This window comes from Parahaliea mediterranea, from assembly GCF_017255185.1.
Taxonomy (GTDB): domain Bacteria; phylum Pseudomonadota; class Gammaproteobacteria; order Pseudomonadales; family Halieaceae; genus JAFKCZ01.
Map to the genome: position 1 here is coordinate 173,015 of NZ_JAFKCZ010000006.1, position 115,343 is coordinate 288,357.

General features: G+C 65.7%; 98 protein-coding genes and 1 tRNA gene (2 of these 99 running past the window's edge). 41 read left to right on the forward strand and 58 right to left on the reverse strand.

Annotation, left to right across the window (positions count from 1 at the left end; all coding sequences use genetic code 11):
• The 4 genes from JYP50_RS09360 to JYP50_RS09375 form a co-directional block, all read right to left on the reverse strand.
• Positions 1-378, reverse strand: partial view of an AMP-binding protein gene (locus JYP50_RS09360; RefSeq protein WP_206560245.1) — the beginning only. Its footprint begins 1,275 nt before the window's first position; 378 of the gene's 1,653 nt are visible here — the first part of the coding sequence; it begins with the start codon at positions 376-378; its stop codon lies off the left edge, out of view.
• 123 nt (positions 379-501) lie between these two features.
• Positions 502-1,923: a glycoside hydrolase gene (locus JYP50_RS09365; RefSeq protein ID WP_347136756.1), complete on the reverse strand. Its 1,422-nt coding sequence runs from the start codon at positions 1,921-1,923 to the stop codon at positions 502-504.
• A gap of 145 nt (positions 1,924-2,068) precedes the next feature.
• Positions 2,069-3,352: a DEAD/DEAH box helicase gene (locus tag JYP50_RS09370; protein WP_431311296.1), complete on the reverse strand. Its 1,284-nt coding sequence runs from the start codon at positions 3,350-3,352 to the stop codon at positions 2,069-2,071.
• A 116-nt stretch (positions 3,353-3,468) separates the two neighbouring features.
• Entirely contained in the window at positions 3,469-4,263 is a 795-nt protein-coding gene (locus JYP50_RS09375) for an endonuclease/exonuclease/phosphatase family protein (RefSeq protein ID WP_206560246.1), read from the reverse strand.
• 215 nt (positions 4,264-4,478) lie between these two features.
• On the opposite strand from JYP50_RS09375, the gene JYP50_RS09380 reads away from it, so the two are divergent.
• Positions 4,479-5,255 carry an SDR family NAD(P)-dependent oxidoreductase gene (locus tag JYP50_RS09380; RefSeq protein WP_206560247.1) on the forward strand — a complete coding sequence of 259 codons (777 nt, stop codon included), beginning with the start codon at positions 4,479-4,481 and terminating at the stop codon, positions 5,253-5,255.
• 21 nt (positions 5,256-5,276) lie between these two features.
• Here the strand turns inward: JYP50_RS09380 and JYP50_RS09385 are convergent, their stop codons facing one another.
• Genes JYP50_RS09385 through JYP50_RS09395 form a run of 3 tightly spaced genes read right to left on the reverse strand, consistent with a single transcriptional unit; the run spans position 5,277 to position 8,433 of the window.
• Positions 5,277-6,263 carry an alpha-L-glutamate ligase-like protein gene (locus tag JYP50_RS09385; protein WP_206560248.1) on the reverse strand — a complete coding sequence of 329 codons (987 nt, stop codon included), beginning with the start codon at positions 6,261-6,263 and terminating at the stop codon, positions 5,277-5,279.
• Positions 6,260-7,783, reverse strand: a complete 1,524-nt coding sequence (locus JYP50_RS09390) for an inactive transglutaminase family protein (protein ID WP_206560249.1) — start codon at positions 7,781-7,783, stop codon at positions 6,260-6,262. Before JYP50_RS09390 ends, JYP50_RS09385 begins: the two co-directional genes overlap by 4 nt.
• A gap of 2 nt (positions 7,784-7,785) precedes the next feature.
• Positions 7,786-8,433, reverse strand: coding sequence for an ATP-dependent zinc protease family protein (locus JYP50_RS09395; protein ID WP_206560250.1), 648 nt, complete (start codon positions 8,431-8,433; stop codon positions 7,786-7,788).
• Between the two features lie 335 nt (positions 8,434-8,768).
• Here JYP50_RS09395 and JYP50_RS09400 point away from each other — a divergent pair, with 335 nt between their 5' ends.
• Complete coding sequence (locus tag JYP50_RS09400; RefSeq protein WP_206560251.1) at positions 8,769-10,739, forward strand: BCCT family transporter; 1,971 nt, start codon at positions 8,769-8,771, stop codon at positions 10,737-10,739.
• A gap of 84 nt (positions 10,740-10,823) precedes the next feature.
• Here the strand turns inward: JYP50_RS09400 and JYP50_RS09405 are convergent, their stop codons facing one another.
• Both JYP50_RS09405 and JYP50_RS09410 read right to left on the reverse strand, forming a co-directional pair.
• Positions 10,824-11,387, reverse strand: a complete 564-nt coding sequence (locus JYP50_RS09405) for a CBS domain-containing protein (protein WP_206560252.1) — start codon at positions 11,385-11,387, stop codon at positions 10,824-10,826.
• A gap of 93 nt (positions 11,388-11,480) precedes the next feature.
• Positions 11,481-11,786, reverse strand: a complete 306-nt coding sequence (locus JYP50_RS09410) for a hypothetical protein (protein WP_206560253.1) — start codon at positions 11,784-11,786, stop codon at positions 11,481-11,483.
• A 203-nt stretch (positions 11,787-11,989) separates the two neighbouring features.
• Here JYP50_RS09410 and egtB point away from each other — a divergent pair, with 203 nt between their 5' ends.
• Entirely contained in the window at positions 11,990-13,252 is a 1,263-nt protein-coding gene (gene egtB, locus JYP50_RS09415) for an ergothioneine biosynthesis protein EgtB (protein WP_206560254.1), read from the forward strand.
• Between the two features lie 109 nt (positions 13,253-13,361).
• Complete coding sequence (gene egtD, locus JYP50_RS09420) at positions 13,362-14,336, forward strand: L-histidine N(alpha)-methyltransferase (protein ID WP_206560255.1); 975 nt, start codon at positions 13,362-13,364, stop codon at positions 14,334-14,336.
• Positions 14,337-14,375: 39 nt separating this feature from the next.
• On the opposite strand, the gene JYP50_RS09425 is transcribed toward egtD, so the two are convergent.
• A complete protein-coding gene (locus tag JYP50_RS09425) occupies positions 14,376-17,174 on the reverse strand; it encodes a M6 family metalloprotease domain-containing protein (protein WP_241262998.1) in 2,799 nt (932 codons plus the stop codon).
• 160 nt (positions 17,175-17,334) lie between these two features.
• Positions 17,335-18,024, reverse strand: a complete 690-nt coding sequence (locus tag JYP50_RS09430) for a LysE family translocator (RefSeq protein ID WP_206560256.1) — start codon at positions 18,022-18,024, stop codon at positions 17,335-17,337.
• Between the two features lie 120 nt (positions 18,025-18,144).
• Between JYP50_RS09430 and JYP50_RS09435 the strand changes: the two genes are divergently transcribed.
• The 10 genes from JYP50_RS09435 to JYP50_RS09480 all read left to right on the forward strand — a co-directional run bounded on the left by JYP50_RS09435 (position 18,145) and on the right by JYP50_RS09480 (position 26,123).
• Positions 18,145-19,527 carry a PLP-dependent aminotransferase family protein gene (locus tag JYP50_RS09435; RefSeq protein WP_206560257.1) on the forward strand — a complete coding sequence of 461 codons (1,383 nt, stop codon included), beginning with the start codon at positions 18,145-18,147 and terminating at the stop codon, positions 19,525-19,527.
• A gap of 118 nt (positions 19,528-19,645) precedes the next feature.
• Entirely contained in the window at positions 19,646-20,089 is a 444-nt protein-coding gene (locus JYP50_RS09440; RefSeq protein WP_206560258.1) for a hypothetical protein, read from the forward strand.
• Positions 20,070-20,300, forward strand: a complete 231-nt coding sequence (locus tag JYP50_RS09445) for a hypothetical protein (RefSeq protein ID WP_206560259.1) — start codon at positions 20,070-20,072, stop codon at positions 20,298-20,300. Before JYP50_RS09440 ends, JYP50_RS09445 begins: the two co-directional genes overlap by 20 nt.
• A gap of 66 nt (positions 20,301-20,366) precedes the next feature.
• Positions 20,367-22,205, forward strand: a complete 1,839-nt coding sequence (locus JYP50_RS09450) for a DUF3604 domain-containing protein (RefSeq protein ID WP_206560260.1) — start codon at positions 20,367-20,369, stop codon at positions 22,203-22,205.
• A gap of 38 nt (positions 22,206-22,243) precedes the next feature.
• Positions 22,244-22,690 (forward strand): DUF2721 domain-containing protein, encoded by a 447-nt coding sequence (locus JYP50_RS09455; protein ID WP_206560261.1) that lies wholly within the window; start codon positions 22,244-22,246, stop codon positions 22,688-22,690.
• A gap of 93 nt (positions 22,691-22,783) precedes the next feature.
• Positions 22,784-24,019, forward strand: coding sequence for a magnesium transporter (locus JYP50_RS09460; RefSeq protein ID WP_206560262.1), 1,236 nt, complete (start codon positions 22,784-22,786; stop codon positions 24,017-24,019).
• Positions 24,020-24,146: 127 nt separating this feature from the next.
• Positions 24,147-24,467, forward strand: coding sequence for a DUF4124 domain-containing protein (locus JYP50_RS09465; protein ID WP_206560263.1), 321 nt, complete (start codon positions 24,147-24,149; stop codon positions 24,465-24,467).
• Between the two features lie 17 nt (positions 24,468-24,484).
• Positions 24,485-24,895 carry an alternative ribosome rescue aminoacyl-tRNA hydrolase ArfB gene (gene arfB, locus JYP50_RS09470; RefSeq protein ID WP_206560264.1) on the forward strand — a complete coding sequence of 137 codons (411 nt, stop codon included), beginning with the start codon at positions 24,485-24,487 and terminating at the stop codon, positions 24,893-24,895.
• Positions 24,896-25,033: 138 nt separating this feature from the next.
• Complete coding sequence (locus JYP50_RS09475; RefSeq protein WP_206560265.1) at positions 25,034-25,402, forward strand: CidA/LrgA family protein; 369 nt, start codon at positions 25,034-25,036, stop codon at positions 25,400-25,402.
• Positions 25,395-26,123, forward strand: a complete 729-nt coding sequence (locus JYP50_RS09480) for an LrgB family protein (protein ID WP_206560266.1) — start codon at positions 25,395-25,397, stop codon at positions 26,121-26,123. Before JYP50_RS09475 ends, JYP50_RS09480 begins: the two co-directional genes overlap by 8 nt.
• An 82-nt stretch (positions 26,124-26,205) precedes the next feature.
• Here JYP50_RS09480 and JYP50_RS09485 read toward each other — a convergent pair whose 3' ends face one another.
• Positions 26,206-28,308: a BCCT family transporter gene (locus JYP50_RS09485; protein ID WP_206560267.1), complete on the reverse strand. Its 2,103-nt coding sequence runs from the start codon at positions 28,306-28,308 to the stop codon at positions 26,206-26,208.
• A 94-nt stretch (positions 28,309-28,402) separates the two neighbouring features.
• Complete coding sequence (locus JYP50_RS09490; RefSeq protein WP_206560268.1) at positions 28,403-29,422, reverse strand: AraC family transcriptional regulator ligand-binding domain-containing protein; 1,020 nt, start codon at positions 29,420-29,422, stop codon at positions 28,403-28,405.
• A gap of 419 nt (positions 29,423-29,841) precedes the next feature.
• Between JYP50_RS09490 and JYP50_RS09495 the strand changes: the two genes are divergently transcribed.
• Positions 29,842-30,021: a PLDc N-terminal domain-containing protein gene (locus JYP50_RS09495; protein ID WP_206560269.1), complete on the forward strand. Its 180-nt coding sequence runs from the start codon at positions 29,842-29,844 to the stop codon at positions 30,019-30,021.
• Between the two features lie 5 nt (positions 30,022-30,026).
• Positions 30,027-30,764, forward strand: a complete 738-nt coding sequence (locus tag JYP50_RS09500) for an SIMPL domain-containing protein (RefSeq protein ID WP_206560270.1) — start codon at positions 30,027-30,029, stop codon at positions 30,762-30,764.
• A gap of 114 nt (positions 30,765-30,878) precedes the next feature.
• Here JYP50_RS09500 and JYP50_RS09505 read toward each other — a convergent pair whose 3' ends face one another.
• The 9 genes from JYP50_RS09505 to JYP50_RS09545 all read right to left on the reverse strand — a co-directional run bounded on the left by JYP50_RS09505 (position 30,879) and on the right by JYP50_RS09545 (position 41,810).
• On the reverse strand, positions 30,879-31,880 hold the full coding sequence (locus JYP50_RS09505; RefSeq protein WP_206560271.1) for a GAF domain-containing protein: 1,002 nt from the start codon (positions 31,878-31,880) through the stop codon (positions 30,879-30,881).
• A gap of 248 nt (positions 31,881-32,128) precedes the next feature.
• Positions 32,129-33,319 carry a cytochrome P450 gene (locus tag JYP50_RS09510; protein WP_206560272.1) on the reverse strand — a complete coding sequence of 397 codons (1,191 nt, stop codon included), beginning with the start codon at positions 33,317-33,319 and terminating at the stop codon, positions 32,129-32,131.
• 11 nt (positions 33,320-33,330) lie between these two features.
• Positions 33,331-35,775 carry a TonB-dependent receptor gene (locus JYP50_RS09515; protein WP_206560273.1) on the reverse strand — a complete coding sequence of 815 codons (2,445 nt, stop codon included), beginning with the start codon at positions 35,773-35,775 and terminating at the stop codon, positions 33,331-33,333.
• A gap of 85 nt (positions 35,776-35,860) precedes the next feature.
• Positions 35,861-37,468, reverse strand: coding sequence for an AMP-binding protein (locus tag JYP50_RS09520; RefSeq protein ID WP_206560274.1), 1,608 nt, complete (start codon positions 37,466-37,468; stop codon positions 35,861-35,863).
• Positions 37,469-37,470: 2 nt separating this feature from the next.
• Positions 37,471-38,661, reverse strand: coding sequence for a lipid-transfer protein (locus JYP50_RS09525; protein ID WP_347136757.1), 1,191 nt, complete (start codon positions 38,659-38,661; stop codon positions 37,471-37,473).
• Positions 38,658-39,080 carry a MaoC family dehydratase gene (locus tag JYP50_RS09530; RefSeq protein ID WP_347136758.1) on the reverse strand — a complete coding sequence of 141 codons (423 nt, stop codon included), beginning with the start codon at positions 39,078-39,080 and terminating at the stop codon, positions 38,658-38,660. The genes JYP50_RS09525 and JYP50_RS09530 overlap by 4 nt, the downstream gene beginning before the upstream one ends.
• Complete coding sequence (locus JYP50_RS09535) at positions 39,077-40,114, reverse strand: acyl-CoA dehydrogenase family protein (RefSeq protein ID WP_206560275.1); 1,038 nt, start codon at positions 40,112-40,114, stop codon at positions 39,077-39,079. Before JYP50_RS09535 ends, JYP50_RS09530 begins: the two co-directional genes overlap by 4 nt.
• Positions 40,114-41,085, reverse strand: a complete 972-nt coding sequence (locus tag JYP50_RS09540) for an FAS1-like dehydratase domain-containing protein (protein WP_206560276.1) — start codon at positions 41,083-41,085, stop codon at positions 40,114-40,116. Before JYP50_RS09540 ends, JYP50_RS09535 begins: the two co-directional genes overlap by 1 nt.
• A complete protein-coding gene (locus JYP50_RS09545) occupies positions 41,082-41,810 on the reverse strand; it encodes a TetR family transcriptional regulator (protein ID WP_206560277.1) in 729 nt (242 codons plus the stop codon). Before JYP50_RS09545 ends, JYP50_RS09540 begins: the two co-directional genes overlap by 4 nt.
• Before the next feature lie 85 nt (positions 41,811-41,895).
• On the opposite strand from JYP50_RS09545, the gene JYP50_RS09550 reads away from it, so the two are divergent.
• Positions 41,896-43,080: an acyl-CoA dehydrogenase family protein gene (locus tag JYP50_RS09550; protein ID WP_206560278.1), complete on the forward strand. Its 1,185-nt coding sequence runs from the start codon at positions 41,896-41,898 to the stop codon at positions 43,078-43,080.
• Between the two features lie 32 nt (positions 43,081-43,112).
• On the opposite strand, the gene JYP50_RS09555 is transcribed toward JYP50_RS09550, so the two are convergent.
• Together JYP50_RS09555 and JYP50_RS09560 are read right to left on the reverse strand one after the other, a co-directional pair.
• Complete coding sequence (locus JYP50_RS09555) at positions 43,113-43,673, reverse strand: outer membrane beta-barrel protein (RefSeq protein ID WP_206560279.1); 561 nt, start codon at positions 43,671-43,673, stop codon at positions 43,113-43,115.
• A 199-nt stretch (positions 43,674-43,872) separates the two neighbouring features.
• Entirely contained in the window at positions 43,873-44,721 is an 849-nt protein-coding gene (locus tag JYP50_RS09560; RefSeq protein ID WP_206560280.1) for a zinc-dependent peptidase, read from the reverse strand.
• Positions 44,722-44,993: 272 nt separating this feature from the next.
• Between JYP50_RS09560 and JYP50_RS09565 the strand changes: the two genes are divergently transcribed.
• Entirely contained in the window at positions 44,994-47,300 is a 2,307-nt protein-coding gene (locus tag JYP50_RS09565; protein WP_206560281.1) for a putative bifunctional diguanylate cyclase/phosphodiesterase, read from the forward strand.
• A 34-nt stretch (positions 47,301-47,334) separates the two neighbouring features.
• Here the strand turns inward: JYP50_RS09565 and JYP50_RS09570 are convergent, their stop codons facing one another.
• Together JYP50_RS09570 and JYP50_RS09575 are read right to left on the reverse strand one after the other, a co-directional pair.
• The gene (locus JYP50_RS09570; protein WP_206560282.1) at positions 47,335-47,649 is read right to left on the reverse strand and encodes an AzlD domain-containing protein; all 315 of its coding nucleotides are present in this window, start codon (positions 47,647-47,649) and stop codon (positions 47,335-47,337) included.
• Positions 47,646-48,326 (reverse strand): AzlC family ABC transporter permease, encoded by a 681-nt coding sequence (locus JYP50_RS09575; RefSeq protein WP_206560283.1) that lies wholly within the window; start codon positions 48,324-48,326, stop codon positions 47,646-47,648. Before JYP50_RS09575 ends, JYP50_RS09570 begins: the two co-directional genes overlap by 4 nt.
• Before the next feature lie 260 nt (positions 48,327-48,586).
• On the opposite strand from JYP50_RS09575, the gene JYP50_RS09580 reads away from it, so the two are divergent.
• Genes JYP50_RS09580 through JYP50_RS09590 form a run of 3 tightly spaced genes read left to right on the forward strand, consistent with a single transcriptional unit; the run spans position 48,587 to position 51,558 of the window.
• Positions 48,587-49,741 carry a sulfotransferase gene (locus tag JYP50_RS09580; RefSeq protein ID WP_206560284.1) on the forward strand — a complete coding sequence of 385 codons (1,155 nt, stop codon included), beginning with the start codon at positions 48,587-48,589 and terminating at the stop codon, positions 49,739-49,741.
• A complete protein-coding gene (locus JYP50_RS09585; RefSeq protein ID WP_206560285.1) occupies positions 49,738-50,877 on the forward strand; it encodes a glycosyltransferase in 1,140 nt (379 codons plus the stop codon). The genes JYP50_RS09580 and JYP50_RS09585 overlap by 4 nt, the downstream gene beginning before the upstream one ends.
• Before the next feature lie 33 nt (positions 50,878-50,910).
• Positions 50,911-51,558 (forward strand): polysaccharide deacetylase family protein, encoded by a 648-nt coding sequence (locus JYP50_RS09590; protein ID WP_347136762.1) that lies wholly within the window; start codon positions 50,911-50,913, stop codon positions 51,556-51,558.
• A 47-nt stretch (positions 51,559-51,605) separates the two neighbouring features.
• On the opposite strand, the gene JYP50_RS09595 is transcribed toward JYP50_RS09590, so the two are convergent.
• The 5 genes from JYP50_RS09595 to JYP50_RS09615 all read right to left on the reverse strand — a co-directional run bounded on the left by JYP50_RS09595 (position 51,606) and on the right by JYP50_RS09615 (position 60,065).
• Positions 51,606-53,528 (reverse strand): CocE/NonD family hydrolase, encoded by a 1,923-nt coding sequence (locus JYP50_RS09595; protein WP_206560287.1) that lies wholly within the window; start codon positions 53,526-53,528, stop codon positions 51,606-51,608.
• Between the two features lie 44 nt (positions 53,529-53,572).
• Entirely contained in the window at positions 53,573-54,712 is a 1,140-nt protein-coding gene (locus tag JYP50_RS09600; RefSeq protein WP_206560288.1) for an alpha/beta hydrolase, read from the reverse strand.
• 10 nt (positions 54,713-54,722) lie between these two features.
• A complete protein-coding gene (locus tag JYP50_RS09605; protein WP_206560289.1) occupies positions 54,723-56,306 on the reverse strand; it encodes a class I adenylate-forming enzyme family protein in 1,584 nt (527 codons plus the stop codon).
• 180 nt (positions 56,307-56,486) lie between these two features.
• Entirely contained in the window at positions 56,487-58,682 is a 2,196-nt protein-coding gene (locus JYP50_RS09610) for a TonB-dependent receptor (RefSeq protein ID WP_206560290.1), read from the reverse strand.
• Between the two features lie 39 nt (positions 58,683-58,721).
• Positions 58,722-60,065, reverse strand: a complete 1,344-nt coding sequence (locus tag JYP50_RS09615; RefSeq protein WP_206560291.1) for an APC family permease — start codon at positions 60,063-60,065, stop codon at positions 58,722-58,724.
• A 139-nt stretch (positions 60,066-60,204) separates the two neighbouring features.
• Here JYP50_RS09615 and JYP50_RS09620 point away from each other — a divergent pair, with 139 nt between their 5' ends.
• Positions 60,205-60,984 carry an enoyl-CoA hydratase/isomerase family protein gene (locus JYP50_RS09620; RefSeq protein ID WP_206560292.1) on the forward strand — a complete coding sequence of 260 codons (780 nt, stop codon included), beginning with the start codon at positions 60,205-60,207 and terminating at the stop codon, positions 60,982-60,984.
• 67 nt (positions 60,985-61,051) lie between these two features.
• On the opposite strand, the gene JYP50_RS09625 is transcribed toward JYP50_RS09620, so the two are convergent.
• Complete coding sequence (locus JYP50_RS09625) at positions 61,052-61,696, reverse strand: TetR/AcrR family transcriptional regulator (RefSeq protein WP_206560293.1); 645 nt, start codon at positions 61,694-61,696, stop codon at positions 61,052-61,054.
• Between the two features lie 221 nt (positions 61,697-61,917).
• Between JYP50_RS09625 and JYP50_RS09630 the strand changes: the two genes are divergently transcribed.
• Together JYP50_RS09630 and JYP50_RS09635 are read left to right on the forward strand one after the other, a co-directional pair.
• Positions 61,918-63,111 carry a hypothetical protein gene (locus JYP50_RS09630; protein ID WP_206560294.1) on the forward strand — a complete coding sequence of 398 codons (1,194 nt, stop codon included), beginning with the start codon at positions 61,918-61,920 and terminating at the stop codon, positions 63,109-63,111.
• A gap of 36 nt (positions 63,112-63,147) precedes the next feature.
• The gene (locus JYP50_RS09635; protein WP_206560295.1) at positions 63,148-64,332 is read left to right on the forward strand and encodes a sugar-transfer associated ATP-grasp domain-containing protein; all 1,185 of its coding nucleotides are present in this window, start codon (positions 63,148-63,150) and stop codon (positions 64,330-64,332) included.
• A 95-nt stretch (positions 64,333-64,427) separates the two neighbouring features.
• On the opposite strand, the gene JYP50_RS09640 is transcribed toward JYP50_RS09635, so the two are convergent.
• From JYP50_RS09640 to JYP50_RS09660, 5 genes are all read right to left on the reverse strand, one after another.
• Positions 64,428-66,350: a DUF3857 domain-containing protein gene (locus tag JYP50_RS09640; RefSeq protein ID WP_206560296.1), complete on the reverse strand. Its 1,923-nt coding sequence runs from the start codon at positions 66,348-66,350 to the stop codon at positions 64,428-64,430.
• Positions 66,350-67,399, reverse strand: a complete 1,050-nt coding sequence (locus JYP50_RS09645) for a hypothetical protein (protein ID WP_206560297.1) — start codon at positions 67,397-67,399, stop codon at positions 66,350-66,352. Before JYP50_RS09645 ends, JYP50_RS09640 begins: the two co-directional genes overlap by 1 nt.
• Before the next feature lie 301 nt (positions 67,400-67,700).
• Positions 67,701-70,064: a hypothetical protein gene (locus JYP50_RS09650; RefSeq protein WP_206560298.1), complete on the reverse strand. Its 2,364-nt coding sequence runs from the start codon at positions 70,062-70,064 to the stop codon at positions 67,701-67,703.
• A 380-nt stretch (positions 70,065-70,444) separates the two neighbouring features.
• Positions 70,445-70,521: transfer RNA gene (locus JYP50_RS09655), tRNA-Arg, on the reverse strand.
• A gap of 122 nt (positions 70,522-70,643) precedes the next feature.
• The gene (locus tag JYP50_RS09660) at positions 70,644-71,051 is read right to left on the reverse strand and encodes a hypothetical protein (protein ID WP_206560299.1); all 408 of its coding nucleotides are present in this window, start codon (positions 71,049-71,051) and stop codon (positions 70,644-70,646) included.
• A 98-nt stretch (positions 71,052-71,149) separates the two neighbouring features.
• On the opposite strand from JYP50_RS09660, the gene JYP50_RS09665 reads away from it, so the two are divergent.
• Positions 71,150-72,235 carry a hemolysin family protein gene (locus JYP50_RS09665; protein WP_347136759.1) on the forward strand — a complete coding sequence of 362 codons (1,086 nt, stop codon included), beginning with the start codon at positions 71,150-71,152 and terminating at the stop codon, positions 72,233-72,235.
• Between the two features lie 58 nt (positions 72,236-72,293).
• Here the strand turns inward: JYP50_RS09665 and JYP50_RS09670 are convergent, their stop codons facing one another.
• The 3 genes from JYP50_RS09670 to JYP50_RS09680 form a co-directional block, all read right to left on the reverse strand.
• Positions 72,294-72,722 (reverse strand): hypothetical protein, encoded by a 429-nt coding sequence (locus JYP50_RS09670; RefSeq protein ID WP_206560300.1) that lies wholly within the window; start codon positions 72,720-72,722, stop codon positions 72,294-72,296.
• Between the two features lie 240 nt (positions 72,723-72,962).
• Positions 72,963-74,162 (reverse strand): pyridoxal phosphate-dependent aminotransferase, encoded by a 1,200-nt coding sequence (locus JYP50_RS09675; protein WP_206560301.1) that lies wholly within the window; start codon positions 74,160-74,162, stop codon positions 72,963-72,965.
• A 36-nt stretch (positions 74,163-74,198) separates the two neighbouring features.
• A complete protein-coding gene (locus JYP50_RS09680) occupies positions 74,199-75,608 on the reverse strand; it encodes an amidase (protein ID WP_206560302.1) in 1,410 nt (469 codons plus the stop codon).
• Positions 75,609-75,859: 251 nt separating this feature from the next.
• On the opposite strand from JYP50_RS09680, the gene JYP50_RS09685 reads away from it, so the two are divergent.
• Positions 75,860-76,291, forward strand: coding sequence for an HIT family protein (locus JYP50_RS09685; RefSeq protein WP_206560303.1), 432 nt, complete (start codon positions 75,860-75,862; stop codon positions 76,289-76,291).
• A gap of 38 nt (positions 76,292-76,329) precedes the next feature.
• Here the strand turns inward: JYP50_RS09685 and JYP50_RS09690 are convergent, their stop codons facing one another.
• Positions 76,330-76,959, reverse strand: a complete 630-nt coding sequence (locus JYP50_RS09690; protein ID WP_206560304.1) for a glutathione S-transferase N-terminal domain-containing protein — start codon at positions 76,957-76,959, stop codon at positions 76,330-76,332.
• Positions 76,960-77,033: 74 nt separating this feature from the next.
• On the reverse strand, positions 77,034-77,393 hold the full coding sequence (locus JYP50_RS09695) for a DUF3192 domain-containing protein (RefSeq protein ID WP_206560305.1): 360 nt from the start codon (positions 77,391-77,393) through the stop codon (positions 77,034-77,036).
• A gap of 205 nt (positions 77,394-77,598) precedes the next feature.
• On the opposite strand from JYP50_RS09695, the gene JYP50_RS09700 reads away from it, so the two are divergent.
• A complete protein-coding gene (locus JYP50_RS09700) occupies positions 77,599-78,216 on the forward strand; it encodes an alpha-ketoglutarate-dependent dioxygenase AlkB family protein (RefSeq protein WP_206560306.1) in 618 nt (205 codons plus the stop codon).
• Positions 78,217-78,229: 13 nt separating this feature from the next.
• Here the strand turns inward: JYP50_RS09700 and JYP50_RS09705 are convergent, their stop codons facing one another.
• The 3 genes from JYP50_RS09705 to JYP50_RS09715 are packed head-to-tail and all read right to left on the reverse strand — an operon-like array spanning position 78,230 to position 84,100.
• The gene (locus JYP50_RS09705) at positions 78,230-79,633 is read right to left on the reverse strand and encodes a peptide MFS transporter (RefSeq protein WP_241262999.1); all 1,404 of its coding nucleotides are present in this window, start codon (positions 79,631-79,633) and stop codon (positions 78,230-78,232) included.
• Between the two features lie 29 nt (positions 79,634-79,662).
• Complete coding sequence (locus JYP50_RS09710; protein WP_206560308.1) at positions 79,663-80,817, reverse strand: serine hydrolase domain-containing protein; 1,155 nt, start codon at positions 80,815-80,817, stop codon at positions 79,663-79,665.
• 43 nt (positions 80,818-80,860) lie between these two features.
• The gene (locus JYP50_RS09715; RefSeq protein ID WP_431311297.1) at positions 80,861-84,100 is read right to left on the reverse strand and encodes an amidohydrolase family protein; all 3,240 of its coding nucleotides are present in this window, start codon (positions 84,098-84,100) and stop codon (positions 80,861-80,863) included.
• A gap of 270 nt (positions 84,101-84,370) precedes the next feature.
• Between JYP50_RS09715 and JYP50_RS09720 the strand changes: the two genes are divergently transcribed.
• Both JYP50_RS09720 and JYP50_RS09725 read left to right on the forward strand, forming a co-directional pair.
• On the forward strand, positions 84,371-85,687 hold the full coding sequence (locus JYP50_RS09720; RefSeq protein WP_206560310.1) for an aminotransferase class III-fold pyridoxal phosphate-dependent enzyme: 1,317 nt from the start codon (positions 84,371-84,373) through the stop codon (positions 85,685-85,687).
• A 64-nt stretch (positions 85,688-85,751) separates the two neighbouring features.
• Positions 85,752-87,839 (forward strand): TonB-dependent receptor, encoded by a 2,088-nt coding sequence (locus JYP50_RS09725; RefSeq protein WP_206560311.1) that lies wholly within the window; start codon positions 85,752-85,754, stop codon positions 87,837-87,839.
• Positions 87,840-88,529: 690 nt separating this feature from the next.
• On the opposite strand, the gene JYP50_RS09730 is transcribed toward JYP50_RS09725, so the two are convergent.
• Positions 88,530-89,651, reverse strand: a complete 1,122-nt coding sequence (locus JYP50_RS09730; protein ID WP_206560312.1) for a PepSY-associated TM helix domain-containing protein — start codon at positions 89,649-89,651, stop codon at positions 88,530-88,532.
• Positions 89,652-89,662: 11 nt separating this feature from the next.
• Positions 89,663-91,042 carry a P1 family peptidase gene (locus JYP50_RS09735; protein WP_206560313.1) on the reverse strand — a complete coding sequence of 460 codons (1,380 nt, stop codon included), beginning with the start codon at positions 91,040-91,042 and terminating at the stop codon, positions 89,663-89,665.
• A gap of 238 nt (positions 91,043-91,280) precedes the next feature.
• Between JYP50_RS09735 and JYP50_RS09740 the strand changes: the two genes are divergently transcribed.
• The 5 genes from JYP50_RS09740 to JYP50_RS09760 all read left to right on the forward strand — a co-directional run bounded on the left by JYP50_RS09740 (position 91,281) and on the right by JYP50_RS09760 (position 94,215).
• On the forward strand, positions 91,281-92,018 hold the full coding sequence (locus JYP50_RS09740; protein WP_206560314.1) for an FMN-binding negative transcriptional regulator: 738 nt from the start codon (positions 91,281-91,283) through the stop codon (positions 92,016-92,018).
• A gap of 60 nt (positions 92,019-92,078) precedes the next feature.
• Complete coding sequence (locus JYP50_RS09745; RefSeq protein ID WP_206560315.1) at positions 92,079-93,071, forward strand: LysR substrate-binding domain-containing protein; 993 nt, start codon at positions 92,079-92,081, stop codon at positions 93,069-93,071.
• A gap of 82 nt (positions 93,072-93,153) precedes the next feature.
• The gene (locus JYP50_RS09750; RefSeq protein WP_206560316.1) at positions 93,154-93,591 is read left to right on the forward strand and encodes a YeeE/YedE family protein; all 438 of its coding nucleotides are present in this window, start codon (positions 93,154-93,156) and stop codon (positions 93,589-93,591) included.
• Position 93,592: 1 nt separating this feature from the next.
• Entirely contained in the window at positions 93,593-94,006 is a 414-nt protein-coding gene (locus tag JYP50_RS09755) for a YeeE/YedE family protein (protein ID WP_206560317.1), read from the forward strand.
• The gene (locus JYP50_RS09760; RefSeq protein WP_347136760.1) at positions 94,003-94,215 is read left to right on the forward strand and encodes a DsbA family protein; all 213 of its coding nucleotides are present in this window, start codon (positions 94,003-94,005) and stop codon (positions 94,213-94,215) included. Before JYP50_RS09755 ends, JYP50_RS09760 begins: the two co-directional genes overlap by 4 nt.
• Before the next feature lie 156 nt (positions 94,216-94,371).
• Here the strand turns inward: JYP50_RS09760 and JYP50_RS09765 are convergent, their stop codons facing one another.
• Complete coding sequence (locus JYP50_RS09765) at positions 94,372-95,220, reverse strand: hypothetical protein (RefSeq protein ID WP_206560318.1); 849 nt, start codon at positions 95,218-95,220, stop codon at positions 94,372-94,374.
• Between the two features lie 355 nt (positions 95,221-95,575).
• The gene (locus JYP50_RS09770) at positions 95,576-96,253 is read right to left on the reverse strand and encodes a hypothetical protein (RefSeq protein WP_206560319.1); all 678 of its coding nucleotides are present in this window, start codon (positions 96,251-96,253) and stop codon (positions 95,576-95,578) included.
• A 242-nt stretch (positions 96,254-96,495) separates the two neighbouring features.
• Here JYP50_RS09770 and JYP50_RS09775 point away from each other — a divergent pair, with 242 nt between their 5' ends.
• Positions 96,496-97,206, forward strand: coding sequence for a hypothetical protein (locus tag JYP50_RS09775; protein WP_206560320.1), 711 nt, complete (start codon positions 96,496-96,498; stop codon positions 97,204-97,206).
• 203 nt (positions 97,207-97,409) lie between these two features.
• On the opposite strand, the gene JYP50_RS09780 is transcribed toward JYP50_RS09775, so the two are convergent.
• The 6 genes from JYP50_RS09780 to JYP50_RS09805 form a co-directional block, all read right to left on the reverse strand.
• Complete coding sequence (locus JYP50_RS09780) at positions 97,410-97,787, reverse strand: type II toxin-antitoxin system VapC family toxin (protein ID WP_206560321.1); 378 nt, start codon at positions 97,785-97,787, stop codon at positions 97,410-97,412.
• A complete protein-coding gene (locus tag JYP50_RS09785) occupies positions 97,784-97,990 on the reverse strand; it encodes a type II toxin-antitoxin system VapB family antitoxin (protein ID WP_206560322.1) in 207 nt (68 codons plus the stop codon). The genes JYP50_RS09780 and JYP50_RS09785 overlap by 4 nt, the downstream gene beginning before the upstream one ends.
• A gap of 85 nt (positions 97,991-98,075) precedes the next feature.
• A complete protein-coding gene (locus JYP50_RS09790; RefSeq protein ID WP_206560323.1) occupies positions 98,076-98,984 on the reverse strand; it encodes a dimethylarginine dimethylaminohydrolase family protein in 909 nt (302 codons plus the stop codon).
• The gene (locus tag JYP50_RS09795; RefSeq protein WP_206560324.1) at positions 98,981-100,237 is read right to left on the reverse strand and encodes a Zn-dependent hydrolase; all 1,257 of its coding nucleotides are present in this window, start codon (positions 100,235-100,237) and stop codon (positions 98,981-98,983) included. The genes JYP50_RS09790 and JYP50_RS09795 overlap by 4 nt, the downstream gene beginning before the upstream one ends.
• Positions 100,234-101,466: a pyridoxal phosphate-dependent aminotransferase gene (locus JYP50_RS09800; protein ID WP_241263000.1), complete on the reverse strand. Its 1,233-nt coding sequence runs from the start codon at positions 101,464-101,466 to the stop codon at positions 100,234-100,236. Before JYP50_RS09800 ends, JYP50_RS09795 begins: the two co-directional genes overlap by 4 nt.
• Positions 101,463-103,055 (reverse strand): 5-guanidino-2-oxopentanoate decarboxylase, encoded by a 1,593-nt coding sequence (locus tag JYP50_RS09805; protein ID WP_206560325.1) that lies wholly within the window; start codon positions 103,053-103,055, stop codon positions 101,463-101,465. The genes JYP50_RS09800 and JYP50_RS09805 overlap by 4 nt, the downstream gene beginning before the upstream one ends.
• 113 nt (positions 103,056-103,168) lie before the next feature.
• Between JYP50_RS09805 and JYP50_RS09810 the strand changes: the two genes are divergently transcribed.
• Positions 103,169-104,083 carry a LysR substrate-binding domain-containing protein gene (locus JYP50_RS09810; RefSeq protein WP_206560326.1) on the forward strand — a complete coding sequence of 305 codons (915 nt, stop codon included), beginning with the start codon at positions 103,169-103,171 and terminating at the stop codon, positions 104,081-104,083.
• On the opposite strand, the gene JYP50_RS09815 is transcribed toward JYP50_RS09810, so the two are convergent.
• The gene (locus JYP50_RS09815) at positions 104,062-105,231 is read right to left on the reverse strand and encodes a DUF2235 domain-containing protein (RefSeq protein WP_206560327.1); all 1,170 of its coding nucleotides are present in this window, start codon (positions 105,229-105,231) and stop codon (positions 104,062-104,064) included. The genes JYP50_RS09810 and JYP50_RS09815 overlap by 22 nt on opposite strands.
• 257 nt (positions 105,232-105,488) lie before the next feature.
• Here JYP50_RS09815 and JYP50_RS09820 point away from each other — a divergent pair, with 257 nt between their 5' ends.
• A complete protein-coding gene (locus JYP50_RS09820; RefSeq protein ID WP_206560328.1) occupies positions 105,489-107,087 on the forward strand; it encodes a flavin-containing monooxygenase in 1,599 nt (532 codons plus the stop codon).
• On the opposite strand, the gene JYP50_RS09825 is transcribed toward JYP50_RS09820, so the two are convergent.
• Together JYP50_RS09825 and JYP50_RS09830 are read right to left on the reverse strand one after the other, a co-directional pair.
• On the reverse strand, positions 107,063-108,106 hold the full coding sequence (locus JYP50_RS09825; RefSeq protein WP_206560329.1) for an AraC family transcriptional regulator: 1,044 nt from the start codon (positions 108,104-108,106) through the stop codon (positions 107,063-107,065). The genes JYP50_RS09820 and JYP50_RS09825 overlap by 25 nt on opposite strands.
• Positions 108,103-108,924: a PaaX family transcriptional regulator C-terminal domain-containing protein gene (locus JYP50_RS09830; protein WP_206560330.1), complete on the reverse strand. Its 822-nt coding sequence runs from the start codon at positions 108,922-108,924 to the stop codon at positions 108,103-108,105. The genes JYP50_RS09825 and JYP50_RS09830 overlap by 4 nt, the downstream gene beginning before the upstream one ends.
• Before the next feature lie 73 nt (positions 108,925-108,997).
• Between JYP50_RS09830 and JYP50_RS09835 the strand changes: the two genes are divergently transcribed.
• The 4 genes from JYP50_RS09835 to JYP50_RS09850 all read left to right on the forward strand — a co-directional run.
• Positions 108,998-109,780 (forward strand): crotonase/enoyl-CoA hydratase family protein, encoded by a 783-nt coding sequence (locus JYP50_RS09835; RefSeq protein WP_206560331.1) that lies wholly within the window; start codon positions 108,998-109,000, stop codon positions 109,778-109,780.
• Positions 109,781-109,880: 100 nt separating this feature from the next.
• Positions 109,881-111,413 carry a class I adenylate-forming enzyme family protein gene (locus tag JYP50_RS09840; protein ID WP_206560332.1) on the forward strand — a complete coding sequence of 511 codons (1,533 nt, stop codon included), beginning with the start codon at positions 109,881-109,883 and terminating at the stop codon, positions 111,411-111,413.
• Positions 111,414-111,561: 148 nt separating this feature from the next.
• On the forward strand, positions 111,562-112,695 hold the full coding sequence (locus JYP50_RS09845; RefSeq protein ID WP_206560333.1) for an efflux RND transporter periplasmic adaptor subunit: 1,134 nt from the start codon (positions 111,562-111,564) through the stop codon (positions 112,693-112,695).
• A protein-coding gene (locus tag JYP50_RS09850; protein WP_206560334.1) for an efflux RND transporter permease subunit crosses the window boundary here: on the forward strand, positions 112,695-115,343 show its 5' portion. It continues 453 nt past the right edge of the window; only the first 2,649 of its 3,102 coding nucleotides appear in the window; the start codon lies at positions 112,695-112,697; the stop codon falls past the right edge of the window. The genes JYP50_RS09845 and JYP50_RS09850 overlap by 1 nt, the downstream gene beginning before the upstream one ends.

Consider the following 115,343-nt stretch of genomic DNA (forward strand, 5'->3'; position numbering starts at 1 on the left):
ATCGGCGGGGAGTACGCCACTCACCGCTTCCCAGTTGGCGGTTTCGCCGACGAACATCACCCGGGCACCCGTGAACTCCAGGATATACTGGGCGGTATCCGCCGGCAGCGTGGTGAACATGCTCACGGTGACGTTGCCGGAGGCAATGATCGCCATATCCGCCAGGAACCAGTGGGGGCAGTTCTTCGACAGGACCACCATGCGCTCGCCGTGACCGAAGTCCTCCTCCAGCACCGTGGCTACCGCCATGGCCTCTTCCCTGGCCCGGGACCAGGTCCAGTCGGTGGACCCCTCCTCTTCCAGGGCGCGCATCCACACCTTGTCCGGTCGGGTATCGGCCCAGTGATTGAGCAGGGAGGGTAGTGTATCCAGTGCCATGGCAAACTCCATTTTTTTGTTAGCGGTTCACGCCCCACGGCCGGTACGACAGTCGTCGCGGCGGGCGGTCTACGGAGATTAACAGAGTGCCCGCGCGCAAATAAGTCGCCCGGCCGACAATTCTCAGGGGTGTAGCAACCAAAAACTGATACTGCGGGGAGGCAGGCGCGGCTCCACCGGCAGGGGCGGAAAGTCCCCGAGTTCGACCCGGCCCTTGCGCAGCGAGGGTTTCACCCCGTTGATGCGCAGCCTGCGGCTGCCCGGGTGCTTGGCGGTCAGGGTGTAGCGCTCCAGGGGTTCCGGGAAACCCTCGAGGTTCACCGCCAGCGGCGTGTCGTGGAGGTTGATCAGCAACAGGGTGCGCATGTCCCGCGTGGGGTGCGCATGCAGGTAGGCCCGCAGGCGCGGGTCGCTGCTGCGCACGCTGTAGACGGTTTCGCCCATCAGGCGCCGCCACAGCCAGCTCACCCAGTAGTCGGGGCGGGGCTTGAGGGTAAGCCGGTCGATCAGCCCGTAATCGCCCCCGATCAGCGCCTGGCGCACCATCACCCGCTGTCCCAGGGTGGCGCCCATGCCCAGCTGGTCGGCCCACCAGAAACTGGAGGCCCAGCGATCGGACAGGAAGGGCTGGCCGCCGCACTGGGCGGAGCCGGTCTCCCCGGTCCACAGCTCCGCCCGCGGCTGGAACCGGTCGCGCAGGCGGGCCAGCTGCCGGCTGTAACGGGCGAAATCCTCGAAAGACCTGGGGTCCAGCATGTGCCGCTCCCGGGCCGCGCGGGTGCGCACCGGGCTGCGCTCGCTCTGGAAGGGGTAGTAGTGCCAGTCGACGATGTCCAGGCCGTTTTCGAGGCTGGCGAGGAAGCGCGGGGTAATGCGTGAGAACGGTCGCACGGTCTCCCCCAGCCGCGGCCAGAAGGCGCTGCCCGGCCCCGAGATGCGGGCCTGCGGGAAATAGCGGCGCACCAGGCGGGTAAAAGTGTCGTAGTCCGCCGCCAGGCGCCGCGCCCGCGGCTGGGAGCGCAGGCCGTGAAAGGCCCAGTAGGCATTGAGTTCGTTGCCCAGCTCGAAGACGTCGATCCGCTGGCCCCGCTCCACGCTGTACCGCAGCAGGCGCTCCAGCTCGCCGCCCTCCCAGCTGCCGTGCTCGCTGCGGCGGAACAGGCCGTACTTGCAGGTAAAGATCAGCCCCAGGTCGTGACGCGCGATAAAGGCCTGCAGGCTGTCCCACTGTTCCCGTTTTAGCACCAGCGCCTGCTTTTCCCCGGGCGGCGCCTCGAAATAGTGGATTTTGTCCGCCTCGGAACCGCCGATGCGCAAATAGGCCGGCCCCAGCGAGGCCACCAGCCGGTCCAGCTTTTTACTGTCCAGGGACAGGGGCGGCACCGGCAGCGTGCCCACGCCGCGGCGGGCGCGGGTCGCGCCCTCCCACCACAGGCCGCCAGCGAACACCGAAATATCGATGGACCAGGACAGATAGCGCGGATCGACGCGCCGCAGGGGCGCGTGGTGCAACAGCAAAACATCCGCCGGAGCCGTGTCGCTCACGGCTGCCGGGGTCCGGCGCCAGGCGAAGTTCACGACTTCACTCCGGCGGCAACTGTCGGTGGGGGTTCATCATCCGCTCGGGATAATGCAAGAAAAATGTTACAGAATTGACACGGCGGCCGACCGGCCGCCGTGTCCCGCGCCCCTACCCTCGGCGACGGTTATCGGAGGCGCCGCCGGAGCGTCGGCCACGCCCGCCGCGGCGGCGGCGCGCGCCCGGCGCCGCGGCGCGCTCGTCCCGGCCGCGGGACTGCGGTCGGGCGGCGGCCGGGGCCCGGCCCTCGGGCACCCGGTGCTCGGGCTCGAAGCCCTCCACCGCTTCCCGGGGCAGGGTCTGGCGAATCAGTTTCTCGATGCCGCGCAGGTAGTCGGCCTCGTCGGCGCTGACCAGGGAGTAGGCCCGGCCGGCGGCGCCGGCGCGACCGGTGCGGCCGATGCGGTGCACGTAGTCCTCGGCGACGTTGGGCAGGTCGAAGTTCACCACCTGGGGCAACTGTTCGATATCCAGCCCGCGGGCGGCGATGTCGGTGGCCACCAGGGCCTGGATCCGGCCCTGCTTGAAATCGCCCAGGGCGCGGGTCCGCGCGTTCTGGCTCTTGTTGCCGTGGATGGCCGCGGAGGGAATGCCCGCTTTTTCCAATTGCTGGCTGAGGCGGTTGGCGCCGTGCTTGGTGCGCGTGAACACCAGCACCTGGTGCCAGTCATTGTCGCGCACCAGGTGGCTCAACAGGGCCGTCTTGCGCTGCTTGTCCACCGGATAGACCCACTGCTTGACGGTGTCGGCGGTGGCGTTGGGCGGTGTCACCGAGACCTTCACCGGGTCCACCAGGTAACCCCGCGCCAGCGTGCTGATCTCGCCGGAAAAGGTGGCGGAGAACATCAGCGTCTGGCGCGCCTCGGGCAGCAATTTCACGATGCGGCGGATGTCGTGGATAAAGCCCATGTCCAGCATGCGGTCGGCCTCGTCCAGCACCAGCACCTCCAGCGCGGAGAAATCCACCGCGCCCTGGCCGTGCAGGTCCAGCAGGCGACCGGGGGTGGCGACCAGGACATCCACGCCGCGCGCCAGGCGGGCGATCTGCGGATTGATCTTGACCCCGCCGAACACGCAGGCGGAACGGGTCTGAAGATAGCGGCTGTAGGCCTCCACATTGTCGTGCACCTGGGCCGCGAGCTCCCGGGTCGGGGTCAGCACCAGGGCCCGGCAGTGGCGGCCCGCCGGCGCAGGACCGGCGGCGAGGCGGTGCAGCAGCGGCAGGGTAAAGGCGGCGGTCTTGCCGGTGCCGGTCTGGGCGGCGGCCATGACATCGCGGCCGGCAAGCACCGGGGGTATGGCCTGCGCCTGCACCGGCGAGGGCGTGTCGTAGCCCTGCTCGGTCACGGCACGCAACAGGCTCTCGGACAAGCCGAGATCTTTAAAATTCATCATTGGGTATCTCTGACAGGAAAAGGGGTGCTGACGGAAGAGCACTGTCAGCGAGTGCGAAGGCTGGGCATCATACGCGAATCCGGCAGGGTTTCAATGCCGGACCAAAACGACAGCGGCTAGCGCAATACGCCGAACAGCGCCGCGTGGTCCGACAATTCCCGCCAGTGTCCGTCGCCCAGGCACTGGCAGGACACCGGTTCGAGGCCGCGATAGTAAATGCGGTCCACGGGAAACACCGGCGCCCACACCGGAAAGGTGCGGGCGTGGCGGCCGGTCAATTGCACGAACAGCTCCGTCAGGCCCAGCTCGGCCTTGAGATGGCGCTCGGCCTGCATCCGCCAGTCGTTGAAGTCCCCGGCGATGATCATCGGCTCGTCCCGGGGCACATGCTCCTCGATGCGCTCGACCAGGGTACGCATCTGCGCCCGGCGCTCCCGTTCCAGCAGCCCCAGGTGCACGCAGAGGGTGTGCAGCGGCGCCTCGTACCCGGGAATATCGATCACCCCGTGCAGGATGCTGCGGCTGGAGCGGGGAAACAGGGCGATGTCGATGTTTTCCCAGCGGGTGAAGGGGTGCATGCTGAGGATGGCGTTGCCGTGGTCGCCCTTGCGGTAAATGGCGTTGCAGCCGTAGGCGTAGTGGGGCCAGGCCTGGTCGGCCAGGTATTCGAAATGGGGCTGCTCGGGGTAGGAAGCCCGGCGCCGCTTGCGCGCGCTCTTCTCGGCGTAGCCGTGGATTTCCTGCAGGAAGACAATGTCCGCCCCGGTCTGGGCGATACGCTCGCGCATCGCGTCCAGCATAAAGCGCCGGTTGCCGGTGCAGTAGCCCTTGTGCACATTGTAGGTGAGGATGTGCAGCGGAGGCCGCGCGCCGGCCTGCTCCCCGTCCCGCCGTTTGCGCGCTAAACCCATGACCTGCCGCGTGACCCCGCTACCCCGGTTACAAACCGCCCACACTATAGCCCAGTCTCCGCCAGAGTTGGACCACCCGCACGCAACTAGTTTGCTAAACCGCGGCGACAATAGTGCGCCTCGACGTTGTCTTCTACCTGCGCGCCGGTAGAATGCCTGCTGTACGGGTCGCCCCTACGACCCCCGAATTGAGCATCAATAGCGGAGACAAGACCTTGGCCAAACTGACTTACAGCCCCTCAACCCCCGTGATCATCACCGGCGCCTGCTCCGGTATCGGCCGGGCCTGCGCCGAGGTACTGGCGGAGGCCGGCCGCCCACTCGCCCTGTGGGACCTCGACCCGGCCAGCGCCGACAGCCTGGCGGCCGGGCTGCAACAACAACACGGCATCCGCTGCGTGGGGCTGGGCGTGGATGTGGCCGACCTCGAGGCTATCGCCGCCGGCGTCAACGCCAGTCGCGAGGCCCTGGGCACCCTGGGCGGACTGGTGCACAGCGCGGGGGTCAGCGGCGTCTCGACCCTGGAGCAGCTGAGCCCACAGACCTGGCAACAGGTGCTGGACATCAACCTGCGGGCGCAGGTTTTCATCCTCCAGGCCATGCTCGACGACCTCAAGGCCAGCCCCGGCGCCGCGGTGGTGGGCATCGCCTCGATAAACGCCACCCTGGGCAACCGCATGAACCCCTCCTACAGCGCCTCCAAAGGCGGCATGCTGGCGGTCAATCGCGCGCTGGCGGATGAGCTGGCGGACAGCGGCATCCGCATCAACGCGGTCTCGCCGGGCCAGATTGCCACCCCCATGCTGCTACAGGGCCTGGAGCACGCGCCGGGGCAAAAGGAGGCCTTCGAGCGCCACATCCTATTGGGGCGCCTGGGGCAACCCCGGGAAATCGCCACCGCGGTGCGCTTCCTGCTGTCCGACGACGCCAGCTACATCACCGCCACTGAATTGGTGGTGGACGGCGGCAACCTGTCATCCCAAAGAGGATAGTGCCGCGTAGCCACCGCGGCGTTACAGCGCGGCGGCCTGTTCCGCCAGCGGCACCATGCGGCCCACGCTGAAACGCTCCCGCGCCCGGGCGATGCGTTCGGCGTCGGTATCGAACTCGTCGGCGATCTCGTCGGCGATCTTCAGGCGGCCGATTAGCCCCTCCTGATTGGCCACCTGGATGGACAGCCCCGGCCGCGCGTTGAGCTCCAGCAGCATCGGGCCCTGCTGGCGGTCCAGGACAATATCCGCCCCCAGGTAGCCCAGGCCGCACATCTCGGCGCAGCCCGCCGCCAGTTCCAGGATCTGCTGCCAGTAGGGCAACTGCAGGTCGTCGAAGCTGGCCCCGGTATCCGGGTGGTGGGTCACCAGGCGGCCCTGTTGCACCGCCGCCACCGGGCGCCCGCTGCCGATATCGATCCCCACGCCCACCGCGCCCTGGTGCAGGTTGGCCTTGCCGTCGGAGGCGTGGGTGGCGCAGCGGATCATGGCCATCACCGGCACCCCGCGGTAGACGATCACCCGGATGTCGGGCACGCCCTCGTGGCTGTAGCGGGCCATCATCGGATCGAAGTCGAGCAGGGCCTCGATCATCGCCTGGTCGTTGCGCCCCCCCAGGCTGTGCAGCCCGGCGAGGATATTGGAGGCGTGACGGCGCAGGGCGTCGGCATCGACCACCGCGCCGGAGGATTTCACGAAGTGGTCGCCATCGCGGCCGGTGATTACCAGGATGCCCTTGCCGCCACTGCCCTGCACCGGCTTGATGACAAAGCTGTCGCGCTCGAACAGGGCCTCCACCATCGGCGCCACCTGGAACTGGTATTCGATCACCCCGTACATTTCCGGCGTGGGAATGCCGCGCTCCAGGGCGGCGGTCTTGGTGTGGAGCTTGTTGTCCACCAGGCGGTAGTAACCGCGGGGATTGTAGCGACCGATGTAGCCGACGTTGCGCCGGTTCATGCCCAGGATGCCCAGCTTGCGCAGTTTGCGCGGCGAGATCAGCTGGATCACTGCTGTTTCACCATCTCGCGGAAACGGTACAACTCGGACAGCCGGTAACCGGTGTACTTGCCGAACAACAGCACCACGCCGAGCAGGCTGAGCAACAATTCGGGGAAGTTGAAGGTGAGGTGTTCCACCACCGGAATGGACATCACCAGGTAGGCCAGCACGGCCACGATCAAGCTGCCGGTCCCCTGGATCAGCACCTCGTGTCCGCCCTCCTCCTCCCAGAGGATGGACATCCGCTCCACCGTCCAGGACAGGATGATCGCCGGGAAGAAGGTGACCGTGAGCGCCTGGTCGAGCCCCAGCTTGTAGCTGACCACCGCCAGGACGGCCATCAGCAGGATCACCACGATCACCACCGCCGACACCCGGGCCACCAGCAGCAAATTGAGGTGCGACAGCCAGGAGCGGATCCACAGGCCCACGCCGACCAGCGACAGGAAGATCGCCAGCCCCACCCACAGCGTGGTCTGGATAAAGGCGATGGCGATCAGCACCGGCATGAAGGTGCCCGAGGTCTTGAGCCCGACCAGGATACGCAGGATCACCACCACGAAGGTCGCCACCGGCACCAGCAACAGGCCCTTGAAGATGCCCTGCTGTTCCACCGGCAGGGCGTAGATGGAGAAATCCAGCAGCGCGAACTGGTCGCTCTGCTGCTCCATGGTCACCACCGTCTTGGCCGGCAGGCTGTTGTTGACCAGGGCGAATTCCAGGCTGGAATCGCGCCCGCCCACCACGCGCAGAATGGTCCCCGGGCCGCGCTGCCAGACAAAGAAATCGTCGGGCAGCCCCACCTCGCCGGTGTCCGGGTCGAGCAGCTGCCAGTCGCTGCCGTCGTGAATCTCGATCAGCACGCTCAGGGTCTGCCGGCGCCGGCCGTCCTGCAGCCGGATACCCTGGACCCGGTGGGCCGGGATGTCGGCAAAGGCCAGCACGTCGAGCATCAGCGATTCCCGGGAACCGCCGTAACTGTCCAGCAGGAAGGCCGCGTCGGGACCCGCCTCCTCGCGGTTGAGGTGCTGGATCATCAGCCGGGCCATGCTCCCGGGGCCGGTGGAGGTTTCCTGCAGCACCTCCACCAGGCGCTCCATCGCGGTGAGCTGGTCCGCCTCCAGGCGCGGCTTGTCGGCCACCGCCACCGGAAACCCGGGCAGGCCGTCGCGATTGGCGCGGTAGGCCTGGATTTTGTAGTAGAGCGTGGTCGGGTGGTCGAGGGTCTGGCGGGTCCAGTTGGCCCGGGGGCGGCCGCCGCTGTCCTCGACGGTGAAGCCAAAGCCCGAGGACGCGAAGTGCTCGTCCAGCAGCACCCAGCCGCCCAGGGCCTGGGGCAGTTGCAGGGCGACGTCCACCGGGCCCGCCGCCGGCTTGAAGCTGACCTTGGACTCAATGGTCCACACTTCGCGGGATTCACCCGGCAGCAGAGGCAAACCCAGGCGCGCGGTCTTGTACAGGGTCAGCCCCAGGCCGAACAGGATCAGTACCGCGGCCACCAGGCCAATCTGTATACGCGAGGCAACCATGATCAATCCAGCAGATGGCGTTGGCTGACGTCGACGATGGCGACATCAGTCAGGAAATTGCGGCCGATGATCAGGGGGTACTCGAAATCCGGCCGGTTCGACAGGCTGACCTCGATCAGCGAGCGCTCCTCCCCCACCGCGACCCACAGGCGCACCACGTAGCGGCGCTCGATCAGGCTCTCCCCCTTTTTCACGTTGATCCGGCGCACCAGCTCCGCGTCCACCGGGTGTATCTCCCCCGACGCCGGATCAAGCAGCTCGAACTGCACGTAGCGCTTGCCGTCCTTCTCCAGCTGGCGCACGTTCTCGGCGTGAATGGAGGTGGTCTCGGTACCGGTGTCGATGCGCGCTTCCAGACGCAAGCCCGGGGGCTCCAGCGTCGCCCACTCCACCGCGCCGATCACCGTGAGGCCCAGTTCGCCGGCGGTGGCGGGCACCCGGGTGGGGACTTCCACACGTTTTTCCACCACGCGCTCGACCACCGGCGCCCCGGGGCAGGCCCGGGCCTCGCAGACCGGGCATTCCACTGCCGGTGCCGGCGGGCAACTGGCTATGGGCGCGTCGACTACCGCCTCGCGCTGGGGTGTCACACTACAGCCAGCCAACAGCATAATGGCAACCAGAGGGGCCAACCCGGTCGTCAATTTCATCGCAACTCCCTGCTACCCGTACCACCTTGCCCCGGTCAGCGAGTACTCCGCCGGGGACGAAACCCGCCGGGATAGTACCACAAGCGGGGCGCAAACAGGCCAGGTGCGGGCAATGCCCGCACCCCGGCGCCACTGGTGGCCGAGCAAGGGATATTGCCGGTTGAATATTCTGGACCGGGGCCAGGGACGCGGTAGCGATGCCGCGGCCCACCCGCGTTCGCCCGGCGGCCGATGTGAAACCCGCCATCGATCGATGGTACCCTTGCGCCGCTCTCCCGCTCACGTTGCCCGCCCGGACGAACACCCTCCGGCCGGCGACAGGACAAGGACCGCGAATGAAACGCCTCCCCGTCAAGATCAACCCGCCGGTTTTTTTCAGTTCCGCCCTGCTCACGCTGGTCTTCGTCTCCGGCGCCATGATCGCCCCGGAGGCCGCGGAGCGGATTTTTACCCACCTGCAGACCTGGGTGATCGAGGAGGCCGGCTGGTTTTACATCCTGGCGGTGGCGCTGTTCCTGATGTTCGTGGTGTTCCTCGCCTTTTCCGAGTACGGCAATATCAAACTCGGGCCGGACCACAGCGAGCCGGACTACAGCTACACCTCCTGGTTCGCCATGCTGTTTTCCGCCGGCATGGGGATCGGCCTGATGTTTTTCGGCGTCGCCGAACCGGTGATGCACACCATGACCCCGCCCCACGGGGACGGCGGCACCGTGGAGGCGGCGCGCGAGGCCATGCGCATCACCTACTTCCACTGGGGCATCCACGCCTGGGCGATCTACGCGGTGGTGGCGCTGTCGCTGGCCTACTTCTCCTTCCGCCAGGGCCTGCCGCTCACCATCCGCTCGGCCCTGTACCCGATCATCGGCGAGCGTATCCACGGTCCGATCGGCCACACCGTCGACGTGTTCGCGGTGCTCGGCACGCTGTTTGGCGTGGCCACCTCCCTGGGATTCGGGGTCATCCAGGTGAACTCGGGGCTCAACTACCTGTTCGGGCTGCCGGTGGGACCCTGGGTCCAGGTGGGCCTCATTGCCGGCATCACGGCGCTGGCGACGACGTCGGTGGTGCTGGGGCTCGACGGCGGCATCCGGCGGATTTCCGAGCTCAACATGGTGCTGGCCGGGGCGTTGCTGCTGTTCGTACTGCTCCTGGGGCCGACGGTCTTCCTGCTACAGACCTACATCCAGAACATCGGGCACTACCTTTCGGAAATCGTGGAGACCACCTTCAACCTCTACGCCTACCGTCCCACCGACTGGATCGGCGGCTGGACCCTGTTCTACTGGGGCTGGTGGATCGCCTGGTCGCCGTTCGTGGGCATGTTCATCGCCCGCGTATCCCGCGGCCGCACCATCCGCGAATTCGTGGTGGGCGTGCTGCTGGTGCCCAGCGGCTTTACCTTCATGTGGATGACTTTTTTTGGCGACAGCGCCCTGTGGCTCATTCTCAACCAGGGCGCCACCGAGCTGGCCCGGGACGTCGCCGCCGACACCTCGGTCGCCCTGTTCAAATTCTTCGAACACTTCCCGCTGTCCGAATTCGCCTCGGGCATCGCCACCCTGCTGGTGGTCACCTTCTTCGTCACCTCCTCGGATTCGGGTTCGCTGGTGGTGGACATGCTGACCTCCGGCGGCGAGGAAGAGGCCCCGGTCTGGCAGCGCATCTTCTGGGCGGTGACCGAGGGCTTCATCGCCGCCGCCCTGCTGGTGGCTGGCGGACTGCAGGGCTTGCAAACCGCCACCATCACCAGCGCCCTGCCCTTTGCCGTGATCATGCTGGTCATGTGCTGGGGCCTGCTCAAGGCCCTGCGCCTGGAACTGGTCAAGCGCCACTCCCTGCGCCAGGCCACCACCACGCCGCTGGTCGGCCAGAACCCCATACCCTGGCAACAGCGCCTGCGCCGCGTCATCAACCACCCGCAAAAGCAGGTGGTGGTCGATTTCATCCAGAAGGATGTCGTCGAAGCGCTCAACAAATTTGCCGATGTGATGGGCGAGGAAGGCATGGTGGCGGAGGTCAAGACCGGCGACGACGGCCGCGCCTGGCTGGAGGTCAGCCACCATCGCGAGCGCGACTTCGTCTATTCGGTGCGCCCGATTCCCCAGCACGCCCCGGCCTTTATCATGCGCGACACCCGCTCCGACCGCGGCGAGAAACTGCGCTACTACCGCGCCGAGGTCTTCCTGCAGGAGGGCGGGCAGGATTACGACATCATGCAGTGGAACCAGGACCAGATACTGGCCGATGTCATCGACCAGTACGAGAAGCACATGTACTTCCTGAACCAGCTCAGGGCAAGCTGAACACCATGACAGCGCCCGGCGGGCGGGCGGCTACCCGCCGGCGCCCGCCAGGACCTGGCGCGGCGCCGACGCCGCGCCGGTGCTTCAGTGCCGAATCGCCTGGAAGATATCCATGAAGGTGTTCGGGCGCGAAATCTCGATGGGAATGTGCATCCGCCGCGCGATATCGCTGGAGGAGATCAACCCGCGGATGTGGTGACTCGCCGAATCCACCACCAGGCAGTGCTGCTCGCCGTTTTGCTTGAGCGTCTCCACCACGTCGCGGATGGACGCCGTCGCCAGCCTGTCGAACTCCAGGCCCAGGATGGTTTCGCGATCGCGCATCAAATCACAAACCCGCACCTCCTGGCGCTGCACCCTGCCGCGGGCGGTGTGCAGCACGATCTGCCGCTCGCTCAGGTCCAGGGCGCTGATGGTGCCAACAAACTCGCCCAGCCGGTCCACCACCAGCATCAGCTTGACATGCGCCTTGCGCATCAGGGATTCCGCCTCCATGGCCGGCATGCCGTAATCGACAACCTGCGGCTGGTGGTAGCGAAAATCGGTAAAGACTTCCAGGGCGGGGGAACTCCAGCCGATGTCTGAAAATTCCTCGGGGTGGACCAGGTGGTCCGCGGCGTCGATGGGTTTCAAATCCAGTGTTTTCATAGACCTCACCTCGGCAACGCCCCGCGGTCATTCAGCTGCCGCCGGGGTCACTGCCTTGCAATAATGTGGTTCCGGCGCGGGTGGCCGGCTCTGTTAGGCGGTGACAGGTCGTTGGGGAGGCGCCCGGATACCGTGGGCGAGTACCGCGCTCGCGGCATGGGCGCTCGCCGGCAGGCCGCGCCAGGCGGCGCTACTGCAGGCGGGGAGAACAGCCGCGGGGAATAGCGACGGACAGCAAGGATTGTCCCGATCGGGCTCCGGCTCACAGCCCGTGGTATCGCCGGCGAGTACAGTGGAACCACTCCCCGCCAGCGGCGACAGGCCCTCGTCCGCCGCCACGGTAACACCGCCCCAGCACAGGGTGGCGATCAGCAGGCAGAACGAAAACAACTGGGGCATCGAACAAGTATCCCATCGCGGCAAATACGGCGCAATCGGGAAATAGACCCACCCGCTGGCGGCGAGTTCCAGGCAATCCGGGTAAAAGTTGGCTCGCCTGCGTACAACCCGCGAAAACCTGTACACTGCCTGCGGGGCGCCTCACAAGCCACGCACCCGGAGGGGCCGGCCCCGCCTACTCGCGCGGTGACGGAGCGAAGCCAATGCCCGATGATGCGCTGGTCGCGGACTTCCAGGCGACCCGAATACAGTCGGTGACGCTGTGTGACACCCTGGCCGTCGAGGACTACGGCCTGCAGCGGGAGGCATTTGCCAGCCCGCCCAAATGGCACCTGGCGCACACCAGCTGGTTCTTTGAAACCTTCTTGCTGCGGCCTTTCCTGGCGGGCTATCAACCCCACGCGCCCCTGTACGAAACCCTGTTCAACTCCTACTACAACGGCGTGGGCACGCCCTTTCCCCGCCACCAACGGGGCCTGCTGTCGCGCCCCACGGTGCGCGAGGTGCTGGACTACCGCCGCCAGGTCGACGCCCAGATGCTGCGCCTGCTGGCGCAGGCCGATCACGGCAGCCGGGAGCTGATTGGCGCGCGCTGCCGGCTGGGTATCGAGCACGAGCGCCAGCACCAGGAGCTGTTCCTCACCGACATCAAGTACTCGATGGCCGCCAACCCCCTGCTGCCGACGGTATTTCCACCGCCCCCCCACGACGGCGAGCCCGCGGAGGCCACAGCACCGGCCTGGCTGGATTTTGATGGCGGCCTGGTGGAAATCGGCCACGATGGGCCGGGCTTCGCCTTCGACAACGAGAGCCCCCGCCACCGCTGCTACCTGCCGCCCTATCGCCTGGCCTCGCGCCTGGTGACCAACGGCGAGTACCAGGACTTTGTCGACGACGGCGGCTACCGCAACCCGGACCTGTGGCTGGCCGACGGCTGGGACCTCGTGCGGGAACGGGGCTGGCAGTCGCCACTGTACTGGCTGGAAAGCGAGGGACAACCCCGCGAATACAGCCTGCACGGCGTGATCCCCCGACGGCCATCGGCGCCGGTATGCCATATCAGTGCCTACGAGGCGGACGCCTACGCCCGCTGGGCGGGGGCGCGACTGCCCACCGAACAGGAGTGGGAGTTCGCGGCGGCGGGCCTGGCCATCGACGCACGGGGGCTCGACGGCGGCTGCTTTCACCCCCGCCCCGCCGGCCCCGGCCGGGGCCTGCGACAACTGTACGACAGCTGCTGGCAGTGGACGCGCAGCGCCTATGAGCCCTACCCGGGCTTCCAGCCGCCGGCGGGCGCGATCGGCGAGTACAACGGCAAGTTCATGAGCAACCAGTGGGTACTGCGGGGCGGCTCCTGCGCGTCGAAGCCGGCGCAGCTGCGCCCCAGCTACCGCAATTTCTTCTACCCCGGGGACCGCTGGCAGTTCAGCGGCCTGCGGCTGGCCCGCGACCGCCCGGCCAGCTAATCCCCCACTTCGCCGGCCGCACCGCGAGACACCGGCCGCGCGTGCCGGCCCGGGCTGCTACCCTTAGCAGGAACGGCGATAGCGTTAGCCAAAGGCCCGGGGAATGCCGATGACAGCGGAACAGGTCGCGACCAGCGCCAATGTAATTTGCCACGACCAGCAACCGCGGGGTGGCGACAGCCGCGCGGAACTGCTGGCGGGACTGATGTCGGAGCACCGGTTCATCAGCCCCAAGTATCTCTATGACGCCGCGGGCTCGCGGCTGTTCGAGCGCATTACCGCGCTGCCGGAGTACTATCCCACGCGGACCGAGAAGGCCATCCTCGGCGCCCACGGCCCGGCGATGGGCGCGGCCTGCGGCGAGGGTTGCGTGCTGATCGAGCCGGGCAGCGGCAGCAGCGAGAAAGTGCGGCTATTGCTCGAGGATATGCGGCCGGCGGCCTACGTCGCCCTGGATATCTCGGCGGACTTCCTGTGGCGCTCGGCCCGGCGCCTGGGAGAAGCCTTCCCCTGGCTGCAGGTAAGGGCCATCTGCGCCGACTTCAACCGACAGTGGCGGCCACCGGGCGACCTTCCGCCGGGCCGCCGCGTGGTGTTCTACCCCGGCTCCACCATCGGCAACCTGGAGCCCGGGGATGCCCGCGCCTTTCTCGGCGAGATGCGCGCCTGGATGGGCGACGACGGCGGCGCCCTGGTCGGCGTCGACCAGCACAAGGACGAGGGCCTGCTGCACGCCGCCTACAACGACGCGCAGGGTGTGACCGCGGCCTTCAACCGCAATGTGCTGCATCATGTGAATCACATTCTGGGCGCGGATTTCGCCCCCGAGCGCTTCCGCCACCACGCCTTCTACAACCGCGACGCCAGGCGCATTGAAATGCACCTGGTGGCGGAGGAAGCACAGCAGGTGAACCTGGGAGGCCCGGTGATCGAACTCGACGCCGGCGACAGCATACACACCGAGAACTCCTACAAGTACAGCCCCGGGGACTTCAGCGCGCTGTGCCGGGAGGCTGGGCTCGGCGTGCACCAGCGCTGGAGCGACCCCGGCGAACTGTTCAGCGTGTACTACCTGGGCCCTTGACGGAATTGACGGGGCCTCGACAGCCCCGCCAAGCGGCGCTCAGGGCGCCGCCGCGGCCTCGCCCTCAGGCGCGCGCCAGCGGTACTCCACCCGCACCCGCGCGCCGGCGGGCGCCCCGTCGCCCGGCGCCACCAACCGGTAGCTGAAGCCCGCCTCCGGAATGGACGCGCCACCAAAGGGCAGGTGCGGGTTCTGGTAGCGGTTGGGCCGCGCATCGCTGAATGTACTCACCGGCGGAAACGGCTGGGCGCCGGTGCGCGCCAGGACGCCCTCCCGCGGCCGGTAGGTTTCCACGCCGTCGGCGAAGGGCGCCAGGGCGAAGGGCGCGTCGGCGGAGTGGTAGTTGCGCAGCACCCGGTCGTAGAGCCGGTACTGGGTCTGGCCGTCGCGAATACGCAGGTCGAACAGGGTCGAGGCGGCCTTGCGCTCGCGCCGTTCCGGCCCCGGCAGCAACTCGTTGACCAGGGTGTAGCCGTAAATCAGCGGGCGCCCGTCCCAGGACAATTGCTCCATGGGCGGCAGGCCATCCTCCAGGTGGTCCAGGCAGTTTTCGCGGTCCACCGCGGGCACGTCGCCGGCGTAGTAGTCGGGGCGGCGCTGGAAGCACATGGAATCGATATAGCCTCGCTTGAGCAGGGGCTGGGCGGCATCGTCGAACTGCCACCAGGTCCAGCCGTCCCGGCGCTGGAAGTATTGCTCCGGCATCGCCGCCAGGGGAAACTCCTGGGGGTTGGCGTCCACCACCAACAGGAAACCGTTGCCCGGACCCGACTCGGCGGGTTCGTTCTGGCTCCACAGGTACTCCCCGTTGTAGTACCACATCAATACCCCCGGACGGTAGTTGACGTTGAAGGCCGCCATATCACCGTTGGAATCCGGGTAGAAGCTGAAGCCGGGTTTGGCCAGGGAACTGTCATAGTTGCGCACCGCGGCGAACTCGGCGTAGGGGTCGCGGTATTCCAGCAGATAGTAGTGGGGCACCGCCAGGTGATGGCTGCCGCCGGACAGGGTGAAACCGCGGTTGTCCCAGCCGCTGATGGCATCGCCCTCGAAGTCCTCGACGAAGTCCAGCGCCGGCAGGGTAACATTGTCGATCAGCGCGCCGTTTTCCACCGCCGCCATGTCGGTGAAGTAGGTGAAGCGCACCACCACCTCCCGGCCTCGCCAGGGGGCCAGATCGAAAGTGGCGCGCACCCACTGGGCCGCAGCGCAGGGATCCGCCTCGGTGCGGCCGATGCGGTCTTCCGCCATCACCCGCTCCACCGCGGGGTCGCAGCCCGGGGCCGACTCCACCTTGCCATCGCCATCGGCGTCGCCGCTGCGGCCGGTGAAGCCCGGCAGGGAGCCGGGGCCCTCGTGGCCCTTGGTCGCGGGCATGACGCTGTCCGTGTCGCCCGCCGCCGACTTGTCCATCGGCAGCAGGCGCCGGAACTCCTCGCCGGGCGCCGCGGCCTCCACGTAGAGGTAGTCCCACTCGGCCTCGATCTCGAACCAGGCGTCCAGGCCCAGGTGCAGCGGGGTGTCCGCCGACATATCGCGAAGGTCGAAACGCCGCGCCAGGGAGCGGTGCATGTCGTTCCCCTGGCCGCTGTAGGCCGCCTGCCGGCCGTTGTCCGCGCCCAGCGGCCCCAGTTCGATATCGCGGTACTTGGGCGGCAGGATTACCATCGCGGCGTCGCACAGCGCGGTGTCGGCGGCGGCGCCGGCGCGGCCAGCCCAGTCGTTCATGGTCTTGAGGTAGAAATCGCCCTCGCCACCGTCATCGGCGGGGCGAATCACGCAGGGCTGGAGCCAGCCCAGCACCATCCGCGACCAGGTGCTGAGTTCCTGGGGTTCCGGGGACGTCGTCGCGGACATCGCCTCCCAGCTGGCGGTCGAGTTGTTGGTCTGGCGGGCGTAGATATCCGGCAGGCCCAGGGAGTGGCCGAACTCGTGGATGAAGGTGGAGACCTCGGTGTACTCGGATTGCATGTTGTAATCCAGTACCCACAGGCCATTGCCGATGTCCACCCCGCCCCGGGGGTTCACCGCGCCGTCCACCGCGGGCCCCTTGCCGAGGTTCTGGCTGAGGGTAAAACGGTGCGGCCAGATGCGGTCGGCGCAGTCCTGCTCGGCGGCGCCCAGGCCGTCGAAGGCATCCGCCTCGGCGGTCACACTGAGTTTCTCGTCCAGCTTGTACAGGCCCTGGCACGAGGCCTGACCCTTGCCGGCCACGATCATGATGAAGTGGTCGAGGTAACCGTCGGGTTCGTCGCGGTTGCCATCGCCATCGAAGTCAGTGGGGTCCCACAGGTCGTAGTCGCTCCAGGGAAAATCGGGGGCGGCGCGGTAGGCCGCCCGCAGGGCGTCGACCACCAGTGCGGTGGCGCGCTCGTCATTGCGCCAGCTGCCGTCGGAATTCTGCACCGGCCGGCCGTAGTGATGCAGGGGCTTGTCCAGGTGCACCACCGGCACGATGTCGCCGGTGACGTTGTAGCGACCGCGGGACTGGTGCCAGTAGTAATGCGACAGCGTGCCCTCCCGGGGGGCCGCGACGCCGCCGGCGAATAGCAGGTCCTGGAAATAGTCGCGGTTTTTCGCGTCCTGCCGCGGGTCGCCGCCGAAGCGGTCGTAGCCCTTGTCGCTGAACTGCACCGGCAGGATCAGCAGGCGGTGGGGGCGCTCCGGCCCGGCCAGCACCGGCTCGATCGAATCGCTCTTGATCTGCGGGTGGCCCAGCTGGTCGAAGCGCAGGGCCGCCAGCTTCTCCACCATGTCGTCCGCCGCCCGCACCGACAGCGCGGCGCAAGCGCCGCAAGCGATGGACAGGAGCGCCGCGATAAAGCGTGTTGTCGTCATGTTTCCCCCTGGGGTCTATCCGGTCGGCCACATTATAGCGGGCAGGCCGCTTTCGGTGACACAGTGTACGCCAGGGCGGCTTACAGGACCGCCGGCATGCGACAGGGCGCCCCGATCGCGGGCCGGGCGGCACCCGCCGCCCTCCGGGACCGAAACCCTGCTACCAGATAAACACCAGGCAGGAGGCGGTCAGCACCCCCATGCAGCGGTTGAACCAGCGCCAGGCCGCGGGCGACGACAGCGCCCGCCCCAACAGCACGCCGAAGGCCGCCCAACCCGAAGTCAGCGGCAGGCCGACCAGCACGAACACGGCGATGGTCAGCGCCGCCGACAGCCAGTAGTCCTCCCCGGCCACGGTAAACGAGCCCACCGCGGTGATGGCCATGGCCCAGGCCTTCGGGTTCACGTACTGGAACAGCAGGGCCTCGTGGAAACGCATCGGTCGGGCCGCGTCAGGCCGGGCCGCGTCAGGTCGGGCCGCGCCAGGCCGGGCCGCGTCAGATCGGGCCGCGCCAGGCCGGGCCGCGGCTTCCCCGGCCGTCAACGCCCCCCTGGCGGGCGGCGGCGCGCTGCCGATGCGCCAGGCGAGGTAGAGCAGGTAGGCGCAGGCGAGCAGGCGCAGGCCCTGCTGCAACAGGGGGAAGGCCTCGAACAATACCCCCAGGCCCGCGGCCACGGTGGCGATCAGGCTGGCGACACCCGTCGACACCCCGAGCACGTGCGGCACGGTGCGCGCGAAGCCGAAATTGGCCCCGGAGGCAGTGAGCATGATGTTGTTGGGCCCCGGCGTGCCGGTCATGGCCGCGGCAAAAACGGCGAGGGAAAAAAGCAGTGAGAGGTTGATGAGCATGGTGTGCTTGCCTTAAATTGTATCCTTACATTTACCGAGAAATTCGATAAACTGACGCACTTTCAGCGAAAGCACACGCTAGCAGGGATTCAATACCCCCGCAAAAGGTTTATTGTCACCATGACATTTACAGAAATCCCATTGAATCGCGGCGACACCCCCCTCTACCAGCAGCTGGCCAGCGCCCTCGCCGCGCGCATTGAGCAGGGAGCGTTGGCCCCGGGGGACAAACTGCCCACCCACCGGGCCCTGGCCGATCAACTGGGCGTCACCGTGGGCACGGTGACCCGCGCCTACGCCGAGGCCGAGCGCCGCGGCCTGGTAGAGGCCCGGGTGGGAGCCGGCACCTTTGTCCGCGACCCCGGCCGGCCGGTGTGGAGCTTCGAGGAGCGGGAGGGGGACGAGCGCACCCTGGGCTATAACGTTCCCCCGGCGATCGACCGCTCCGACATCATGCAGGCCGCGCTGGAGGAGCTGGCGCGGCACCGCCAGGCGCTCAACCGGTTGATGCTCTACCAGTCCCCCGAGGGCAGCGGCCAGCACCGCGAGGCCCTGGCTGACTGGCTCAACCGCCACGGTATCGCCGTGGACCCCCGGGAAATGCTGTTTACCTCCGGCGCCCAGCACGGCGTGCAACTGGCGCTGCAGGCCCTGTGCCGCCCCGGCGACACCCTGCTGTGCGAGCGCCTGACCTACCCCGGCCTGCTCAGCCTGGCGCGGCAGCAGCAGCTGCAGGTGCGCCCGGTGGAGCTGGACGACGAGGGCCTGGTGCCCGAGGCCCTGGCGGCGGCCTGCCGCCAGCACCAGCCGCGCCTGGTCTACCTCACGCCCACCCTGCAAAACCCCACCACGGCGACCTGCGGCGAACGCCGCCGCCAGGATTTGCTGGCGGTGTGCCGGGAGTACGGCATTCTCGCGCTGGAGGACGATGTCCACGGCCTATTGCCCGCCGAGCGGCCGGCGGCACTGGTCAACCTCGATCCCGGGCAGGTGGTGCACGTCGGCGGCCTGGGCAAGGCACTGGCCCCGGGGCTGCGCCTGGGTTACCTGCAGGTCCCGGGGCCTTTGCGCGACCGCGTCGTGGACGGCATCCAGAACCACAGCTGGATGATCAGCCCGCTGCTGACCGCCCTGGCCATGATCCTGGTGAACCAGGGCGCCGCCGATCAGCTGCTGACCCTGGTACGCGAGCAAATGCGGCAGCGCTGGCAGCGGGTGGCGGCGGCCCTGCCCGGGGCTTCGCTGCGCTACCACCGCGAAGGTTTTCACGGCTGGCTGACACTGCCCGAGCACCTGCCGCTCAGCGAATTCCTGATCGCCGCCCGCCAGCGGGGCCTGGACCTCAAGTCCGCCGAGCTGTTCACCCCGCCCGGACACCCGGCCCCGGCCGCGGTGCGTATCGCCGCCAGTGCGCCGGCCAGCCTGGACGCGCTGGATGCGGCGCTGACCCTGCTCGCGGACATTCTGGACAAGCCGCCGGCGGGGGGCGCTTTCACCCTCTGAGCCCGGCGCCGCTGGCGCGCCTCCCGGTCGAGTACAATAAAATTCACAGACACTATTGCAAACGATAATCGTTCTCATTATGTTTATCGGGACACCCACCGATGAGGCGCCATCCATAATGAAAATGAGTTTTCTCTGCGTGCGGCATCGCCGCTGGCTCGCCGCCGACCCCGCCGCGGCCATGTTCACCTGGCTGCAGTGCTACGAACAGGGCCTGCGCCTGGAGCAACAGCGCCAGGACAACCTGGCCATCCGCCAGGCGGGCTGCGCCATGGAGACCGCCGACCTGCTGCTGGCCGGCAGCCAGTGCATCGGCCGCGACGACATTACCCGCTACACCCACAGCGCCCTGCTGCTGGCGCGCCTGTTGCGGCGCCAACACGCTTTCGATCTCGCCGGCGATGTGGCCCACAGCGCGATCTGCAGTCTGGAGCGACTATTGATCGCCGGTGTCCAGCGCGAGGCGGTGACCGCGGCCTGCGAGCAACTGGCGCCCCTGGCGGGCCCCTGCGCCGGACCCAGCAACCGGAACCCGAGCCCCTGTGCGCGACAACTTCACTGAACACGGTGGCGGCGAAGCGCCTCGCACCCGGGTGCAACTGGAAATCGAACTGCCGGTGCTGTGCCGCCTGCTACAGGAGGGCAGCATCGCCGCCTGCGAGTTTCGCTGCCTCGATCTCGACTCCCACCGCGCCGGTTGCTGGGCGGTAAAATCCAGCTGCACAGCCTGCCCCGACGGGCGGCAGACAGTGCCCGGGGAAGCGGGAAAGTAAGCCCGGTCCTTGGGGCGGGCACGGTGGCGGCGCTATACTCCTGGCACTGCCGACAGGAGTCACGCCATGAAAACAAAAAAACGCCGGCCACTCGCCACCGCCCTGCTTGTCCTGTACTCCCTTGGAGGCGCCGCCTTGCCCGCCCAGCCTGCGCAAGCCGCGGAAGACACGCCGGACACCTCGGTGTATTTCGGCGCGGTTCACGTGCACACCAGCTACTCGTTCGACGCCTTTACCAATGGCACCCTGAGCACCCCCGCCGATGCCTACAAGTGGGCCCAGGGCGAAACCATCGTCGGCGGCGGTGGCGGGCCGAAGCTCAGGATTACCCAGCCCCTGGACTTTTACGCGGTGTCGGACCACGCGGAATGGATGGGCGTGTTCAGGCTGATGGCGGATCCGCAAAGCCCGCTGAGCAAGCACCCCCTGGCCCCGGGCATCACCTCGGACGACCCCGCCGTGGCCCTGCGGACCTTTGCCAAGGTTCTGAGCGATTTCAGCCAGGGCAAGCGCGACCCCTCCCTGAACAATCCCGAGGTCAACCACAACGTGTGGATGGATATCGTGCGCACCGCGGACAGTTACTACCGGCCGGGGGAGTTCACCACCTTTCCCGCCTTCGAGTGGACCGCCAACCCGAACAAGCGCAACCTGCACCGGGTGGTGGTGTTCGGCAACTCGGAGGGCCTGCCCGACACCGCGCTGTCCTCCCACCAGTCCAGCGACCCGGAAACGCTCTGGGCCTGGATGGACGGACTGCGCGAGGACGGCGCCAGCGTCATGGCCATCCCGCACAACGCCAACGCCAGCGACGGCCTGATGTTCTCCCTGCAAACCTTCGACGGCGAACCGCTCACCGAGAGTTACGTGCGCGCCCGCAACCGCAACGAACCGCTGTACGAAATCACCCAGATCAAGGGCACCTCGGAGACCCACCCCACCCTGTCGCCCAACGACGAGTTCGCCGGTTTCGAACTCTGGGACTACATTCTCTCGGCGGAGGGCGAGCGGCCCACCCGTCACCGGGGCAGCTACGCGCGCCAGGCGCTGCTGGACGGCCTCAGCCTGAGCGAGCGCGGCATCGGCAACCCCTTCCACTACGGTTTCATCGGCGACAGCGACACCCACAATGCCGCCGCCTCCCATGAAGAGTACAACTACAGCGGCAAAATGGCCTTCGAAAACAAGCGCGAGGTTCGCCTCAATGGCCTGCCGGGCAGCCCGCGGGAGCAGCATCAGGTGATTCGCGAGTTCAGTTCCGGCGGCCTCGCCGCAGTGTGGGCCCCGGAGAACACCCGCGAGGCCCTGTTCGAGGCCATGCGTCGGCGGGAGACCTACGGCACCTCCGGGCCCCAGATCAAGCTGCGCTTTTTCGGCGGCTGGTCCTATACATCGGACGACGTCGACAGCCCGGATTTCGCCCGCCTGGGTTACCACAAGGGCGTGCCCATGGGTGGCGAGCTGCACCCCGCGCGGGGCGACAGCGGCCCCGGCTTCCTGGTGTGGGCCGCCAAGGATCCGGCCAGCGGCAACCTCGACCGCATACAGATCGTCAAGGGCTGGCTGGACGGCGACGGCGGCCAGCACGAGCGAGTCTACGACGTGGCCTGGAGCGGAGAGCGCCAGCCCGGCGCCGACGGCCGCCTGCCCCCGGTGGGCAATACCGTCGACACGGCGGCGGCCACCTATGACAACAGCATTGGCAGTACCCAGCTCGCCAGCTACTGGCGGGACCCCGACTTCGACCCCGACACGCACGCCTTCTACTACGTGCGCGTACTGGAAATTCCCACCCCGCGCTGGAGTACCCGCGACGCGGCGGCCCTGGACCAGTCCCCGCCCGAGGGCCTGCCCGCCAGCATCCAGGAGCGGGCCTTCAGCTCCCCCATCTGGTACAAGCCCTAGGGCTTGTTCACGGCAACGGCATAGGTATCAGCGCAACGATGGACAATTCAATCGCCACCCTGGCCGGTGTTATCCAGCTCGCGGTCGCACCGGTGTTCCTGCTGGCGGGCATCGCCGGTTTCCTCAATGTGATGTCCGGGCGCCTGGGGCGCATCGTGGATCGCGCACGGATCGTCGAACGCCGGGTGGTCGCGGTAAGCGAGGAGCCCCACCTGTCGATGACACGCATGGAGCTGCGTACCCTGTGGCGGCGGGTTAAGCTCATCAACTGGTCCATCGGCATGTGCACCGCCGCGGGCTTGCTGGTGTGCAGCGTGATCGTGGGCCTGTTCGTTGGCAGTTTCTGGGGCCTGCATATCGCGGGACCGGTGGTGACGCTGTTCGTGCTGGCACTGTTGGTGCTGATCGTGGCGTTGGTGCTGTTCCTGAAGGAGGTGCAACTGGCCACGCGGGTGCTGCACCCGGGGCGCGAATTCACCGACTGAGCAGCCGCCGACCAAGGTCGGCCGGGGCGCGCTACACTGATCCTATCGTCCCGTTGGGGTCACATCGGTATCGAAAATCGAAGGGGGTCCAAGGTGAACGAAGAACAGGAAATCACCAACCTGCTTGCAAGCGTGGAGCACCAGTCCTCCGGAGAAGCCGCGAACCTGCTCGCCGGCAGGCCGACGGCGCAAATCCAGGCGGTACTGGACCGGTTACCCGCCGGCCGCGCCTCGGAGATCGCCGCGCTGATGGAACTGGTCGCACCGGCACCGCCGCCGGTCCCGGCGCCGATCGAGGACAGTACGCCGGAACAACACAGCGAAGCCGTCGAACAGAGCAGCGAAGCCGCCGAACAGGTGGAGGGCACCGTGGAGGCCCTGCTGACCGAACCCTTCGGCGTCATGGCGCCCGACACCACCGTGGCCGGGGCCCTCGACCGCCTGGTGCACACCGAGCCGGTGACCGGCATTACCTATATCTATGTGGTCGACGGGGGCGAGCGGTTGCAGGGCGTGGTGGCCATGCGCGACCTGCTGCTGGGGCGCCCGGGGCAGACCCTGGCGGAGATCATGACCCCCGAACCCTACGCCCTGCGCCCGGACACGCCGCTGACCGAGGCGATCCAGGCGGCACTGGTACACCGCCACCGGCTCTACCCGGTCACCGACGACGACCAGCGCCTGGTGGGACTGGTCTACGGCTGGCAGCTGTTCGAAACCATGGCCACCGAGCTCTCGGCGCAGAGCGGCACCATGGTCGGCGTGGACCGGGAGGAGCGCCTGGCGACCCCGGTCATGACCGCCTTTCGCATGCGCCACCCCTGGCTGCAGGTCAACCTGCTCACCGCCTTCACCGCGGCCTTCGTGGTGGGGCTGTTCGAGGACACCATCGCCCGCATCGTCGCCCTGGCGGTATTCCTGCCGGTGCTCGCGGGGCAGAGCGGCAACACCGGCTGCCAGGCGCTGGCCATCACCCTGCGCGGCTTTACCCTGGGCGAACTGGCGGAGTTCCCGGTGGCACGCCTGCTGCGCAAGGAAATCCTGCTGGGCGCCATGAACGGCTTCTTCGTGGGCCTGGTGGCCGCCGCGGCCATGTGGCTGTACGCGAGCATGACCGACACCGGCCAACCTCTCCTGCTGGCCCTGACCATACTCATCGCCATGGTCGGCGCCTGCATCGGCAGCGGTGTCTTCGGGGTCATGGTGCCGCTGACCCTGCGCCGCTTTGGCGCCGACCCGGCGATGGCCAGCAGTATTTTCCTCACCACCTTCACCGACATCCTGGGCATGGGCCTGATGCTGGCGCTGGCCACCGCGCTGGTCATGTGAGGCGCGCCGGAATCTGGACTTTTCTCCGGATTTTGGCGGCGCCGCCGGCGCGGCATCGCTAGAGTAGGAGCACTGGCTGCCCTTTGCGGGCGCCCGCACTGGCCTGGCGGACCGGGAGACTGCTACCATGACCAAGTTAATGGCCCTGCTACTGCTCGTTGCCTCGCCAATGGCGATGGCGGAGATTTTTCGCTGCACCGATCCGGTAACCGGTAAAACGACGTTTACCGACGTCGCCTGCGGTGACAACCGGGCATCGAGGGACACCATCCGGGTCCAGCCCCGCAATTTCGGCGGCAACGGCCACCCGGAACCAAGAAACCAGTACCAGCGCGCCTGGCGCAGCCAGGACCCGGACCGCGACCAGCCCCGGGGGCCAGCCACCGCCAGCAATGACCGCGCGCTGCCAACCGCCAAACCCGGCCCCTACCCGGCGGGAGGCCTCTGAACGCAAGGGGAGCCACCTTGTTACACATCACCCGTTCCCTGACACTGCCGGAGGACGAGATTGAACTGAGCGCCATTCGCGCCCAGGGCGCCGGTGGCCAGAACGTCAACAAAGTGTCCTCCGCGATCCACCTGCGCTTCGATATCCGCGGCTCCTCGCTGCCGGAGGAACTCAAGGCGCGCCTGCTGGAGCAGCGGGACCGGCGCATCAGTCGCGATGGCGTGGTCATCATCAAGGCCCAGCGCCACCGCACCCAGGAGAAAAACCGGGCCGACGCCCTGGAGCGGCTGGCGGCATTGATCCGCGATGCCACCCACGTGCCCACCAAGCGCCGCCCCACCCGCCCGACCCGGGCCTCGAAACAGCGCCGCATGGACAGCAAAACCCGTCGCGGGCACATCAAGGCGCTGCGCGGTAAAGTCGACTAGCATCCCGCGGCGATACCGCCGCTGATCGCGGTCGATTTGGCCATCGACCAGCTTTCGATGACAACTGGTCGATGGAGCAGGCTGTTTTTCAATCGCCTGTTCGGCATACTGTGCCCTTTTTCGCGCGGACGGAGATTCATGGCCTTCATCAACGGCATCACCCTGCTACTGATTTTCCAGCTCCTGGGCGAAATCGCGGTGCGGCTGTCACAGCTGCCCGTGCCCGGGCCGGTGGCCGGCATGCTGCTGCTGTTCATCGCCCTGCTGCTGCGCGGCCGCTCGGGTGACTCGCTGGAACGCGCCGCCAATGGCCTGCTCGGCCACCTCTCGCTGCTATTCATACCGGCGGGCGTGGGGCTGATGGTGCACCTGCACCGGGTGGGCGAGGAGTGGCTGCCTGTCACCGTGGCAATTGCCGCCAGCACCGTGCTCACTCTCGCACTCAGCGGCCTGCTGCTGCAGTGGCTGCTGCGCCGCCGGGATCAACGGACCGCCGGCGATGACTGACGCCCTGCCCGGCGAGCTGTGGCTGGCGCTCAGCGACACCCCCTTGTTCGGCCTGACCGCCACCCTGCTGGCCTACACCCTGGCCCACCGCCTGGCGCTGGCCGGCCGCGGCCACCCCCTGCTCAACCCGGTGGTGACGGCGGTGGCGCTGCTGATGGGCCTGCTGTGGCTGACCGGGATCGACTACGCCAGCTATTTCGAGGGGGCCCGTTTTATTCACTTCCTGCTCGGCCCCGCCACCGTGGCGATGGCCGTGCCGCTCTACCAGCAGCTGCCGCGCCTGCGGCGCATGCTCGGACCGCTGTTGCTGACCCTGCTGGCGGGGGTGTTGGTGAACGTGCTGTCCGCCCTGCTGCTGGCCCGCTGGCTGGGCGGCAGCGAGGTGATGCTGCGCACGCTGTCGCCAAAATCAGTAACCACCCCGGTGGCCATGGGTATCGCCGCCGAGGTCGGCGGCATTCCCTCGCTGACCGCGGTGTTCGTGGTGGTCACCGGAATATTCGGCGCGGTGGTCGGACAGTGGGTGTTCCGGGTCCTGCAGGTCACCGACAACGCCGCCCGCGGCTTCGCCATGGGCCTCGCGGCCCACGGTATCGGCACCGCCCGCGCCTTCCAGCTCAATGCCGTCATGGGCGCCTTTTCGGGCCTCGCGCTGGCGCTCGCGGCGCTGCTCACCGCGGCCCTGCTGCCCGCCATTGTCGACGTGCTGGTTTCACCCTGATCAGCGCGGCGGCGCCTTGGGCACCGCCAACGGCCGCCGCGGCCAGCGCTCGAAGCGCGGGTCGACGCGGTCGAGGTGCCGCCTATCGGGACGTGTCCTTCACCGTCGCCGGCGCGACGTCCTCCGCCCTCTCCTCCTCCAGCGGTTCCGGCGGCGTTGCCAGCATGTCGTCGTGGGCTTCCATGCGCCACGGCAGGATCGCTGGCGAGATGTGCAGGAAATGCAAGTGCTTCTCGAACTGGTCGAGAATGTCGGTGATGATGTCCTGCTGGTCAAAACCGAAAATATCGTAGGATTGGCCACCCCGGCGCAGGAAGACCTCCGCCCGGTAATAGTGCTTCTCGGTGTCCTCGCCCAGGGGCATTTCCGGGTAGGCGAAATCCGGGAGCAGGTGCTCGATCAGGCGGATCTCGTAGACGAAATCCACCTGCTCCTCCTTGCTCACCTCCAGGTAGAGACGGTCGTTGTCGCCGTCGTCGTGCACCTCGGCCCGCCACCCCTCCTTGACCAGCTCGCGCTCGACCCGGTGCATGGCCTTGCGCACCGTGGTATCGACAAACTCCTGTACCTCCGACCGCCGGGGGAAGGTCACCAGGCCGCGCAGCCGGTGCCGCCAAAGGCCGTGCCCGCTGGTGCCGGTGAGGCGTTGCTGGACGTCGGTTTTGAGGCTGCGCTGATGGTGTCCCTCGATAACCAGCGCGCGCCACATACCCGCCGCTGAAACGATCATAATCAGGCTGAAGGGCAGCGCGCTGACAATGGTCATGGTTTGCAGGGCGCCCAGCCCGCCCGCCAGCAACAGGGTCGCGGCGACCACCCCCTCGGCCGAGGCCCAGAACACCCGCTGCCAGACCGGCGTGTGCAGGGCGCCGCCGGAGGCCAGTGAATCGATCACCAGCGAACCCGAATCCGATGACGTGACGAAAAAGGTGATGATCAACAGCACCGTGATAAACGACAACACCGCGGTCATCGGCAGTATTTCGTACAATTTGAACAGGGCGATGGCCTGGTTGTCCTGCACTTCCCCAATCAGGGTGATATAGCCCTCGTTCATGATTTCCGACAGCGCGGTGCCGCCGAACACCGAAAACCACAGGAAGGTGAATACCGAGGGGACCAGCATCACCCCCAACACGAACTCGCGTATGCTGCGGCCGCGGCTGATCTTGGCGATAAACAGGCCGACAAAGGGCGCCCAGGCAATGGTCCAGCCAAAGATGAACAGGGTCCAGTTGCCAATCCAGTCACTGCGCGAATAGGCCTGGAGATTGAAGGTGCGCTCGACGATGTGATTGAGGTAGCTGCCGGTGTTCTGCAGGAACGTCTCCAGGATGTGGATGGTGGGGCCAGCCACGAACACGAAGACCAGCAGCGCGATGGCCAGCAACATATTGAGGATCGACAGGCGCTTGACGCCTTTGTCCATGCCCGCCACCACGGAAAAAATCGCCAGGCCGGTGATGGCGAAAATGCTCACGATCTGCACCGTGTTGCTGACCGGGATTTCCGGCCACAGGTAGTTGATGCCGGTGTTGATCTGGGTAACCGACAGGCCCAGGGTGGTGGCGATACCGAACATGGTACCGAGGATGGCGAACACGTCCACGGCGTGCCCCAGGGGGCCGTGGATACGATCGCCGATCAGCGGGTACAGAGCCGAGCGTATGGACAGCGGCAGGCCGTGACGAAAGGCGAAATAGGCCAGCACCAGGCCCACCAGGCCATAGATCGCCCAGATGTGAAAGCCCCAGTGAAAGAAGGCGATTTGCATGGCCTGCTTGGCCGAGCCCAGGGTCTCCGGCGCGCCCTCGGGCGGCGAAGCGTAATGCAACACCGGTTCCGCCACGCCGAAAAACAGCAGCGCAATGCCGTAACCGGCGGAAAACAGCATGGCGAACCAGGCCGGGAAGCTGTACTGCGGCTCGGCGTGATCCGGCCCCAGCTTGATACTGCCCCAGCGCGACAGCGCGACCCCGACAATAAACACCAGGAAAAAGGCCACCGACAGCATATAGAACCAGCCGAAGGTAGTGGTGACAAAGCCGAGCGTGTCCGCGAACACCGCGCCGGCGAGATCGGGGTTGCTGATCGTGCCGACGACCAGCAGCACAATCACCACTACCGCGGGGATAAATACCGGAATCAGTACCGTGGAATCGCTACTGTTGTCTTGCGCGGACATCTGGCCCTCCGTGACCTGCCTGGATATACCGCACCAGCCTAACAGGCGAACGGCTCACCCCGCCACTTGCCCGGCCCGGTTCTAACGACCGCGGCTAGATCGTCTGGGTCTCGGCGATCAGGCGATACTGCCCGGGGGTCATGCCGAACCAGCGCTTGCAGGCCCGGGTCAGGCTGGCGGAATCACAGTAGCCGGACAGCTGCACCACATCCTCCAGCGAGTGCCCCGGCTCGTTCAACAGCTCCGTGACCAGGTTGCGCAGCAACTCGTCCTTCAGTCCCTGGTAGGACGTTCCCTCCAGCTTGAGCTGCCGCCGCAAGGTCTGCGGACCGAGGCCGAGCGACCGGCAGATATCGTCATAGGCGGGAATACTGCCTTCGCTCTTGAGGTAGCGCAGGATTTCCCCGCGCAGGCGCGCCTTCATGCTGCCCTGCTCATCGTACACGCTGACGATGTCCACCGGGGACTCCTTCAACCAGCTGGCCAGCTCGGGCTTGCTGCGACGCACGGCGGATTGCAGCAGTCCGGCGGAGAAAGCGAAGCTGCTCGCCCCGCGGTCATACTCGATCGGGCAGTCAAAGAGCCGCTGGCACACGGCGTGGTGGGCGGGGCGCGGATGCGCGAAATACACCCCGCTCAGGGGAATGGCTTCATCCACCGCCCAGCACAGGAAGCGGTGCCAGAGCATGGTGTAGAACTCGATCAGGAAATGTTCCGGGTCGCCTTCGCCGGTGTAGCAGGAGACGGTCACCGAGGCGATGTTGCCCTGGCGTCCCAGGCGAATGTGCTTGGAGGCCGGCGGCAGGAAGCTGAATATGCGCTGTCCGCGCTGCAGCAGCTCCTGCAACGTGCCCCCATCGAGCATGTAATCGCAAGCCAGGGCCCAGGTGCCCCGGGGCATTTTCTCGGGGCTCAGGCCGAAGAACTCGTCCTCGGTGGTCTTCCACAGTGCGCGCAGCAGCATGGCCACCGCGTCGTCCAGCCCAATCTGGGCATGGGTGTGCTTCTCCAGCCTGGCCAGCAGCTGCTCCCGGGCCTGGGGGTCCTCCACCGAGGCCAGGGTGCGCCGGATATGGGTATCGAGTACCCGCAAATAGTGCTGCTGTTCATCCACGCCGCCCGTTCTCCCCCCAAGGCTGTTCAATCCGCTATTGTAACCCTGTTTCGGTCCGCGCCAGAGTGCATACTAACCAGTATCGCGCTCCCGGGGCCACCGTCTCCCCCGCGGCAACGCCGCGCGACCGGTGGCAACCCGCCACCGCCCCCTGCTCTGTCACTGTTTTCGGGCACGCCGGTTTAAATTGTCACGCGGCGAGCGGATTTCTGGCCCGGTGGTGTTGGCGGGGCCTGGGAGGCGTGGATGGTCTTGTACTCCCCGACTCACCAACTATAGTTGTTGAACCACAGGGACTGGCCGTGGTCACAACCCCCGTATCGCGTATCCGCGCCGCGATGCATTACACGGGGGATAAGTCCATTGCCGGCCTCCCCGGAAAATACAAGCGGACCGCGACCACAACAGGGAGAATCACCATGAACATAGAGGTTTCCGGCATTATCGGCCTGTTAATCCTGATCGCCGATATCTGGGCGATCATCAACGTCATCCAGTCCAGCGCCGACACATTGAAAAAGGTACTGTGGATTGTGGCTATCCTGATCCTGCCCGTCGTGGGCCTGGTCGCCTGGTTTTTCTTCGGGCCGAGGGGGTAGTGGCCATGACTGGAACGTTTTTATCCTCTCGACTGGCCATCGCGGCGCTGGCCCTGTTGCTGCTGGCCCCCCTGGCCCGGGCGGCCGACCAACCCGCGCCCAGCATCAATGTCAGCGGCGAGGGCAGCGTCAGTCTCGCGCCGGATACCGCCCTGCTGTCACTGACCGTGACCCGCGAGGCGAAGACCGCGCGGGAGGCACTGGCGGCCAATTCGGCGGCCATGGAAAAGGTCGTGGCCGCGATGCGCGACGCCGGCATCGCCGATCGCGACCTGCAAACCGGCGAATTCAACATCCAGCCGCGCTACGTTCACCAGCCGGCACGGGCCGGCGAGCCCCGCGAGGCACCGCGGATAGAGGGCTACACGGTGCGCAACAACCTCAACGTGCGCGTGCGCGACATCGACCGCGCCGGGGAGATCCTCGACACCTCGGTGAAAATGGGTGTCAATGAGGGCGGCGACATCTCGCTGGTCAACGACGACCCCTCGGAGGCTCTCGACAAGGCGCGGGAACTGGCCATGAAAGACGCCCTGGCCAGGGCCGGGACGCTGGCCGCGGCCGCCGGGGTGCGCACCGGCAAACTGCTGCGGGTCGACGAGCAGAACCACTTCCCCTCCCCCCGGCCGATGATGGCACGCGGCGCGGCTTTCCTGGAGAGCGCGGAAAAAGCGGTGCCAATCGCCCACGGCGAGAATACCTACCGCGTGGTGGTCTCCATCGCGGTAGCCATCGAGCAGTAACGTGACCGGCCCGCGCCCGGATGCCCCGGCAAGGCACCGTTCGCGGGCCGCGGCATCGCCGCGGTTCTCCTCGCGATCGTGACACACCCGGCGCGAATGCCGGGATTGGGCCCACTAGGCCTGGTGGACGATGCCGCCGCCGAGGGACGGAAAGGCGGAGATGGCCGTCGCGGTGTCGAGGCTGGGTTGCTCGGCCAGTTTTCGGTCGGTGATATCCTGGATCTGTGACACGAAATAGCGCAGCCTGCCGTTGGCGAAACGCACCACCGAAACGCTGAGCAGGCCCCACACGATGTGTCCGTCCCGGTGGAAATAGCGTTTTTCCATGCGGTAACTGTCGCGTTTCTTATCCAGCAGTTCGCGCACCAATTCGAGGTCCGTGTCGAGGTCGTCGGGGTGGGTGATGCGCTGGAAGTCCATCCGCAACAGCTCGTCCTCGCTGTAACCGAGCAGGTCGACCAGGGCCCGGTTGACACGCAGCCACTGGCCCTCCAGCGATACCAGGGCCATGCCGATGGCCGCGTACTGGAAGGCGCTCTCGAAGCGCTCGATGTTCTCGTTCATCCGGGCCAGGGCGACCTCGCGCTCGCGCTCGGTCAGTTCGCGCTCAACGATGCGCCCGAGGCTCAAGGCCATCATTTCCAGCAACTCGACATTCGCTTTCGTGAAGCTCCCCTGCCTGGGGTCGGCGGCGGTGAAATTCAGCGTGCCGTAGATCCGGTCAAACACCCAGATAGGCGCGGCGATGTAGGATTCCAGGCCGGTGTTGCGATAGCCGGGATGGCAGGACATGGCCTCGTCGCGACCGATCGCGGGCACCGCGACGGTGGCGCCCAGTTCGATGACGCGGGAGCAATAGGTTTCACCCAGCGGGAACACATCCCCGACAATCAGGCCGGCCTCCTCCGAGACGACCGCCAGCACTTCGTAGCGGTCCCCCTGGATACAACTGACGATACCGGTCTCCATGCCCAGCAGGCGGCAACCGGTCTCCAGGTAATCTCGATAGCTGTCCGCGAAGCTCGAATGCCTGCGCAGGCCCAGCCGATGCAGCTCCCGCAGGCAGGCGGCAAGTTGATTCGCCGATTCGGCGCAGGCGGAACAATCCTCTATCATCGCGGGTCACATTCGCTGGTGCCATCGACCTCTAGCTGACAGGGCGCCAGTGGACAGTCGCCTCCGCTGATCGAAAGCACAAAGTGTATAAAAAACGGCCTGCGGAGGCCTTTCGCTTCTACTGGTATCGGCAGAGCCTGGAGCAAGTTTAACGGTCAATGCGCGATGGTGTCAGCGGGTCCGGGCATCGCGGCCCCAAAATGCCACCTCCGTCACAGTTGGCGAGCGGGAATCGACACCAGGGTGAATCAAGGGGCGGATTTTACCGCCTTCCATGTGACTGGCAAGGTGCGTACCCCGCGCAGCACGGCGCCCTCCGGACCCGGGTGCCGCGGGTCGGCCAGCGCCAGGCCCTCGAGCCGGTCCAGCAACAGGCCCAGGGCCGTGCGCAACTCCGCCCGCGCCAGGTGCGAACCCAGGCAGAAGTGCGGCCCGCCGCCGAAGGTCACCTCCCGATGGCGGACCGGGCGATCGAGACGGAAGGCGTCGGGTTCCTCGAACACCTCCGGGTCGCGATTGGCGCAGGCATTGCCGTAGAGCAGGACCGAGTTGGCCGGCACGGTGACCCCGGCGAGCGTGATCGCGCGCTCGGTGTAACGCGGCTGCAGGCACACGGCGCCGTACAGGCGAAGGCCCTCCGCCACCGCGGCATCGCGCAGCGCCGGCTCGCGCAACAGGCGCCGGTGCAGGGCCGGGTCCCGCAACACCGCCCACAACAGGCTGCCCATGGTGAGGTAGGTGGTGTCGGCACCGGCGGGGAAGATCAGGCGCACGAAGGCGTAGATTTCCTCGTCCGAGAGAGTCCGACCCTCCACTTCCGCGGTGGCCAGCAGGGAAAGCAAATCATTCCGGGGCCGAGCGCGTCGCTCCGCGACAACCGGCGCCAGGTAATCGGTGATCGCCGCCCGCGCCTCAATGGCGCGCTGCGGATTCCAGGGGAACTGGAACAGGCCGTCGAGCCACTGTTGCAGCAGCGGCTCGTCGGCGACCGGCAGCCCCAACATCCCGGTGATCACCTTGAAAGGATAGCGGCGGCTAAACGCCGCCACCAGGTCGGCGCCGCCCCCGGGTGGCAGGGTGTCGATCAGCTCGTTGGCCAGCGGTACCAGTGAGCGCTCCACGGCCTCGCGCACCGCCCCGGGGTGAAAGGCCCCGGACACCAGCAGGCGATTGACCCGGTGCTCGTCGCCCTCCATGCACAGCAGGGTCTTGCCCTGGGCCGGCTCCGAGTGTCGCCGGTAGGCCGGCGCCGCGGGCAGCTCCTCCTCGCTGCGGTACAGTCCGGCCACTTCCGCGTGGCGCAACACGAGCCAGGCGGTCTCCCCCAGGTAGCGCACGGGGACGACCCGGTGCCCCGCCTCGCGCAGCGCGGCCATGCGCCGATGAAAGTCGGGCAGGGGATCGAGACCGAAGTCGACGTCCTCACACAGCAATTGCATGGCACAGGCGCCTAGCGAAAGCGGTACACCACGTCCACGCCGTAGGTGCGCGGCCGCCCGTAGGTGTCACCGGCAAAGCCCAGGGAACCGAAGTCGATGCCCCATTCCCGGTACTCCTCGTCAGTCGCGTTTTTCACCCACCCGGACACCGCCAGGCTGCCCTCGGAGCCCATGCCGATTTCCTTCAGGCTGACCCGGGCGTTAACCAGGGTGCGGTCGTCGGCGCTGTCGTACTGGTTCTGGAAGGGGTGGAAGGTAAAACCGTCGGTGTAGACCACATCCAGCCGCGCCGACAGGGTACCGAAGCTGAAGGGGTCGAACTCATACTGCAGGCCCAGGTTGCCGCTGTTTTCCGGGGCCCGGGTCACCGTGGTGACGTCGGCGATGTCCTCCTCCATGTCGGTCGCCGGATTGCGCGCCAGGTACTCGTCAAACTCCGCATCCAGGTAGCCGTAGGTCAGCTCCAGCAACAGCCCCCGGGTCAGCAGCGCGGTCAATTCGAGCTCCAGGCCCTGGAAGGTCGCCTCGCCGGCGTTGACCACGCGGCTCGAAGCGCCCCCGGACCCCGCCTCGAACTGGGTTACCTGGATGTCCTGGTAATCGTTGTAGAACAGGGCGGCATTGAAGCGCAGGCGGCTGTCGAGCCAATCGGACTTCAAACCCAGCTCCCAGGAGAACAGCTCCTCTTCATCCACCGGGTTTTCCCAGGCGCTGATGGTGGACGCTCGCGAGTTGAAGGCGCCGCTGTTGTAGCCCGTGGAATAGGTGGCGTAGACGTTGGCGCTGTCGGTCACCGCGTAGTTCACGGTGAACAGGTAGCTGATGTTGTCCCAGGTGTCGGAATTGGTGAGCCGCTCGTCGAAGGAGCTCTGGCCGATGTTCTCGTTGAACAGGAAGGCGCTGCGGTCATCCTCCGTGTAGCGGATACCGGCGGTAATATCCAGGTCGTCGGTCAACGCATAGGTCGCCTGACCGTAGGCCGCCCAGGACTCCGTGGTCTGGCCGTAGATGAAATCCACCTGGCCGTTCAGGTTGGGGTCGGCCCCCGGTGCGCCAAATGGCAGTGGCAGGCGCTGGCTACCCTGGCAGAACAGGCTCCCGTCCGGCAGCGGATTACAGAAACCGGCCCCGGTGTAAACGCCGTCAAGTCCGGAGCCCAGCAGGAACTGGATCGGCAGGGAAAAGGTCTGGGGGTTGCTCTGGTAGATTTCCTCCTCGTACTGGTAGTAACCCAGAGTGTACTGCAGGCGATCGTTGAAGGCGTCGCCAATCAGCTGCAGCTCGTGGGTCTGCAGGTCGACCCAGCCCTCGTCGATGGTGGCGTGGAATCCCGGCGAGGGGATTTCCATGCCGCCGCCATAGAACAGATCCGGGGCGGTGAGCGCGCCGCCATCCAGGTCGGTGGCGTCGTAGCCGGAGTTCGTTTCCCGGTCACCGTAGATATACTTCAGCATGAACGGCCCCAGCTCCCAGCCCACGGTCAGGGTCTGGCCCTCCACATCCAGCCATTCAGTGGACACCGCGTCTAGCGTGTAGTCCTCCCGGCGCTCGTCGGGGTCCCCCACCAGCGCGGCCATCTGCTGGTACAGCTGCCCACCCAGCAGGGAGAAGGGAACCGGCGAGGTGGTGAAGCCGTCGAACAGGCTGTCCTTGACCTTGGTGACCTGGAAGGGAGTAGGCACCCCTTCATTGTTGGTGCGGTCGTAGACGTAATCGATGGTCAGGCTGTCGGTGGGTTCCAGGCGCAGGGCGATGCGATAGGCCTCGTTGTCCTCGGAGGCGAGTTCACGCTCGCCGCCCGGGAAGTCGTTCTCCGCCCAGCCATCGTAGTCCAGCAGCATCCCCGAAACCTTCGCCGACAGCATGCCGAACAACTGCGGGGTATCCACCGACAGCGCGGTACGCTGGTAGCCGTCGTTGCCCAGGTTGGCCTCGGCCTTGAGCCCGAACTCCCCGGTCGGCTTGACCGTGGTCACGTTCAGCGCACCACCGGTGCTGTTGCGACCGAACAGCGTACCCTGGGGGCCGCGCAGCACTTCCACGCTCTCCAGGTCGACAATGTCGAACACCGCCCCCACGGTTTTGCTCATGTATACCCCGTCCAGGTAGAAGCTGGTCTTGGGGTCCGCCATCAGCGAGGTTTCGCCGTTGCCGACCCCGCGGATATAGATCGACATGTTGGAGTTGGACGAGGGCTGTTTCTGGATATTGGTGTTGGGCGCCAGACCGCTGATATCCGAGACGTCGTAGATGCCGAGGTCGGCGATCTTCTCGCTGTTGAAGGCGGTCACCGCGATCGGCGTGTCCTGCAACATGGTCTGTCGCCGCTGGGCGGTGACGATGACCTCCTCGAGAACAAGCTCCTGGCCGAGAGCGGCCGGGCTGGGCGGCAACGCGGCCAGCGCCAGCAGCGCGGCGGCGAAGGGCGTGCGGGTAAAACGGCTAGTGTGTGACATAGTTCTGCTCCAATGCTGTTATTTTCTGGGGTATTGAAACGTACTGCGTCGGGTTTCCCGTTGTCGTATTGGTATTTACACCTTGCTAGTGCTCCGCTTTGAAGCCCGCGGCGCGGGCATCCCAGGTGGCCGGGGTGATACCGCGCTCCCGCAACCTGAATTTCTGTACCTTGTTGGTCGGCGTGTAGGGCAGCGCGGCCACAAATTCAATATAACGCGGCACGAAGAAATACGGCGCGTTGTCATTGATATAGCGCGCCAGGGAAGCCGCCGCCACTGTCTCGCCCGGTTTCAGGATCACATCGAGCTTGAGCTCGCTCTCGCTGTCCAGTTCCTCGCTGGGCACGCCATAGGCCGCGCAATCGGATACCGCCGGGTGCCCGCGCACCGCCATCTCCACTTCGAAGGTGGAAATATTGCGCCCCTTGTAGCGCACCGCGTCTTTCTTGCGATCACAGAAGTAGTAAAAGCCCCGCTCGTCGCGTCGCGCCAAATCGCCGGTGCGGTACCAGTCGCCGCTGTAGGCCGCCGCGGTCGCATCCGGATCGTCGAAATAGCCGTTGAAAATAACGTGCGGTTCCCGGGGGCGCACCCACAGTTCACCGGGCTCGCCCACCGGGACGTCCTCGCCCGACTCGCCCACCAGGCGCGCCTCCAGGGAGTCCGCCGGTGTGCCGCAACTGCCCGCGGGCACCTCCGGGGCGGCACAGCCGTCCTGGTTGATCAGGGTGAAGGCCTCGCTCTGACCCAGGCCCTGCGGCATCAGCTCGACAGCGAACCGTTCGCTGAAGGGGCCCGCCAGCTCCGCCGGCATGGGTACCGCCATCAGCTTGCGCAGGCAGTGGTCGGCATCGTCGGGACGGCGCGGGGCGTTCCACAGGAACATGTGCATCGCGCCCAGGGTGAAACCCTGGGTGGCGCGATAGAAGTCCACCCGCTGCCAGAAGGTGCTCACCGAGAAGGCCGGATCCAGGGCCAGGGGCAGCCCCGAGAGCATGGCGCGAAACACCGAGGTCACCCAGGCGGCGGAGTTGTACAGGGGCAGGACCGAAAACACCACGTCGCCCTCCTGAACCCCGAACTGCCGGTTGGCGGCCGCCACCGCGTTGAACCAGACGTTGTGGCTTTGCATCACGCCCTTGGAACGGCCGGTGGTGCCGGAAGTCCACAACACCGCACAGGTATCGCCGCCGGTGAAAGCCTTCAAGTCCGGTTCCGGCGCGCCGTTCTCGAACAGCTGATCCAGGGCTTCACAGCCGGCGAGCGCCTGCTGGGCGCCGAGACAGGCAATGGGCAACGCGCCCAGCACGGGGCGCACTTCCGCGATACGCGGCGCGTGCCGGGCGTCGGTCACCAGCAGGCTCGGGCGGCTGCGTGCCAGACTATCGCTCAGCCACTCGCCCTTGTAGTCGCTGTTGATCGGCACCCACACCGCGCCGAGCTTGTTCGCCGCCAGCGCGAGGAAGATCACCTCGGGGGCGGAGTCCATGTAAAACGCCACCCGCTGGCCCGGACCCAGGCCGCGCCGGGCCAGCCCCGCGGCGAGCGCGTTGACCCGCTGGTTGGCATCGGCATAGCTGTACTGCTCGGTATCGAACAACAGAAACGGGGCGTCGCCCCGCGCCCGCGCCTGGTCGCGCAGGGCGCGCCCCAGGTGACGTTCCGCTAGCGAGTCATAGTGCAGCAGGTGCATGGTTACGCCGCCCCCAATATCAGGCCGCTGGTCGGCACGCCGGTGCCCGCGGTCACCAGCACATGCTCCAGGCCGGCGACCTGGTTCACCGCCTCGCCGCGCACCTGGCGCACCGCTTCCGCCACGCCGTTCAGGCCGTGGATATAGGCCTCCCCCAACTGCCCGCCGTGGGGATTCACCGGCAGTTTGCCGCCGCGCATATGGTGCCCTTCGCGCAGGAACTCGCAGGCCGCGCCGCGCTCGCAAAAGCCGAATTCCTCCAGCTGCGGCAGCACGAAGGGCGTGAAGTGGTCATACAGTATCGCCGCCTGGATATCCGCGGGAGCCAGGCCCGACATGCGGTAGAGGTTGTCGGCAACCACACCCATCTCGGGCAGGCCAGTCAGGCTCCGGCGGTAGAAGGAAGTCATCATGCGCTGCTGGTCCGCGGCGCCCTGGGACGCGCCCCGCACCAGCGCCGGCGGCTGCTTGAGGTCGCGCGCCCGCTCGGCGGAGGTCACCACCAGGGCCACCGCGCCGTCGCTCTCCTGGCAGCAATCCAGCAGGCGCAGGGGTTCGGCGATCCAGCGGGAGTCCCGGTGCTCCTCCAGGGTAATGGGCTGCCGATGGAACCAGGCCCGGGGGTTGGTGGCGGCAAAGTCCCGGCCGCCCACGGCCACCCGGCCGAAGTCCTCGTCGGTGGCGTCGGTCTCGTGCAGGTAGCGCTGGGCGAACATGGCGATCCAGGCCGCGGGCGTCATCAGGCCCTGGGGGAAATACCAGCCGAAATCCACGGTCTCGAAGGCATTGGGGTCCTCGGTGAGTAGCCCCCCCTGGCCGAAGCGGAAGCCGGAGCGCTCGTTCATCGCCCGGTACACCACCACCACGTCGGCGACACCGGTGGCCACCGCCATCGCCGCGTGCATCACCGGCGCGCAGGCCGCGCCGCCGCCGTAGTGGGCGCGGGAGAAAAAGCGCAGGCTGCGCCCGCCGATCAACCGGTGCAGCTCGATCTCGGGATTGTTGTCCATGGTGTAGGTGGCCATGCCGTCCACGTCCGCCGGGTCGACCCCGGCGTCCGCTAGAGCCTGCAAAATGGCCTCGACACCCAGCTGGATTTCGGTGCGCCCCGAGTGCTTGGAAAATTCGGTGGCCCCGATGCCGACGATGGCCGCCCGGTCGCGCAGCAGCTTGTCGCCCGTCGCGCCGCTCACGCCCTCGCTCCCGGGAGCGTCAGCTCCACGCTGCCGGTGACGTGATAGCCGAGGCTGTTCTTGCCCTTGACCTCCAGGGTCACCCGGCCCGAGGTCTCGTCGACCGCGGTCACCTCCCCGCGAAAGGTCATGGTGTCGCCGGGATAGTTGGGCGCGCCGAGTTTGATCGCCACCTTGTTCAAGCGCGCCCGGGGTCCGCCCCAGTCGGTGGCGTAGCGCCCCACCAGGCCGTTGGTGGCGAGGATGTTCATGAAAATATCCGGCGAGCCCAGCGCCTGGGCACCCGCCTTGTCGTGATGCACGTTCTGGTAGTCGCGCGAGGCGATCGCCGCGCCGACGATCAGGCGCGCGGTGACCGGGATGGCAAGCTCTGGCAATTGATCGCCCACGCGCAGGGCATTGAGATTCACTCCGCTCACTTGCGCCCCCCGCTGCCCGCGTGCGCCGCCAGGTGGTCGCCCATCGCGCCCGCGCTGTGGGCGGCGCCGCCCTGACTGAACTCGAGCTGCTTGGCCCACAGGAAATAGCGGTGGATGGGGTACTCGACATCGGCGCCGATACCGCCGTGCAGGTGCTGGGCGGTATGCCCCACCCGGTGACCGGCCTGGGCCGCCCACCACAGCGCGGTGGCGGCTTCGAGCGTGGCGTCCAGCCCCGCGTGCAGTCGCCACATGGCGCTCTCCGCCGTCGCGCGCAGGGCTTCGATATCAATGTAGCCGTCGGCGGCGCGCTGGGACACCGCCTGGAAGCGGGCCAGCGGCTGGCCGAACTGGGAGCGTTCCACGGTAAATGCCGCGGTGCGCGCCAGCGCCTCCTCCACCACCCCCAGCTGTAACATGGCGGTGGCCACCTGCAGGCGCTGACGGAAGCGGTTTGCGGCGTCGCCGTCACCCACAACGCGGGCCCGAGCGGCGACCGCCAGGGTGCAAGCCGGCAGGCCGTTGGTCATGCGTTGGTCCCGCAGCTCGATGCCCGGCTGGCCCAGGTCGATCGCCACCAGCTTCCCCCCCGCCACGGCCACCACCTGGCTGGCGCCGCGGGCAAAGGGCACCGGCTTGAGTTCGCCGCGGACCCGCGCGCCCCGCAGCTGCAGCCCCGGATCGGCCGCGGCGCCAAACCAACCGCGGCCGGCGACAAAGTGCGCCACCGCCTCGCGGTGGCCGGCGTCGTCCAGGGCCATGGCCGCCACCGCCGCGGGCAGCAGCGGCAAGGGCGCCAGCACGGCGCCCAGCTCCTTCAGCACCAGGCAGGTGGCGATGAAGCCGAGGCCCGAGCCGCCGCTGGCCTCGCTGAGCCCCGCGCCCAGCAGGCCGGTTTCCGCCAGGATACCCCAAAGCTCGCCGTCCACCTCGCCCGACTGGCGCGCGTGGTAGTCGTCGCCGACATGATCGCGAAATACCCGGCGCGCCAGCTCCGCGAGCTGGCGGTGATCATCGCTGTAGGCAAAGTCCATCAGTCGCCCCCCAGCACGCGGAACCGGTGCAGGCGAAAGCCCGGCTCCACCTCGCTGAATTCCAGCTGTACCGGCATGCCAATGCGCACATCGCGCCGCGACACGCCCACCAGGTTGCTGACCAGCCGGGTGCCCTCCTCCAGCTCCACCAGGGCTATCAGATTGGGGTAATCGAAGGGCGGTATCTCCGGGTAGTGCATGGTCACAAAGCTGTAGAGCACGCCGCGCCCGCTGGCGCGAATGTGATCCCAGTCGAGGGACTGGCACTCGGGACAGGCCGGAGCCGGCGGATGGCGCAGCGTTTGGCAGCCCTGGCAACGCTGGATACGCAGCTCGCCGGCATCGACACCCTCCCAGAAAAACGCGGTGTCGCGGTTGCGCACCGGCCGCATGCGCGTGACCGCGGCGGGCCTGGACGGACCACCCTCCCCGGATGGAGCGGCACCGGGGCGCTCGTGGGGCGCGAACTTGAACACCCGAAAGCGCATCGTTGCCACCGCCTCGTCGCGCTGGTTGAAGTAGGTGGACAGCTCGGTCACAAAAAAACCCACGCCGAGCGCCGTGCGCTTCTGCTCGGAGATCGATTCGATGGTCGAGCGGTAATACAGCCTATCGCCCTCGCCCGGGTACCGCAGGTACTCCTGCTCGCAGTTCACCGCGACCACCGCCTTGTAGCCCATGTTTTCCAGGGCCGTGAGTACCTCGAAGGGATCTCTCGCGTCGGAGCCCGGCGGGCGCTGTTCGCGGATGCCGCGCATGGTCCAGGCCTGCAGCATGGTGGGTGGCGCGACAATGCCGTCGAAACCCGCTTCCCGGGCCGCCGCGTCGTCCCGGTAGATGGGATTGTCGTCCCCCATGGCCTCGCACCAGTGGCGTATCATGGGCCGGTTGACGGGGTCCCAGCTGGTGTAGGGCCCGCGGTCTCCGCCGAGGTAGGCCGACAGGTCGATGTGCGCCTCCACCTTGCTCACTCGCGCGTAATCTCCAGTATCCGGCTCGCGTAACGCAGCTGCCCGGCGGGCGGATTGCGCGCGAACAGGCCGCGGTACAGCAGCGCCGCCAACCACTCCGCCATTTCCGCCTGGGACAATTCCACCGCGCGCAGCCGCGGATCGCGATCGATGTAGTACTCGCTCATCAGCTCCTTGCCGACGCCCCCGAGGCCGTGCACCAGCAATTCCACTTCCGCCTTGTTCAGGGAGCACTTGGGAAACACGTAGGGGAACACATCGATCAACAGGTGCAGGCGGCGGTCGAAGGAGCGCTTCCAGCGCTCGCGGAAATCCGGGTCGTCGGCGGAAAACTGGGCGATGCAGCGCATGATGCCCGGGTGTTCGGCGTGCACGCGCACGCAAATTTCGTAGTGGGCCCGCAGGCGGTTGAACCAGTCGCCCTTGCTGACATCGCGCTCGATGGCCTCCACCGCCTCGAACCCGGCGATGTGCTCGTCCAGCAGCTCGTCCACCAGCTCGCGCAGGTCCTTGAAGTAGTGGTAGAACAGGCCAGCGGCCACGCCCGCCTCGTCGGTGACGTCCTTGACCCGCATCTGGTGAAAACCCACCCGGTCGAGGACGCGGGTCGCGGCCTCTTTCAGCCGCCGGCGGGCCGCTTCGCCGCGGGCGCTGCGCCGGCCGGCGCCCCGGGCCGGGTCGTGCACGGAAGGTTTGCTCGCGGGCTTCATACACTCAACTGCCACGGTTTCTTATGGCTCCCGATTATTATTGAACTTAAATTCAATTTCAACAATAATCCGGCCCACCAGCGCCACTCGGGCAAACCGCATGTACCTGGAACACACAAGCGAACAGCTGGCCTTGCGACGGGAGCTGCGCGACTACTTCGGCCAGCTGATGACGCCGGAGCTGATCGCCGCCACCCGCGGCAACGAGGGCGGCGAGGCCTATAAGTCGGTGATTCGGCAAATCGGCCGGGACGGCTGGCTGACCCTGGGCTGGCCCCGGGAGTACGGCGGCCAGGGCCGGGGACCGATGGACCAGATGATCCTGTTCGAGGAGGCGCAGCTGGCCTGCGCCCCCCTGCCCTTCGTCACCATCAATACCGTCGGACCGGCGATCATTGCCCACGGCGACGAGACCCACAAAACCCATTTCCTGCCGCGGATCGCCGCCGGCGAACTGCACTTCGCCATCGGTTACACCGAACCCCAGGCCGGGACGGACCTGGCGTCGCTACAGACCAGCGCGGTGCGCGAGGGCGACGACTGGGTCATCAACGGCACCAAGGTATTCACCTCCGGCGCCGAGGCCGCGGACTACATCTGGCTGGCGGCGCGCACCGATCCCGGCGCCGGGCACGCCGGCATCACCGTGTTCATGGTGGACACCGGGCAGCACGGCTTCAGCTATGCGCCGATCCACACCGTGGGCGAGGTGCGCACCAATATCACCTACTACGACAACGTGCGCTGCCCCCACGACATGATCTGCGGCGAGCTCCACCAGGGTTGGAAGCTGATCACCTCCCAGCTCAACCACGAGCGGGTCGGGCTGGCGGCCATCGGGGTCTACGCCTGGGGCCTGTATGAACAGGTACTGGCCTGGGCCCGGGACGGCGCCGCGGACGGCCAGCGCCCCATCGATCACCCCGTGGTTCGCGCGCTGCTGGGACAGGCCTACGCGCGACTGGAGGCCATGCGCCTGATGACCTGGCGCATGGTCTGGCGCATGGAGCACGCCGAGCCGGATCCGGCCTACGCCTCCGCGATCAAGACCTACAGCACCGAAGCGCTGATCGAGATCTACCGCCTGCTGATGGATGCCCTGGGGCCGGCGAGCGCCCTGCGTCGCGGCAGCGCCGGCGCCCTGTTGCAGGGCGAGCTGGAAGCCGAGTACCGCCGCTGCCAGATCAATACCTTTGGCGGCGGCGTGCTGGAAGTGATGCGCGACCTGGTGGCCCAGTTCGGGCTGGGCATGGGCGGCGGACGGCGCCGCGCGACCGCGGGATAAGCAGCCCCGGAACGCCGCCATGGACCCACGGGTCAGAACTGGTAGGTCGCGCCCACGCTGAACATGGACAGGTCGTCCAGCCCGTCGACGTCGAAGTACTCCCATTCGCCGCGGATGGCGAAGCTGCCCAGCTCGATGGCCGCGCCCAGGCCATAGGCGGCGTCGGTGCCGCTCTCGCTGTCCTTGAAGGATGAGTTGCTGCCGTCGAAGTCGAGGTCGGCGTCGTAGCGAATCACCCCGACCTTGCCGAACAGGTCGATAAATCCCAGCGGCAGGTTGCCCACCGCGAAGGCGCTCCAGCCGTCGGTGGCAATCCGGGTGCGGGTCAGCGGCGTGGTGTCCTTCACCTCGCCAAAATCGACATAGCCGCCCTCCACCGCCAGGAACGACAAGACCTGCCAGCCCGCGAACACCTTGTAGCCGACATCATCGTCGTCGAATTCGAAGTCCTGGTCCTCGATCTTGGTGCCGCCGTCGCCCTGCAGATAGGCATAACCCACACTGCCGCCAACGTAGAAACCGGTGTCCTCGGCCAGCGAGGGGCTCGCCAGCGCGACCCCCGCCAATGCCGCAATTGCCACTGTATATTTCATCCGCGGAACCTCCCGACGGTTCGCAAGCCGTGTGCAGTAAAAACTAGCAGATTATCGGTATCCTGCCCGCCCTACCGGCGTTACTTTTACCCAGATTCACTGCGCAGGATGTCACGGATATTTCCCGGCCAGGCGGTGGCAACCGTCACACGAGGGTGCGTGGCGCCGACCTGCCAACCGGCGGCTCGACCCCGCGCGCTCAGGGCCAGCGTCCGCGACAGGGCTTGTCGCGCCACTCCCGCGGGTCGACCCGGTAGTAATCCATGAAGGCCCGGAACAGACGCGGGTGCCTGTCGGCCAGGTCGTGGGGGCACTCGTAGAACAGCTCGGTCACCACCGCGAAGAACTCCGCCGGGTTGGTGGCGCCGTAGGGGTCGATCAGGGTGTGCCGGCCGCTCTCCAGATCGCGGTGCAGTTGTTCGTACTCCTCGGAGAGCACGTCGGACCAATCGGCGTAGTCGCGGCGCTCGTACAGTAGCGGCGCGCCATCGGCGCTGCCGTCTTCCTGGTCGAGCTGATGGGCGAACTCATGCAAAACCACGTTAAAACCGTCGTCCGGACGCGCGATGCCCTTGCGCACGCTGTCCCAGGCCAGCACCACCCGACCGTTGCTCCAGGAATGGCCGAGCAGGTCGCCCTCGGGGGTGGACACCACACCGAACTCATCCCGCTCCGGCCGGCGACTGCGAAAAGCCCCGGGAAACAGGTATACCCACTGCACCGGGCGATACAGAGTACTGGGACGGTTCAGCACCAGCAGGCAGGCCAGCGCGGCCACTTGCACACGCATGTCATCGTCGACTTCCAGACCCTCACAACCCACGAAGCGCTTGTGATAGAGAAAGGCCTTGATTTTGTCCCGCAGCTCCGCGCGCAGCGCCTCCGGCAGTCCATCGCATAGCGGCACCCGCGACAGGGCATCATTCCAGTCGTCCGGGAACGGCCGCGCCATATAGCGGCGATAGCGCCGGCGGGGCAGGTAGCCCCAGATCAGCGCCGCGCCAGCCGCACCGGCCGCCACCAGTACCAACCACTCAATTACCCCCACTTACCGGGCCTCCCGTCATGCATCGCCGCCGCAGTCTACAGAAGTCCCCCCGGGGCCGCCACGCGCCGCGCCTCCAGGCCGGACGATGCGCGCCGAACAGGGGCGGCAAACAAAGCCAATTGCCCGTGCTCCTCCCGCGTGCTATTTTTTCAGACGGGGCCTGCCGGGGTACAACGGTACCGGGCAGATGCAAGGGTTTCGTCATTACAACATATGGCGCAGGGGCATGACCGCGTGCAGTGGCGGTACGGGCCGGCGCCGGGCTCGGGGAAATGACCACTGCAGGCAGACTCAACACACTCATTCTCACCCTGGTCGTACTTGCGGGGCTGGTACTGACCCTGCTGGCGGCGGCACAAGGCTACCGCGCCGGCCTCGACCGGGAGGTGGCGGCGGCCAGCGCCCGGGTCGCCGCCCGGGCGGACTTCCAGTGGCTTGTTTACCGCCGCGACGGCGCCGGCTTGAACCGCTCGTTGCGCGCGCTGGCCGCCGCGCCGACCGTGAGCGGCGCGATCGCGTATACCCGTATTGGCGAGGAACTGGCGCGTGAAGGCGACGGCGCCGCGCCGCCTTTCGCCGCCCTGCGTGCCGGGGCCTCGACCACCGCACGGGTACTGCGCGGCGCCAACAGCGGCGGCCAACTGGCCGGCAGCGGTTTTTTCACCGTCATTCGGGGGGGCGCCCAACACGCCCTCCTCAGCCTGCCGCTAGTAACCACCGTCAATCCTGAGAACAAACTGACCGCGTTCGACTTTCTCGAGGCCCTGACGCGCGCGTCCCCGCCCAGCAGCGATTTCGTCATCGGCTATGTCCACCTCGCCATTGACCTGCCGTTGCTCGCCCGGGAAGCTCTCGCTGGTGCCGTGAAGCTGCTTGCCACCTGGCTGGTACCGGTGGTGCTCGGACTCGCGGCGGTGCTGTGGTGGAACCGGCGACTGCTGTCCAGGATGCAGCAGGTGGCGCGCACCATGGACAACATTGCCGGTGGCGACTTCGAGCAACACGCGGACTTTCGCGGCGGGCGCGAATTCGACGATATTGCCGACGCCCTCGAACGACTCAGTCACAGCCTGCAGCGCCACCAGCGGGAAATCGAGCTGGGCAGGGACCTGCTCAGTAAAAAGGTGGAGGAGCGCACGTCGCAACTGTCGCGCAGCACCGAGGAGTTGAGCCGCGCCACCGAGGCCGCCAGTGAGTCGGAACACCGCCTCCAGCGGCTCACTTACTACGACAGCCTTACTTCGCTACCCAATCGCCGCCTGTTCACCGAGCAGTTCGGCCTGCTGATGCGCCTGAGCCGGCGCGGCGGCCAGTTGCTGGCGCTGCTGTATGTGGGCCTGGACGACTTCCGCCGCGTCAACGATTCCCTCGGCCACCACGCCGGCGACCTGCTGCTGCGGGAAGTGGCCAAGCGCCTCAGGCACAGCGTGCGCGACAGTGACGCTATCACCCAGATGGGGGACGCGAAGCACAACATCGCGGTGTCGCGAATGGACGGCGACGAGTTCACCGTGGTGCTCAACCAGCTCGAGACCCCGGAAGCCGCGGCGATGGTGGCGCGCCGCATCATACGGCGCCTGTCGGAGACGCTGGAAATCGACGGTCACGGGGTGACGGTAAGCCCGAGGGTGGGGATCGCCGTGTACCCCGGCGATGGCGACAATCCCGGCGCCCTGCTCAACGCCGCGGCAACCGCGATGGCGGCGGCCAGGCAAGGCGGCGGCGACGGCTTCCGCTACTTTCATCGCGACATGGTCGCCGCGGGCAACGAGCGACTGCGCATCGAATCAGACCTGCGCCACGCGCTGGAGAACAGGGAGTTGGAACTCCACTTCCAGCCCCAGATCGACACAGTGATGGGCACGGTAATCGCCATCGAGGCCCTGCTGCGCTGGGAACACCCCAGGCTGGGAATGGTCACGCCCTACGACTTTGTCGCCATCGCCGAGGAAGCCGGCCTGATGGGCCGCATCGGAGACTGGGTCCTGGCGGAAGCCTGCCAGCGACTCAAGGGGCTGGAGACAGCCGTTGCCACCCTGCCCCGGGTGGCCGTCAATATCTCCGCCGCGCAGCTCGGCGAAGGTTTTGCCGCCACCGTCAAATCCACACTATCGCGCACAGGCCTGGCCGCGGACCGCCTGGAACTGAGCCTGGCCGAGCAGGCGCTGACGGCGGCGGACGAGTCCGTGCTGAACGGCCTGCACGAGCTGCGCTCGCTCGGGGTCTACCTGTCCCTGGACGGCTACGGGCTGGGACAATCCTCCCTGGTACAGCTCAGTCACTTCCCGCTGGACGAACTCAAGATAGAGCGCGAATTTGTCACCGACTTTCGCGAGCAGGGCCAGGCCGGCCCGGTGCTGGCGCTGATCGCCACCGCCAGGAGCCTGGGTTTGCGCGCCAGCGCGGAGGGCGTGGAATCACGCAAGGAGTACCGGTTCCTGGCCGAACAGGGTGTAAAGCAAATGCAGGGCTATCTGTTCAGCAAGCCGGTTCCGCTGGAAACCCTGCTACCGATGCTGGCGCCGTGGCATTTCAGCGAGCAGATTCGCAAATTCGGCGCGCAGGCCGGTCCGGGCTGACAACCGGCAAGCCACCGCGGCGGCGATCACTGGGTCACAACGCGCCCAGCGCGCGTACAACCCAGAACACCGCCATCCCTCCCCCGAGGGTGAGCAGGTGATTGCGGGTTTTCCAGGCCAGCAGGGCGGCCACCACCAGCGCCGACAATTCCGCCGGACCCGCCGCGATCTGCCCCTGCGGCCCCACCAGCATGGTGGCCACCAGCGCGGCCATGACCGAGGGACCGACATACTCCATGGCCAGGCGAAACGGACGGGGTATGCGCCGGTTGGCCAGGGCAAGGATAAACACCGCGCGGCTGAAATAGGTACCGATGCCCGACAGGACGATGGCCAGCAGGGCGCTCATCCCCGGGCCTTCTCGATCAGAATGCCGGCGACAATACCCGCCACCGCGCCCAGCAACAGGCCCGACCGGTGGGGCAGGTCGGCGGCGAGCAGGGTCACCGCTGCAGCCACTCCCGCCGCCGCCGCCTTGGGCCAGCGGTCGACGCCGATCACCAGCAGCGCGGTAAACAGCACCGGCACGGCAAAACCGAGCTGCCACTCCCGGGGCACGATGGGCCCGACGACCATCGCACTGGCGGTGGCGATCATCCACAGCAACCAGAAAGTGACGCCGACCCCGAGATAGTAGGCGCGAAAGGCCGCGGGCTCCTCATTGGCGCGCAGCATCGACAGCACGAAAACCTGGTCCACCAGGAAATAGGGGCCGACCCAGCGAAACCAGGGCGGTTGCTGCTGGAAGACGGGCGCCATCGCGGCGGAATACATCAGGTGTCGGGCATTGACGATCAACGCCGCGGTCACCGCGGCCGCCACCGCGGCGCCGTCACCCAGCAGGGTCAGCAAGGTCAGTTGGGAGGCCCCGCCGTAGATGATCGGCGAACTGCTCCAGCCGAGCAGCGGCAACAGGCCCGACCCCATTATGGCGATCCCCAGCACCAGGGCGAAGGGAACGGCCGGCAGGAACATCGGCAGGGCATCCAGGGCCCCCTGGCGGGCTGTGCTTGCGGTGTCGGTCATGACTACCTAGTGTAATCGATAACCGTGTGCAAAGGGCGCTAAACCATGAGTTTTGACGCCGCCCTCCGCGCGGGCCGGAGCGCGCCCCCACCCGCACCGTCAATCGCCCGAGCGACTCAATGCCATCAACAACCCAATGCCGAAAGAGCCGCGCCGGGGGGCGGTAACTGTATCGTCACATTCTGCCTGTACCGTGGCGCTATGAGTGACAATCATCCGCCCGCATCCATCGCCGGAAGCGGACGACCGGCGCCGCGACAATGCTTCTGAAGACTCCGTTCAGGGCACTCGATCTCTGGCGACAACTTCTGCTCCCCTGCCCTTTTCCCGGCATTTGGCGCTATCTCTATCGCCTGGCGCTGGGTGTATTACTGCTGCCCCTGTTTGTCGCGGCGCAGTGCCTGCACTGGCTGGGCTTCGCGGTCGACGAGTTGCTGTTTCGCGGCTACCGCAAGGTGGAGGTCCGGCACCCGGTGTTCGTACTCGGCGTACCGCGCAGCGGCACCACCCGCAGCCACCGGCTGCTGGCCGAGGACCCGCGTTTCACCACTTTCTCCACCTGGGAGTGCCTGTTCGCGCCAAGTATCAGCGAGCGCTACGCAATCCGCGCCGCTGCCGCCCTCGACCGGCGCCTGGGAGCCCCCTTGCACGTGCTCGTCGGCTGGCTGGAACGCCGCGTGGCGGGGGCCCTCGACGAGGTGCACCCCATCAGCCTGGCGGCGCCCGAGGAGGACTACCTGGCCCTGCTGCCGGTCCTGTGCTGCTTTGTCTTGGTGATCCCCTTTCCCCAGGCGAACTGGCTGTGGCGCCTGGCCCGCTTTGACCGCGACCTGCCGGCGACGGAACAGCGACGCTTTATCGCCGGGTACCGCCGCTGCCTGCAGCGCCACCTCTTCGTTCACGGGCCGGACAAAACCCTGCTGTCGAAAAACGCTTCCTTCGCGGGCATGGCCCACAGCCTCGCCCGGGCGTTTCCCGACAGCCGGATAGTGGTCTGCGAGCGCGACGCCCTGCAGGTCATTGGCTCCCAGTTCAACGCCCTCGCGGGGGCCCGGCGCCTGTGCGGGCTGGCGGCCGACGAGCCGCGATTCCGCGACCAGTTGCTCGCGAGCCTGGAGTTCTACTACCGCAATCTCGATACCTTGAAGCGGGAACTTCCCGCCAGCCGCTGCTTTGTCCTGGCGGCGGCGGATCTGGCCCGGGCCCCCGAGGAGCAGCGCGCGCGCCTCTACCGCCAGCTCGGGCTGGGGGCACCCCCGGTATCCGCCACACCATCCGGGCCATCCGCGAGTGCCGGAGCCGCCGCGGGGATACACCGGCCGGTGGCACAACCTCCCCTGGCGCGCTGGGGACTGCAAGCGAGCGAATTGCGACGGCGTTTTGGCCCCTGGTGCCGCGCCGAGGCCCGCCTGTGATCGCGGCGGAACAACTGCCACCGCCCACCGAAGCTCCGCGCGCGCGGCTGCGGGTGGCGGTGATTTCCGATTCACCGCCCGAACGCAACGGCGTCGGCTCCTACTACGCCGACCTGGTCGAACAGCTCGGGCAGCGGATCGAGCGCTCCGAACTGCTCTGCCCCACCGGCAACCAGTCGCGACTGTACCGCTACCTGTTGCCGCCATTGCCGGGGGACAGCACACAAAAAATCTGGCTACCCAACCCGCTGGGCCTGTGGCGCCGGCTGTCGGCCTTGCGCCCCCACGTGGTCGTGGTGCCCACGCCAGGTCCCTACGGCATCGCCGGCCTGGTCACCGCGCGACGACTGGGAATACCGGTGATCACCGGTTTCCACACCCACTACGAGGCCCTGGCCGGTATCTACTGGGCCACCGCCTTCGGCCGCCTGAGCCAGTGGTATCTCACCCGCTCCAACCAGCTGCTGTTCCGCCTCAGCCACCTGGTACTGGCCAACTCCCCGGACATGATTCAACAGGCTCGCCGGTTCGGCGCCAACCGCGTGGAGCTGATGGGAACCTCCGTGGCCGGCGAGTTCCTGCACACGCCGCTGGTGCCGCCCCGACCGCGACTAAGGCGCGTGCTGTTCATCGGCCGCTTGGCGGAGGAAAAAAACCTGCCGGCCGTTCTCGATGCGGCCGCCAGGCTGCCGGACCTGCAATTTACCGTGGCGGGCGACGGCCCCCTGCGCCGCACCGTCGGCAACGCCGCCCAGCGCCTGCCCAACCTGCACTACATCGGCTGGCGGCCGCGCAGCGCGCTGGTGCACCTGCTCGATGAGCACGACTTACTGATATTGCCATCCCGAGTGGAATCCTTTGGTACGGTAGCCCTGGAAGCCATGGCCCGGGGGCGGCTCGCCCTGGTGTCGGAGGCTTGCGGAATTGTCGACTGGGCCGTCCTGGCAAATGGCCTGTTCGTCATCGGCAAGGGGGAATCGGCTTGGCAGGCCCTCGAGCGCATCGCCGGCCTGCCAGCGGAGGCCCGCGCGCGCAAGAGCGGTATCGCCCGGCGCGCGGCGCTCGAGCTCAATAACTGGAACCTGCGGCGCTGGCTGCTCTGGCTGCAGGAAGCCGGGCAGGCGCAACGGCACTGAACGCGGGATACGACGCTGGAACTGCTGCCCTCCATTCACGACGTAATGCCCACCACCCTGGACCGGGTGGAGCATCTGGCCCGGCGCCTGCGCCACGGCGGCCATCCGCCGCCCCTGTTGTTGGTGGTGCCCGGTAGGCACTGGACCCCGGCGGACCTGGACAGGCTGCGCCGGCTGGCCGCGGCCGGCCACCCGCTGGCGGGGCACGGCTGGCACCACCGCGTCGACGGCTACCGCAACCTCCGTCATCGCCTGCACGCCGCAATCCTGTCCCGCGACGCCGGCGAGCATCTGTCCCTGGACCGGGCCGGGGTGCTGGCGCTGATCCGCCGCTGCCGGGCCTGGTTCGACGAGCGGGAACTGCCGGCACCGGAGACCTACGTACCACCGGCCTGGGCCATGGGACCGGTGGCGCCGCGGGACCTGCGTGGACTGGGCTTTCGCTGGTTCGAGTTCCTGAGCGGACTGTACGACAGTGAACGGGACGCCTTGCAGCGCCTCCCCCTGCTCGGCTTCGAGGCCGATACCCGTTTGCGCCGCGGCCTGCTGCGCGCCAGCAACCGCCTCAACACCCTCGCCGGGCGCGGTACCGGCCGCGCCAGGCTGGCGCTGCACCCGCGGGACGAGCAGCTACTGCTGGCGAAGGATCTCGAGCACTGGCTCACGGCAGCCGGCCCGTAGGCGTTTAACGATAGCGCAAGCTCGCCGGGACCCGCGGGACGGCACTGTCATTGCGCCCCGGCTGGCCCGGCGTCGCGCTGCGCCAACACCGGAACCGAAATCCTCGACGGGTATTGCGCACCGTAGTGCAGCGACAGCACCGGCGCCCGCTCGCGGTTGCGCGACTCGAAGGCACCGGCGTCGGCCCCCGCCAGGGCGATCTGCAGGCGATGCCCGGCGGCCAGCCTGACCGCGGTGGCATACAGGGACAGGTCGATTTTGTGTACCTCGCCCGGCACCAGCGGGCTCGCATCACGCTCCAGATAGCTGCGGCCGGCGCCGTCCACCCGGTAGGGTACGTTGGCCGCCACCACGCGGTGGTGGCGGGCGCGCAATACGCCCTCGGTGATATAGGTCACGCGGCCATCGGGCGCCACCGACTCCAGGTAGGCGTGCAGGTTGGGGTCCGCCACGGAGGCGCCCAGGTACAGGCTCAGCTGGACGTTACCCACCACCAGCATGTCCCGCTCCAGCGGCGCGGTGCTGAATCGCAGTACCTTGCCATCCTGGTCACGCCGGTCGTCATAAATAACATCCGGCCCGCCCAACTGGGTGTGCCAGCGGGTATGCTCGCCGGTGCTCGCGGAAAAATCGACGTCCAACGATTGCGTGCCACCGCTCCCGGGCGCCACAGATTGCAGGCTATTGCCGGCCGCCAGGTGGAACTGCCAGTGATCCCGCTGCCGGGGCGGCCACACATCGGAGTGGCGCCAACCACCGCCGTTCATCACGTGGTAGCGGATGCCCGGCTCGGGCGCCTCGCCCTCGCCCTTCAGGTAGTGGGCGAAAAAGGCCTCCACCGCGCCGTAGTGTTCCTCGTAGGACCACAGCGGCGGCCGGTCGACGGCCTCGAAGGGGTCGGTATCGTGGTCCCCGCCGTGGCTGAAGGGCGCGATGGTCAGCGTTTGCCGGTTGGAGAAACGGTCGAAGCGCGCCAGGGCGCCGTCCGCCGTCGCCGCGTCCAACCAACCGGCAATCACGAACATCGGCACGCCCGAGCCCTCGATTTCCGCCTGACGGGCATAGGGCTGCGAATCGGCCATGGTCCACCCGGTATCGGCATAGCGGGAATCGCGATACTCCAGCCCGCGCACGGCTTGTTGCACATCCGGCGTGTTATGTTCGGCCACCGCCGCCGCCAACTGTGCGCCGTCGCTGTCGGCGTCCACCGGTTTCACGCCACCGATCAACAGGCCGCCAAGGGCGCAGCGAAGGCCGTCCAGCCAGCCCTCGGCCCCGGGCCATACCAGGGCGCAGACATCGTTGCGGTCCATCGCCATCACCGCATCGCTCCAGGCCGCGATAAAGCCCGGCTGGTAAACGCCCCCGGGGGTCGCCAGGTGATACTGGGAGTCGAAATCGCTGTACAAGGGTGCCACGGCCTTCAGGGCCGGGTGGTGCACGGTGGTCATCAGCTCCGCGCTGGTGCCGAGATAGGACACGCCGAGGGAGCCGACCTTGCCATTCGACCAACCGCGGGAGGCAATCCAGTCGATCACCGCCGCGTAGTCCGCCACCTCCTCGGGGGAGTACTCCATGCGATGCGCACCGAAGGAGGCGCCGGTACCGCGCACATCCACCGACACGAAGGCGTAACCCCGGGGGTTAAAAAAAGCCGCGTACTCCGGCAGATCAACGCCCGGCGCGCCGAAGCCCAAGCCGTGCAACACGCGACCGACAAAGGTCACACGGGAAGCGCGCCAGTAGCGCGTGCCGGAAACCAGCGTGGGCACGCGCTCACCGGGCGCCAGCGACGCGGGCAGCCACAGGTCGATGGCGATCCGCGTACCATCCGGCGCGGTCACATACAGGGACTGGTTGCGTTGCTCGCCCAGTGGCGTGAGGCGTTCACCCGCCAGCGGTACCGATTGCGCGTACAACACCACCAGTGCCGCAACCGCCAGCACTACCATCGCGATTTTCTTCAGCATGTTCTATCGGTTCCCTTGGCGCCTGTTTACTTCCCGCGAGCCATTCACTGGCCCTCCACCGCCGCCCGCACCGCCAGCGGCCGGACCTTGGCCACCAGGCTGTACAGGTACTTGCCTGGCTCCTCGTTCACCACATAGTGGGCGGAATCCTCGAACGCCACGTATTCCTTGACTGGCGCCCGCACTTGTTTGAACCACTCCTTGATCAGCGTGGTGGGCGTCTGCCAGTCGTGCTCGCCCTGGAAAATAAACACCGGGACCTCGAATACGTACTCGTCCGGGTAAGTGATCTCGTAGTCATACAAATCCACCAGCAGGGCTTCGTTGGCGGGCGACATCGGATCGGGGAAAAACTTCTTGTACAGTTCTCCCATGCTCAAATCCGGCGACAGGATGGTATCCAGCATCAGGTGCGAGTGCAGGCCGTCCTGGGGGTCCCTCAGGGCGTGAATCGAGGCGCCAAAGCGCGACAGATGCCGCTGGATCGTGGCCACGTGATCGGCGCCGAGTTCGGGGTCCTCCGGCCACGGCGGCACCGACTCCAGGGCCTGCAGGGTTTCGCTGTCGCCGGCGCCACGGGCGGCCTCCTTCATCAGTCGCAGGCTTTCGTCGAATCCGGACTTCCAGCCCAGGGCCTGGCCCACGCCGACGTAGGCCGACACCAGGTCGGGGCGCTGGGCAATGACCTTGAGGCCCAGGTTGGTGCCCCAGCTGTGCCCGACCAACACCACCCGGGGCTGTTCGAAACGCAGGGTGACGTACTCCAGCAACTCCACGGTGTCCGCGACCATGCGCTCGAAATCGGTGGCCCTGGCCATCGCCTCGTCGCCGTAGGAGCGCCCTGCCCCCCTCTGGTCCCATTCCACAAGGGTGAAATACTCCGTCAGCGGCGCCAGCACCCGGTGCGTGAAGGGTGTAAACGCGGAACCGGGGCCACCGTGCAGGTCTACCAGGATGGGGTTGTTCAGGTCGCGGCCGCGAATCCGCACGAACTGCTGCACGCCGCCCAGGGTCAGGTACCTGGACTCGTCGATGGCGCCATTGTCGATGTCCAACCACAGGGAGTTGCGGTTCATCTGCTTGCCGGTATCGATCAGGAAATACGCGGTGCCGGCGGCGCTGGACAGCGCAATCAGAATCAGCACCGTCAATGCCGCCAGGGTTTTGATAATACGTTTAGTCATGCCTGGCTCCTTACGCCTCACTGCCGAACAGCGCGCCGGCCCGGGATTTCAATGACACCTTGTCCACCTTGCCAATCGGCAGCAACGGCAGGCTCTCCAGCACCACAAAGTGCTTGGGCACCTTGTAGTTGGCCAGTCGGGCCTTGCAGTGCCGCTCCAGGTCCTGCCCGTCCAGCCGCTGCGCCGCAGCGGCGACAAAGGCCACGCCGACCTCCTGCCACAGGGGGTCATCCACACTGACCACCGCGGCGCAGTCGACCCCGTCCAACTCCTCTATCGCCACCTCGATTTCGCGCGGGTACACGTTGTAACCGCCGGACTTGAACATCTCCTTGACGCGACCGACGATGGCGATATAGCCGTCGTCCCGCTCCACAGCAATGTCGCCGGTGCGGAACCAGCCGTCTTCGGTAAACGCGGCCCGGGTGGCCGTGGGGTTGCGCCAGTAACCCATGGTCAGCTGATCGCTGTAGGTCTGCACCTCCCCGGGGGTACCGCGTTCAACGACGACACCGCGCTCATCGCACAGGCGCACCGCCACGCCCGGATAGGGCCTGCCCACGGTACCGGTCAGCAATTGCAGGTCGGCGGTGGGCGCCAGTGCGGTAATAGCGCTGGTCGTCTCGGTCATGCCATAGTTGGTGGCCAGCCGGGGACAAATAGCGCGCAGGGCCCGCACGGTATCCACCGGCATCGCAGCGCCCTCCCAGACAATCAGCTGTACACTGGAAAAATCCACCCGGGCGATTTCCGGCAGCGCGAGCTGCAGGGTAAAGACGCTGGGCACCGACCCCCACAGTGTCAATCGCTCGCGCTCGATCAGCAACAGCGCCTCAAGCGGATCAAACTGCTCCATCAGCACCGTGGCGCCACCGGCCACTAGGCAGGGCGCGAACATGTCGATAACGCAGCCGATATGGTTGATCGGGAAATAATTGAGTACGCGATGGGGCTTCAACGGCCACAGCGCATTCTGGCGGATGGCGAAACGGGTAATCGCCCCGTTGCGCAGCAGCGCTCCCTTGGGCGTCCCGGTGGAACCGGAGGTATAGACCAACAGGCCGGCGCGGTTGCCATCGACCTGCCAGGGTCCGGCGTCGGCGGCCTTGGGCCGGTGGGCGTCGACCCAGCTGTCGAGACTTCCCGGGGCCTCCCCCTGCTCCAGCGGTACCAGTTGGCAGTCGAGGCCCAAACCCGCGACGATGGCCTCCAGCTCGCCCCGGTAATTTCGCGAGGAACCGGCATCGGCGAAAAACAGCAGGCCCGGCGCGGCGTCCTCGATAACCTGGGCGAGCTCCCTTGAGCGGTACTTGGGGTTCAGGCCCAGCCAGATGGCCCCTACCGCATTGGCAGCGAGGAAGGTTTCGACAAAGGCCACCGTCGGTCCGTCGAGGGTCGCCACCCGGTCGCCGGCGCCGATACCAGCGGCCTTCATGGCCCCGGCGATGGCCTCTACCCGGCGCGACAGTTCCGCGTAACTGACTCGCAGATCGCCCTCGACCAGCGCCTCGGCATCGGGCGTTTCCCGGGCCCAGTACGCCAGGTAATCAAACAGGCTCGGCAGGGCCGGAACATCGGCCAACTCACTACTCATAGAAAACTCTTAGGTCTCGATTGGCGCTCCGCCAGGAGAGTCACATACCGGACGGGGCGTTGAAAGAAGCCTGTTTGCGGCACGGGTCCGCAAACAGGGATACTGGCTATCAATTGTCGGCCTGGCTGCTTCTGTCGTCGACCGCTTGCGCGGCCAACGACAAAAGCCGTGCACAGCGCGTTAGAACGTATTGTATTGCAGTTCCACGCCGAGGGTTCGCGGCTGGATGTAGTTGGAGTACACCAACTGGCTGTCAAAGCCGGGGCTCCAGCGCTGGGTGGTCGCCTCCTCGTTGAACAGGTTACGGCCATACAGGAAGACGGCCCAGTCCCCGCGATCCGCGCCCAGGCGGAAGTTGACCATGTTGTAGGCATCGTTCTGGTAGCGCGGCGTGTTCGGCGAGTCCGAGTAGGTCTTGTCGCGGTAGGCGTAGGTGACAACGGCACTGCCTTCCCAGTTTTTCACCAGCGGCCAGCGGGCGTCGAGCGTGGTGCCGGCGGTAAACTCCGGCACGTTGGCGATGGCGGCCCCGGACTGCACCACGACGCCGCCGAAGCTGTCGTAAACGTCGTCCTTGATCTCGGACTCGACATAGGCGGAATTCACCGACCAGCGCCACACCTCATTGATGGCCCAGGTCAGCTCGACCTCGCCACCGGTGGACTCCGCCTTGCCGGCATTGTCGCGGAACGCGTACAGCGCGTCCGAGGTGGTCAGGCCGAGAATAATGTCGTCCCAGCTGTTGTGATACACGTAGGCATTGAGCGTGACCGCGCCATCGGCGAGGCTGCTCTTGGCGCCCAGCTCGTAGGCCCACAGCTCCTCCGGCCCCACCAGGTCGGGAACCTCCTGCGGGTACAACGAGGAAATTTCGTTGATCCCGCCGGAGCGGAAGCCGTTGGCCACGGTGGCGTAGAACACCAGGTCGTCGTTTTGCCAGGTCAGGGTCATCTTGGGACTGAAGTGGTCGCTGCTGCCGGAAACCGTGGCACTGCGGCCGGCGACGGTACCGAACACAACCGAGTCATCATCAATACTGTAGCGCTCGATGTCGTCCTCGTAGTAGCGCCCGCCGAGTTGCAGCGACCAGTTGTCGTCGAAGGCGTAGTCGATTTCCGCGAACAGGGCCCAGACTTCACGCTCGATAAAGGGTTGCAGGGTGGTGTATTCTTCAAAGCCCCAGGCGGGAATGCTGAAGTAGAAAGCGTCGGAGAATTCGCGCTCGGAGGTTTTATAGAAGCCGCCCACCAGCCAGTCCAGACGCTGGTCGCCGTTGCTCTGCAGGCGCAGCTCCTGGGTGAATTCCTCGGCGCCGCCGGTTTCCGTGCTGCGCGCCACGCCGGGCACGCCGAAGAACACGATGTCGTTGGGGCTCAGGTCCGACTGTTCCTCGGAGTCCTGGTCGAAATAGGATGAAGCCGAAACCAGGGAGAATTCGCCGAAATCGTAATTGACGGTGATGTTGTAGATATCGTACTCGTCATCCAGGGTGGAGAGCTCCCGGATGGGAGAGAAGTAGATGCCGGAACCCGGCTGGACCTCCACCGAGGAGGGCTCCACCCTGGAGGGCGAAGTCTGCCCCCAGGTGTTGCCCAGTTCAATGCTGTGGTGCAAATACGCCAGGTCCACGGTGGCCCTCTCGCCCTCGTAGCGCAGCCCCAAACGCGCATCCAGGGATTCATTGGTATTGGTGTCCGACTTGTTCAGCTCCGGTGCGTCGACCCAACCCCCCAGGTCCTGGTGGGTGAAGGACAGGCGCGCCGCCCACTGCTCGGACAGGGGCAGGTTGGCCACCCCCTTCAGGCCCCAGCCGCCTTCGCCGCCATCCACCGACTGGTATTGCGTGGAGATGCGCCCGTAGGTCGCCGTGGTATCGGGCTTGTTGCTGATAACCCGTATCGTCCCGGCCATCGAGCCCTCGCCGAACAACGTGCCCTGTGGACCGCGCAAAACCTCCACGTGCTGGGCGTCCCACATGGCGACCTCCGGCAGGGAGCCGGCGTAGGAGGAAATCGGCACTTCGTCCACGTAGTAGCCCACCGCGCCGGTGCCATCCAGGCTGGAATCGGAGGACGTCACCCCGCGAATGGCGGCGGACAGCTTGCCCGGGCTGGTCGACACCAGTTCCAGGCCCGCGGTCTGGTCGCGCAAATCCTCCAGCGCCAGCACGCCACGCTCTTCCATGGTCTGCCCGGTGATGGCGAAGATACTGACCGGGATATCCTGGGCGGACTGCTCCCGCTTCTGCGCGGTGACGATCACTTCCTCAAGGAGCACCGGCGCGCCCTCCGCGGCCTGAGCCGATTGCAGGGAACCCATCAAGGCCACCACCGAGGCCGCCGTCTGCAGGCGAAAAATAGGGGTTTTATTGCTCATAGCCATACTCCATTGAGAATGATTAGTCGTTGTTTCTTTCTATCCATTGGCCACAGGGGTCGCCGCGCCATTCGCCGCGGACTCGGCTTTAATCCTCCGCCGACCGAGCGCGCACAGCCCCACCAACAGCGCCAACACCATCGCGTACAGGCCCGCCTCCACCGGCGCCGACAGCGCGCCGAGCACCAGCATCACCGCCGATACCACCATCAGGGCGGACCCCGCGCCAAGCAGGACGCGCGGCGGGAAACGCAACCGGGCGGAACGGTAAATACCCGGCGCCGCGAACGGCAGCCTGGCCACGGCCAGGGCCGCCAGCGCCTGGAACACCATGAAGCCCATGACGGTCGCGATCGCATAGCCCTGGATACTGGATTCAAAGGCGATGCACAGCAGCGACAACAGCCAGATCGACACCACGGCGGCATAGGGAATCCCGCCCCCGCCCTGGGTGGTGCGCGACAACCCCGCGGGTAGCACCCCATCCCGTGCCAGCAGGAGCACGTCCCGGGAAACCATCATCAGCACCCCGTTGATGGAGGTGGCGGCCGCCAGCAGGGCGCTCGCCCCGATCACCAGGGCGAAGCCCTCCCCCGCCACCTTGCTCGCCACCAGCGCCAGCGGCGCCCCGGCCTCCGCCAGCTCCCGCGGTCCGGCGGCCAGCAGCAAGGCCAGGGTAACCAGCAAATAGGTCAGCAGGATGATGACGAAACCCGACAGCAGCGCGACCGGAATGGTTTTCTCCGGCCGGCGCATATCGCCGGCCAGCTCCCCGAGCAGGGTAAAACCCAGGAATGAGAAATAGGCGGGCACCACCCCGTAGACCACCGCGCCCAGGCCACTGAAAGACAGGGCTTCCCCCGGGTGCTGCAGGCCATGTGCAACGCCCGCCACGGCAAATACCAGCAAGGCGGCAATAAACAACAGCGACATTACTACCTGACCCGCCACCGCGGCCCGCGTGCCCACGACATTCAGCGCGGCCAGGATCGACACCAGCCCCCAGGCCAATGGCAGCCGGTAATCCGCGACCGACGGCAACATACTGGCGGTGTAGGCGGCAAAGCCGTGGGCCAGCAGGGCCACCGCCACAACCGATGCGGACAGCACCGCCACCGCGGCGACCGCGCCGGCAAAGGGCGACAGCAGTTCGCGAACGGCGACGTAGCCAGCCCCGGTCACCGGGAACGCGCTGGCCAGCTGAATGGTGGCGACACAGCCCAGCAGGGCCAACAGCGCGGCCACCGCGAAGGACACCAGCACGCCGGCGCCCGATTCAGCCGCCAGCTCCGCCGGGACGGTGTATATCGACGCCCCCACCACGAAGCCCACCAGGGTGAACGTCGCGGCTGGCGCCCCTATTACTCGCGGGCTTTCTGCCATGCCCGGCTCGCCTCCTCGCCGCTGTTGTCGCGGCCCAGCACCAAGATCGATTTCGACACCGAATTGATCATTGGTTATTTTTTTGTCCGTTGGTCAAATTTATGCTGTAATGCTAACTGGTACTTACGAGGCAGGCAACATGCAATCCATTATTTATTCCGTTGAAAACCGCGTCGCGACGATCGCCCTCAATCGTCCCGACCGGCTCAACACCTTTCGCCAGCAGGAGTACGAGCTGCTGGAACAACTGCTGCAACGCTTTGCCGGCGACGACGACGCCGCCGTGCTCATCCTGACCGCCAGCGGACCCGCTTTCAGCGCCGGCCAGGATCTGAACGAGCTGGCCACCGACCGGGCCCTGGACGCCGACCACCAGGCGTCCCAGCTCGCGCGGCTGCAGCAATTGACGCGCCTGCTGGCGGGAACGGCCAAACCCAAGATCGCCGCGCTCAATGGCTTTGCCGTGGGCGTGGGCCTGGAGCTGGCCCTGGCCTGCGATTTTCGCCTGGCGGTACCGGATGCCTATTTTATGTTTGCGGAGGCGCAGCGCGGCCTGTTCCAGACCAACGGCGTACTGTATTACCTGCCGCGACTGATCGGCCTGGCCAGGGCCAAGGAGATGTTGCTCACCGGCGACAAGTTCAGCACCGACTACGCGCTGGAAGCGGGACTGATACAGGGCGTCAGCGCCACGGATTCGCTGCTGGCCGACGCCCGACGCCTGGCCGGGCGGCTGCGCGACAATTCACCGCTGAGCATCAGGCTGATCCAGGACGCACTGGATAAAACCTACGGCGCCACGCTGGAAGAAATGCTGGAGCTGGAAGTCAGGGGAAACAAGGAAGTGTTCGCCAGCCGCGATTTTATCGAGGGTGTCACGGCCTTCCTGAACAAACGCGAGCCCAGCTACCAAACCTGAAAACGGCGCGGCGGCAGAAGACGGGACCCGCGGTCGGCGGGCCCCACCGCCGGCTCCACCAGCCGGATCAAGAACGCGACAACTCGCCCTCGATCATCGACGCCAGCACCGCGCCGGCGGTTTCCAGGTCCACCGACTCCGGGTCGACCGCATAGAGTTCCATCAGGCCGTCGAGCGCCCCCTGAATGACATCCGCCAGCGCGGCGGCGTTGACCGGCCCGATCTCGCCCTCCTCCTGTCCCTGGCGAATCAGCGCAACCAGCATCTCGCGGGTGCGCTGGCTGACCCACGCGGCGAACTCCCGCTTTTCCTCCAACCCGCCAAAACAGCCAATCACATCCACGTAGATGGCGTAGTCTTCGCGGTGAGCCGCTACATATTCCAGGCTGGCGGAGGGTATCTGCAGGATTTTGGCCTTGGCGGTTTCCCGGACATCGGTGCGCTCGCGCAGGAAATCGCTATAGCCCCGCAAGACCTGGCGCAGCACCGCCTTGCCCAATTCCGCCTTGCCGCTGAAATGGTAGAGCACCACGCCCTTGCTGACCCCCGCTTCCCTGGCGATGCGGGCCAGGGAGGCCTTTTCGTAGCCCAGTTCGCGAAAAAGGCGCACGCCGATCTCCAGGAATTGCTGGCGGCGGGTTTCCTCGATAAAGGTGGGCTTGTCGGCGCGCTTTCGGGTGGTGCGCCCTTTCCGGGTGGTGGAGGTGCTCATTCAGTTCCCCATGCAGTACGACCGCTATGGTATACCCATTCCGCCAGCCCGCCCAATACAAGGCGGCCCAACTCGACACAAGCCCTGGCCTGCTGCATACTTTCTGTACATTTGGGGCGGGGACAGGCACTCCATGCGGCAACTCATAGGCGGCAGATTCATACCCGAGCGCCTCCTACGGATCGCAAAAGTCCATTTGGATTGAGTTCTAGTGGGGCACTATGGAATGCTCGGTATTGCAGATCGGCGCCTGCCGCGCAACAAGCAAGGACAACGGCACGTCCTATTGCGCGCGGATTGACGGGGAAGACGTCAATATTGAGTTCCACGGCAATTGCCAGGTAACGGCCATCGGCAGCCTGTATCTTGCGGTTTCACTGCTCCAGGCCATGGCCACCGGGCGCCCCATCCACATCGATGAAAGCCTTCCCGTCAACGCCCGGCTGATGGCCAACCTGGCGCGCATCCAGGGCATTTTCAGCTCCTGGAATCACGGCCTGAAACCGGTGCCCGTGGAAGCCGCCGCGGTTGTCGAAACCGCGGTGCAGCCCGGGGGAATAAGTTTCTTTTCGGGCGGCGTGGACAGCAATTACACGCTGCACCGGGAAATGGACTCCATCACCCACCTGGTGGCACTGAACAGCTTCGAGGGGACGTTTGCGCGCAGCGACTGGGAGGCTTTCACCCAAACGCAGGGGCGCATTGCCCAACAGGCTGGAAAACAGCTGGTATGTGTCACCGGGGACTACGGCCCGTTTTGCCGTAAACGCGGCATTGTCCGCTACTTCCAGCACGGGCTGGACCTGTGCGGAGTGGCCAGCGCCCTCGGCTTTGGCGTCAGCTATATTCCGACCTCAATGACATTCGACTGGATATTTCCCTGGGGCAGCCACCCGGTTTCCGACCCCCTGTGGGGCGGGAACGACCAGAAAATAGTGCACCATGGCCTGGAGCGCCGGCTGGAGAAGCTGGCCAGCATCGCGCAGCAGCAATACCTCCTGGATAATTTACAGGTTTGCTGGCAGAGCGCCCACGACAACTGTGGCCAATGCGTCAAATGCCTGAGGACCATGGTGGGCCTGAAGCTGCTGGGTTTACGCAGCCAGTCCCTCCCCGAGCTGGCTGACTATGCACTGGCCGGTGAAATGTGGATCGGCAACGAAGCCGCCGTGCCTTTTTTCAGGGATATCGCGATGGAAGCCGCGGAGCGTGGCGAGCTCGAATTGGAAAAAATGATGCGGCGCAAACTGTGGCGCTACACCGTCCGCCACCACGGCGGCATTCTGCTGGACTTGCTCGCTCCCCGGCCAATGAAGAAAACGGTACGACGGCTGGTGCACGGGAAGCAAAATCAGGCCTGGATTACCATGTCTGAGGTCAATCCCGGGTTCAAGCGCGGGCACGCCGCGCAATAACCGAGTCGGCGCTGACCACAGTATACAGGGAGGTAAATGAGCGTGGTGGCAGGAAATGGACGATTTACCGCTATCGCCAAGCTGCGGGATTACTGGTCGTTAAGTCAGCGTATCGGCGCCCGACTGGGGCGGCCAGCGGTGGCGGAGCTGGGCAAATTGCTGCTCCATCGCGCCGTGACCGGTTACGGCAACGACCACTACCTCACCTATGAACTGTACCGCCTGCCAGCCAGTTTTTCGCGGTGGCGGGAATATGTCGACAAGCGAGACTGTTGCCGGATCCTGTTTCAATACAACGACAGGGAGCGCTTTGCCGTGCTGCAGGACAAAGTGGCTTTTGCCGATGCCTGCAAGGACCGCCACCTTCCCCACCCCGCGGTATTCGGCGCGATCAATTACCCGCGAACCACTTCGCTTCCAATCGCCCACGACCAAGCCGCGGTGCACGATCTGCTGCAAGGGCTTGCGCCATCGGATTACATTGTCAAAGCCTGTGACGGCTCCTACGGCGAAGGGTTCCTTATGTTCTCCCGCGGAGTCGACGGCATTCACGCTCACAGCGAAGCTTGCCGCTATTCTCTCGAAGATTTTGCACAACGGCTCGCGGGCCAGGACTCCCGGTATATTTTACAGGAGCGGCTCCGCCCCGCGCGGGCACTCGGGCGCATCATGCCCGGCGAGGCCTGCGGCACATTGAGAGTGAACACCCTGTATACGGGGGATGGGCGCGTCGACGTTTTTTGTGCGTTTTTCAAGCTCCCGGTAGTGGGGGCGTTTACCGACAATTTCTCCGACGGAACAACCGGCAACCTGCTCGCCCTGTGCGACCTGGAGTCCGGCGCCATCACCCGCGCTATCGGTCTCGGCGACGACGGACTGTTCGACGATATGTCGCACCACCCGGATACCGGGGATGCGATTACCGGCTGGAAGCCGCCGGAGCTGGAGAACGCCCTGCACCTGGCCAGGCAGTGCGCCGAAGCTTTCCGCGAAATTCCGGCGGTGGGCTGGGATATTGCGCTGACGGACGATGGCCCGGTGGTGCTCGAGGGCAACCCGATGTTCGATCCGATTGGCCCGCAGCTCTGTATCAACCGCGGAATTCGCCACATTCTGCCCCGTCGCCTTGGAGCGGATGGCGATGCCGGCAGGGACAGCCAGGCACTCACGGATTCTTTACAGGTCTCCGCGCCCCCCGGGACACGCGAGCTGCAACCGTAGCGCCCACCCAAAAAAGTCGCTACCGATGTGACGCGCGCATACCAATAACTTCGTGCCTGCTTGCATTAAAAATATTTTGACTACGGTGAGCAGTACTATTCTGCGGCACTACTCGCCCCGGTTTCAGACGAACCGCCACCACCTATGGGCTTTGCCCAAATGCGTATCATCGTCTCTTGTATGACGAGATCCAGGAAACGATTAAATTCTCCCACCTGTTCGAGATTGATATATTGTTTGGGCATATTCAGCAGGGTTTTAACCACAACCTTCCCCTCCAGAAAATCCCAGTCGCGTCGTATGCTGCCATAATTCGAGACCAGCTCGACCTCAGGCCCCAACTCTGGCTGCGCCCAGTGCCCATCGAAATCAAAATGATACTCGCTCGACAATCGAACTCCTTCGAACTCAAAACCACGATAGCGGTTGTCTGCGTAAAGACTCCTGGCAAATGACCTGATCCAGCTTGCGTAATCGGTATAGTTCAGCGGCTCAGTGACATCCAGCATCGGCGCAAATTCACTGGTGGAGCCTATCTCTACTACAGCCTCAAGGAAATGCAATCGATCAACCCGAAAATCCTGCCGAATCGGTGTCGCGACCGTATCGCTATACTCCTGGGAAAGCCAAGATAAGCGCTCTTTACTGTCGAGGCCAGACAGCTCACTCCTTGACCACGCCGCATATTCACCAAAATAACGCCTGGTAAGATCTTCGGTCTGCCCCCCATTGGACAGAAAAACCAGATTACTGATGAAATCCGCCCTCCACCGATACATACTGGCTGGCACGGTATCTGGCCGGGCGTCGGGAAGCAGTTTTAACCGTACTTTTCCTTGAATCCAGTCGGACGTGGTGCCGCTATCCGTGTAAATATCTGTCGGATCGAGGCAGAATTCGCCTTGCTTATCCTGCACACAAACCACTATGTGATTGAAATAGCCGAGACTGGCGATCCCCAGCTTTCCCGGAACAGTTCGATCGGTGGCAACCAGTGCGGCGTAGGCGTCATAACCCAACGCCTTGAGGAATGCCAGCAACAGCGTCGATTTATCCTTGCAATCCCCGAATCGGTTGTGAAGCGTCTCCTCAAGCCCATGGGGCAAATGAGTATGTGCCCCTGTGGAAAAAGACGCATAGCGAATACCGCGACTGACCAATTCAAAGGCTGCCGCAAGAGGTGAGTCACTTTCTTTGATTTCATTCAGCGCCCTCTCATAGCCGACACCGGTCATGCGGCTTGCACGGGCGATGTTTTCGAGCATAGTTTCCACTACGTGGTCCCACGAGACGCTGGTGGCTACAATAAATTCCGGCATCACGTCCAACACATGGTCCGTATCGTCAAAACCAACCTTGGGAAGATCTAACGCTGAACAAGTTAAGCGCTTTCCACTGTTGTCACAGTTCAACAACTTCTCAGGGAACTCCCAAGCTGGTGCCTTAGCCGCCCAGCTTACTTCAAGATTGAATGCACGCTTTTCCACTGAGGATTGAATAGGCACTGAATAGTGATAAGGGCGCTCAGCGGGCATTTCACGCTCGTAAACCAGGACATTCATCGCTCCAGCAACCAGTCCTGGAGGATGTAACACGACACTCTTGGTATCACTGAATGTATTGTAGGAGTCCGTATCATTTACATTGGCACTATCAGGGTTGAAGTCGATTCTCGTGCCATCAGGAAGTACAGTTGCCACCTCCAGGAAACGCAGATTCTCGCGTTTATGATCCCAACTGACAGAATCACTCCCGAATTGTTGCACCGCCTCTGCTGTAGGGTAATAGTAAGCGAGCGCTATACGCTCAATCACCACATCTTCACCAATATTGATTTCCACGCGATGAAGCAGCTGTATTAGGTTTTCCGGGCGATCCGACCCCAGTGCTACCTGCGCTACGCGGGCCGAAGCAATTAGATCTGAGGCGCCGCCAAGCGACCAGGATATCTCCGCGACCGAGGGATTCCCCAGACCAGTCAGGCAGAGAATTGCCAAGGCAACGCGGAGATTACGCATCACTTCACGCCACCATCGTTATTAAACTCAAAGCCACTCACCAATCTGAGAATCTGCTGGTGGATCCGTCGATGGGAATAAGATGGAACAATAGCAATCGCAAATAGCTCAATATGGGTCGTGCCATTATCGTACTGAGAACTTATGTAGGTTGTTTTTGCGGCACCGAGGTCTTCAGTACATTCAAGGTGGGAATATAGGGAAAGCGAATTATCGACAAGACGGCGTTTCTCTATGCATTCCGCCCCGGGATCACGTTCGCGAACGAACTGCCGCCGCGCCTCCGAAACCCCTTGTACGCTGTTATTCAATGACTGATCAAACACAAGCACCCAGGCACTACTGGAAATCGCAAATTCCGCCTCCGTATCACCTTGAGAGTAGGTACCTTCGGGGGCCAACACCCAATCATCCTGTACCTTTATCCGATAATTTCCGTTTGTGGGCTGCCAGACAGAGCCCGCGTCCAAAGTTGGATGGAACAGATGTGAAAATTCCCGCTTTAATGTGACACTGAAGTACAGCGCACAGACAACACCACTGGCAATCAGCCCTATCGTCTGAGGCCGGGAAATGCCATACGCAGGCCATTTAAGGGATGCTTTGGGATAGATAATCCGCAATTTGTTTATTTCGTTTGTCAGGCTGGCAAAAAGCCCACTCCATACAACTCCACCAACTAGGGCGCCGACGACAGCGTATTGACCGCTGGACAAGGAGAAAATTTGTTGTAGCACTGTGACGATCAAAAGCACGCTTCCATAAAGAGTGCCGCGATTATTTATTTTGATCTGGTGCGATTTTGCCAGAGCCTGATACCGGCCCATCATCCGGCTTAGTAGGAAAGGGAGTGTGATGGGAAACAGCGGAGCAAGCGCCCATAACCACGGGCGTGTGGGGCTGTCATCCAGAAGCCGCAGGTCCTTGCCATTCCTATAGAGAAACACCAAGGAATAGAGCCCCAGGCTTAGCGCAACAAGCAGCAACACATGCCAAACTCTTTGTGGCGGCTGCAGTTGCTTGGCAGGCAACGTGGCGGCATTCAACATCGCAGTTCCCTCTGCAATCACGCTCCATGAATAGAATTTTCGACAATACCGAGCAATGGCTAGTTTCGAAGATTAACAGCAAGGCCACCTACTGTCACGGCAGGCTTGATACCACGCCCGGCACTGTGGCGGTAATTGCGACGCCCTAGTTTTCTTATGTTTGTCGGGGCGTTGTAGGTTTCTCCTTCGCTGCAGCGGCGTGATCAGGCTCCGCCTGCCGCACTGCATCGAAGCGGGCAGGGCAACCCTACGGTGCTCTACTGGTACATAGCTAGGTGCCTACACCGACAAAGAGACAGCTTCAAGACTCGGGAGCGCCGGAATCCAGCCAAAGCGCGAGTTCCCTCAGATCCTCATCTGGAATACGCTCGTGGCCGGAGCACCGGCCAAAATCAATGTCATTGCCGTAACTCGCATCCCGCATACCGTCGGTACGCTCCCCCGCCGCACACCAATACAACAGTGATTTACGCGCATACATGGTATTGACATACTTCGAGGACTGCGGTCGCTGCAAGCCAAACTGGCGATTTGGGTTGGAAGAATCGGACACCTGGACCTTCCGCGCCGACGGGACCGCCGCCTGGAAGAAATCCCAGACCAGATCGTGATAATTGTCTATCGGTACCGAGCCATCGGCGTGGCATTCAGAGCAATGCTTCTGTAGCAGCGGCGCGATGTCCCTGTTAAATGTCGGCACCGGGGACGGCTTGTCCAGTACCACCGGCCCCACATGCCAGGCCAGGGTGTTTTCCGGCGACTTGCCCATCGATCCATGCAGATGGCAACCGCTACACGTGCGCAGCTCGCCGGGACGCAGCGACTGGGGCAACTGATCCCGCCTGACGAGGCGCCCCTCGCTGTCGACCCCGCCCATGATGATCGGGGTATCGCAGGGCAGCGCCACGCGCAACGAATTGTCCGCCAATACGGGTACATCGCCGAGCAACCTCACCTTGTTGCCTATGCTGCTCCTGCCGACATCCTTCCACGACGTGCCCGGGACATTCTGCTTGACCTGCCAAAAGCGCACCGCCACCACGTCCGCGGGGTCAACGCCATAGAGCTGCGAGCCATTGCCGTCAATAAAACGGTAAATTTCGTTGAAGTCGTAGTCGTAGTAGTTCAGCGCATCGCTTGCATGTACATCCGCCGACAGCATCTGGCAGGACCCGTTGCTAGAGGTCTGCATGGGCGCGTAGCGGATCTCGCGAGCCTTGATCACCCGGGCATTGAATTCGTGCCACTCGGGCCGATCCACCACGACGGCCAGATCCTGCATGTCTCTACTGGGTATCCTGGTCGTCCGATAAATCCCGGTGTTACAACCGAACTTAACGTAGGAGTCGGATTGCGCGCGCACACGCTCCGGAGACCGGGTCAGGCTCTCGTTGACATGGGTACACAGGCCGCGCCCCAGGGTCAACAGCACCTGGCCGTCCAGCATGCCGTCCGGCCAGCCGACCTTGCCGTCGAACACCGCGACATCGCCGCTGACCGCCCACGTCGTCAAGCGATAGAGCCCGCGGGGCAGGAAGTCCGGCGCCGGACCTTCAATGCCATTGGGCTGCATGGGGAAACACCAGCCCTGCCCCAGCCCGAAGTTGTTCTTGCGATAGTAATCGCTAAAGCACATGTCTCCGTTGACGCGCTGCCCCAGGAAATGGATCGCCTTCATGGTGTCGCCGAACGCCCCCTTGGCATGCATGCCCACCGCCACCGCGAAGTCACCGCCGTCGGAATCGGTATGCGCCAACACCCACTGGTTGTCCTGCGTGCCGGTGGTATTGATGCCGCCATTGGTGCCTCCGTGCATCAGGTTGTGCGAGCCGCGATGCAACGAGTAGAAGATCCGCCCACTAGAGTGCACATAGGGATGCAGGGCGCCGGACACATCGTGCTGGCCGATGTCGCGCCGGTCGGAGCCGTCCACCTTGGCGGTAAACAGGCGGGCCTCGGGCGAGTAGCGCGGCGACAACGAGCGTATCTGAGGGCGTTGATAGCCTCTCGCGTTGGAAGTGAAGACAATACGGTCGTTGCCCAGCCATGCCGGCCCGGCGTCGTTGCGACCGCCCTTGCCATTGTGGGGCCACCGGGTCAGCTCCCCCGTCCGCAGGTCGTAGATGTGGATAACCGACCAGTTGCCCTCTTCATTGCCGATGATGGTATTGGGCAAGTCATACTTGCTCAGCCACCCCTGCTCCAGGTTGTTCGACCAATAGACGGAAAACGCGACTTTGGTGCCGTCTGGCGAAACCATGCTGTCGAAGGGCACGCAGGGCTGACGATCGGTGTAACAGTCATAGATGAGCACTTCCGTGCCATCTTCTTTCAGCCACACCAACTGCCCCGGCGCATTGAAATCGCCGTTGTCGCGAACCACATCGGGCAGCGCGTCCTTGAAGTCGAGATGACAGACATTTTCCAGGACATTGCCGTCGTTACCGCGGACAAGATCGTGACAGCCGGTGGTGCGGGGCACGCGGGAATAAATAATCCCGCCCTCTTCCGGCTGCACCGTGGGCCGCGGTGGCGCGGCCGGCGCCTCCGGCGCCTCGATGTGGTAGCGCGGCGGCGGATTCCGCGTCAATACGGGACTGCCGGACGAGCCACCTGCTGCCTGAACAACGGCCAGCTGCTCACCGCGCGGCTCCAGGCCAACCATGCGATCACTGCCATGGACGCTGCCAGCAAAGACTCCGACCGCGACTATCGCGAGAACACATTTCGACCATCGACACACCATGGGCCCTCCGCGCTGGCGCCAAAATCCGGGGATTGATCCAATATTTCGGGGTAAATATAGCAATCAATGTGCGCTCGACCAAACTGGGTTTTTGGCCGGAGGCACCGGCCGGGAACTCCGGCGCCTGACCGCCTGCGATGGTGGTTGTGCCCGCCCGGGATACAGCCGGGAATCCGCCCGGCCCGGGTCGCATATGCTAGTTTTAAGTATTTTTTGGTGCGGGGCGAGCCGGGGGCCCGATTCGCTGGGGCCCGCCCGCGAACGAAAAAGGCCACCCCAAGGGGTGGCCTTTTGTAAGATGGCGCGCCTGGCACGATTCGAACGTGCGACCGCCTGGTTCGTAGCCAGGTACTCTATCCAGCTGAGCTACAGGCGCGTTGAGGTGGCGTACTATAGGGATGAACCTTTTAGGAGTCAAGGGCTTATTGCGATTTATTGTCCCGCAGCCTCATCTTCCTGGACAGGGGGCGAACAAGCCACCCGCGGGCCCTCCCGCCGCTAATTGGCGAAGCCGCTGCGCGAGTCCATGAACAGGCGGAACGGTACTTTGCTGTCCTTGCCCAGGTGCAGGACCAGGCCGTAATAGTCGTTGTCGTAGTCGTCGACCCACTCGTAGGTGAATTCCAGCGGGAACTCGAATTCCAGCTTGTCGGGGCGGCGGCCCACCACGCGCACCTCTTCCATGGTATCCGGGTGGCCAATCGCCGACTTGGGTATGGCCACGGTAATGCGCTGGCTGCCCGTGTCGTCCATGATCTGGATATCGCGCAGTTCCGCGCCCACCTTGCTGCCCTTGTAGCCCTTGACCAGCTCCATCCAGTCGGTTTCCTGGGTGGCTGACTGGGCGAGCGCCCCCCCGGCTCCAACGGCAGCGCCCAGCAGAAGCGCGCCCAGGCTGTTTCGCATATTTACCACTGTGTTCCCCTGTTCAATTCCAAGCCCCTACATAGTAGCCCAGACCACCGGTCAATGTCGCGTTGTGCCCGGGTGCTGTATTCCGGCGGGTGGCTGTATACAATGCGGCAATGACCCTGTTGATTCTATACGTCAGCCTGGCGCTGGGCGTGTCTTTCCTGTGCTCGGTGGCGGAGGCTGTATTGCTGAGCGTCACCACCGCCTATACCCACCTGCTGGAACAGGAGGGCAAGCCCGCCGGTGCCCGCCTACGGCACCTGAAGCAGGATATCGACCGCCCCCTGGCGGCCATCCTCACCCTCAACACCATCGCCCACACGGTGGGCGCCGCCGGTGCCGGGGCTCAGGCCGCGGTGGTGTTCGGTAGCGGTACGCTGGGCATTTTTTCCGCGGTACTCACCTTCCTGATCCTGGTATTTTCGGAAATCATTCCCAAGACCCTGGGCGCCTTTTACTGGCGCACCCTGGCGCCGCCCATCGCCTACATGCTGCAGTGGATGGTGGTCTTGCTGTACCCCTTCGTGAAAATGTCCGCCTGGCTCACCCGGCTGATCTCGCACCGCAAACCCCTGCGTGGCCTGAGTCGCGAGGAGTTTGCGGTGATGGCCGAGCTCGGCGAAATGGAGGGGGAGCTGGAAGACCACGAATCGCGCATCCTGCGCAACCTGCTGGCACTGCGCGACATGCGGGTCAAGGACGTGATGACGCCGCGCCCGGTGGTGTTCTCGCTGCCCGAGGACCTGACCGTGGGGGCCTACGTCGACGACTACGAGCGCGAACCCTTCTCGCGCATTCCCGTCTATGGCGAGAACCAGGACCAGGTGACGGGCTTTGTGCTGCGTTCCGACCTGGTTTCCGCCCACGGCCGCGGCGAGACCCTCCAGCCCCTCGGCCACTACCGGCGGGAACTGCCGGCGCTGGTGGCGGCCATCGACCTGCTGCGCGCCTTCGAGGTGATGCTGGAGCAAAGCGCCCATATGATGCTGGTGGTGGACGAGTACGGAGGTGTCGACGGCGTCATCACCCTCGAGGACATTTTCGAAACCCTGCTGGGCAAGGAGATCGTCGACGAGGTGGACCGCACCGTTGACCTGCAGCGGCTGGCCAAGCGGCTGGCCAAGCGCCGCGCCCGTGCCATGGGGCTTACCGAGCCGGAGACGCTCCGCCAAAAATAAAGGCCGGCGCTTGCGCAACCGGCCTTTGGTTCGTGCTTGACCCGGGGCTGACGGGCTGTCAGTTACCCATCGCGTCCTTCATTTTATCCTCGGCGTCCCTGGCCGCTTCCCCGGCGGCATCGGCGGCATCGCTGGCGGCGTCTTCCATGTCGTCGGCCATATCCCCGGCCGCGTCGCTGGCATCGTCCGCCATGTCACCCACGGCGTCCTTGGTGTCGTCCCAGGCATCCCCGGCCTTGTCCATGGCATCGTCGGCGGCGTCGGACATGTCATCGCCCATTTCGGACATCTTGTCTCCCGCCTTGTCCATGGCATCGCCGGTGGCGTCCGCGGCGTCACGGGCCATATCGCCGGCCTTGTCCATCGCCTCGCCGGCCTTCTCCTTGGCGCTGTCCATGTTCTGCTGGGCTTCTTCCTTGCTGCAGGCAGGAATCGCCAGAACTACCACGGCTGCAAACAATGCGGTGGCCAATTGCTGTAACTTCATGATGAAACCCCCAATGTGTATCTGTCAGATAGTCAACGTGATCGTGCAACGGCCCTATGTACGAAACATGGCAGCCGCGTCGGCACCCGCGCTCGCCGAACACAATGTGAGTACGGATGCCATCAAGACTACACAGGGGACGCGGCCTAGTAAAGCGTCCACTCGGCATGCCAGCTGGCTTGTTCCTTGCGGTAAATCGCGCCCCCGGGGCCCATGTGCGTCGCACGGCTGCGCCAACGGCTACTCGAAATCCTGCTTCTCCATCCACGGAATCATCCGCCGGAAAGCCTCCTCGATCTGTTCGATGGAAGTGGAGTAACTGATGCGCAGGGCGTTGCCACAGGACTCGCCGAAGGTCTGGCCCGGGATGGTGCACACGCCGGTCTCCTTCAGCAGGCGCAATGCCACGTTGTTGCCGTTGATCCCCTCGGGCAGGGCCGGAAACAGGTAAAACGCACCCTCGGGCTTGTAACCCTCCAGGTAGGGCGTCTTGTCCACCAGTTCAACCACCCGGTCGCGGCGCCTGGTGTAGACGTCCAGCATGTTGGTGACGAAGCTGCGATCCCCCCTCAGGGCGGCGACTCCCGCCCACTGGCAGGGCGTGTTGGCCACCGTGGTGGTGAACATGTGGTAGCGGCGCAACTTCTTGATCGCGCCCTGGCTGGCGATCAGCCAGCCGATGCGCATGCCCGCCATGGAGAAAGTCTTGGAAAAACTGCTGATCACCATCACGTGGTCCAAATCGGAACAACAGGACAGGACGCTGGGGTAGGTTTTATCATCGTAGACCAGGTGGTCGTAGACCTCGTCGCTGATCACGTAGACCCCGCGGTAGGCCGCCTCCTCCACGATCGCCTCGATGGTCTCCCGCGGGTACAGCGTGCCGGTCGGATTGCTGGGGGAGTTGAGCACGATGGCGCAGGTATTCATGTCGATGGCATCGATCACTTCCTGCGGGTCCAGCTGGTGATTGTTTTCCGCCCGGGTGGGGATGGTCTTCACCGTGCCGCCGTTCATCCGCACCAGGGGCGCGTAGAGCATGAAGGCCGGGTCGGGGATGATAAATTCCCTCCCCGCCGACGAGGTGGAGGTCAGCGCCAGGTAGATGGCCTCGGTGGCGCCGGTGGTCACCAGGATATTGTCCGGGGTCAGCTCCCTGGCGTAGCGCTCGCCGTAGTAGTCCGACAGCGCCTCCAGCAACTCCGGCAATCCGGCATCCATGGTGTAGCCGGTCTGCCCCGCCTGCAGGGCCTCCACCGTCGCCTCCACCACGTGGGGCGGCGCCTGCAGGTCCGGCTGGCCGATGGACAGGTGGATAACGTCTTCCATGGTGGACGCCAGGTTCACCATTTTGCGGATACCCGGCATGGGGATGGTCAGCAGCGCCGGGTTCCAGATCGGGTCTTCCGACTCGTAGAAATCGATGTCGTGATCGCCCATGGTCGCCCTCCGGATAGCGTAAAAAAAGCTCGCGATTCAGCTGTGGAACAGCGGCGGCCGACGGTCGGTCAGCGGCGCCTCCCGCTGGTAGGCGTAACCCGCCTGCAACACCCGCGCGTCGTCGAATCTGGCGCCCACGATCTGCAGGCCGATGGGCAGCCCGTCACTGCAGAATCCGCAGGGCACCGACAGGCCGGGCTGCCCGGTCATGTTGAAGGGGTAGGTAAAGGGCGTCCAGGTCGGCCAGCGGGTGCTGGGCCAGTCCTCGGGCACCTCCCGGTTGGTGGCGAAGGCGGTAATCGGCAGGGTCGGGGTCAGCAGCAGGTCGTACTTCTGGTGGAAATTGGCCATGCGCTCGCACAGCGCCATGCGCTCGTTGACCGCGGCCATGTAGTCGAGCATGGACAGCTTGGCGGCCTTTTCCGCCACCTTTACCAGCTCCGGGTCCATAAGCTCGCGCTTGCGCGCGCCGAGGTCGCGCATCGCGTTGGCGGCGCCGCCGTAGAACAGGTGACCGAAGGAGCCCAGGGGGTCGCTGAAACTCGGGTCCACCTCGACCACGTTGGCACCCATGGCGGAAAACACCTTGGCCGCCTCGCGCACCGCGGCCTCCACCTCCGGGGTCACCTCAACGTGGCCGAGGTTGGGGCTGTAGGCGATTTTCATCCCCGCCACGCCGTCCTCGAGATTCGCCAGGTAGTCGATGTTGCGCCGCGGCACGGCCTGGGTGTCCCGGTGGTCGGCCTCCGAGATCACGTTCATCAGCAACGCGCAGTCTTCCACCGTCCAGGTCATCGGCCCCGCGTGGGCCAGGGTGCCAAAGGGGCTGGCGGGCCAGTGGGGCACTTCGCCAAAGGAGGGTTTGAGCCCCACGATGCCGCAAAACGAGGCGGGGATGCGAATGGAACCGCCGGCATCGGTGCCCAGCGCCAGGGGCCCCATGCCCAGGGCCACGGCGGCGCTGGAACCGCCGCTGGAGCCGCCGGCGGTCTTCGCCGGGTTCCAGGGGTTGTTGGTGGGGCCGCACAGGGGGCTGTCGGTGACGCCCTTCCAGCCGAATTCCGGTGTCGTGGTCTTGCCCAGGGGCACGTAGCCGTGGCGATCCAGGGCCGCCACGCAGGGCGCGCTCTTGCCGAGTGTGCTGTTGGGGTCCACGGTGCACGAGCCCCTCAAGGTGGGCCACATGGGCGTGAGGAACACGTCCTTCACCCCCACCGGCACGCCGTCCACCAGGCCCTTGGGCGCCCCGTGCTGGTAGCGCAGCTCGGACTCCAGGGCGTAGCGCAGGGTCGTCTCCTCGTCCACCAGGCACCAGGCGTTGACCGGCCCGTCCAGGCGCTCGATCTGCGCCAGCATGGCCCGCGCGGCCTCGACCGGGGACAGGCTGCCATCGCGGTAGCGCGCAAGCAGTTCGGTGGCAGTCATGGCCACGATGTCATTGCCCATGGTTTCCTCCTTGTACACAACACTGACGCCCGATGGCGCTCAGACCGCGGTTTGAAGAAGCCCGGCAAGGCTAGTTCAACAGCCTGTTCAGTGACGGTACGAGTTGCGAGGTGCGGCTGTCAAATCAGGCGCGCCGGCCCGCGACGCAACCTATTGGCGGCGCCGGAATGTCACCGCCCGACACAAGCCGTACTTGACCGGCGGCGAGCCTGCTGGAATCCTCCATTGCCTATCGCGAAGGAGACCCCGTCATGACCACAATCCCCGACATTCACCCGCAACTGCTGCAAGACTGCCACCGGCTCGGACAGCTGGATTCGGGCACGCTGCTGCTGTCGCGCAATGCCCTGCTGCACTGGTTCATCCTGGTGCCGAACACCGGCCTCGCCGACCTGCTCGACCTGCCCGACACTGATCAGCACCGGGTTTTGGCGGACTGCAGCGCCCTGTCGCGCTTCCTGAAGGAGGACCTGGGCTATCCCAAGGTGAATTTTGCCGGGTTGGGCAATGTGGTGCCGCAGATGCACCTGCACGTGATCGGTCGCCGCGAGGGCGACGCCTGCTGGCCCCGCCCGGTGTGGGGCGCCCTGCCCGAGGGCGGGGACTGGTCGCAGGAGACCTTGGCGGACATCCGCGGCGCCCTGCAAGGCGCCTGCAATCTCAGGACGCCCGACGCCGGCTGAGGCCGGGCGCGGACCCGGCCGCCACCGGCCAGCCGGCCTCAGCCGGGGCCAAAGGCGTAGTCGCCCCCCTTCTCCAGGGCGCGCCGGTAGGCGGGCCGCGCCTGGATGCGCTCGCGAAAAGCCGCCAGGTTGGGAAAGTGGGCCAGGCTGTACAGCAGCGGTGCGATCTCCGCCACGAAGGACAGCTGGATATCCGCGCCGGAGAAGGTGTCGTCCACGAACCACTCACCCCCGGCCAACGCGCCGTCGAGGTAGCCCAGATGGCGGTCCAGCTCGCCGTCGATGCGCGGCTGCAAGGCCTCGCCCCCGTCGGGCAGGCGCGCGGTGTACATCTTCAGCATCAGTGGCAGCATGGCGCTGCCCTCGGCGTAGTGCAGCCACTGCAGGTAGGCCTCGTGGGCGGCGCTGCCCTCGGGTGGGCGCAAGCGGCCGTTACCGTGGATACGCAGCACGTAGTCGATGATCGCCCCGGACTCGATCACCGTGCACTCGCCGTCGGTGAGTACCGGCGACTTGCCCAGGGGGTGCACCGCCTCCAGCTCCGGCGGCGCCAGGTTGGTCTCGGGGTCGCGCTGGTAGCGCTTGATATCGTAGTCGAGTTCCAGCTCTTCCATGAGCCACAGTACGCGCTGGGAGCGGGAGTTGTTCAGGTGGTGGACCGTAAGCACGGCGCTCTCCTCTATCGGGTGATCGGCTTGACTGACAGTAGCCAGCTCCGCGCCGCGCCGCAAGTCGGGCCGGTTCAGCGCTGGTCGCGGTAGACGTCCTCGCCCCAGCCCACCAGTGTGTCGTCGCGGAACACCAGGGGCGTGGTTTCGTCGCGGGTGGTATCGCCGTCGGAATGCCGGCGCTGGGTGCGGAAGAACAGCACACGCACCTCCTCGCCGTCGCGGGTGAAGGCCTCGGAATCGTCCGGCGTACCCAATTGCTCGAGTACATCGGCGCGGGACATGCCAATTTGCAGGCGGCTGATCGCCTCCCGGTTGTCGCGCTGCTCACTCTTCCAGCTGTCGTGATCGACCAACTCGCCGTCGATAAACACGCAACCAACAGCCGACAACGCCAACAGGATGACAACCATAAACTGGGCCAGGGAAATCACGGTAACTACCTCGCTATGAACCGGTTAAAAACAAGAGGGCCGCACAGGCCGCCCGATATGGTGTTATATTTGACTATAACACCAGGAATGTCAATTACCGCGCCACCGCCATTCGTCGCACCAGGGGCTCCGCTTATCGCGGCAGGAGCTGCCGCCTGGACCGGTACCCGACCGAGGGGCCCGCGGGTGATAACATGGCCTCACCATGGACCTGTTTGATCACAGCCCCTTTGAGCGCTTGCCACTGCCCGACGCCGACCTCTTGCTGCTGCGCCGGATCGCGTTATCGGCGTCGCCGGACGCCCTGGCCGAGCGCCTGATCGCCGACACCCCCTGGCGGCGGGAATCGATTACCCTGTGGGGCAAGACCCGGCTCCAGCCGCGACTGCTGGCCTGGTACGGCGACCCCGGTAGCCGCTACCGCTACTCCGGCCGGACGCTGGAGCCGCTGCCCTGGACACCGCTGCTGCGCCAGCTGAAAGATGCGGTTGAACGGGCCAGTGGGGCCCGCTACAACAGCGTGTTGTTGAACTACTACCGGGACGGGCGCGACAGCATGGGCATGCATGCCGACGACGAGCCGGAACTGGGGGCGCGGCCCACGGTCGCCTCCCTGAGCCTGGGAGCGGAGCGCAAGCTGGTGTTCCGCCACCGCTGGCGCAAGGACCTGCGCCCGGTTCGCCTCCCCCTGCCCAGCGGCAGCCTGCTGGTGATGAGTGGCGACACCCAGGCCCACTGGAAACACGGCATCGACAAACTGCGGCGCGCCTGCGGGCCGCGTATCAACCTGACCTTCCGGCGCATTGTCGCGCCGGTGCGGTAACGCGCGACGGACCTCAGGCCGGCTGGCGGACAGAGGCCCCGGCGGCGCGCTGCTCACCCGCCTCCGCGTCGAGGGCCATACCCCGGGCCAGGCGCCCGCGACCCAGTAACAACAGCAACGCGCCGGTGGATACGATAGCCGCGTGCGCGGCCCAGAACATCGCCGGCGACAGGGTTTCGTAAAAACGCCCCAACCAGCCACTGGCGATACTGCCGACAAAGATGGCGACGTAGTAGGCGCCGACCATCATCGCATTGACCGACAGCGGCGCGGCCCGCGACACCAAAGCCAGCGCCACCGGCCCCACGTACAGATAGCCCCAGGCACAGATGCCATGGAATAGCAGCGGCCAGCCAATGGCGACCGCCTCGCCGCCGCTGGCCCATTCGGCGCCACTCAGCCAGGCGCAGGCACAGGCGAAGATGAGACAGCCGATGGCGAGCTTGCCGAGATCGCCCGGTTCACTGCCGGCGGCGCGCTGGCGGCGCCACAACCACAGCACCACCGGCGCGAACAGCAACACCGCCAGGGTATCGAGGGACTGGAACCAGGTCACCGGCACGGTCGCGTCCAGCACCGCGCGGTCCACCCGATCGCGCACCCACAGGGGGTAGGTATTCCACACCTGGGTCTGGGCGGTCCAGAATAGCGCGGTGATCGCCAGCACCACGACAATGGTCCACACGATGCGGCCCTCGCCGGCCCGCAGGTGGCGGTCTTGCCCGCGGTCCTTCGCCAACTCATCCGCCGGCAGGTGCGCCCGCCCTTTCAGGTATACGACGATACCGACCAGCATGCCCACCCCCGCGGCGCCAAATCCGTAGTGCCAGCCGTAGATCTCGCCCAGGGTGCCGCAGACCAGCGGGGCGATGGTCGCGCCGACATTGATCGACACCACGTACAGCGAGTAGCCGGCGTCGCGGCGCGGGTCGTCGCGCTCGTACAAGGCCCCCACCTGGGCCGCCAGGTTGCCCTTGAGCAGGCCCGAGCCGGTGATGATGGCCAGCAGCGCGAACACAAAGGAGGCTTCAAAGGCCAGCAGGAAATGCCCCAGCGCCATCGCGGCCGCCCCCAGCAACACCGCCCGCGTGCGGCCCAAGACGCGGTCCCCCAGCAGGCCGCCGAACACCGGCACAAAGTACACCAGGCCGATATAAATACCGAACACCTGGGTGGCCAGTGCCTGGGGCGACAGCGGTCCGGTGACCGCCTCAATCGTCGCGCGCATGGTCTCGAAACCCACCACGTTTTGCGCGGCCTCCGCCTGGAACAGGTAACCCGCCATGTACAGCACCAACAGGCCCTGCATCCCGTAGAAGGAAAAGCGCTCCCAGGCCTCGGTGAATACGATGTAGCCCACCCCCCGGGGGTGCCCAAAAAAACCGCCTTTTCGCGCGGATTCGCCCACTGTGCTCATGCCGGATGCCACCTCATTTGTCGCCATGCCTACGCCAGCCATTCGCAAGCGGCGTTACAGAAATCGTTGTCGCAGATGGGCTCGTCGCCAAGGGGCTTGGAGCGCGCGCTCCACACCACGATAACCACGTTCCGCGCGGGGTTGATGAAAATACGCTGGCCAAAAATGCCGCGGGCGCTGAAGGCGCCATCGTCGTAGCGACCGTCGCCCCCCGCCACCGACCACCACATGTAGCCGTAGGGCACCGTCTCGCCATGGATGTCGGTGGGGCCGGCGGCCTCCGCCACCCAGCCCGGTGGCAACACCGGCCGGCCGTCGATCACGCCGCCGTCGCAGATAAACTGGCCGAAGCGACCGTAGTCGCGCAGCGTGGCGGCGATGCCGCTGCCGGCGATTTCCAGGCCGTCGGGAGACTCCAGCCACCAGCTGGCATCGGACTCCATGCCCAGCCGCGACCACAGGTGCTCGCTGAGAAAGTCGGCGGGCCACTGACCGGTGGCCGCCTTCAACAATTCCCCCACCAGGTGGGTTTCCCCGGTGCTGTAGTTCCAGCGCGTGCCAGAGGGCGCCAGCTTGGGCAGGCCGGACATGTAGTCCAGGATCGCGCCCGGCCGCTGGGCGATCTGCAACTCCAGTACCTGGCGCCGCTCGGAGCTTTCGTCGGTGGAGTCTTCATTCCACTGCACCCCGGAGGCCATCAACATGAGGTGACGCACGGTCACGTCCTCGTAGGCGCCCCCCGCCAGGCTTGGTATGTATTGGACCAGCGCATCGTCCACCGAGGCGATCAAGCCCTGCTGGATGGCCACGCCGACCAGGGTGGTGCTGATGGACTTGGCCATGGACATGGACATCCAGCGGGTATTGGCGGTGTTGCCGAACTCGTAGTGCTCAAACCGCCGCTGCCCGTCCTTCATTACCAGGACTCCGGCGATGCGGTTGCGCGACACCCAGTCGAACAGGTCGTAACGCTGGCCGGCGGACTCGAAGGTCATGTCCTTGAAGGCGCGTCCGGTGCCCACCACCAGCGGGCGCACCGTGTCGCCGCGGCGAATCGGCCGGGAGGGAAACAGCCGGTCGATATTGCGAAAGGTGGGAATCTGCGCGCCGGGAAACAGGCGGCCGGCGTAGGCGTCGCGGACCGATCCGACGGTCTCCCTGGGTGGCGCTGTGGTATCACTCATGTGTCGCTTCCTGTGTACTGTTGGTTGTCCCCTGGCGGGGGGCTCACTGCCCGGCCCAGGCCTCGTTCCAGTCGATATCCCCGTAATCCTGCATTTCCCAGTAGAAACGGCTGCGGGGCCGGTCGTAGTTGCCGATCTCGTCCATGGTGTAGGCGTCGTACAGGCGCCCGTTGACCATCGAGTAGCGAACGCTGTTGCTGTTGCGGATATCCTCCAGGGGGTTGTCGTCGAGCACAATGATATCCGCCAGCTTGCCCGCCTCCAGGGAGCCGATCTGGTGCTCCAGCCCCAGGGTGCGGGCGCCGTTCATGGTCGCGGCGCGCAACACCCGGTGATTGCCGATGCCCCCCTGGGTCAGCAGCCACATTTCCCAGTGCATCGCCACCCCGGCCATTTGGCCGTGAGAGCCGACATTGATGGTCACCCCCGCGTCATCCAGCTTGCGGGTGGAGCGCGCCACCGAGCGGAAACCCACGTCCCACAATTCGTCCGCCAGGTGGATGCTGGTCATGCCGCGCACGTGGGGCGGCGCCGAGTGCGGCGCGCCCAGGGGGCTGTAGCTGCTGGTGGTGGTTTGCACGAAGGTCTGGATCTTGGGGTGCTCCCAGGCGCGGGTCTTCTGGTAGACGTAGTTCTCGCCAAACAGCTCGGCGAAGGTCACCACCAATGTCGGCGTGTTGGCGGTATCGCCATGGGCCATCAGCTGCACGAGATCGTCGTAGTAATTGGCCACCGGCAGGTTGTGCTCCAGGCACATGTGGCCGTCGAGGATCATGCCGATGTTGTCGTAGAAATGACTGGCGCCCTCGGCGTCCACCATGATGCCCGCCTCGCGCGCCGCCTTGACCAGTTGCTGCCGCTGGCGCCTGGCCGGCTGCTTGTAGCTCTTGATCACCGCGCCGCCCAGGGCGTTCTTGCGCCGCATCACCCGCTGCGCGTCGCCGTAGTCGCGCAAGGGCACGAAAGTCCCGTCGCCCTTGTTGCGGCGCCCGTAGACCACGAGGCCGGAGCTGATCGAACGCGGCCCCACGGTAATGCCCGCCAGGTTGGTTTCGCGCACTTCGTAGCTGGGCAGCTCCGTGGCGTAGGGGTCGAAGTTGGTGGTTACCCCGAAGGCCAGCGCCGCGTAGCGGCCCGGCTGCTTCTGCGGCAGGGAGCCGGTCATGTAACAGCAGTCGATGTGCCCGTGCATGTCCACCAACCCGGGCATCACTGTCTTGCCGCCGACGTCGATGCGCCGGGCATCCGCGGGAATGTCCACCTCGCCTTCCGGCCCCACCGCCACGATGCGATTGCCCTCCACCACCACCGTGCCGCGCTCGATCACTTCCTCGCCGCGCATGGTGATAACCCGTCCGCCCACCAGGGCCAGGCGCCCTTGCGGCACGTCGGATGCGACCTCGAGGCCGATGTCGGTCCGGGTGGCGACCGGTCCTTTTTCGGCGAATTGTGCCGCGGGCTCTGCGGTGACCAACTGCGCACCCAGCGTCCACGCCAGCTCGGCGCCATCGCCGCGCCAGGCCAGGGCGTAGCCCCCCACCTCCGTCAACCGCGCCACCGGCTGGGCATCGCCCCGCGCGCTGAGTTCTATCGGCTCGCCCAACTCGCGATAGGGCACGAGGTAGTACTGCTGCTCTTCGCGGAAGGCAATCCAGCGCAGATCCGGACTGACGCGAATCTCGCTGCGGTCGGCCCCCCTGGCCACCGCGTGGATGCGCAGGTCCAGGCCCCGGCGATTGACGCTGGCCAGTTCCGTGCGCTTGCCCTGCGGGTCGTAACCGACGCGCTCGAAGTACACGCGCTCGCCGTCGGGGGAGAACAGCGGCGCGGCGCCGCCGTCGTGCACCCGCGCGCCCTCCTCGCCATCGATTCGCACCACGTATAAACCGGGCTGCGAACGATAGCCCCCCATGTCCTTGTTGTGGTCCTCGACACGGTAGGTCAGCCAGCGCCCATCGGCTGAAAACGCCGGCTCGCGGATGACCCCGGGGCTCTGCGCCACCACCCGGTCGCGACGGCCCGCGGGGGAGGCGACTTTCAACGCCGAACCGCGCTCGTCATGCCATTCCACGTAGGCGATACGGCGGCCATCCGCGGCCCAGGCCGGCTCGGACTCGAAAACGGCGGCGTCGGTCAGGCGCTCGGGCTCTCCGTCGGGCAATGACTTGCGCCACACGTTCCCGAGCGCGGAGAACAGCAGGGTCTCGCCATCCGGGGACAGCGCCACGTGCCGCACCGCGCGCACGGTAAAGTGCTCTGGCGCGAGATCCCGGGCAAAGCGCGGCGTGTCGGTGATGCGGTGCCGCGACTGGGCGGTGAAGGGGATCACTTCGCTGCTGGCGCTGACGGTGTCGATCCGGCGCAGTTTCCCCCCCGCCCAGATCGCAATGTGCCGGTTATCGGGAAACCAGTCGTAGAGCGGGTAGTAGACGCCGTGGGGCACGTAGTCGCCCAGCGCGTCCCGGTCGAGACCGTCGTACACCGGCCGCTGCTCGCCGCTGGCCAGGTCGTAGACGAACAGTACGGTCTTGTCCTTCACCCGGCGAACAAAGGCCAGCGACTTGCCGTCCGGCGAGGGCCGCGGGCTGCTGGCGCCGCCAAAGCCCTCCACCAGGACCCGGCTGTCGCCGGTGGCCAGGTCGCGGCGCGTGATCACGAAGTTGGTGTGGTTGGCTTCCACGAACACGAAGTGGTCCGGGGCGCGGCGCTCGGTGTAGTAGAGGTAGCGCCCGTCCGGGGAAAACTGGGCCTCCTGTACGTCCTGGCCACTTTCCGCGCCGTCCACCAATAGCCGGCCATCGCCGCCCGCGGTATGAAACAGCCGCAGCTGGGAGGTACGAATTTTATCGAAGGTCGGGTCCTGGCGCGCGGCCACCACGTATTCGCCATCGGGACTCCAGTCGGCCGTACCATAAATATGAGGCTGGTGATTGCGGGTCAACGGCGCCGCGTCCGAGCCATTGGCGGCGGAGGTCCAGAGCTGGTCGGCGCCACTGCCATCGCTGACAAACAGCAGCCGCTGGCCGTCCGGGCTGAATCGCGGCAGGCGCTGGATCGCGGGCCCGTCATGCAGCACGCGCGCCTCGCCACCCGCGGCGGGCAGCGCGTAGATATCGCCCAGCAGATCGAACACTAGGGTCTCGCCGTCCGGGCTCACGTCCACGCTCATCCAGGTGCCTTCCTCCAGGGTAAAGGCGACCTCTGTCGCCGGCTGCCCGGTGTCGGCGATATCCCAGTCCCGCTCGGCGGCACTGGCGCCCTGCCCCAGCAGGAATGTCAACACCGCTCCAGTAACGGCGACCAGCGGGCGCGGCGGACGACATGTCGGTGCACGGTGTAGCGGCATGGGTAGGAACTCCTGGTTTCGTTATGTTGTGCGAAACATGGTAAGGCAGGGTCCGGCCGGGGAGTAGTTGCCAAGCGCGCCAGCGGCGGTGCCCCCGGCGCACCTTAGGCCACGCGATAGGCATCTCCTTGGCGCGGCGATGCAGACCTACAATGCCGATGTAATCGTAAAAAAACCTACCCGCAAGCACATCTGGAGAACGTACACATGAAGTTAGACGCGCACTGGATGCCGTTCACCGCCAACAAGGCGTTCAAAGCCAATCCCCGCATGCTGGCTTCGGCATCGGGCATGTACTGGACCAGTGGCGAGGGCGCGCGCATCCTCGACATGACCGCCGGCCTGTGGTGCAGCAACCTGGGCCACGGCCGCGAATCCGTGGCTCGCGCAATGTACGAGGCCTCGGTCAATCTCGACTACGCGCCCTCCTTCGGCTTCGGGCACGACGCCTCCTTCACCCTGGCGGAACGCCTCGCGGCGCTGGCGCCCGGCGACCTGAACCATGTGTTTTTCACCAACTCCGGCTCCGAGTCGGTGGATACCGCGCTGAAAATGGCCATTGCCTACCAAAGTGCCCGCGGCCTTGGCAGCAAGCGCATGTTCATCTCCCGGGAACGGGCCTACCACGGTGTCAACATGGGCGGCACCACTGTCGGCGGGATCACCACCAACACCCGCACCTTCGGTCGCTGGGCGCCGGTGGACCACCTGCACAGCACCCTCGACATCGAACGCAATGCCTTCAGCAAGGGCCTGCCGGATTTCGGCGCGGACCGCGCCGAGGAGCTGGAGCAGCTGATCCTGCTGCACGGCGCAGAAAATATCGCCGGGGTGATCGTGGAGCCCATCGCCGGCGCCGGCGGCGTGATCATCCCGCCCAAGGGCTATCTCAAGCGTCTGCGGGAAATCTGCGACGCACACGACGTGCTGCTTATTCTCGACGAGGTGGTGTGCGGCTTCGGGCGCACCGGCTCCTTCACCGCGGGCATCGAGTTTGACATCCTGCCGGACCTGTTCACCGTGGCCAAGGGCCTGACCAGCGGTACCGTGCCCATGGGCGCCGTATTCTGTCGCAGCGGCATCCACGACACCATCATGGCTTCCGCCGAGGGTATCGAGTTTTTCCACGGCTACACCTATTCCGCGCACCCCATCGCCTGCGCCGCCGCCCATGCCTGCCTCGACATCTACGAGGAGGAGGGCCTGTTCACCCGCGTCAACGAGGGTATTGGCAAGTACTTCGAGCACGTCCTGCACAACCTCAAGGACCTGCCGGAAATCATCGATATTCGCAACTACGGCCTGCTCGGCGCGATTGAATTCGCCGACCAGGGCAGCGAGGCGCCGGTGGGTGTGCGCGTGTTCCAGGAGGCCTGGAAACAGGGAGTGATGCTGCGCGGACTGGGCAACATCGTGGTGATGTCGCCGCCGCTGGTGGCGGAGGAGTCCCATATCGACGAATTCGCCGAAAAAATCTGGCGATCCATCCGTACGGTAACCGAAGAGCAACGCATGACGGCGTGAGTATGCGCTGCGTGCAGCGGGTGCCACCCGGCAGATAAGACTATACAACCAAGGGGGTAATACCATGAAACGTCTAGGCAAAGCACTCACACTCACCACCTGCGCGGTGGTGCCACTCGGCGCCCAGCAGGCAGTGGCCCAGGGTGAACAGTCCCGGCAGTTAGAAGAGGTACTGGTCACCGCGCAAAAACGCGAACAGCGGCTGATCGACGTGCCGATGAGCGTCACCGCCTTCAGCGGCGACCTGCTGGCACAGAAAGGCATCAACAACATCCAGGACCTGTCCTTCGCGGTGCCGGGCATGTCCCTGCGCGAGGACGGGCCGGGCAGTTACGTGATCTTCATGCGCGGGCTGGCCAACACCGACTCCAACGGCGCCCTGGTCAGCGTCTACCTGGACGAGGCGCCCATGAGCCTCACCGGCTACGATCAGTTGGACCTGCGACCCATCGACCTGGCCCGGGTAGAGGTGTTGAAAGGGCCCCAGGGCACCCTGTACGGCCAGGGCGCCATCGCCGGCACCGTGAAGTACGTGGCCAACTCGCCCGATTTCGACGGCTTCCACGGCGACATCAAGGGCTCCTTCGCCAGCATCGACGACGGCGACACCCGCGAGGCGGTCACCGCCACCCTCAATATGCCGGTGATCGACGATGTCCTCGCCCTGCGCTTCGCGGGCACCGTGGAACGCGGCGGCGGCTGGCAGGACCAGCCCGAAGCCGGCATCAAGGACGGTAACAACCAGGACCTCAACCACTTCCGCCTGAAGGCCCTGTGGAATATCAGCGACCGTTTTTCCGCCGAGGCCCTGGTACAGTCCCACCGCAACGAGACCGAGCTGGGCCTGGGCTACGAGGAGCCGGATCGCACCGTGGCGGTGGCCATCGACCCCTCGACCAAATTGCTGCCCAAGGAATACGACTACGACCTCTACTCCCTCACCCTGGACTACGACCTCGGCTTTGCCAACCTGATCAGCGCCACCACCTACACGGACCACGACCACCAGTATCCCTTTACCTACTTCGGTACCGAGGAAACGCTCTACGACGGCACCCTGGAGGGTAACGACGCGCGCTTTCTGCAGGCCGAGCAGGTCACCCAGGAACTGCGCCTGGTGTCCAGCGGGGAAACCCGGCTCAACTGGACCGTGGGCGGCATCTACCAGGACCTGGAGCGCGACTTTTCCGCCGTCTACGATACGCTGTACTTTGGCGTGGTCTACCCCGATGCCCAGTACACCAGCAATTACACGATCGAGTCCTACGCGCTGTTCGGCGACGTATCCTACAAACTCACCGAGCGGCTGGAACTCGGTGTGGGCGTGCGCTACTACGAAGACGACCAGACCTCCTTCGACGGCGACCTCACCGAGGAGGACAGTTTCGACTCCACCGACCCGCGGCTCTACGCCTCCTACAGCCTGAGCGACAACGCCAACCTGTACGCCAGCGTGGCCAAGGGCTTCCGCAGCGGCGGCTTCAATCGCGGCGACCTGCCCAACTACCAACCCGAGGAAGTGCTCAGCTACGAGATCGGCACCAAGGCCTCGCTGCTGGACGGCCGCCTGGACATGGAACTGGCTGCCTACTACACCGAGTACGATGACATGCTGCGCCGCGGCCTGATCTTCATCGATACATCGTTCGTGGAACTGACCAGCAATATCGGCAATGTCGAGGTGAAAGGCTTCGAGGCCGGCTTCAACTGGTCGCCGGTCGCCGCGCTGACCCTGAATGCCACCGCCTCCTACATCGACAGCGAGGTCGTCGAGGTGCGCTCCACCGACGCCACCAATATCGTGGGCGACCCCACTGATTACGTACCGGAGTTCAGCTACAGCCTGGGCGCCCACTACGACTTTAACTGGTTTGGCGACCGGCCGGGCTTCGCCCGCGTCGACTACAGCTACCGCGACGCGGTGAGCTATGTCGATCGCAGCAGCTTCCCCGACGAGAACCTGCCGCAGATGTCCGACGACATCGCCCTGCTCGACGCACGCCTGGGCATCTCCTGGGAGCGCGTGTCGCTGGAACTGTTCGGCACCAACCTCACCAACGAGAACGAGTACATCGACCCCTACCGGGGCTGGAAAAACGCCAACCGCACTCGACCGCGCACCCTCGGCGTCGAGGCCACCTACTCCTTCTAACCCAACCGTTCTCACCGCCGCCGGGGCAACCCTCTATCCTGTCCCGGGGCGGTGAGCTTTTTACAGCGACCCATCACTTCCCCAACCCTAAGCCCACCGTCTCCTTTTTTCCTCACTTGAATGACCGCGGGGTCAGGCAGGGTGAGCGTTATGCCATCGACGATCCGCACATCGGCCTTGCCAGCGCCCAGCGTCCCATCGCAGCGCGATTGACGACGTGCCGGCAGGAGCGGTCGGGCACTGAGGGTCTGGGCGAGCGGATCTCCGTCGGCGGGTAGAGGCGTTCTCGGTGGGTGGGCAATGACTGCTTCACGGCATCGAGCAGCGTGTCGCTGGCCAGCAGATTGAAAAAGTGCTCGCTGTCACACTGGCGGCTACGGTGAAAGCGCAGGCGCGCCGGTTATCGGCGGGAGACGGCGGGGTTGCCATGGGACAATAAGATCCGCTCCGGTGTGGGTTGGGGGAATTGCAACCTACCACCGGGTCGATCTCTTTTGTATCTAATTCATGGGATTAGGCTTAAAAGTAAGTGCCATTCGGGACGAGTGCCATTCGGGACGGATACCCATTTCTCCGGAAATAGGTATCCGTCCCCGTTTTCCTGCAGCCGGCCGTTCGAGGCGATGTCGGAGGAAGGGCTCAGCGAACTGCTGAGGTTGCAGCCGGACCTGGATTGGCGGTCTGTCGCCGCTACCGGCGACGAATCGTGCGCTGGCGCCACATCCACAAACCGGTGCCGGACATCGCCGCCAGCACCAGGGCCATGGCGGCGGCCACCACCCTGCCGGGCAAACCCAGCAAAACCCCACTGTGCAGGGCCTGGCGATTGGCCAACAGTTGACCGGACACCGTGCGCCGCTCCTCGACCACGGCCATGGTGCCGGCGCCCGCATCGCCGACGCGGACCACGCGCGGCGCCGCCCCGGGCAGCGCGGCGTCGGCAAAGGCGACCCGGTACTCCCGCCGGGATGGCGAATAGTCGACGGCGGCCGGCACCAGAGTAGCTGCCGGTTGCGCCAGCGCAGATAGCGCCAGCTGGTAGGCCCGGCCATGATCCAGGGGCGCGTCGTGCGCAACCGGGGTAAGGTGCTCGGTGGCCAGGGTGTCACCGCCGACCAACTCGACCAGCGGTCGCGTAACCTCGTCCTCCAGGACCATGCTCAGGCCCGTGACAATGGTCACCAGCGCCACCGGCAGGGTCCACAAGCCGAGAAGCCGGTGCCACTGCAGGGTCGCCGGACGCCCCCGCAAGCCGCGCTGCCAGGTGAGCTGGCGTCGCCGGGCGGACAACACGAGGTAGAGCCCCACCAGCGACAGCGCCAGCCAGGCCAGGGCGATGACCGCCAGCACCCGGTGACCGATGCTGCTGGGCATCAGCAGGCGATTGTGCACCTTGTACAACAGCGGTAGCCAGTTGGCGCGCGCGCAGCACTCGCCCCATTGCCGCACGCCGTTGACCCGGCCGGTGGTGGGATCGACAAAGGCCTCATCGAAATCCAGCGCGTGAGCGTCGCCGGTGCGCGGATCGAGCCGCGGCGCCACGTAGGCCACCACGGCGCGGCGTGGCTCCCGCACCAGCGGCAGGTGGGTGAGATGGGCGCGCGGCAGCTGGGCCTCGATGCGCGCCGCCAGTTCCCCGGGCGGCAGCGCCGGCGCCCCGGGCTGCGCGACCCGGTACAATCCGGGATTTAACAGCGCGTCCCATTCCTGTTCAAACACCACGGCAAAGCCCGACAGGCTAATTACCAACAGAAAGCCGAGCAGGCTGAGCCCCAGGTAGCGGTGCAGGTTGAGCAGCGCCTTGCGTGACATGATCCCGCCCCTTACTGCCGCCGGCCCAGCTGTTGCCAGTGCCCCGGGTTCAGTACCAGCTGGCCGTCGGCGGCAAAACGCAGACGCAGGGGGTAGCGGCTGTCGACGGTAAAGTCGGTGGCATCGACCGGCAGCAGTCGCACCGGCTCCTCGCGCCCGATCGCGTAGACATCGCGCTCTCCGGTGGCCCGCGCGTAGAGTTCCCCGTCGCGATATTCCACCTGCAGGCTCGCCTTCGGGCTGAAGCGGTAGTGGCCGCCCAGCTTCGCCAGCGCCCCGGCGTCCAGCACCTGGCGGTCACGGAATTCGGGATGTGCCGGCTGTGGCGGCACCGAACTGAGGATGGCGTCCCACATCACTTCCGAGGCCAGGGTGCCCAACTCGGCGGAGGAAAACACCGTTTCGTCGAGCTCGCCGGTGGACACGGCGTAGAGCACGTCGCCGTCGAAGATCGTGGCGAAAGGTTGCAGGCCGCGGGCCATGGAGGTGTGCACCTGGGCCGCCAGGCGCTTGAGCTCCGCCGGGGTCATTTTTTGGTTGGTGACTACCAGGCTGACCGTGGTGTTCTTGCGGTTACCCGCCTCCGGCGCCTCGCGCTTGGCCACGAACTCACTCATCAGGTCGCGGGTCTTCAGGGGGCTGGGCCAGCCGTCTTCACCGTAGCAAGCCACGGCATTGCCGTCGCGGTCGGTGACCGCGCCCAGGGCATTGACCACGGTAAAGGTGGCGATTTTCACCTCGCCGAACTCACGGTAAGCGCCCCCCTGGCCCGAGTAGGCATTGCAGCCAAAAAAGCCGCCGGTTTTGGCGAAGCGACCCGCGCCGTGGGCCCCGAGGGGAAAGCGGCCGCTATCGGCGGCGCGAAACGCGGCCTGGGCCAGGCGTTTGTCGGGATAGATCTCGTTCAGGCGCCGGCTGCCGAAATCGAAGATAATGGAGCCCACCGACATGGCGATACTCGGCTCGAGGGAGAAGGCGTCGCCGTCGCGTATGCCGTCGTCCTTGAGCGCGGTCGCCACCGCGGTGGTGGCCTCCAGGCCATACCAGGAACCGCCGGCGAACACCACGGTATCGAGTTCCGGCATATCGTAACCCAGTTCCATGTAGGCGGCGTTGACGGTGCCGGGACCGCCGCCGCGGACATCCACCGCCACCTGGGATTTCTCCTGGAAGTGGAACACCGTGACGCCGGTGGGACCCTCCTCGTATTCACCGGTCCCCACTTTCAGCATCGGCCAGTCGTATTCGAGTACCCGCTCCCCCGCCTGGTTGAGCAGCGGCCGCAGGTGCTGCTGTGGCCCGCCTTCGGCGAACGCCGCCGGTCCCGCCAGGGTCAGGCAGGCCGCGAAAACAGCCGGAGAAAACGCGGAAAATCGTGGTAGTACGGGCATCTAAAGCCTCCCTGGTCGGCACTGGATATCGCCCCGATGGTACCCGAGCGCCACCGCGCGGGGGGAGATGCCAATCGCGCCGCGGGCGTTGCGCGGCACTCACCTGGCTGGCTCTTGAGATTGGCCAATGAGCGAGGGGTGTGGCTGGCGCACCGGGGGCAACGCAATAGGCATCTGCCCGCCTCGGCGGCCCCCGCCTAGACTGGGCACATAACGCCAATCACCGGAGGACACCCGCATGGGAAGCGACAGCCCCCGCCCGGGCCACTATTTATCCCGCAGTCTGCGGGACGAGGGCGAGGCACTGTTCGTGCCCGGCCATTTTCAATTTCGCGACGAAGCACAGATGCTGTCGCTGGTAGCGGCCTATCCGCTGGCGCAACTGTTCACCGCGGAGCAGGGGCGACACCGGGTGACCGCCTCGCCGATGGTGGCCCTACCCCAGCGCGATGCGCGGGGTGCGCTGCAGTTCATTGGCCACATGGCGGGACGCAACCCCCAGGTGTCGGCCATTCAGGCCGGGGCACGGGCCACGGCGGTATTCAGTGGCCCGGGGGCCTATGTGTCGCCGCAATGGTTTCGCGTCACCCACACCGCCCCCACCTGGAACTACCGCGCGGTACAGGCCCACGGCCAGCTGGAAGCCATTACCGACCCCGAGGGTGTCCGCGAGGTACTGCGCCGCACCATCGATCACGTGGAGCTGGGCGCCCACCCCGACCCCGGCGCAACGCGCTGGACCCTGGACGACCTGCCCCGGGAGCGCGCCGATTTCCTGCTGGACAAGGTGACCGCCTTTCGCCTGGTAATCACCCACCTGGAGGGTGTGAACCGGCTCAACCAGGACAAGCACCTGGACGACATTCTCGGCATCATGGCGGCACTGTCGGAATCGCCACAACCCCAGGGCGCCGCGGTGGCCGGCGCCATGGCCGCGGAACTGGCCGGCGCCCTGCCCCTGCCGGTTTCGGCCTAAGGGGCCGCGCGGGAGGCCCTGTTATGGTAGGCTGGCCACATTCGGTGTATGGAATCTTTCATGGGATCTGACCGCCAAGCCACGGACCGCTACCGCGCCAAGCTCCCGGCGCGCAAGTCCATACCGCCCTTCGAGGCACTGCGCGCCTTCGACGCGGTGGCGCGCCTGGGGGGCATTCGCAAGGCCGCCCAGGCCCTGTGCCGGGACCACGCGGTGGTCAGCCGCCACCTGCGCACCATCGAGGACTGGACCGGCACGCCGCTGATCGAACGCACCGCCGCCGGCGCGGTGCTCACCGAGGCCGGCCGCCGCTACCACCGGCAGATCGGCCCCGCCATCGACGATATCGCCGACGCCACCCTGGAACTGCTCAAACTCAGCCAGGACAACTGCCTGCAAGTCTGGTGCATGCCCGGCTTCGCCCTGCACTGGCTGATCGGCCACCTGGCCGCTTTCGAGGAGGCCCACCCCGGCCTCGACATCGAACTGCGCTCCACCCACGAACAGGCCGACTTAAACCGCATGGAAGCGGACGTGGACATTCGCCTGGTGCCCGCTTCCGAAATCCCCTTCCAGCCCTCCCCGGGGATCAGGGCCATGGAAGTCGCCAGCCCACCGATCATTCCGGTGGCCAGTCCCGACTACCTGTCACAGGTCGCGACGATCAATGAACCGCGGGACCTCCTCGATCACGAACTGCTGCACGAGGAGGACTTCGACACCTGGCGCATCTGGCTGGCGGCGCACGACATCGAGGACTGCGAGTTCAGCGGCCCGCGCCTGTGGGACGGGCACATGACGCTGGCCGCGGCCCGCCAGGGGCGCGGCATCTCCCTTACCAACCCCCTGGTGGCGGCGGACGACCTGACCAGCGGAGTGCTGGTGGAGATCGGCCGGGGCCGCCCGGAATTTCGCCCGGTGCATCCCTGGTCCTACTGGTTCTTCGCCCGGGTCGACCGCTGGGACAGCCCGACCATCCGCCGCTTCCGCAACTGGCTGTGCAAGACCGTGGCCCGGGAGATACCGTCCGCGGCCGCCAAGCGCGGCGACTGACCCCGCCCGGGCAGCGGCGGACCGCTACTCAATTTATGCTCCCTGGCTTATGCTGGAGCCTCCGCAATACTGAGGAGGCCCCATGGTCACCGTAGACTGGTACGCATTCACCCCCTGGTCCGCCCTGATCGGCGGCGCATTGATCGGCCTGGCGGCCGCCCTGTTCATCCTGTGGAGCGGCCGTATCGCCGGCATCAGCGGCATCCTCGGCGGCCTGCTCCGGCCCGCCGAGGGCGACACCCTGTGGCGCGTGGCCTTTCTCGGCGGGATGATCGTCACGCCGCTGTTGTGGCAGATGTTCGACCGCCTGCCCGCGATCCGCATCGAGGCGGGCTATCCCATGATCATCGCCGCCGGCCTGATCGTCGGCTACAGCACGCGCCTGGGGGCCGGCTGCACCAGCGGCCACGGGGTGTGCGGCATCTCCCGCCTGTCTCCGCGCTCGCTGCTGGCCACCGTCTGCTTCATGGCCACCGGCTTCCTGACCGTGTATGTCGTACGCCACCTGGCGGGAGGCTGAGATGAACCAACATTTCCTGACCGCCCTGCTCGCCGGCCTGATCTTCGGCCTGGGCCTGCTGGTTTCCGGCATGGCGAACCCGGCCAAGGTGCTTGCTTTCCTCGACATCGCCGGCGACTGGGACCCCAGCCTGGCGCTGGTAATGGCCGGCGCCATCGCCGTGGGCCTGGTGGCCTTCACCCTCGCCCGCCGCCGCAAGACCAGCCTGCTGGGCGAGCCCATGCGCCTGCCCACCGCGACGCAAATCGACCGCCCGCTGGTGCTGGGCAGCCTGGGCTTCGGCATTGGCTGGGGCCTGGCGGGCTTCTGCCCCGGCCCCGCCCTGGTGGCACTGGGCGCCGGCGAGGCCAAGGCGCTGGTATTCGTGGCGGCAATGCTCGGCGGCATGGGCGTGTTCGAGCTGACCCGGCGGTGATCGCCGCCATCGGCAGTGCCATTGGCGAGGACGGCGAGGCGCTGGTGGCGGCGACCAGCGATCAGGCGATGAAAAACCGGCTGCGTATGAATACCCAGGAGGCCGTGGATCGCGGCGGCTACGGGTCGCCGACGATTTTCGTGGCTGGGGACGATATGTATTTTGGCAACGATCAGCTGCCACTGGTGCGGGGTGCGCTGGCTTACTAAATAGACAGGACCTCTATGCGGGAGCGGACATGGGGCATGTTATGCGCCTGATATTGGATGCAGTAAGGCATGACACAAACCGTCTACAGTGCGGGTAACAAGTATGGCCGCGATACTGCTGGCGGTCGAAGTGCGTCTATTCGCAAGTGCCAGCGTTCATTCTACGGGCCGCCAAAACCATGCTCCATAAGCATCCTCGTGGTCAGAGCCTCTTATAAACGGATTGGCTCCAATACTTAGCTTCTCCCTGCTTGGCTCAAAGGGTTGGGCGTCATAAGCTGTGACAATATGCACCCAACCCTCATCGGATAGATCATCACTCAGCAGAGCAATCAAGTTGAGATTTATCACTTGTTCGAGCTCTCTATCCATTTCTGCCTTGGTATAGATAAAATCTCCAAGGATGTAGCGATCCCTGGTTTTATAGGACTCAATGAGTAGCCGAACATCCTTACCGGAGGCCCACATGTATCCGGTCAAGTCTATGGCGCTGCCGGGTAAATGGCCGGAACATAATTTGTCGGGACAGACTTCACGTATCGTATTGTAAGAATAGTTAACAAAATTCCGGGGCTGAAGCCATTCTTGCCCATTAACCCTGACGGGTCGATTGTCAGGTACTGCTATTTCGGGTGGCGTCTGTTTGAATACAGGCATGAGATAGAAGACTTCGGAAGACTTTACCAACTCTTGAAGTTGAACATTGTCTTCCGAACCAGGGTAGTCAGAAAAGTACAGCTTACACTCAGGATCGGCAGAGCCACCGCAAAAGAACCTGCTCCCCGAATTCCATTTATGGAAATACCAGCCTTCACCGGGTACAGCTCTGAATTCGTCGGAAAACCCTGTATCAGTTACGTCAACCACGCATACAAGACCAGCAACGCAGGTGCCAGAACCGGTTGATCGCACTTCCCCACCCTCCACAACAATAACGGCCAACTTGCAGCCCGGTACCGCCAGCGAGGAGATGACGAACAGGAGCCCTATGATTGTTCGTCTCATTAAATGCACTCTTTCGGGGAGGTGCACAATATTAGCAGTCGCGGGTCAAAACCCTGATTGATGGCGGTCAAAAAGCGATACTGTTCACAAGACGAATGGTGCTTATCAGCACTGTATTAATCGCGTAGAGAAAAGTTTAGCGAGCTTCGGTAAGGGATAGCAGTGAGGCGTGGCGCCCGCCCGGAAAACGCGTTGTGGAAGGAGATCTTTCTTAATTCAATACATCAATAAAATTGACATCGAGAAATTTCGATTCTGCTTGTCACTACAATATCGATCTACCAACCTGATGCTCCGGGTCTTCCGGTCGTTGGGTGCCTTGCCACACTGACCGGAACATATTCACAAACCGTTACTAGAAATGGATCTGCAGGCCGACAAGCGGCCCGTGGGTCACGGTGTCGTACTTGAAGCTGCCCGGCGTGCCCACCTTGCCTTCTTCGTAGTCGACCCAGAGAAAGTTATAGCCAAGCTCCAGCCGCCAACGGTCGGTGAAGCTGTAGACAAACCCCGACTTCAGGTCGCCGGTATACTCGGAATCGCCCATGCCGACGTCGGCGTACAAATACCAACGCCAGGCCTGCGTGAGCGAGGTGGAGGCCCGCAGCCCCAGGAATCCGTCCGTCCAGCTGGGATCGGCGCCGAGGGCGCGTTGGCCGAGCTGCTCCTTGCCGGGGCGGAGTTTCAGATCCAGTTCGTTATCCCAGTAGCGCGCGCCGAAGAAGAAATCCACGACGGAGCCATTGGCTAAATCCATGTGGTACATGAGACCGAACTGGGTTACTGCCTGCCTCACCTCGGCCTCCACCCGCAAGCGCTCACCTTCGGTCCTGCCACTACCCTTGAGGTCCATCATGCCCCAGTCGAGGAACAGGCCCCAATTGCTCCGGTGATAGGCCTCAATGCGTACCATGCCCGCGGCGTCGAGTTTGTCGAGTATGCTATCAAAGTCCACACTCACATCCAGACCGTCGAGGCGCCCGAGGGCGCCGTCGCCCTCGATGGTGGTGGCGACCAGATAGGGTTCGACCATAATATGCCAGTCATCGACTGCCTGTGCCTGCGTGCCAGTCCACAATGGTGCGCAACAAACAAGGCATCTTGCAGTTTTCGACAACATGCTATAGCTCCATCGGGGCTTGTATTAAAGCTCAATATAGACCGTGGCAACCTATTTGCCACCAAAGACGACGCTGGCGATCAGGACGAAGCCCACCCCCCAGGAATATCTCGTCTACACTTAGCTGAATGGTTTCCCATGGTTCGAAACCACCAATGACGCTGCAGCTGATCTACTGCCGCAGCAATGGGTGGAGCCTCATGAATACGATGGCCATAACCCGGAGGGTTGTAATTCCCAGCGTATTAACTTGCGTATTTTCCAGCCTGTTGGCCGCAGAAGTATCTGTTCCTGAACCCACTAAACTTCACGTCGTTGCATCGACAGAAGGCTCGAATGTCGTTTGGTCAGAACTGCTGGGGGAGATCGAAAGCGCCGATGCCAGCGCGGCAGTTACTGTGATTGATATCGAGGGATCAAATGCTAAAAGGGCCCGAGGTGTTCTGATAGAACTTAAAAATGCAGCTTCAACAGACCATGTTTATGTCACGGACGACTTGCTCCCCAGTCTTCGAAAGGAGCTTCAGGAACTTGAGCTCAACCTCCAATACGCCGGTGAATGCGAAGCCAAACACCAGTGCGTATTAGGTATCGCGAGATGCAGACCCTCGCAAACCAAAAGACAGGCCTATTGTCCGGGTTTCTATTCCACCGCAGAATCTGACGGCGGATTTATTCTGTCGACGCCGCGTAACACCTTTTTATTCCCGTCCATACGGGCTGCCCAGTTCGATAGCTTCATCAGTGAAGCCGTGCAGGTTTTTATAGCAAATGAAGCGCCTGACCATGGTGTTGACGAGCCTTCTGTGGATATCCTGGGCGTCAAGATCAAACGCGGTATGCGCGAAAATCGAGACCCGGAGTGACCAGGAGCCCAACTACACGATTTTTGCCCTATAGGAGAAATACCCTGCAGTGCAAATACACTTCGTGGCCGGGCGTAAAACAGCACTTCTCAAAGAGGGCTTACGCGTGAATCCGGTACCGGATAAATACAAATCTCGAGGCAGAAAAATGCAAGGCACTGAATGGTGCGCGTACGTCAACTGATGGAACCGATCTGTATGACTTACGGCCTAGGGGTATAGGCCACTGCAAATCGCGTTGCCAAGCCAGATAAACGCCTGTCCAGGGTCCATAGCCTGCCACCAGGGGTCATAAGCGCGGAAGCCAGCAGGGCCATGTCTATCAGGCCGCAGCCCTGCCCGTACAGTTGATGTTGTTCGATGAAATCCATCACTTCCTGCATGCTGGCCTGACTAGCAGGACGCAACAGGGCAATATCGCGAAGTGTTCGTATTCTTGGGGCAGGGGGCGTGCCGCAAGCCAACTCACCCAGCACAAAGGGATGGGATAGTGCGTCGTCCTGCAGCAACAGGGAGACAAGGGCCTGATTACTGTTTCGGAAGTGATCCACCCAAACCGAGGTGTCAACCAGAACGCTCACGTCTGGGCTGGATTACCCCGCCGGCGCGGAATATTCTCCATATCCGGGGCCTTCCCACCGAGGGCCGCCAGGCGCTTGCCTGACTGCACCCTGACAAAGGTACTGATGGCTTCCCGGAATAGGTCAGCTTTGTTCATGTCCGGATCCGCGACTTCCAGGGCCTTTTCGTAGAGGTCGTCGTCAATGGTCACAGTGGTTCTCATGGCGATCACCCAGAATCAATTTTGATGCATTTACGCATCTAATCACACATCTCAAAGTGCCGCAAGATAGGCCGACCAACAACAGCTAGCCCGGCGCTTTTTCCCGCCGTAAAGGCTGGCACATGCAGTGCACCCCGCCACCCCCGGCAGTGAACATCGACACATCCGGGTCGATCACCGTCAGGCCGTGGGCGCGGCATTTTTGTGCCAGTTCGGTATTGTCTTTGGGCAGCAGCACGCGCCCGTTGCCCAGGGCCACCACATTGCAGCCCAGCTCCAGCATCGCGCGGTAGGAGATGTCGATCAGCTCGATGCCGCGCCCACGCAGCCAGTCGACGAAGTCCTGTTCCAGGGCCTGGATGCAGGCCGCGGCCAACTTGTGATCGAGCATGGCCAGCTTGACGTCGAGGTGCAGGAAATAGGGGTCGAAGCGGTAACTGACGAATTCCCAGCCCTCGGCCTCGATCCAGTCCTGCACCTGGGCCAGGCCTTCGGGGCTGGTGCGCTCGCCGCTGGAGCCGCAGACCACCAGCCCCGGTTCCAGCACCATGAAGTCGCCGCCCTCGAACGCGCCGGCGGTGACCACGTCGTAGACGGGAATCTCCCGGTCGCGGTAGAACTCCAGTACCGGCTTCCACTCGCCGCGCCTCCAGGGGCTGTACATCTGGGTGACGATCGGTCCCCAGGGGGTCATCACCGAGGAGTCCCGGGCGTAGAGCTGGTAGGGCAGCACCGGGTCCGGTTCCAGGATATGGGTGTTCACGCCGGCCTGACGGTAAGCGTCCAGCATCTCGCCGTACTGGGCGCGGGCGGTCTCGCGGTCGAAGCGGCGGCCCAACCGCTGGGAGCGCCGGGACATGGCGTTGCCGCTCTGCCAGCTGTAGTGGTCCATGGGGCCCAGCAGCACGTCGCGCAGTACGCCGTACTCGGAGTCCATGCCCCACTGGCTCAGGATGGGGCTGCCGCCGCCGGGCTGTCGGTGTGTCAGTTTCATGTCGTGATCTCCGCTCTATCGGCCACCGCCAGCAGCAGGACATTGGCGCCGGCCTCCGCCTGTTCCGGGGTGATGTTCTCCGCCTCGTTGTGGCTCAGGCCACCCTCGCAGGGAATGAATATCATGCTGGTGGGCGCCACGCTGGCGACATTGCAGGCGTCGTGGCCGGCGCCGGACACCATCTGCCGGTGGGAATAGCCGAGCGCGTCCACGGCGTTTTGCACCGCCGCCACGCAGCCCGGATCGAAAGCCACACCGGGCGCCACCCAGAAGCATTCGCGCTCGTGCGGCAGGGAATATCGATCGCAGGCCGACTGGACGATTTCCTCAAAACCGTCCAGCATGGCCCGATAGCGGGCCTCGTCGGGATGGCGCAGATCTACGGTGAACTCGACCCTGCCGGGCACCGTGTTGCTGGAACCGGGTTCGGCGGTGATAAAGCCGATGGTCACCCGGCTGTCCTCGCCCTGCTCTTCCGCCAGCTGGTAGAGCCGCGGCAGGATGTCGCCGAGGGCCATCACCGGGTCTTTGCGCAGCGCCATGGGGCTGGGACCGGCGTGGGTTTCCTGGCCGCGGATCACCACCCGGTGGCGGCTCATGTGCTGCACGCCGGTCACCACGCCAATGGCGAGACCCTCCGCCTCCAGCACCGGCCCCTGCTCGATGTGCAGTTCGAAGGCGGCGTGCACCGGTTGCGATGTCGCCGGATGCTCCCCGAGCTGCCCGGTGCGCGCCAGTTCATCGCGCACACTGGCGCCGTTGCGGTCGGTCAGGGCGTAGGCCGCTTCCAGGGGCATATTGCCGGACCACACCGCCGAGCCCATCATCGCGGTGTCGAAGCGGCAACCTTCCTCGTTGGTCCACACCGCCACTTCCAGTGGGTGGCGGGTCTGCACACCGGCCTCGTTCAAGGCCTCGATCACCTCCAGGCCCGCCAGCACCCCGTAAACACCGTCGAACTTGCCGCCGGAGGGCTGGGTGTCCAGGTGGCTGCCCATCAATACCGGCGGCAAACTGTCGTCGCTGCCCGGGCTCCGGGCGAACAGGTTGCCCACCGCGTCGCGGCGGACCGTGCAGAGCGCGTCCTCGCACCAGCGCGCGAACAGGGCGCGCCCGTCCCGGTCCTCGTCGGTCAGGGCCTGGCGATTGCAGCCCCCGGCCGGGGTGGCACCGTACTGGGCAATCTCCATCAGCCGCGACCACAGGCGCCTGCCATCGACGCGCAATGCGTCGCGCGGGTTCGATGCCGTCATGACTTACCCTCCGTTTCCGCGACAAACGCGGCAATGCGGTCAAAGGCCGGGCGCAGCACGTTGATCGGCTGGGCCAGGGACACGCGCACATAGCCGCGGCAGTTCTCGCCAAAGCCAAGCCCCGGCAACACCGACACCCCCGCGGCGTCCAGCAGGCGCTGCGCGAACACGGTGCCGTCGGCGGCAATAGCACGCACATCGATCATCACGAACATACCCGCGGCGGGTACCTGGCACTGCAGGCCCGGGATCGCGGCCACCCGCTCGCAGACATAGTCGCGGCGCACCCGGTATTCCTCGCGCACACCCTGGATATACTCCTCGTCGTTGGTGAGCGCAAAGGCGGCGGCGTCCTGCACGAACTGGCAGCAGCCGAAGATCGTGGACGAGGTGAAATCCAGCAGGCGATCCGCCAGCGCGCGCGAGGTCACCGACCAGCCCAGGCGCCAGCCAGTCATGGCGTGGGACTTGGACAGGCCGTCGATGATGATGACGTTGTCCAGGCTCGCCGCCGCCCGGCGCAGCGATACATGGGGCGCGTCGAAGGTAATCATCGAATACACCTCGTCGCAGATCAGCCACAGGCCGCGCTCGCGACAGATATCCGCCAGCGCGCGCAGGTCCGCCTCGGCGATCACGTTGCCGGCGGGATTGCCCGGGGTGTTGACCATGACCACGCGGGTCTCGGGGGTGATTGCCGCCTCGACCGCCGCCAGGCTGAAGGCAAAACCGCCATCGGCGTCCAGGTCAAAGGACTGCTTGCGGATATCGAGGGCGCGGAATATGCCCTCGTAGCCGATGTACATGGGCTCCGCCACCACCACGCCCTCCCCCGGATTGACCAGGGTCGCCAGCACCGAATAGATGGCATTGGTCGCGCCGGGAAACACCACCACCTCGTCCGGGTCGCAGGGCTTGCCGGAGGCGCGGGTTTCGATGTCGGCAATGGTCTGGCGCAGGCACGGCTCGCCGCGCCCCGGGGCGTAGTGGGTGCGCCCCTTGTGCAGGGCGTCGATGCCGGCCTGCACCACCCGCGGCGGCGTGGGCAGATCGGGGTCGCCCACCGACAGCAGGTAGACGTCCTCGCCGCTCTCGAAGCGTTCGCAGGCGCGATCGTGCACGGCCCACACGCCCTGGGCTTCGTCCTCAAGGCGCCGGCTGAGTTGGCTGAACTGGCCGCTGAAGGGCCCAACGCTCACGTTCATTGCTTGATCCTCTGCTGTGTTCATTGGGGCCCGCTCCCCGGGAGGAAATCCCCCTCGCGGACCTCGATCAGTGTCGGCACCTGCCGCGCGTTCGCCTCCCGCAGCAGGCGCTCCAGCTCCTGGTGATTGCGGGCCCGCTCGGCGGCGCAGCCGTAGCCGCGGGCGATCGCCAGCAGGTCCGGCGTATAGATATCGCAGGCAATGGGCGCCATCCCGGCGTCCTCGAAATTGCGCGCGATCATGTCGTAGCGGGTGTTGTTCCACACCACCACCGCCAGTCCCAGTTGCGCCTCCACCGCGCTCGCCAGTTCGGGCAGCGTGAACTGCAGGCCGCCGTCCCCCAGCAGCGCGATCACCGGGCGGTCCGGCCGGGCCAGCCTGGCGCCGCAGGCCGCCGGCAGCGCGTAGCCGAGGGTGCCGTAGCCGGTGGCGGCACTGGCGAAGCTGCGCGGCGCCGGGGGGTGGTACTGCGCGGCGGCGTAATAGGCCGGCTGGGTGGAATCCGCCACCAGCACCGCACCGGGCAGGGCGGACTCCAGGGTGTCGAGGAAGCGCTGGTAGTGAGGGTCGTGGCCGCGCACCGCCGACAGCACCGCGTTGGTGCGCGCAGCGCCGCCGCGCTCGCGCCGCTCCAGGCGCGGCAGCAGCGCCGACAGGGCCGCGGCGCTGTCGGCGCGAATGGCCAGGTCGGGGCGCGCGTTGCGGCACAGCTGCGCCGGGTCGATGTCGATGCGCACCAGTTCGCCGCCCAGGGCGAAGCCGCCGTCAAAGAAAAAGTCGTAATCGGTTTCGCTGAACTCGGTGCCCACCCCCAGAATCAGGTCGGCCTCCAGGTACAACTCGCGCACCGCCTGGAAGGACGGCGAGGTCGCCACCAGCAGGGGATGATCCGGGGGCAGGATACCGCGCGCATTGTGGGTAAGCGTCACCGGCGCATCCAGCGCCTCGGCCACGTCCCGGGCCAGCGCGGCGGCATCCGCCGCCCCGCCGCCCAGCGCAACGACCGGACGCTCGGCCCGGTTCAGGCGCCGCGCGGCCTCGTCTATCTGCGCCTCGGGAGCCACCGGCCGCTGCGCCAGGGGCCAGGCGCGGGCATCGACATGCCCGGCTTCGGCGGTGATCACGTCCAGCGGCAGGGCCAGGTGTACCGGGCCGGGGCGCTCGCTGTGCAGTATGGTAAAGGCCCGGGCCAGGACCTTCGGCAGCTCGTCGGGGCGCATCAGCGTGTGGCTCCACACACTGGCTTCTGCCATGGCCGCCTGCAGGTTGCGGGTCTCGTGCAGGCGGCCCTCGCCGAGGCCGCGCTCGTGCCGCTGGTTGTCGGCGGAGATGACCAGCATCGGCACCGAATCCTGCAGCGCCTGCCCCATGGCGGTGGCGATATTGAGCGCGCCCGGACCGGAGACCGTCAGGCACACCGCGGGCCTGCCGGTGACCCGGGCGTATCCGTCGGCCATGAAACCCGCCCCCTGCTCGTGCCGCGGGCTAATGTGGCGAATGCCGCCGTCCCGCAAGCCCCGGTAGAGCTCGATGGTGTGGGTGCCGGGAATACCGAAGGCCGTGTCGATGCCGTGGTCCGCCAGCATGCGCATCAAAAGCTCGCCGCAATTCATGGATATCGCTCCGTAAAACCGAAAAACCCGCTATTGATACTAGCTCGCCCGACGCTATCGCAATATCGACATTTCCGGCATACTTGATGCGAAAAACTCATGAACTTAAGGCAATGACCCGACAGCTCCCCTCCACCCAGGCCCTGCTGTGCTTCGAGGCCGTGGCCCGCAGCGGCAGCGTGACCCGCGCCAGCGAGCAGCTGCACATGACCCAGAGCGCGGTCAGCCGCCAGGTGCAGACCCTGGAAAACCTGCTGGGCACCCCGCTGTTCGAGCGCTCGCGCCAGCGCCTGCGTCTCAACGACCTGGGCGCCGCCTACCTCGAGCAGGTAACGGGCGTTCTGGAGGACCTGCGCGGCGCCACCCAGCGCACCCGCCGCGCGGCCACCGGGCATTTGTGCGTGGGTGTCGAGCCGGCGCTGGCCAGTTCCTGGCTGATCCCGCAGCTGAGGGGCTTCAACCGGGACCACCCGCACATCAGCGTGGAGCTGCTGACCGACATGGAGCGCCTGCGCGCCGGCAAGGCGCAGTGGGATATCGCCATCGTGTACGGCGAGCCGGCCTGGCAGGACCGGACCTGCATCCCGCTGATGCAGGAAATGCTGGTGGCGGTGAGCACACCGGAGGTGCTGGAGAGCGGCCCGCCGATGGCACGCTACGCCGATGCCCTGCACTACCCCATCGTGCACCACACCGGGCCCTTTTCCACCAGCAACAGCTGGCTGCTCGCGGCCGGGCTGTCGAACACAGAGATCCAGCAGTTGCCCGGCCCGCGCATGGAGACCTTCAGCCTGGTGATGCAGTGCGCGGCCCAGGGCCTGGGGATCGCCTTCCTGCCCACCTACTTCGTCGCCGAGGCGCTGGAGCGGGGCAACCTGATGCGGGCGGGCGACCTGCGGCTGGCCTGCGAGCAGTACTATTACCTGGTGCTGCCCAAACAGGGCGCCACACCCGCGGTGGCAGTGTTCAGCGATTGGCTGCAGTCGCTGTCAGCACCGGGCGGCAGTCAATCCAGCGGCACCGCGTGATGCCGATGCAGCGCGCTGCCTAAATCATCGGCGCGCTGCAGCGCCTTGTTGACCGCGGGCCGGAAAAACCGGTAAGGGCGCATCGCGCGGGGCTGGTCCATGCGCTCAAAGCTCGCCCGGTCCAGGCGGAAGGTGTTTACCGTGCCGGCGGTCACACCGGCACCGCCGGCCAGGGCCTCGCGTGTACGGGGCCTGGCAGCGGCGAATACGCCGCGTATCTCGTGATGCAGGGGCGCATAGCGGACGGTCGCCGCGCTGACCTGCGGGACGGCGTTCACCGCCAGCCCCGCAGCCGTCGCCTCCCCGATCATCCATGCCAGGGTGTTGTCGGAGAGGTCCGCCTCGCGGTAGCCGCCGCCCACATCGGCGTGCGCTCCGGCAAACCAGGTTTGCTGCAGGGTCTGGTGGGGGTTGTTGGGGTGGGTGCCGTGCCACAGCAGCGGGCGAAAATCCCCGCGCAATTCGTGAATGGCCAGGGCGTGCCTGGCGTGGGTCATATAGTACGGCAGGCCGGTTTGGTGGTACTCGTTGTAGGGGTCGGTGAGCACACTGGCGCGTCGCGGCAGTCCCAACGCCGCCACGGTATCCCACACGCCGATGAAGTGGATCGGCAGTGCCGTCTCATCGTCGGCGCCCTCCCGTCCGTCGGTGATCCGGTACAGAAACTCACGCAGCCGGCTCTGGCGGGTATCGATCGCGTGCCGGTATAGCCAGTAGGCCCCATCCACAAACTCGAGCTTCTCGCGCAACAGTATGCCCACGTGGTCGACAAAACCCGCCAGCGATCGCGCGGCGAAGGCGCCGCGGCTGAAGCCGAACAGGTAGATGTGATCGCCGGGCTGGTAGTGCCGGCAGAGGAACTGGTAGGCGTCGACGATGCGGTTACTGGTACCGCCACCGGTGGCGCCGGCCAACACATTCAGCGGCCGGCCCAGCCACTGCCGCACCCGACGCCCACCGGATGGGCTCTCTTCGGGGAAAGGCGGCGAACCCAGGGTACCCACACCGCGCAGGTAGCACAGTTCCTGGTGACTCGCGCTGCCTTGGCAGAGCTCGTAGAGCTTGCGCACATTGGTGTTTTGGGCATTTTTCCTGCCCCGGGGATAATTCCAGGTACCGTCGATAAACAGCGCGATGTTCTTTGGCATGTCGCGGCGACCCGCTGGTGATTCCGGTTATTGGCCAGTATAGACGGCCCTATCAGGCATCTGTGGTAGCGGCGCGTTCCACGGCCCGGGAACCGATCGAACCGGTGGCCACGCCCTCGGGACGTTGGCCACCTTGATAATTCCGGTCACACGATCCCGAAGTCGTCCCCATCCATCAATCCCTTCGCCGACGATTGCGCCTAGACTGCGAACCTGGGTCACACACCCAGCCACGTCGCAAGCGGAGGAATGACACCTTGAACCAGCAGCACTACGACATCGCCATCATTGGCGCCGGGTTCGCCGGCCTGTATATGTTGATCCGCGCGCGGCGCCTGGGCCTGTCCGCGCGGGTCATTGAAGCCGCCCCGGACGTCGGCGGTACCTGGTACTGGAACTGCTACCCCGGCTGCCGCTGCGATGTGGAGAGCGTCGAGTACTCCTACGAGTTCGACCAGCAGTTGCAGCAGGAGTGGGAGTGGCCGGAGCGCTTTTCCGCACAGCCCGATATCCTGGCTTACATCAATCACGTGGCGCAGCGCTATGAGCTGCGCCCGGACATCGCCTTCAACACCACGGTGAATGCGCTGCAATTCGACGAGGAAGCCGGGCGCTGGGCGGTGACCACCGACACGGGCGACAACTTCCAGGCCCGCTATGTGGTGGCGGCGACCGGCTCCCTGTCAGTGCCGCTGTTTCCCGCGATCGAGGGGCGCGAACGTTTCCGCGGCCTGTCGGTGCACACCGGGCAGTGGCCCCGGGCCGGTGTCGACCTGGCGGGCAAACGGGTGGCGGTGATCGGCACCGGCTCCAGCGGCATCCAGGCGATTCCCGAGATCGCCCGGGAAGCGGCGCAGCTGGATGTGTATGTGCGCACCCCCAGCTACACCGCGCCGGCGCGCAATCGCGACCTGACCCCGGAAGAATTGGCGGGCATCAAGCAGCGCTACGATACACTGCGCGCGGACGAGAAAAACCGTTTCGGCGGCTTTGGCGCCAACCACCCGGACGTGCAGGTCACCATGGCCGAGCACAGCGACGCCGAGCGCCGCGCCAGCCTCGAGCAGTGGTGGCAGATCGGCGGCCTGCAGTTCATCCTGGCCTACCCGGACTCACTGCTCGACCCCGACACCAACCGGGTCATGGCCGACTTCGTGCGGGAAAAAGTCGCCGCCTTGATCGACGACCCCGCCGACGCCGCGGTACTGATGCCCCGGGGCGTGCTGGGCTCCCGCCGCCTGTGCTCGGATACCGACTTCTATACCACCTTCAACCGCGACAATGTCCGGGTGATGGACGCGAAAAACCACCCCATCCAACGTATCACCGAAACCGGCATCGAAACCGACCTGGGCCCGGAAGCATACGATGTGATCGTGTACGCCACCGGTTTTGACGCCATGACCGGCGCCCTTGAAAAAATCGATATCCGCGGGCGCGAGGGCCTGTCCCTGCGCGAGCGCTGGCGCGACGGCCCGGCCAACTACCTCGGCCTGCAGGTGGCCGGTTTTCCCAACCTGTTCATGGTCAACGGCCCGGGCAGTGTTTCCGTGTTCAGCAACATGGTGCAGACCATCGAACACCACGTGGACTTTATTGCCAATTGCATCGGCGGCCTCGAGCAGTCCGGCGCCGCCACCATTGAGGCGACGGCCGCGGCCGAGGAGGCCTGGGGGGCGCTGATGGCGGAGGCCGCGGACGAAACCCTGCTCGCCACCGAGGACTCCTGGTACGTGGGCAGCAATGTGCCCGGCAAGCCGCGCATGATGATGGCCTTCGTGGGCAGCTACCCCGTTTACCGGGAGTACTGCCAGCAGGTTGTCGAGCGGGACTACGAGGGCTTCGCGATCAACTGATCCTCGGTTCCGGCGCGGTAGGCCGAGGGGCTCTGGTGAGTCCAGCGCTTGAAGGCCCGGGAAAACGCGGCGACCTCCGAGTAGTCCAGCAGCTCGGCCACCCGCCTGACCGACATCCCCGAGCCCAGGTACTCCTTGGCCAGCGCCAGGCGCACCGCGCCCAGGGTGGCGGAAAAGCTGGTGCCCTCCTTTTCCAGGTTCCGGCGCAGCGTTCGCGCGTCGCAATGCAAGCGGCGCGCCACTTCCTCGCAGGTTGGAAAGGTGCCCACCCGCGACAGCAGGATCTCGCTGACCCGGGCCGCCAACGAGCTTTGCGCGCGCACCCGCGCGAGGACCCTGCGGCACTGCTGGCGGCAGTTCTCGAGGGTCTCGGGGTCCTGTCGCGGCAGGCCGATATCCAGGGTGGCCTCGTCAAAAACCAGGGCGTTGTGGGGGCAGCCAAAGCGCACCGGACAGCCGAAGTGGTGGCCATAGGCCGCGGAATCGGGCTTCCCCGCGTGCATCAATTGCACTTCCAGGATCAGTTTGCGGTCGAGCCCCACCGCTCGGAGAATGTCGACCGCGGCGGACAGATCCCTATCGCAGAACACCTGAAGGAGATCATCGGGAATCGGGTAGGCCGGCTCGAAGCGGAAACTGAATCGCCCCCCGGCCCCCGCGCCCGCCAGGTGAAAGTGGGTAAACGTCAGCAGGCGGAACTCGTAGGCCAGCTCCAGCAGCTCCCTGACGCTGGCGGCGGATTGCATGGCGTAACCCAGGATGCCGTAGGTCTCCGGGGTAAACGCCCCGCCCAGCAGCAGGCCGAGCTGGGGATTGCCGCTGGCGCGTAGGATGTTGCGGTAAAACGCGTATTCCTGATCCAGGGTGATTTGCGGATCGCCAGCCGATGGCGCGGGCACGGCAATGCCCGTTCCCTCCAGGCAACGTCCGGCCCCGATACCGAGGGACTCCATTACTCCCAGCACCGGCCTGAGACCGCGGCCGTGGCGGGCGATATGCGCGTTATCGATGATCGTCATGCGCCGTCGTCGCCTTCACCCTCCGCCAGAAATGCCGACCACACACCCCGCGCCCACTGCTGGTACTCGCGCATGCGGGCGATCAGGTCGGCGCGGGCCCGCCCCGCCATCATCTGGTCCGGCAGCAGCGGATCGTAAAGTATCGCACGAATCGCCTCGTGCCCCAGCAGCAGGCTGTCGCGGGCCGCCCGCTCCAGGGGGCCCCGCTCCAGCGCCCGCCGGCTTTGCGCCAGTGCGGACAACAGCTCGAGATAACGCCTTTCCAGGCCATCGGTGTCCCACAGGTGCCGCGCGCGCTCCCGGTGTACCTCGTCCAGTTCGGTGACGCCATAGGTCAGAGCTTCCGGCGCCAGCCCGAGGCTGTCCAGCTCGCCGCGCAGGGCCGGCACGCCACCGCGCAGGTTATCCGGACGCAGGTGCAGGCCTGGCGCCAGTTCGCGAAAACCCCGCAGCGCCAGGGCCCGCAGGTGGCGCCGCCACCGGGTACGCTGCGTACGCGGCGCACCGGCGTCACTCACGCCCACCCAGTACCCGTTCCAGGTCACCGCGCGCTCCTCGCGGCGCAGCCAGGCCTCCACGTCCTGCAGCAGCGTGCTGCCCCGTGTTTGCAGGGCGTAGACGCCGCGGGCGGGGCTCTCGACACGCCCCTGCCGCGCCAGGCGGGTGAGCGCCACACGCACCGCCTGGGGACGGATGTCGAACAGCGAGGCGGCACGCACCAACTTCTGTACCGGTAGCCGATGACTGGCATGGCCCTCCAGCAGGTCGAGCACCAGCTCGGTGGCCGACAGGGTATCAATATTACTCTTATTGGACATAATCTAAATTCTATGTAACATTTTGGGCAGCCGCAATCGAATCCCTCTTGCCATGACCAGACAGGAGCCGACCATGCCCGCCACCGCCGTCACTAGCGAAACCGAAGGCCCGGTGCTGACCATCACCCTCAACCGCCCCGACAAGCGCAATGCCGTCGACGGCCCCACCGCCACTGCCCTGCGACAGGCCTTTGAGCGCTTCGAGGCGGACCCGGCGCTGAAAGTGGCGGTGCTGACCGGTGGCGGCGGCAACTTCTGCGCCGGGGCCGACCTCGCGGCGATGGCCGATCCGGCCTTGCGCAACGAGGTCGAGCCGAACGGAACCGGTCCCGGCCCCATGGGCCCCACCCGCATGGCCCTGTCCAAACCGGTGATCGCGGCGGTGTCGGGCTACGCGGTGGCCGGCGGCCTGGAACTAGCGCTGATGTGCGACCTGCGGGTGGCCGGCGAGTCCGCGGTGTTCGGGGTGTTCTGCCGTCGCTGGGGCGTCCCGCTGATCGACGGCGGTACTGTACGCCTGTCGCGTATCGTGGGCCAGGGCCACGCCATGGACATGATCCTCACCGGCCGCCCGGTGACGGCCGCGGAGGCCCTGCGCATGGGCCTGGCCAACCGCGTGGTGGCCGACGACGCGGTACTGGAGACCGCACAGGCCCTGGCGGCGGAGATCGCCGCCTTCCCGCAGGGCTGCCTGCGCGCCGACCGGGCCTCGGCCCACCGACAGTGGGATATGCCGCTGGCACAGGCGCTGGCCAACGAGGGCGCCGGGGGCTACCCCGTCGTTTTCGAGGAGGCGATCGCCGGAGCCGGGCGCTTCGCCGCCGGCGCCGGGCGCCACGGCACCTTCGACACGTAGGTGCGCCGGCACCTTCGATAACTACAAACAGGTGCATCGGCACTTTCGATAAGTACTAACTAATAGGTGCATCAGCACCTGGCACAGCGGGAGTTGGACAATGTCGGCGACTTGCCTGGACCTGATCAATCGCGGCGGGCGCGCCATGCCCGACGCCACCGCCATCACCTTTGGCGAGCAGTCCCTGAGCTTCGCGGCGGTCACCGCGCTCAGCAACCAGCTGGCCCGGGTGATGATCGCCGAGGGCCTGGGCCGGGGCGACCGGGTGGCGCTACTGGTGAACAACGGCCTGTACAGCGTGCCGCTGGACTTCGCCTGTGTGAAGGCGGGACTCAACCGCGTGCCCCTGAACCCCCGCCTGTCGGTGACCGAGCACGGGCGCATGCTCGCGGAAACCGACTGCAGCCAGCTCATCTACAGCGACGAACTGGCCGGACACGCATCGGCACTCGCCGCCGCCCACCCCGGGCTGGCGATATCCCCGCTGGGAAACAACGGCGACACCGCGGGCCTGCTGCGCCAGGCGCGCGCGGCCAGCACGGACGACCCGGACCTCGCCGTCGAACCCGACGACGTGGTGTTGACCCTGTTCACCTCCGGCACCACCGGCACCTTGAAGGCGGCCCAGCATACCCAGGCCTCCTACGCCGCGATCTGTCGCAACGTGATGCTCAACGTGATCGATGTGCGCCCGGGGGATGCGATGCTGCACGCGGCCTCGCTGATCCACGCCAGCGGGGTGTTCGTATTGCCCTATTGGCTGCGCGGGGCGCGCACGGTGATCATGAGCGGCTTCGACCCCGACGCCTACCTGCGCCTGCTCGCGGCCGAACGCATCACCGCGATCAACCTGGTGCCCACGATGTTGCAGATGCTGCTGGACCACCCCGCCTTCGAGAACACCGATGTCGACCACCTGCGCCAGGTGATCTACGGCGCCTCGCCCATGCCGCGCCCAGTGATCGAGCGCGCCATGGCCGCCTGGGGCCGGGAGCGCTTCTGGCAGTACTACGGCCAGACCGAGTGCCCCCTGGCTATCTGCGTACTGCGCCCCGAGGAGCACGCCGGCGACGCCCTCGGCTCCTGCGGCCGCCCCGCCCTGGACGTGGAGCTGCGCCTGGTGGACGGGGACGGCAACGACGTGCCGCCCGGCGAGCCCGGCGAGATCGCGGTGCGCGCCGACCAGCGCATGCTGGGCTACTACAACGCGCCAGCCCTCAACGCAGCCATGTTCCTGGACGATGGCTGGTTGCGCACCCGCGACGTGGCCGTATTCGACGAACAGGGTCTACTGCACATCCGCGACCGCACCTCCGACATGATCATCACCGGGGGCTACAACGTCTATCCGAGGGAGGTGGAAGACGTGTTGATGAGCCACCCCGCCGTGGCCGAGTGCGCGGTGGTGGGGGTCGAGGATGCCAGGTGGGTGGAGGCGGTCACGGCGGCGGTCACCCTGCGCCCTGGCCAGACGGCGAGCCCCGGCGACTTGATAGCGCACGTGGCGGCGCGCGTGGCGTCCTACAAGAAGCCGCGGCAGGTGGTGTTCGTGGACGCCGTGCCCAAGACGACGGTGGGCAAAATCAACCGCAAGGCACTGCGGGATGCGCTAAACGGCGGGAGGGACAGCTGACAACGGTCGGTGTCGCGCCGCCAGCCCCCCCCTTCGCGCCCCACCTCTGCCCAGTCCCTCTCTACCCGCCCGCCAGGCCGCTACGGCCCTGTTCACTACCCGTGGAACCAACCGCCAGCCCGGCGGTCCATGTCTAACTGGATATTTTTTGCGTAAACTGAAGGCTGTTGCACATACCGCGGGCAATACCAGCCAGCCGCTCACCCTCAACAACAAGATCGCCATGAAGAAATTGCTACTATCGGCCACCGCACTGGCCGTACTGGCCGCCCTGGCGTGGCCAAAACTGATGCCGGACCAGGGGAAAAACACCGCCGCGGAACGCCCCGCGGCACCGGCGCCCGCGGTGCGCACACAGCGCCTGGAGCCGCGGCCCTTTGAAAGCCGCCTGGTCTTTAACGGAACCCTGCGCGCGGAGCAGTCGATCACCCTGCACAGCGAGCTCACCGGCAAAGTCGAGGCCATCGATTTTCGCGATGGCCAGGACGTTGCGGCGGGCGACCTGCTGGTGACCATCGACGATGACGAGCTGCAAGCCGCGCTGAGTTCCGTCCACGAACAGCTGGGTTTTGCCACCACCAACGCGGAGCGGCTGCAGAACCTGTTCAGCACCGGCTCGGTCACCGCCAACGAACGGGACGACGCGGTCAGCCAGCGGGACGTACTGCGCGCGGAATTGCGGCGCCTGCAGGCACGCCTGGACAAGGCACGGATCAAGGCGCCGTTCTCGGGCACCCTGGGCCTGCGCCAGGTCAGCCTGGGGCAGCTGATCGAGCCCAACACCGCCATCACCACCCTGCACACCCTGGATCACCTGCAAGTGGACTTCAGCGTGCCGGAACGCTACCGGGCGCTGGTCAGCGCCGGCACCCACCTGGCGTTTTCGGTGGCGGGCCAGGCACGGGATTTCGAGGCCGTGGTCCGCGCCGTGGACCCGCAGGTGGACGTCGCCACCCGCACCCTGACCGTGCGCGCCGACGTCGACAACAGTGCGCGCTCGCTGCTCCCCGGCAACTACGCGCGGGTGGAGCTGGTAAACCGCCAGGAAGACGCATTGGTCGTGCCCAGCGTTGCCGTATTGCAAAGCCTGGACGCGATCTCGGTGTTCACCGTGGAGGATGGCATCGCGGTGCGCCGCCAGGTCGAGACCGGCGAGCGCAACCAGAGCTCGGTGGAAATCCTGCGCGGGCTCGAACCCGGCATGGAGGTGATCACCTCGGGCATCCAGAGCATTCGCGAGGGCCAGCCGGTTCAGGTGCTCGGCCGTGAGAGCGTCGGCTGATGCGGCTTCACGAACTGAGCATCCAGCGGCCGGTGCTCGCCATTGTCATGTCGATCGTGATCATCGTGTTCGGGGTGATCGGCCTCAGTGAACTGCCGGTGCGCGAATTCCCCCTCGCCCAGCGGCCGATCGTCGCGGTGCAGACCAGCTACCCCGGGGCCAACCCGGCGGTGGTGGAGAGCCAGATTACCGAGCGCCTCGAAGAAGAACTGAACACGGTCTCCGGCATCCGCACCATGACCTCGATCAGCCGCGAGGGACGCAGCACAGTCACCGTCGAGTTCGACCTGGGCGACGACCTGGACCGCGCCGCCAACGATATTCGCGACCGCGTGGGCTCCGCGGTGCGACGGCTACCCAACGACGCCGACGCCCCCACGGTCTACAAGGCGGACGCCGATGGCGACCCGATCATTTTCCTGGGCGTGCGCAGCAGCCAGCGCGACCTGCTGGAGCTGAGCGCCCTGGCGGACAACCTGTTCAAGACCCGCTTCGAAACCATCGCCGGGGTCGGCCAGGTGGATCTGTGGGGCTACAAGGAATACGCCATGCGCCTGTGGCTGGACACCGACGCCATGGCCGCCCACGGCATCACCGCCGTCGACGTGCGCGAGTCCTTCGCCGCCGCCAACGTGGAGTTGCCCACCGGTCGCATCGAGGGTGACAGCATCGACGTCAATATTCGCACCCTGGGCCGCCTGGGTGACGAGCCCCTGCAGTTCATGGACCGCGTCATAAAGCGCGACGGCGACCGGGTGGTACGCTTTCGCGATGTCGGCCGCGCGGAGCTGGGCCCGCTCAACGAGCGCACGGTGCTGCGCCGCGACCGCGTCACCATGATCGGCGTGGTGCTGCGCCCCCAGAGTGGCGCCAACGAGATCGCCATCGCCGACGAGTTCTATCGGCGGCTGGAGTTGATCAAACGCGATCTGCCGGCGGACATCGATGTCGCCATCGGGTTCGACACGACCCGCTTCATCCGCGCGAGTATTTCCGAAGTACTGCAGACCCTGGTACTGGCTCTCGCGCTGGTCTGCCTCACCATTTTTGCCTTCCTTCGCGAATGGCGCACCACACTGATTCCCATCATCACCATTCCCATCGCCCTGGTGGGCACCTTCTTCGTCCTGTACCTGGCGGGCTTTTCCATCAATGTGCTGACCCTGCTCGGCCTGGTGCTGGGTATCGGCCTGGTGGTGGACGACGCCATCGTGGTGGTGGAAAACATCTACAAACGCGTGGAAAAAGGGGTCAGACCCCGCACAGCGGCGGCCGACGGGGTACGCGAGATTTTCTTCGCGGTGATCGCCACCAGCCTGGCCCTGACCGCGGTGTTCGCGCCACTGATCTTCCTCGGCGGCCTGACCGGCATGCTGTTCAGGGAGTTTGGCGTGACCCTGGCCGCGGCCGTCCTCATCTCGACCTTCGTGGCCCTGACCCTGACCCCGATGCTGTGCTCGCGCCTGCTCAAGAATCGCGCCCGCCATCCCGCCCTGTACCGCGCCACCGAGCCCTTTTTCAACCAACTGGCCGAGCGCTATCGGGGCAGCTTGCGCGGCTTTCTCGGGCGTCGCTACCTGGCGCCCCTGGTTCTGCTGGCCTGCCTGGGCATCATGGTCGGAATTTTCCGCATGCTCCCGGAAGAGCTGGCGCCCCTGGAAGACCGCGGCATGCTGATCGTGTCCACCAAGGGCCCCGAAGGCGCCGGTTTCGACTTCATGAACGACGCCATGCTCAAGCTCGACCGGGTGATGCGCGAGGCCGCGGGCGACGACGTCGAGGCCCTGATCACCGTGACCTCGCCCGGTTTCGGCGCCTCCACCACCACCAACACCGGCTTCTCCCGCGTCATCCTCAAACCCGCGGCCGAGCGCGAAGCCAGCCAGGCCGAGCTTGCCGGGCGCCTGAGCTCCGCGATGGCGGCCTTCCCCGAGCTACAGGCCTATGTGCGCCAACTGGACACCATCAATGTAGGCTCGCGCGGCCTGCCGGTGCAGTTTGTGGTGCAGCACACAGACATCGACCGTGTGCGCGAGGCGATCCCGGTGTTCCTGGAGCGGGCGCGCGCACACCCCGCCTTCAGCTTCGTCGACGTGAACCTCGCGTTCAACCAGCCGGAGCTGGTCATGGATATCGACCGCAACCGCGCGGAGGCGCTGGGCGTATCGGTGCGCGACATCGCCGACATCGTGCAGGCCTCCCTGAGCGGCCAGCGCTACGGCTATTTCCTGCGCGACGGGGAACAGTACGAGATTATCGGACAGCTCGAGCGCGACGCCCGCAATGATCCCACCGACCTGTCACGCCTCAGTGTGCGCGCCTCGAACGGCCAGCTGATCCCGCTGAACAACCTGGTCAGCCTGCGCGAGCAGAGCACCGCGCCCGTGCTCTACCGCTTCAATCGCTTCACCGCCGCCACCTTCTCCGCCAACCTGGCGGAGGGCTACGCCCTGGGTGATGGCATCCAGGCCATGCGCGATGTCGCCGCCGAGGTATTGGACGACAGCTATACCAGCGAACTGGCCGGGCAGTCACGGGAATTCGCCGAGACCGGCAGCAGCCTGATTTTCGTGTTCGTGCTCGCCCTGCTGCTCATCTACCTGGTGCTGGCGGCCCAGTTCGAGAGCTTCCGCGACCCGTTGGCCATC

Coding starts and splice junctions, on each gene's coding strand:
- JYP50_RS09370 (WP_431311296.1), bottom strand. CDS start 3,352: ATGATGAATTTTAAAGATCTCGGCTTGTCCGAGAGCCTGTTGCGTGCC.
- JYP50_RS09375 (WP_206560246.1), bottom strand. CDS start 4,263: ATGGGTTTAGCGCGCAAACGGCGGGACGGGGAGCAGGCCGGCGCGCGG.
- JYP50_RS09390 (WP_206560249.1), bottom strand. CDS start 7,783: ATGGTTGCCTCGCGTATACAGATTGGCCTGGTGGCCGCGGTACTGATC.
- JYP50_RS09395 (WP_206560250.1), bottom strand. CDS start 8,433: ATGAAATTGACGACCGGGTTGGCCCCTCTGGTTGCCATTATGCTGTTG.
- JYP50_RS09400 (WP_206560251.1), top strand. CDS start 8,769: ATGAAACGCCTCCCCGTCAAGATCAACCCGCCGGTTTTTTTCAGTTCC.
- JYP50_RS09405 (WP_206560252.1), bottom strand. CDS start 11,387: ATGAAAACACTGGATTTGAAACCCATCGACGCCGCGGACCACCTGGTC.
- JYP50_RS09410 (WP_206560253.1), bottom strand. CDS start 11,786: ATGCCCCAGTTGTTTTCGTTCTGCCTGCTGATCGCCACCCTGTGCTGG.
- egtB (WP_206560254.1), top strand. CDS start 11,990: ATGCCCGATGATGCGCTGGTCGCGGACTTCCAGGCGACCCGAATACAG.
- egtD (WP_206560255.1), top strand. CDS start 13,362: ATGACAGCGGAACAGGTCGCGACCAGCGCCAATGTAATTTGCCACGAC.
- JYP50_RS09425 (WP_241262998.1), bottom strand. CDS start 17,174: ATGACGACAACACGCTTTATCGCGGCGCTCCTGTCCATCGCTTGCGGC.
- JYP50_RS09430 (WP_206560256.1), bottom strand. CDS start 18,024: ATGCTCATCAACCTCTCACTGCTTTTTTCCCTCGCCGTTTTTGCCGCG.
- JYP50_RS09435 (WP_206560257.1), top strand. CDS start 18,145: ATGACATTTACAGAAATCCCATTGAATCGCGGCGACACCCCCCTCTAC.
- JYP50_RS09440 (WP_206560258.1), top strand. CDS start 19,646: ATGAAAATGAGTTTTCTCTGCGTGCGGCATCGCCGCTGGCTCGCCGCC.
- JYP50_RS09450 (WP_206560260.1), top strand. CDS start 20,367: ATGAAAACAAAAAAACGCCGGCCACTCGCCACCGCCCTGCTTGTCCTG.
- JYP50_RS09455 (WP_206560261.1), top strand. CDS start 22,244: ATGGACAATTCAATCGCCACCCTGGCCGGTGTTATCCAGCTCGCGGTC.
- JYP50_RS09465 (WP_206560263.1), top strand. CDS start 24,147: ATGACCAAGTTAATGGCCCTGCTACTGCTCGTTGCCTCGCCAATGGCG.
- JYP50_RS09475 (WP_206560265.1), top strand. CDS start 25,034: ATGGCCTTCATCAACGGCATCACCCTGCTACTGATTTTCCAGCTCCTG.
- JYP50_RS09480 (WP_206560266.1), top strand. CDS start 25,395: ATGACTGACGCCCTGCCCGGCGAGCTGTGGCTGGCGCTCAGCGACACC.
- JYP50_RS09485 (WP_206560267.1), bottom strand. CDS start 28,308: ATGTCCGCGCAAGACAACAGTAGCGATTCCACGGTACTGATTCCGGTA.
- JYP50_RS09495 (WP_206560269.1), top strand. CDS start 29,842: ATGAACATAGAGGTTTCCGGCATTATCGGCCTGTTAATCCTGATCGCC.
- JYP50_RS09500 (WP_206560270.1), top strand. CDS start 30,027: ATGACTGGAACGTTTTTATCCTCTCGACTGGCCATCGCGGCGCTGGCC.
- JYP50_RS09505 (WP_206560271.1), bottom strand. CDS start 31,880: ATGATAGAGGATTGTTCCGCCTGCGCCGAATCGGCGAATCAACTTGCC.
- JYP50_RS09510 (WP_206560272.1), bottom strand. CDS start 33,319: ATGCAATTGCTGTGTGAGGACGTCGACTTCGGTCTCGATCCCCTGCCC.
- JYP50_RS09515 (WP_206560273.1), bottom strand. CDS start 35,775: ATGTCACACACTAGCCGTTTTACCCGCACGCCCTTCGCCGCCGCGCTG.
- JYP50_RS09520 (WP_206560274.1), bottom strand. CDS start 37,468: ATGCACCTGCTGCACTATGACTCGCTAGCGGAACGTCACCTGGGGCGC.
- JYP50_RS09535 (WP_206560275.1), bottom strand. CDS start 40,114: ATGGACTTTGCCTACAGCGATGATCACCGCCAGCTCGCGGAGCTGGCG.
- JYP50_RS09550 (WP_206560278.1), top strand. CDS start 41,896: ATGTACCTGGAACACACAAGCGAACAGCTGGCCTTGCGACGGGAGCTG.
- JYP50_RS09555 (WP_206560279.1), bottom strand. CDS start 43,673: ATGAAATATACAGTGGCAATTGCGGCATTGGCGGGGGTCGCGCTGGCG.
- JYP50_RS09565 (WP_206560281.1), top strand. CDS start 44,994: ATGACCACTGCAGGCAGACTCAACACACTCATTCTCACCCTGGTCGTA.
- JYP50_RS09570 (WP_206560282.1), bottom strand. CDS start 47,649: ATGAGCGCCCTGCTGGCCATCGTCCTGTCGGGCATCGGTACCTATTTC.
- JYP50_RS09575 (WP_206560283.1), bottom strand. CDS start 48,326: ATGACCGACACCGCAAGCACAGCCCGCCAGGGGGCCCTGGATGCCCTG.
- JYP50_RS09580 (WP_206560284.1), top strand. CDS start 48,587: ATGCTTCTGAAGACTCCGTTCAGGGCACTCGATCTCTGGCGACAACTT.
- JYP50_RS09595 (WP_206560287.1), bottom strand. CDS start 53,528: ATGCTGAAGAAAATCGCGATGGTAGTGCTGGCGGTTGCGGCACTGGTG.
- JYP50_RS09600 (WP_206560288.1), bottom strand. CDS start 54,712: ATGACTAAACGTATTATCAAAACCCTGGCGGCATTGACGGTGCTGATT.
- JYP50_RS09605 (WP_206560289.1), bottom strand. CDS start 56,306: ATGAGTAGTGAGTTGGCCGATGTTCCGGCCCTGCCGAGCCTGTTTGAT.
- JYP50_RS09610 (WP_206560290.1), bottom strand. CDS start 58,682: ATGAGCAATAAAACCCCTATTTTTCGCCTGCAGACGGCGGCCTCGGTG.
- JYP50_RS09615 (WP_206560291.1), bottom strand. CDS start 60,065: ATGGCAGAAAGCCCGCGAGTAATAGGGGCGCCAGCCGCGACGTTCACC.
- JYP50_RS09620 (WP_206560292.1), top strand. CDS start 60,205: ATGCAATCCATTATTTATTCCGTTGAAAACCGCGTCGCGACGATCGCC.
- JYP50_RS09625 (WP_206560293.1), bottom strand. CDS start 61,696: ATGAGCACCTCCACCACCCGGAAAGGGCGCACCACCCGAAAGCGCGCC.
- JYP50_RS09630 (WP_206560294.1), top strand. CDS start 61,918: ATGGAATGCTCGGTATTGCAGATCGGCGCCTGCCGCGCAACAAGCAAG.
- JYP50_RS09635 (WP_206560295.1), top strand. CDS start 63,148: ATGAGCGTGGTGGCAGGAAATGGACGATTTACCGCTATCGCCAAGCTG.
- JYP50_RS09640 (WP_206560296.1), bottom strand. CDS start 66,350: ATGCGTAATCTCCGCGTTGCCTTGGCAATTCTCTGCCTGACTGGTCTG.
- JYP50_RS09645 (WP_206560297.1), bottom strand. CDS start 67,399: ATGTTGAATGCCGCCACGTTGCCTGCCAAGCAACTGCAGCCGCCACAA.
- JYP50_RS09650 (WP_206560298.1), bottom strand. CDS start 70,064: ATGGTTGGCCTGGAGCCGCGCGGTGAGCAGCTGGCCGTTGTTCAGGCA.
- JYP50_RS09660 (WP_206560299.1), bottom strand. CDS start 71,051: ATGCGAAACAGCCTGGGCGCGCTTCTGCTGGGCGCTGCCGTTGGAGCC.
- JYP50_RS09670 (WP_206560300.1), bottom strand. CDS start 72,722: ATGAAGTTACAGCAATTGGCCACCGCATTGTTTGCAGCCGTGGTAGTT.
- JYP50_RS09675 (WP_206560301.1), bottom strand. CDS start 74,162: ATGGGCGATCACGACATCGATTTCTACGAGTCGGAAGACCCGATCTGG.
- JYP50_RS09680 (WP_206560302.1), bottom strand. CDS start 75,608: ATGGGCAATGACATCGTGGCCATGACTGCCACCGAACTGCTTGCGCGC.
- JYP50_RS09685 (WP_206560303.1), top strand. CDS start 75,860: ATGACCACAATCCCCGACATTCACCCGCAACTGCTGCAAGACTGCCAC.
- JYP50_RS09700 (WP_206560306.1), top strand. CDS start 77,599: ATGGACCTGTTTGATCACAGCCCCTTTGAGCGCTTGCCACTGCCCGAC.
- JYP50_RS09705 (WP_241262999.1), bottom strand. CDS start 79,633: ATGAGCACAGTGGGCGAATCCGCGCGAAAAGGCGGTTTTTTTGGGCAC.
- JYP50_RS09710 (WP_206560308.1), bottom strand. CDS start 80,817: ATGAGTGATACCACAGCGCCACCCAGGGAGACCGTCGGATCGGTCCGC.
- JYP50_RS09720 (WP_206560310.1), top strand. CDS start 84,371: ATGAAGTTAGACGCGCACTGGATGCCGTTCACCGCCAACAAGGCGTTC.
- JYP50_RS09725 (WP_206560311.1), top strand. CDS start 85,752: ATGAAACGTCTAGGCAAAGCACTCACACTCACCACCTGCGCGGTGGTG.
- JYP50_RS09730 (WP_206560312.1), bottom strand. CDS start 89,651: ATGTCACGCAAGGCGCTGCTCAACCTGCACCGCTACCTGGGGCTCAGC.
- JYP50_RS09735 (WP_206560313.1), bottom strand. CDS start 91,042: ATGCCCGTACTACCACGATTTTCCGCGTTTTCTCCGGCTGTTTTCGCG.
- JYP50_RS09740 (WP_206560314.1), top strand. CDS start 91,281: ATGGGAAGCGACAGCCCCCGCCCGGGCCACTATTTATCCCGCAGTCTG.
- JYP50_RS09745 (WP_206560315.1), top strand. CDS start 92,079: ATGGGATCTGACCGCCAAGCCACGGACCGCTACCGCGCCAAGCTCCCG.
- JYP50_RS09750 (WP_206560316.1), top strand. CDS start 93,154: ATGGTCACCGTAGACTGGTACGCATTCACCCCCTGGTCCGCCCTGATC.
- JYP50_RS09755 (WP_206560317.1), top strand. CDS start 93,593: ATGAACCAACATTTCCTGACCGCCCTGCTCGCCGGCCTGATCTTCGGC.
- JYP50_RS09765 (WP_206560318.1), bottom strand. CDS start 95,220: ATGAGACGAACAATCATAGGGCTCCTGTTCGTCATCTCCTCGCTGGCG.
- JYP50_RS09770 (WP_206560319.1), bottom strand. CDS start 96,253: ATGGTCGAACCCTATCTGGTCGCCACCACCATCGAGGGCGACGGCGCC.
- JYP50_RS09775 (WP_206560320.1), top strand. CDS start 96,496: ATGACGCTGCAGCTGATCTACTGCCGCAGCAATGGGTGGAGCCTCATG.
- JYP50_RS09785 (WP_206560322.1), bottom strand. CDS start 97,990: ATGAGAACCACTGTGACCATTGACGACGACCTCTACGAAAAGGCCCTG.
- JYP50_RS09790 (WP_206560323.1), bottom strand. CDS start 98,984: ATGAAACTGACACACCGACAGCCCGGCGGCGGCAGCCCCATCCTGAGC.
- JYP50_RS09795 (WP_206560324.1), bottom strand. CDS start 100,237: ATGACGGCATCGAACCCGCGCGACGCATTGCGCGTCGATGGCAGGCGC.
- JYP50_RS09800 (WP_241263000.1), bottom strand. CDS start 101,466: ATGAACACAGCAGAGGATCAAGCAATGAACGTGAGCGTTGGGCCCTTC.
- JYP50_RS09805 (WP_206560325.1), bottom strand. CDS start 103,055: ATGAATTGCGGCGAGCTTTTGATGCGCATGCTGGCGGACCACGGCATC.
- JYP50_RS09810 (WP_206560326.1), top strand. CDS start 103,169: ATGACCCGACAGCTCCCCTCCACCCAGGCCCTGCTGTGCTTCGAGGCC.
- JYP50_RS09815 (WP_206560327.1), bottom strand. CDS start 105,231: ATGCCAAAGAACATCGCGCTGTTTATCGACGGTACCTGGAATTATCCC.
- JYP50_RS09825 (WP_206560329.1), bottom strand. CDS start 108,106: ATGACGATCATCGATAACGCGCATATCGCCCGCCACGGCCGCGGTCTC.
- JYP50_RS09830 (WP_206560330.1), bottom strand. CDS start 108,924: ATGTCCAATAAGAGTAATATTGATACCCTGTCGGCCACCGAGCTGGTG.
- JYP50_RS09835 (WP_206560331.1), top strand. CDS start 108,998: ATGCCCGCCACCGCCGTCACTAGCGAAACCGAAGGCCCGGTGCTGACC.
- JYP50_RS09840 (WP_206560332.1), top strand. CDS start 109,881: ATGTCGGCGACTTGCCTGGACCTGATCAATCGCGGCGGGCGCGCCATG.